Consider the following 115,343-nt stretch of genomic DNA (forward strand, 5'->3'; position numbering starts at 1 on the left):
AGGCGCTGGCGAAGTGGGAGAAGTCCAAGAAGGGCAGCCGCGTGGCGCTGGCCGCGATGAAGCCGGGCGCGCGCGGCTACGACGTGGACAAGGCCCAGCGCGACTGGATGCGCGAGGCCGGCTCCGAGGGCGTCATGTGGGGCACGGGACACCCGGTGGGCTACTGGGCGCATGACGCGGGGCCGGCGCTGTCCGGCGCGGCCTCGGGCAAGCCGCCCACGGGCTCGGCGCTGCGCGTGCTCAGGCCCGGGCAGGTCTTCGCCTTCGACGGCTTCTTCGCGTGGAAGGTGGGCGAGCCGGACCAGCAGCGCATCCTCTCCGTGGAGGAGATGGCGGTCGTCACCGACACCGGCGCCGAGTACCTCAACCCGCCCCAGGAGGACCTCATCCTCATCCCCTCGCCGGCGTCCGCCAGCCGGCCCTGATAGGATGCGCGCGTCCACGCGCAACCGGCCGGAGGGAACGCGGATGAAGACGGTGTTGATCATCGACGACGACGTCTTCGTCCTCGTGACGGTGGGTGACCTGCTCCGCAAGGCGGGCTACCAGGTCCTCACGGTGCAGACCCCCGAGGAGGCCTTCGACCTGGACGTGGCCTCCGTGTCCGCCATCCTCTGCGACTACAACATGCCGAGGATGTCGGGCACCGACGTGCTCATCGCCATGCGCGAGCTGAAGGACTGCCGCGCGCCGTTCATCTTCCTCACCGGACACGAGGCGCTGGATGACCTGTTGTCCGTGGCCATCCGCTACAACGCGGAGCTCTTGCCCAAGCCCATCGACCCCGCGGAGTTGACGCGGCTGTTGCAAAAGCAACTCAACTCCGCGGCGGCGTGAGTCAGCCGAGCACCGCCACCAGCTGGCGGCACTGGGCCAGCAGCAGGCCGTCCTCGGTCCAGAGCTGCTGGAACTCCTCCGAGTAGCCCTCGGAGGCCTGCCGCGAGCGCCCCACGCGCAGGTAGTGCATGTCCGGCCGCAGGCCCTCGCGCGGCAGGGCGTGGAAGAAGTGGACGGTGAAGTCCACGGACGCGGCGGGCCGGAAGCCATCCACGCGCGACAGCACGGACGGCGGATACGCGTCCATGAGCCCCACGCACAGCGCGGCGTCCAGCGTCAGCGGCTCGCGAGGCCTCAGCCAACCGCCCACCTCCGCCGTGTCCGCGCCCGAGTACGGGGCCGCACCCAGGCAGTAGCGGTACTCGAAGAAGCGGCAGAAGTCCGGCATGGGCGCGTCGTCCGGAACCATCCCCACCTCCGACGGCGGCGGCACCTGGGGCATGGCCCACTCGTTGTAGGTGACAGCACCCGTGCGCGTGCCGCCGAAGGTCGCGGTGGCCACGCACACCACGCCGGCCGCGTTCTCCGCGCGCGCGGTGGCGTGCGTGACGAGCTTCCCCGCGCGCTCCAGCCGGGTGTGGATCTCCGCCGGCCCCTCCACCGCGGGCGAGCAGAAGTGCACCGTGAACGAGCGCACCGGTCGGCCCGCGTCCGCCACGTGGTGCTCCATGGCGCGGAGCACCTGCCCCGCCACCACGCCTCCATAGGCGCCCTTCCCCTGGTACCAAGGGGCCGTGTAGCGCGCGAGGTAATGTCCCGGGTTGAGGGGCTCGACGAGGGTGGCGGCGAGGAAGGCAGCGGTCATGGCGCGGCGCACCGTATCAGGCCGCGCGATGTCCAGCCGCGCGGCATCAGGCCGCATGCCCCACGTCCGCATGCCCTTCAATCAGGCGGGCTTCACCCTTGGTAGACCTCGTCCTGCTCGATGCGGCTGAGCACCCAGTCGAACTCGCCGGACGACACGCGCGCCTGGCAGTGCGTGCAGTGGCCCGCCATGTTGATGGACAGGGGAGCGCCGCAGGACGGGCAGTACCGCGAATCCGCGGGCACGCCCTTCACGCCCACGCCACGGATGAGGGTCCAGTACTCGCTGTACACGCGCTCGCGCGTGCGGCTGCCGCCCACCACCTGCTGCCGGTTCGCCTCCCGCACGGTGTAGTCCAGGCCGGTGGCGAACACGCGGAAGGTGACGGCGTGGTAGTAGCGGTCGCTCGTCACGCGGACCAACTCCGTGCGCGTGATGCGCGCGTTCTCGGAGATGTTGCGAAGGCCCGCCGCGCGGTACGCGTTCATCCAGTAGAGCTGCGTCTGGAAGAGGTTGTCGCTCACGCACGGGCGCGAGCGCTCCCACATCAGCTCGGACCAGGCGATCTGGATTTCATCGAAGATGAACTGCACGCGCTGACGGAGGCTCGTGAGCGAGAGGTCCCCGTCATCGGACATGATTTCCCGCAGCCCCTCGCGCGCGCTCGGGTCCACCAGCGTCCGAAGCTGCGTGCCCTCTTCCTCCGTCGTGCCGGTGAGCTGCGGGCCTCGCGCCTCACGCGCCTCCTCGCGCACCTGCGTGACGACCCAGTCGAACTCGCCCGTGTTCACGATCCGCTCGCAGTACGAGCAGGTGTAGCCCTGCATCGCGTCCAGCGCGGCGCCGCAGTTGGGGCACTTGAAGACACGGGCCTCCGCGGGCGGACGCGAGCGGGCCGTCGTGGCGCGCTCCAGCGTCCACTCCTCGGCCACGTACCAGCTCTGGTCGCGCTCGCCGTCGATGACCTCGGTGTAGTTCGCCTCGAAGCGGACCTTCACGATGACGACCTGGCTCTCCGGGCGGAGGTCCGACACGGAGAGGTAGTGGAGCGCGCCCACCACCACGGCCTTCACCTGCATCACCTCGCCCATCCGCGCGAAGTGCTCCATCGCGGCCTCGGACAGGTAGGCCGACATGGTGTCCAATCGGCCCGCGCCTCGCTCCGTGTGCACGCGCGCATAGAGGGCGGAGAGGAAGTCCTCGAACAGGATGACGGAGAAGTCCGGGTCGAACGGCTCCATGTGCCCGTCCGAATTGCGTGCCCCCACCGTGCGCAGCTTCGCCAGCTTGTTGCGCAGCGAGCCCAACGGGCGCGGCGGCGGCCGATAGTCCGGCGGCGGCGAGGAGGCCCAGTCCTCGGGCTCGTTCTGCGACGCGCGCATGACGATGATGGCGATGGCCACCAGCAGGATGAGCACCAGGAAGGGCAGCACCGAGAAGGAGCCGCCCGTCGAGTACACCACCCCGGAGGTGCCACTGCTGTAGCGCGTGCTGGAAGACGATGAACTCCAGCTCCGCCCACCGGACGAGCCTCGGCTGCCAGAGGAGCCCCGGCTGGACGAGCCGCTGAACGAGTGACCGCCGCCCGGACGGGCCTCCGCGTCGGGCACGCTGAGCACGGCGCACAGGAGCAGGGGCGCGAGCAGCGCCATCCACCGCAGCGAGCGACGCGGCGCCCTCACGCCACGGCCTCGGGCATGTCGGGCAGCTCGTTCACGTCGTCCTCCAGCCGAGGCAGGACGCGCGAGAGGGGGTGCTCGAAGCGACGGAGCGCCTCGAAGAAGGGCTCGGGCGCGGCCGAGGTGGCCACCGCACTGCTCAGCGCATCCAACACTGAGCGCCACTCGGGCCCCAGCGCCTGCGCGTCCACGCCGATGTCCGCCACCACCTCCACGCGCCGCTCGAAGTGCGACACGAAGACGAGGATGCCGGTGCGCCGCGAGGTGCGCGACACGCCCAGCTCCACGAAGGCCGCGTTCGCGGCCGTGCGCACCGAGGTCTCTTGCAGCGTCCGGGACACGAGCTTCCTCCTCAGCGCTGGCACGCTCGCGCACCCCACCGCACCGAGGGCGAAGGCCAGCACCACGCCCAGGGGGAACAGCTCCAACGCGAGCTCCTGGGGGACGTATAGGAGGGCGAGCAGCGCGACGAAAGCGAGCCCCGCGCCCGCCAGATAGTCCGCGTGGCGGTACTGGCCCGAGGCGGCGCGCACAGCGACGACCACCTCCGCCGACGTCCGGGACTCGATGGCCGCGACCACCTCGGCGGCGCGCTTGCGGGTGGACTCCTCGAAGAGGGGCGGGCTCCGGCGGGACAAGGACATGGCGCGACAGCGTAACCGGCCCGGGCGCGCCAGAACACCCGCCGCCCGCTCGGCCCTCAGGAGGGCAGCGTCCAGTCGATGGGCTCGCGGCCCCGCTTCTCCAGCTCCGCGTTGACGGTGCTGAATGGACGGCTGCCGAAGAAGCCGCTCTTGGCGGACAGCGGCGAGGGGTGCGTCCCCTTGAGGATGACGTGCCGGCTCGCGTCGATGAGCGGCTCCTTCTTCTGGGCGTACTTGCCCCACAGGAGGAACACCACGGGCTCGGGGCCGGCGCTCACCGCGCGGATGACCGCGTCCGTGAAGTCCTCCCAGCCGTGGCCCGCGTGGCTGTTGGGCTCGGCCTGGCGCACCGTCAACACGGCGTTGAGCAGCAGCACCCCCTGCCGGGCCCACGGCTCGAGCGAGCCATCACGCGGCTTGGGCGCGCCCACGTCGCTCTGGAGCTCCTTGAAGATGTTCACCAGCGAGGGCGGCACCGCGACGCCCGGGTGCACGGAGAACGCCAGCCCGTTGGCCTGTCCCGGGCCGTGATACGGGTCCTGCCCCAGCAGCAGCACGCGCACCGCGCTCGGCGGCGTGAGCTGGAAGGCGGAGAACAGCTCGTCCTCGGGCGGGTAGACGGTGAATTGCTCGCGCTCCTCGGCCACGAAGCGCTCCAGCTTCGCGAAGGACGGCGAGGCCAACGCCTCGCGCAGGAGCTGTTTCCACTCATCGGGCAGCCGGTCCGCCAACATGGGTTCCTCCAGGGGGCGGGCATTGAAGCACCCGTCCCACCTGCCCGCTCGCTTCTTTTCGCGCGCGGGGGTCCCAGTGGACGCGGCGGACATTTGGGCTCGGGGAGCGGGGCGCGCTAACCTGCGGCCGCCATGTCGATGTACAACGAGTCACTCCGCGCCTTCCTCAAGCCCGTCCTCCCGTACCTGGACGACGAGTCGGTGTCGGAGATCATGATCAACGGCCCCACCGACGTGTGGATTGAACGCAGGGGCCAGCTGACGCACACCGACGCTTCCTTCACGGAGGAAGGCCTGCTGGGCGCCGCGCGCAACATGGCCCAGTTCGTGGGCCGCATGCTCAACGAGGAGCGGCCTCGCCTGGATGCGCGCCTCCCGGATGGAAGCCGTATCCACGTGGTGATTGCGCCCATCGCGCGCAAGGGCACCACCATCTCCATCCGCAAGTTCTTCAAGGAGAAGCTGACGATTGACGCGCTGTTGCGCTTCAAGTCGCTCACCAAGCCCATGGCGCGCCTCATCGAGGCGGGCATCGCCACCAAGCTGAACATGCTGGTGGCGGGCGGCACGGGCTCCGGCAAGACGACGCTGCTCAACATCGTCTCGTCGCTCATCCCCGACGAGGAGCGCATCCTCACCATCGAGGACTCCGCCGAGCTTCAGCTCAACCAGACCCACGTCGTCCCCTTCGAGTCCCGGCCCGCCGACAAGTTCGGCAAGGGTCAGGTGGACATGGGTGACCTGCTCCACTCGGCGCTGCGTCTGCGCCCGGACCGCATCGTGGTCGGCGAGGTGCGCGGCGGCGAGGCCTTCCACCTCATGCAGGCCATGAACACGGGCCACGGCGGCTCGCTGGCCACGACGCACGCGAACACGCCCACGGACACGCTGCGCCGCATCGAGTCCCTGTGCCTCATGTCCGGCGTGGAGCTGCCCATGGTCGCCGTGCGCGCCCAGGTGGCCAGCGCCATCAACTTCATCATCTGCTGCGAGCGCTACCATGACGGTAGCCGCAAGACGAGCGCCCTGTCCGAGGTGCTGCCCCTCAACGAGAAGGGCGACTACCGCACGCAGGACATCTTCGTCTTCACGCCCGTCACCAAGGACGAGGACGGCCACATCCTCGGCTACCACGCGCCCACGGGCATCATCCCCAACTTCGTCGCCAAGGCGCGCGCGTACGGCTTCGGAGACCTGGAGGAGTCCTTCTTCGACCCCGTCACCTACGGCCTGCCGCCTCCGCCGGTCTTCCACGCGGGCGAGTCCTACACCGTGCGCTGGGCGCCCTCGCTGAAGCACCGCGAGTCCGGTCACCCGGATCCGGACAACTACAAGACGGAGTGGGCGCGCTTCGAGCAGCGCCTGCGCGACGAGGCCCGCGACGCCAAGGCCGCCGCGCCCAAGCCGGCGCCCTCCGCGCAGGTGCAGGTCCCCGCCGCGCTGCCCGCGGGTGCCGCCCGCCCGCCGCCCGCCAAGCCCGCCGCGGCGACGCCTCCTCCCGCGAAGCCCGCCGCGCCGCCGCGCCCGCCTCCCGCGGCGAGCGATGACGACAAGACGCCGCCGCCCACGCGCAATCCCTTCGGGCGCGCGGACGCCGCCGAGGAGTCCACCAACGCCGGCCCGCTGCCGTCCGAGGCCAAGGTGGAGGTGTCCGAGGACCTGCTCGCCGACGACCCCAGCTCGCGGCCCCCCATCCCGCGCCGGCCCGCCCCAGCAGCGCTGCGGCCCTCTCCCGGCACGCCCCCGAGCGCGCGCCCGGCCATCCCGCCGCGCCGCCCGCCGCCCGGCATGCCGCCCGCGCGGCCCGCTGCCGAGTCCCTGGATGACGAGGGCGACGACGACGTGCTGCCCGAGCCGCAGAGTTCGGAGAAGACGCAGATTCGGCCCGCGCCGGATCGCTCGCGTCGGTAGCGCGGCGCCCGACGCCCCACGTTGCCTGGGCGCGCGGACCTTCGCGTCCGCGCTCGGGCCATGCCCCCACGCCACGGGTGCGCTCCGTGAAGGACGCGCGGCATGCTCGGCCTGAGGTGGGGACCTGTCGCACTGTCATGCGAACGGGTCCGCGTGGCGTGAGCATGCACCGTGTCCTTGCGAGACGGGCAAGTCGGGGAGAAAGTGGCCGACGTGTTGATTCCGCTCCTCGTCGCGCTCACCGTGGCCGCCGCATCTCCCGAGGCCCCCGTCACCGTGCTGCTGGCTCCTCCGGATGCGTCGGGGGTTCCCAGGCACATCGCGGAGTTCGCCCAGGAGCACGTGGCCCAGCAGCTCAAGTCGCGCGACCTCCAGGTGGTGCGCATCGAGGAGGTCACTCGGAAGATGACCGCCCGGCAGCGCAAGGCCGTGCTGCGGTGCGATCGCACCGAGGCCGGGTGCATCGTGTCGCTGGGCACGGCGGGGAAGACCGAGGTGGTGATCGTCTCCGAGGTGGTCCCCTTCCTCAGCGGCTTCCGCGCCGGCATCCGCGCCTATCAGGCGCGCGACGGTCAGCTCCTCGCCGCGAATCAGGTGTCCGGAGTGAAGGAGGATCAGCTCCTGGATGGGCTCACGCAGGCGCTCGACGTGGTGGTGCCGAAGGTGAAGAACACGCTGCGTCCGCCGCCTCCCGTGGTCGCGCCGCCTCCGGCCCCCGTGGCCGCCGCGCCGTCGCTGGTCGTTCCGCCCCAGCCCGTCGTTCCCGTGAAGCCGGAGCATGCCGCGCCGACGCACACGTGGAAGACGCCCACGGGCATCGTGGGCGTGAGCGCGGGCGCGCTGGCCATCGCGGCGGGCGTCTACTTCGGCACGCAGGCGAAGAGCTCGCGCGACGACATCGACGCGGCCTACCGCGACCCCTCGGGCCCCACGCAGGAGGAGGTGCGCGGCTCGCTGTCGAACCACTACGAGGACCTCAAGCGTCAGCGCACGTTGGCCCTGGCCAGCGGTGGCGTGGGACTCGTGCTGGCGGGCGTGGGCGCGTACCTGTGGCTCTCGGATGGCCCTCCCGAGCGCGCGGGCAGCACGCGGGTCATCGCCGGCCCCACCAGCGTGGGCGTCCTGGTCCGGCTCCCCTGATGATGAAGCGGGACGCGCATCGCCTTCCGCCCAACACCCGACTGCCCCCGCCGACGGAGAACTGTTGGCTGGCGGGAAGACGGGCGACCGGGCCATGTCCGCTCGCGGGCCCTGACTCGCTCGGACGCGTCGCGTCTCGGGTATCCACCTGTTACCCTGCGTCTCGTCTGCGATGGCACCCGAGCTGATCTGCGAAACCTGCGGCCTCGCCGTCCCGTCCGACACCTCGGTGTGTCCGCGCGACGGAACGGTGGTGCTTGCCTCGTTCAGCGTGTCACCCTCCGCTGAGCCGACCGTGGTGGTGCGGCAGAGCGCATCGGAACCACCTCCCGTCCCCCCACCCGCCGAGCCTCCCCGCGACCCGCTCATCGGCATGAAGCTGGGCGAGTACGAGCTGCGCTCCCGCATCGGCGTGGGCGGCATGGGGCTGGTGTACGACGGCATCCAGCCGCTGATTGGCAAGCGCGTGGCGGTGAAGGTGCTGCGTCCGGAGCTGGCGCACTCGGCCGAGCAGGTGGCCCGGTTGCTCGCCGAGGCTCGCGCGGTCAACGCCATCCGTCACCGCGGCATCATCGACATCTTCGGCTTCGGCCAGGTGCCGGATGGGCGGCAGTACATCGTCATGGAGTTCCTGGACGGGCAGCCGCTGGACGCGGTGCTGGCGGAGAAGGGCCGGCTGCCCGTGCACGAGGCGCTCGCGCTGCTCGAGGAGGTCCTGGGCGGACTGGCCGCGGCGCACGGCGCGGGCGTGGTGCACCGCGACCTGAAGCCGAGCAACATCTTCCTGGTCCAGCAGCCGGACGGCTCGCGCTACGTGAAGCTGTTGGACTTCGGTCTCGCCAAGCGCGGCGAGGGCCCCACCGGCCGTACGGCGCAGACGCGCACGGACATGGTGGTGGGCACGCCCGAGTACATGGCGCCAGAGCAGGCGCGCGGCCAGGAAGTCGGGCCGATGACGGACCTGTACGCGATGGGCGTCGTCACCTTCGAGATGGTGACGGGCCGTCTACCGTTCGTGGGCAGCTCTCCGGTGGACCTGCTCATGAAGCACGTGGAGGCGCGCCCGCCGCGTCCGTCCGAGTTCGTCCCTGACCTACCGCCCGCGCTCGATGCCTTCGTGTTGCAGATGCTGACGAAGGACCCCGAGACACGTCCCAACTCGGCGGACACGCTGCGGCAGCAGCTCCAGCGCCTGCGGCGCACGCTGCGAGCGACGCGGACGAATCCCACCGCACCCGCGCCCACGGAGCCCGCGAGTGCGTCGACGCGCGCGGAGCTGGCGGACTCGCGACGACCCACCACGAACGTGCCCGCGCCGATGCCTCCGGAGCTGAGCACGCAAGAGGTCCGCGCGGTGGGGCGGAACACACTCGTGCGGCGGCTGCTGCCCGCGGGACTCGGCGCCACCGCGTTGCTGGCCGCCGTGGGCGTGGTCGCCTTCACGCGCGGCGCTGGAGAAGGAACAGCAGGCGCCACCGCGCAGACCGGCACGGCGATGGCTGGCGCGCAGACAGGTGCACCGACCGCCGCGGGTTCGCAGGCACAGCCGGGCATGGGCGCGGGGAGTGCGCAGCCAGGCACAGCAGCGCAGGCCGTCGGGGGTGCTCCTTCGGGCGCGCTGGCAGGCGGCGCTCAAGCCGGTGCACCGACGCAGGCCATGGGCGGTGTCGCTGTGGGTACTCAAGCGGGCGTCGGCGCAGGCAGCGCTCAAGCAGGCGCACCGACTCAGGCTGTGGGCGGTGTCGCCGCGGGTGCACAGACGGGCACTGCCGCAGGCAGTGCGCAAGCAGGCGCACCGACGCAGGCCGTGGGCGGTGTTCCTTCGGGCGCGCAGCCGGGCATTGCCGCAGGCAGCGCGCAATCCGGTGCACCGACACAAGCCGTGGGCGGTGTCCCATCGGGTGCTCAAGCAGGCATCGGCGCAGGCAGCGCTCAGACAGGTGCGGCGGCGAAAGTAGCGGGCGACATCCCAACGGGTGCACAGGCGACACTGGGCACGGGTCCGCAGGCGCAACCCATCACGGGAGCCAGCGCACCTCAGCGCGGAGTGAGCGCCGCGAGCGCCAAGCCGGGAGCCCCTTCGCAGAAGGAACTCTTCGCCCGCATCCGTCGCCTGGAGACGCGCATGAACGTCGTCTTCCCCATCGGGTCGCAAAGCGGCGACGGGGCTCGCAACTCGCTGGAGGGGCTGCGCCAGAAGACGAAGCTCGCGCAGGACGAAGGCAGCCGTCTCGACATCGCCAGCGCCCTGAACTCGTGGGAGCGGATGTTCCTCAAGAAGCGGTAGCCCTCGCTCCATGACCGAGCCGAACGGCGCGGAGTCGCCGGGACTCCTCGCGGTCGACCTGGGACTTCGCTCAGGACTCGCGCGCTATGGCCGAGAGGGTCGGCTGCGCTGGTATCGCTCGCAGAACTTCGCCACCCAGTCCCGCTTGAAGCGCGCGGTTCCTCAGGTGCTGCACGCCGCGGCACCGCTCGCGTGGCTCGTATTGGAGGGCGGTGGCCCCGTGGCCGAGGTCTGGGAGCGCGAGGCCCAGCGCCGCGCCCTGCCCGTGCTGCGCGTCTCCGCCGAGGACTGGCGCGCCCGGTTGCTCTACGCGCGTGAGCAGCGCAGCAGCGCGCTCGCCAAGGACGCGGCGGATGGGCTCGCCCGCCGCGTCATCGAGTGGTCCCACGCGGACCGGCCCACCTCGCTGCGCCATGACGCGGCGGAGGCCGTCTTGCTGGGACTGTGGGCCGTGCTCGAAGTGGGCTGGCTCGACCAACTGCCCACCGGCCTGCGCCGCTGAACGCGGACCCTACTTCGTCGTCAGGCAGGCCACCGGCTCGGCGATGGCATTGCGAGCGCGGTCCTCGCTGACGAGTTGCCAACCCGCGAGGTCACGCAGCAACAAGTCGCGGTTCTGCCGGATGAGCGTGGCGTTCTTGCACTGCTTCAGGTCGGTATAGAAGCCGTAGGGCGGCAGCGCGAGCTGAAGCTCCGCCAGCTCGGACAGCGACAGGTCCGCGAGCGGCTGACCGAAAATCTTCTGCGCCACGTCCTCCACGCCGACGATGCCGCGCTCGAAGCGGATGATGGCCAGGTCATAGGCGATGAGCTGGTCCTTCTGCAGGAAGCTGTGGAGCCGGTGCGCCGCCACCGCCAGCTCCAGGTTGTCCTTGATGCCGAGCGCCCGCGCGATGCGCACCGCCAGCAGGCGCTCGCACGCGCCATCCCCGGGCGGACGTGCGCCCAAGGCCACGCCCGCGAACAGGCGCCACGCCCAGGCCCGCCCGTCCTCGCGCGGGGTCTGGAAGTACGTGGGGCACTCCATCTGCCGGATGTAGAGCGCCACCAGGTCCTTCGGCAACCGCGAGAAGTCCGGCTTGGCGAACGTCAACGGCTTGTTGCCTCGGTCGACCAGCCCGACCGCGACGCTCATCCGCTCGTCCTCGATGCTGTGGCGCAGCTGCTTCTCGACGTCCGTCTCGTTCTCCAGCGGCGGCAGCTTGCTCGCCGTGTAGAGGTACGTCAGTGGCACCACCACGCCGGTCAACCCGACGAGGAACATGAGGATCCAGAACACGGTCTTCACAGACCCTAGGCTACCAGGGGCAGCACTCGGATGGCGCGCAGGTTAAAACTGGGCCCATGACCGACTGGCACCCGGCAGCCATCGCCGCCCGCTCGCCCGCCGCGGATGGCCTCACCGACCTCGTCCTCGACATTGGCGGTACCCCGCTCGTGGGCGCGCATGTCCGGCCCGGTCAGTACGTGCGGTTGCGGGTGCCCGACCACAAGGAGGGGCTCTTCGCCATCGCCTCTCCGCCCGACCCCCTCGGCACCCGCTGGGAGTTCCTCCTCAAGGGGGGCAGCCCCCTGGCCGACGCCCTCATCCACATTCCCGTGGGCACGCGGGTGGAGGCGTCCCGCCCCGAGGGCAAGGGCTTCCCGCTGGAGCAGGCCCGAGGGCGCGACGTGCTCCTGTTCGCCACGGGCTCGGGCATCTCCGCCATCCGCCCCCTCATCGCCAGCCTGCGCCAGGAGCGCGGCGCCTACGGTCGGGTGACGCTCTACTTCGGCGCGCGCACCCCCAGCGCCTTCGCCTACTCGGACGAGTTGCACGAGTGGGAGGCGGGCCACGTGCGCGTGGTGCGCACCGTGAGCCAGCCCGGGGTCAGCGGCTGGCAGGGCCTCACCGGCTACGTCCAGGCCCACCTGGGCGAGGAGCCCCTCCAGGACGCCATCGCCTTCGTCTGCGGACAGTCGGAGATGGTGCAGGGAGTCATGGCGCAGCTCCGGGAGCGAGGCGTCCCCCGGAGCGCCATCTTCCTCAACTACTGAGCCGCGACGGGCGGCTCGCGACGCTCCACGGTGGGCGCCACGTAGCGAACCCCCGTGAGCACCGCCGCGGGGTCACTCTCCTGATTGCCGGTGGCCTTCTGCGGCGTCCAGGCCGCCACGCCCAGCCACTGCCCATCCGGACTGAAGCGCACCCGCCGCACGGACCAGCCAAACGCCCGCTCGCCCAGCGGCGCGTCCTGGCCCTCCGCGAACAGGTACACGGACTTGTCCCAACCGCCCGAGGCCAGCGCGCGCCCATCCGGAGAGATGGCCGCCGTGGACACCACGCCGTGGTGGCGCTCCCACTTGCGGAGCACCTGCCCCGTCGCCGCGTCCACCAGCGCGCCCGCGTTCCACGGGCCGCGTGGCTCCTCGATGTTCTTGCGCTCGCGCTCGTAGACCGTGCGGGAGCGCTCCGCCTTCTCCTCGCTGAAGGCCACGCCCAAACGGGCACCGCGCGCGTCCACGGTGACGTCGTTGACGTGCCCCTCGTAGGAGAAGTCCGAGCGAGGCTCCAGCACCAGCGTGGCCACCGCGCCCGCGTCCGAAGGCGCCCCGCCCTTCAAGCTCAGGAGCGCCTCATCCGCCGCCTCGTCGAAGCTCACCTCCACCCGGTCGGTGAAGGGCGCGCCGAGGACACCCTGAAGTCCCTGCGGCACGCACGCGTCGCAGATGGCCACATCCACGTTGTCCACCGCCAGGGACTTGAAGCGCAGGGACTGGCCATGCGCCAGCCGCGCCACCGTCGTCCCCAGCGCGCCGGGCACCGAGAGGCTGTCGGTGAGCGCTGCCACGTTGATGCCCGCCGCGCCCGCCGCCGCCGTCGTCAGCAGCACCGCGGGAGCGCGCGCATCCAGCGCGAGCGCCACCGGGGCCTTGCCCTGGATGCTGCCCTGCACCACCGCGAAGCCGCCCTGCCGCACGAAGCGCGTGCGCGCATGGTCCGCCCGCACGCGCTGCTCGGACGAGCGGAACGCGCGCACGTGCTTGTCCCAGCCGCCCGTGTACAGCGTCCCGTCCAGCGCGAACGCGAGCGCGCTCACCGGGCCTGCGTGCGCGCGAAGCTCCGCGGCGAACGTCAGCTCCGGCACCGACACGACGGAGACGAGCCCTTGCGCGCTGCCCATCGCGAGCCATCGGCCGCTCGGGTGGAAGGCCACGGACACCAGCGGCTCCTCCGTGGTGAACACGCCCTGCACCTGGCCGTTGGTCGCGTCGAACACGCGCACCGAGCCGTCGCGGCTGACCGCGGCCACGCGCGCGCCGTTCGGCGAGAAGGCCACGCCCTCCACGTCCCACTGCTGCGCGTTGATGTCGGGGTCCGTCAACAGCCGAGGCTCTGGCGTCAGCGACCACACGGACAGGTTGTAGGCCTTGAGCCCCAGGCGCGAGTACGCGACCCGGCCACCCTCGGGCGAGAAGTCCAACGCCCAGATGAAGTCCTGGTTGTTGAGCACGGAGGTGTCACCCCCGAGTCCCGCCACCGGGCCCGCCAGATAGCCGCGCGGTGTCTCCATCAACCGCGCCAGCGTCTCGGGAGGAACCGAGGGCGCATGCGCGCAGCCCTGCGCCAACGCCAGCCCCGCGACGAGCGCGAGGCACCCCACGCCCGCCTTCATGTTCCCGAGCCTCCCGCCGCCGCCTTTTCCTTCTCCACGTTGATCTCGGTGACGCCCTTGTTGTCGATGGCGATGAGGAACAGCTGCTTCTGGGCCTCGCGCTTCTCGTTCATGGACGTCTTGCCGGTGGCGCCCTCGAAGTCCTTCAGGTTCGCCAGCGCCTGCCGCATGTCCGCGCGCGTCTGGGGCCGCTGCTTCTCGATGATGTTCCGCAGAATGCGCGCCGAGTCGTAACCGATCGCCTCCAGCAGGCCGGGGTCACGCCCGCCCTCGCGGTACGCCTCGCGGTAGTCCTTCACGAAGCGGCGCGTGGCCGGCCGCTGCGAGTCCACGAAGAAGCCATCCACGTACACCGAGCAGGTGACGAACTTGCCGCCGCGCTCCAGCAGCTCCGGCAGGCCCGAGCGCCCCTTCGGGCTGCTCCACTGGTTGGTGCCGAAGAGCGTCACCGTCTTCAGCTCCTTCTTCCCCGTCGTCTTGCGGATGCGCTCCAGGTCGCGGGGGTCACACGCGTTGGTGACGATGTCCTCCACCGCCAGCGCCGGCGCCACCAGGCTCACGCGGCGCCAGTCGTCCGGGATGAAGAGGCCCTCGAAGTCGATGATGGGCTCCACGCCGCTGCGCGCCTTCTCCATCGCCTTGCGGCGGCGGAACGCGTCCAGGTTCTCGCCCTGCACGTCGCGCACGGCCTCGGCGTAGTCGCTGCGGTCGTCCAGGTAGTAGCGGCCCACCAGCTTCTTGGCCTCGCTGGTGAACGTGGTCTGGTCGTGCGCGTAGTTCTCCGCGCCGCGCATCACCCCGCCGTGCTCCAGCACCTCGTCCCAGAACTCGTTGGCCAGCTCCACGCCGTACGGGATGTTCGGGTAGAGCACCGCGAAGCGCTTGTAGCCCTTCACGTTCATCGCGTAGTCCGCGATGGCGCGCGCCTGCGCGGAGTTGGTCAGCATGTTGCGGAAGACGTAGGGCCCGATGTCGGTGATGCCCTCCTGCCGGCTCATGGTGAGCAGCGGAACCTGAAGCTCCTCGGCGGCCAGCGCCGCGCGCTTGGTGTCCTCCGTCAACAGCGGCCCGAGCGCCGCGATGGCGCCGTCATCGAACGCGAGCTGCTCCATCGCCTGGCCCGTCTTGTTGACGTCGCCCTGCGTGTCCTTCACCACCAGCTCGATATCGCTGCCATGGAGCGCGAGCTGCACGCCGCGCAGCACCGCCTCGCCAATGGGCTGGTAGCGGCCCGTCATGGGCAAGAGCACCGCCACCGCCTTGGGCTTGGCCTCCACGCGCCGGGTCGCCCGAGCCAGCAGCTCGCGCGCCTGGGGTGCGAAGCTGCTGTTGGGCGCCTCGCGCAGGAAGCGCTGGAGCGTCTCCTCCAGCCGCGTCCAGTCGCGCAGGTGGTAGTAGATGCGCGCCAGCTTGAACGTCAGCACCGGCCACGCGGGATTGGACGGAGACAGCCCGTCCGCCACGCGCGCGATGTCCACGAAGTCCGCGCGGCCCTCCACCAACTGCTCCACCTTGGCCACCGCCTGGGCCTGGGCCTCGGCGCCCTGGGCCTCGCCGGCGTCCTTCACGGCCATGGTCAGCGCCTGCGAGTACAGGCCCGCGCCCTCGGCCGCGCGCGAGAGTTCCTTGAGGAGCTGCTCCTTCTCCGCGCCCTCCGCGCGCTCGGCCAGGCTGGAGAGCGTCTGGTACGCGTCGCGGTAGGCGCCCACCGCCATCGCGGAGAGGGCCAGCTTGTGCTTGGCGTCATCCGCGCGCGGATACAGCGGGTTCTCGAAGAGCAGCTCGTTGAAGGACTTGCGCGCGTTGACGTAGTCCCGCGACTCGTAGAACAGGACGCCCGCTTGATAGAGGGCCTCCTGGCTCGCGGTGGTGGCGGGGTACGCCTTGCGCACGGACAGGTAGGCCTCGGCGGCCTTGCGCTTGTCCGAGCTGGCCTGCGCGGTGGCCCGAGCCTGGGCGAGCGCCGCGTCCGCGGACGCGTCCTGCTTCGCCTCCAGGCTGGGCCGGGTGGGGAACGGCTCGCCCTCGGGGTTCTCGCCGCCCGTCCCGCCAGCGGTGCGGGTGGGTGCCTTGGGACAGGCGGACATCAGCAGGGCCAGCGCCAGGACGAGCGCGCGGCGCGAAGCAGAGAGGACTTCCATGGCGAGGTGCATAGCAGCGCGGGTGCGCCTCCGTCGACAACGGAGCAGGGGGAAGATTCCCCAGGGAAAACTCCCACCCTATTGCACCGCGCATGCCCTCGCGCACCGCCCTGAAGCGTGGCCGCGGGGCCACGCGAACGTGGCTCACCGCGCACGCCCCAGTGCTCGCTAGCCGAACAGCTCCTTCACCTTGGCGAAGAAGCTCTTGGACTGCGGGTGGCTCTCTTCGCCCGCCAGCTCCGCGAAGCGCTCCAGCAGCTCGCGCTGCTTCGAGGACAGCTCCGTGGGCGTCTCCACCACCACGCGCACGTGCTGGTCGCCCCGCTGCTGGCTGTGCAGATGCGGGATGCCCTTGCCGCGCAGGCGGAACACCTTGCCGGACTGCGTGCCCGCGGGGATGGTCATCTTCACCTTCCCGTCGAGCGTGGGCACGTCGATCTTCGCGCCGAGCGCCGCATGCGTGAACGAGATGGGCACCTCGCAGAAGACCTCGTACTCCTCGCGCTGGAAGAGCGGGTGCTCGCGGACGATGACCGTCACGTACAGGTCGCCGGGAGGCCCGCCTCGGTCTCCAGGCTCGCCCATGCCCGCCAGGCGCACGCGCGTGCCGTTGTCCACGCCGCCCGGGATGGCCACCTCGATGACCTCGTCCGAGGGAATCTTGCCCGAGCCACGGCAGCGCGCGCACGGGTCCTGGATGGTGGTGCCCGCGCCGCCGCAGTCACCGCACGGACGCGACACGGCGAAGAAACCCTGCGTGTAGCGCAGCTCGCCGCTGCCGCCGCACGAGGCGCACGTCCGAGCCCCCGCGCCGCTCTTGCTGCCCGAGCCCGAGCACGTGTCGCACTTCTTGGGCCGGGGGATGGTGACCTTGGGCTTGCAGCCGAAGGCCGCCTCCTCGAAGGAGATCTCCAGGTTGTAGCGCAGGTCCGCGCCCCGGCTCGTCTGCCGCCGGCCGCCAGCGCCGCGCGCGCCCCCGAAGATGTCTCCGAAGATTTCCCCGAAGATGTCGTTGATGTTGACGCCCTGGAAGCCGCCGCCCGCGCCCTCGAACGGGTTGCCGGCGTGGCCGAAGCGGTCGTACTTCGCGCGCCGCTCCGCGTCGCTCAGGACCTCGTAGGCCTCGGAGGCTTCCTTGAACTTGTCCTCGGCGTCCTTGTTCCCCGGGTTGCGATCCGGGTGGTACTGCAGCGCGACCTTGCGGAACGCGCTCTTGAGTTCCTGCGCCGACACGGTCTTCTGGACGCCCAGGACCTCGTAGTAGTCGCGCTTCTGCCCCGCGGCCGCTGCCATTCCGTCAAACCCCTGGAAATTGCTGGTGTTTTCCTACTGCGTACAAATCCGAATCACTATAACGCAGCGAAACGCACCAGCAATCCAGGGGTGTTGGCCCTAGACGGTCCAGACGCGATTGACCGTGAGCTCCATGCGGGCCAGCCGACGCTTGAGCGCCGGGTCGACGGGGCCATGGGCGGCCCATTTGGGGACCACGAAGTGCAGCTCGGCGTTGTAGAGCTTCGCGGCACTGGCCAGCAGGCTCCAGCGGTTCTCCGCCAACGGGTCGTCCACCAGCTCCGGTGTGACGATCTCCAGGATGATGGGCGTATGGGCGGAGTCGGATTGGCGACAGGTGAAATCCGGCCGATGGTCCTCGATGGTCCCGGACAGGATGGGCGGAGGCATGAAGCCCGGCAGACGGGCCTTGATGTCCGTGTAGCCAATGGTCCGGAAGTACTCGGCCATCAGCCACAGCAGGCGACGACGGTCCTCCTCCTCCACCACCGGTTCGCAGCCCGGATTGAACAGGGCCTCTTTCTCGTTGTTGGTCTCCATGGCTCCCGGAAACCTGTCCGCCGGGCCCACGGGGAGCAACGAACGGCCCTGCGGGCTGCGTCCGCATGGCCGCACGGCAGCCGACGGACACGGGGCCAGGATGACCCTTTGGCTTGGACGTCCTCGTCGCATCGGTGACAGAGTGCGCGCCCACCCGTGGCTCCCCGTCCTTCCGCGCATGTCTATCGCCGGCTGCTCGGCTACCTGCGGCCCTATCGCGGGCTGCTGGTGGCGGGGACCTCGGCGTCGCTCGTGGCCGCCGTCGCCACCTCGGGTTACGCCTGGCTGGTGGGCCCCCTGCTGCGCGCGGTGCTGACCGGCGCGCCTGTCACGGTGGCGGGCGTGGCGCTCCCCATGGACGCGCTGCTCAAGCGACTTCCTTTGCTGGTGGTGGCGGTGGCCCTGGTGAAGTCCACGGCGCAGTTCCTCCAAGGAGGACTGATGCAGCGGCTGGGCCAGCGCGTCATGGCGGACCTGCGCGGCTTCCTCTACGAGAGCCTGCTCGCCCAGCCGCCCGCGTTCTTCGAGCGCCGGCACTCGGGGGAGCTGGTGGCGCGCTTCACCGCGGACGTGCCGCTGGTGGAGTTCTCCGTCACGCAGGCGCTCACGTCGTACGTGCGAGACGGGCTGCAAATCCTCGCCCTGCTGACGACGTGCTTCCTCATCGACGGGAAACTGTTTCTCTTCACCTTCGTGGTGGTGCCGCTGACGGTGCTGCCCATCAACCGCTTCGCCCGCTCGCTGAAGAAGGTCGTCACGCGCACGCAGGCGAGCCTGGGGGCGCTCACCGCCATCACCGCCGAGCAGCTCCAGAACCTGCCGGTGGTGCAGGCATACGGCACCGTGCCCCGCGCGCTCACCCGCTTCGACGCCGAGGCGGACGAGTACCTGTCCGAGATGCGCCGCTCGCTCTTCATCCGCGGCGCGGTGAGCCCCACGGTGGAGCTGCTGGGCATCGTGGGCGTGGCGGTGGCGGTGGCCTGGGGCGCGCGCGCGGTGGCGGTGGATCCAGGGCTGGCGGGGCGCTTGCTGTCCTTCATGGCCGCGGCGCTGCTCTTGTACCAGCCGGTGAAGTCGCTGAGCGGCACGCTGTCGCAGGTGCTCACGGGGCTCGCCGCCGCCGAGCGCCTCTTCTCTCTCGCGGATGAGCCCGCGCCACCGGACGTGGGCGCCGAGGCCGCGCCGCTCTCCCGCGCGCTCGAGCTTGAGGGCGTGCGGGCCACCTACGCGGATGGACGCGAGGCGCTGCGAGGTGTGGACCTGACGGTGCCCGCGGGCGCGCGCGTGGCGCTGGTGGGTGCCTCGGGGGCGGGCAAGACGACGCTGTTCTCCGTGCTGCTGGGCTTCCTCTCGCCGAGCGGCGGCGCGGTGCGCTGGGATGGACAGTCCTTGGCGGAGCTGAAGCCCTCCAGCGTGCGCGCGCAGCTCGCGTGGGTGCCGCAGGAGCCCGTGCTCTTCTCCGGCACCGTGCGCCACAACCTGCGGCTGGGCCGCCCCGAGGCCACGGACGAGGCGCTGTGGGAGGCCCTGCGGTTGGCGCACGCGGAGGACTTCGTGCGCCAGCTCCCCGGCGGACTGGACGAGCCCGTAGGTGAGCGCGGCGGACGGCTGTCCGGTGGACAGCGACAGCGGTTGGCCCTGGCGCGCGCCTTCCTCTGCCGGCCCTCGGTGCTGCTGTTGGATGAGCCCACCAGCGCGCTGGATGCGGCGAGCGAGGCCGCCGTGAGCGAGGGGCTCGCCGCGCTCATGAAGGGCCGCACCGTGCTCGTCATCGCGCACCGGCTGTCCACCGTGCGCGACGCGGACCTCATCGCGGTGATGGAGGCGGGTCGCATCGTCGAGGCGGGCACGCACGAGGAGCTGCTCGCCCGTCGAGGCCGCTACGCGCGGTTGCTCGGCGAAGGCGCCGTCGCCGCCTGAGCCTCCTCGCGGCGCCCGTGCTTGCGCGTGCATCCGTGCTCTGCCACCGTGACGGGCCCACGCTCATGCCGTCGCCTCGGGAGCCCCTGTCCCTCAACGCGCTGCTGCTGGTGCCCGCCCTCGCGCTCGCGGGCCTGGCGTGTGTGGCCGTGGCCGCGCAGCACTTCGCCCTCGCTACCGCCACCACCCTCACGCTCGCGCTCGTCCCGCTCGTGTTCCGGCTGTGGACGCGCACCTGGTATCGCGGCCTCGTCCTGCGCGGCCTGGGCCTCTTCGTCGCCGGGATGAACGCGCCCATCCTCGTGGGCGGCGTCATCGCCTACGGCCGCCTGGGGTGCGAAGGCCCCGAGTGCGGACGCATCCTCCTCGTGGGCATCCTCCTCGCCCCCGTCGTCGGCACCCTCTGCTCCGTCGTGTATTGGCTGGTGGGTCGTCCCCCAGTCTGAATTCACAGCTTTAGCAGGAGAGACTACTATTGCCGGAAATGCTTGTTCCGGCCCGTCCTCGCCTCACCCCAGGTCTGCTCGGCGCGGCGACCCTGCCCGCCATCGTGGCCTTGTCCTGCCTCGTCCTTCCGCAGCTCCTGGGCGATGCCGGGGGGCTGTCGGGCGTCGTGAGGGCGGCAGGTCCTTTCGCGGCGCTGGTGGCGCTGACGCTGCTGGTGACGGTGCCGCTGCTGACGTTGATGCTCGCCTATACGGGCCTGGGGCGCCCGGTGCCGCTGGCGGTGATGGTGGGCGTGGCCACGCTGCCGTGGATGCTGGGGCTGCTGGGGACAGAAGTGCAGTTGGAGGCGGCCTGGGGGGAGCCGCCGTCGATGGAGCTGATGGACGCGGGTGGGCTGTTGCCTTCGGGCACCGCGGCGGCCATGGCACCTCGACTGTTGGGGGCGTGGACCAGCGCGATGTTGCTGGGCGCGCTCGCGGTGGGACTCGCGCTGGCGCGGCTGGCTCCCGCGTGCGCGAGAGAGCATGGCGCGCGGCCGGGGACACGAGGCGTGCTGTTACTGGGCAGCGCGCTGTCCGCCGTGCTCGCGTGCGTGGCGCTGGTGGGCGCGATGGAGGCGCACCACCTGTTCGCCCTGCTCAACCGGCTCGGGCACGGGCCGAGCCTGGAGCTGCCCGAGCGCCTGGACGACGTGGCCTCGCTGCATGCCGCGCGCTGGACGTGCATCGCGCTGTTGGCGGTGCTCGCGTTCGCGATGGGGGCGCGGCGCGCGAGGGAACGTCGACCGCACGCGCTGGAGTGGATGGGCGGTTTGGTCCTCACCGGGGCGCTGGCGGGCCTGCTCGTCCTGGACGCGCATCCGCCGAGCGCGACAGGCCATGGCGAGCGCCCATCACCGCTGGCGCCCGCGCAGCACGCCTCCGGGTGGGGCGTGGACATGCGGCGGCTCTTGGGACAGCGGAGCCTGGCGCCCCGCCCCGCGCCGCGGCAGGTCCATCAGAGAAGCCAGAAGAGCAGGACCACGGTCAACGCGGTGGCCACGCCAAAGACGGCGAGCATCACCAGCCCTTCCGAGTGGCGCACCACCGGCGGCAGCACCTCGTTGGGCAACGACTGACCGAAGCGCAGCGGCTCCGCGGGGCGCTCGGCCTCGACCACGGGCGGCTCGGGCGCCACCGCGACGGGCTTCGCGCGCGTGGCGTCGATGCGCGCCAGCTCCAGGCCCTCGCGAGCGAGCGCCAGCACGCGCTGGATGTGGAGGATGTAACGGTCCTGTCCTTCGTATGAGGACAGCGCGCTCGCGACCTCCAGCACGCGCCCGGGCACCAGCTCCACGTCCGTCTGGACCACCGAGGACGCGGGGCCTCCTGGAGCACCCTCGCCCCGCTCGACGCGGCCGGTGCGCACGCCTTCGCCGCTGGCCCACACGCAGTGGTCCTCCAGCAGCGTGAGTTCCTGGCGCTGCACGCGCCCGTCGCGATCCACGAGGGACAGCAGCTCCGCGCCCGCCGCGCCCAGGTGCCAGACGGTGCGCAGCCCGTTCTCGCCGGGCGGTCCCTCCACCGCGCGAACTCCGTACAGGGCCTGCATCGCGCGCTTCCGAGTCTCTTGCGAGGGGTCTGACATGAAGGGCGCCAGACTAGGAGCGCGCGCGTGGAAACGGAAGACAACCGGACGCTCGTCCGCCCGACCGCGGACGCCACGCCCGACGCTGCACAGCTTGAAGTGTCTTGGCCCCGACTGGAGGTCTTCCATGGCCATCGAGATTCCCGATTCGCCGCTCGACACACCGTTCAGCGTCCCGCCCTGGCCTCGCACCGAGGTCACGGACGAGCCTCCTCGCCTGCCGGGCTTCGACCCGCGCTACCCGGACGTGAGCTGGGATGGCGAGGCCCAACATGGGGGTGGCCACGTGCCCGAAGACTTCGCCTGGACCGGCAATCCGAAGGAACACCAGGATGAGTTGATGGGCGAGTGGCCCGCCCATTGATACGGTCCGCGCGCCCATGAGCCGCAGCCGCGACCGAGGAACCGAGTTCACCCGTCAGTTCGAGGGACCGCAGACGCTGGATGGATTGCTGGACCTCGCAGGCAGCCCCTGCGACACCACCGAGGTGCTCACGCGCATGCGCGAGGCGCACGCGAAGGGACGGACGCACAGCGACGTCATCCCCACGCTCTTCCCCGAGGAGCCGCGCTTCCCCTCTCCCGAGCTGGCGCGGCGCCTGTACCAGAACCTGCTGGGCCTCTGGGACCTGGTGGAAGAAGGCGCCGCCATCCGACTGGAGGACGAGGGGCCGCGTGCCCCCCGGCCGAAGAAGGAACGGCGCGCGGCGCCCGCGCCCTTCCATCCGGGCGAGCCCTCCAGCGAATTCGTGGAGGCCGCCTGGCGTTATCTGGAAGACGACGAGAAGGCGCGCACACGGCTCTTGCACGCGTTCGAGAACCGGCAGGATGGCTTGCTGGGCGCGCTTGACGCCGCGGGGCTCACGGACGAAGGATACGGCGTCGCCCGCCACCTGCTCTTCGAGCTGCACGCCATGCTGGAGCTGGGCTGCCCGCCGGGGCCTGGGTTCGTGGATCCGGCGGCGCTGGAGAAGGATTCGGACGCTCCGCCCGTGCCCGTCAGCCTCCAGGCATACGCGGACGAAGCGCTGTTCGAGGCGGAGCAAGACGAGGAGCAGCCCCTGTCCCCCGAGGAACTGGAGCGGTTGCGTCCCCTCGTCCGGCGAGGACTGGCGGCGCTGTGGCAAGCCCGCAAGGGGAGATGAAGGATGGCGAAGGACGACAACGACGGTGGTGGCTTCAGCGGCAAGCGCAACAAGAGCTGGCGCGAGCTGGATGCCCAACGCGGCAAGAGCCGCTACCACTCCCGCCAGGACGACCCGGCGCAGCAGAAGATTGAGCGCAGCGCCAGCTACCAGAAATACAAGACGGCGGCGGACGCGCTCTTCACGGGCGGCGAGTTGCCCGAGGGGCTCGCCAAGACGTTCGACCCCGACGGCAAGCGCAAGGCCCAGAAGCAGGCGATGATGAAGGTCCAGGAGTCCGAGACGCGCGCCGCGTGGGTGGCGGCCGTGGTGGACTACCTGGAGAAGTATCCGGACCTGCCCGACGACGCGTACTTCCTCGACAGCCTCCTGGACCACCCGCGCGAGCGCATCGTGGACAAGGCGCTGGCGAAGCTGGAGGCGCTCCAGGAAGAGGGCAAGCTCAAGGCGAAGGTGCCGCAGAGCCTGGAGCAGCGCTTGAAGTCCGTGGAGCTGACGGGCTCCGACCCGGACACCCAGGGCCGAGCCAAGGCGCTGCGCGAGAAGCTGCGCACCTGACGCCGCGCGCGGCCCGCCTGGGGCCCGCTCGCTCGGAGGTTGTCCCCTCGGCACCGCTGCTCCACCTTCCTTCGCGGGGTGAACACGCCAAGGGGGCAGGCATGAGGGCGGGCATCGGACTGGGGCTGTGTGTCGCGCTGCTGGCGGGCGAGGCGCTGGGCGCGTCGCCAGGCGCCTCGGCCCGGAACGCCGGCTACATCGACTGGAGAGGGCCCTACTTCCTCTTCGGCGCCGGAGTGGAGGGCTACACCGGAAAGCTGGCCCCCAACCTCAACCCCGGGCTCACCTACGGCGTGCTCGTGGGCTACCGCGCCACGAACCTGCTGGGCGTGGAGGTGGGCTACAGCGGCGGCATCAACGACGTGCAGGGCTCGCGCGGCAACGGCGGCCCGGACATCGTGCGCAACGGCGCGCAGGCCGCGTTCACCGTGGCCATCACCTCCACGCGGCTCCAGCCCTTCGGCTACGCGGGCATCGGCGTGGAGCGCTACTCCGTGCGCCACGGCTTCTCGTTCCAGTTCATCGACGACACGGGCGGCTACGCGCCCCTCGGTGCCGGCCTGCGCTACCAGCTCACTCCGTCACTCACCGCCGAGTTTCGCGGCGGCTTCAGCTTCCTGTTCGGCCAGGACTTCGCCTTGGTCCCTGGACAGGAGGCGCTGGACGGGCGCTACCACGCGCTGTTGCAACTGGGTGGCAGCTACTGACGCCCGCGCGCCTCACCAGATGTAGCGGAGGATGAGCTGCGCATAGGTGAGCGTGGGCTTGTCGGATTCCTGGTCGCGGCCCTCGGCCCCGAGGCCCTGAAGGGGCTCGGCGGACAGCGTGGCCACCGCGCCCAGGCCCACCTGGAGGCTGGGGCGCCCGGTGTAATAGAGCCCCAGGGCCATCGTGCTCAGGCCGAGCGTGCGGTCCTTGCGGACCAGTTCCTGCTGCGAGCCCGTGCGCAGGGCGTACTCGCCCATGAGGCCCACGGGGACGTGCACCACGGGCTGGAAGTCCACGGCGGCGGCGAGCGCCAGGTCCACGCGCACCGCGTGCGTCACCTGGTCGGAGCGAACGCCCAACGACACATCGAAGGGCTTCCGCTTCTGCCACGCGTACTCGGCGCTGGCGGAGGCCTGCAGCGAGAACCACGTGCCGAGCGCCTGCGCCACGAAGAAGCCACCGCCCGCCGTCTTCTCGGTCTTGGGCAACAACAAGAGCTGGCTCAGGTTGCCGTCGACCACCGAGCCCACGGTGGGCTGAGGCGAGTTCACGATGGCGTCCACCAAGGGCAGCATCTGGATGCCGCGCTCGTTGCTGAGACCGAAGTGGCCTCGGACAGAGAGCTGGGTGCCGGTCTCCTCGACGCGCAGCACGCGCCCCACCACGCCCAGCTCGCCGAGCAACTCGAACGATGCGCCGCTCGCGAGCAGCGACGCGGCATTCACGCCGCTGACCACATTGGCCCGAGCAAAGCCCGTCAGGCCCAGCCACGGCGTCACGCGCAGGCCCAGGTCGAGCGTCTGCTGGAAACCCGTCAGCGTGACGTCAAAGGCGCCGAGCTGTCCGGCGGGGAGCTGCGGCACCGAATAGCGCGCCACTCCCTCGCGGATGCCCACGTGCGTGGTGACGAAGGCGGTCTGCTGGAGGATGGGGAAGATGAAGGTCTGTCCGCCAAGGCGCCGCGTGGCGGCCTGTTCACATTCCTGCGACTGCCCTTCGGCTTCGGCGGCGGCGGGCGCGGTGGCCACTCCCGGAGCCGCGTTGAGCAGCCACAACAACCCCAATGTCGTCAGCGTCATGTCCGCGAACGTGGGGAAGCCACCCCGTTGCGACCATCACCCTTGGGACTCGGGGCCGCGTCCAACACTGCTCACCCCGGTGCTCGCGAACCCCGAGCGCGGCCTCGATTCAGCCGCGTCACGGCACCGCGCTCGGCGTTGCGTCTCGGCGTGGGTGCGGCAACGTCACCGCATCGCGACTACCGGGCGCGGCCTCGATACACCAGCACCACCGCTCGAAGTCCGCCGGCGCCGGGCTGGTGCACCACGCGCAGCTCTTCGTTCGCGCGCGTGTACAGGCCGGCTTCGTCTCCGCGCTTCCAACCCGCGGCGGGGAGCGCGCGCGCGTAGAACGCATCCACCTGCTCACCACTGAGCGCGACGTGGAACGCGAGGGTTCGCGAACCCTCCCCGCCCACTCGCAGCACCTCGCGAGCGTCGGGAGGAAGCGGCGCGAAGTCAGGGGAGGCGTCGGGCGCGCGGCGCAGCACGTGGTTCGCCTCGCCCAGGTACACGAGCGTGGTGCCATCGGGTTGCGCCTGGAGGATGGCCGTGTACGTGATGCCCCGAGGCATGTCCGCCGCGGTGAGCATGGCGGCATTGCGCGCGAGCTGCGGCTGCTCACGTCCAGAAGGAACGAAGAGCCCCGCTGCGAGGAACGCGTCCGCGAGCTTCTGCACCACCTCGGCGGGAGACTCCTTCACCCGCACCGCTCGCAGCGCCACCGGCAGGCCCGCGGCCTCGACGATTTCGCTCGACTCGACATGGGACAACACCCGGAACGAGGGCCAGGCGAAGCGCGGAGGCTCGCTGCCGCCGTCCTGCTGCGCACGGGCCACTTGCGACAGCAGTCCCACGAAGCACGCCAGGAGCCACGCCGCGAAGCGCGCGCTGTCGCGCCGAGCGCTCACCGCGGCACACCGCCCAGCCAACTGTTCTCCCGAGGTACGTCGTAGCGAGGACCGCCCGGCGGCACGTGGAAGGGCGTGACCTCCCAACGTGACTGGCCCCCCGCGTGCGTGGGGCCGATGTTCTCCTCGTAGCCGTCCTCCTCGCCGCGGTAGCTCATGAAGAACTGGTCCTCGTTGACGCCGGGCGCGCCCACGACCGCCGCCAGCGCGCTGCCCGCCCCACCGCCACCACCGTTGGCGCGGTACACGCGCTCCGTCCACTGGTAGTAGTCCGCGTTGGCGCAGCGGCTGGCACCGTTGATGTTGAGCGCGCAGGAGCGTCCCTCGGCCACGCCCGCCAAGCCCCAGTCATCCAGCAGGAGCGAGAAGCGTCCCGGGCACGCGCCACCCTTCGCGCGTCCCGCGGCGCACACGGTGAAGGCGTTGGCCGCCTTGCGCTGCGTCTCCTTGAACGGTGGCTCCAGGAACTTCCCGATGCGCGAGGCGCTCAGCCCCGAGGACGCCGTGCACGTCATGCCCGGCGACACCACGTTCATGGCCTGAGCGAGCGCCGAGCCTCCCCCTGCGTCATTGGGGGTGATGCCTCGCAGGCCGTTGGGCAGGCCCGCCTCGCACTTCACCTGGATGGGCGTGGCGCGGGCGATGGCTTGCTGGAGCGTGACGGCGCCGGCGCCCTTGCTCTCGCGTCCGTCGAAGTCCTGGTAGCGCCGCGAGGCCTCGGCTTCGGCGAGCGACACGGCGTTGTCGCGCTGCCACTCGTTGGACTCGGGCGAGTGCTGCACGTGGGCCGTGGCGTCCCACAGCGCGAAGTTGGCCGCCTCTTGGACCTTCAGCGTGATGGCGCCCACCTCCGCGAAGTAGATGCCGAACAGGAGGATGGTGACGAACACCATCAGCCCCAGCGACGTCTCCACCAGCGATTGCCCGCGTCGGGCCGCGTGCGTGCGCATGGCTCAGTACCTTCCGCCGCGCCGACTGCCGCCCCGGTAGCCCGCGGCGTCCAACTGACGCAGGGCCGCGGCGTGGTCGGTGAAGCCCGCGGTGGAGAGGCTCTCCGCGGGCTTGTCGTCGTCGGAGCCCTCGGCGCTCACCAGCGTGGCGCGCCAGAAGGGGTTGAGGAAGTTGGGCGGCTCGCGCCAACCGCCCCCCGCCGAAGCGGGCCGGGGCCGGTGGTAGTAGGCGATGCCCGCCGCGAGGGCCACCTGGTTGCGCGGCACCTCTTCGCGGCCCGTGGGCTGGATGCGGCCCAGTGGGCTCGCGTTGTCGAACTCGGTGTCGCTCTGCTCGGTGAAGTGGAAGCGGAAGTAGAGGTTCCAGGGGTCCGGGTGCTTGCGGCGCGAGTCGCTCGCGTAGTCGCGGAACAGGATGGAGTACAGCTTGGGCTGCCCGTACTGGTTGCCCCCGCCCGCTCCGAGCGCCGTGGTGTTGTAGCCCATGGCGAACGGCCAGATGCCCGGGCACACCACGCAGGTGCCCAGCGTGTGGCGGTCCCCCATCTCCTCCGCGTTCTCGGGCTGCTGGCCCGGAGGCGCGCGCGCGCCGTACACGTGCTGGTCCTCGCGCGTCTGGCGCTCGTCGGACATCACCCACGCGCCCGTCACCGGCACCACCGGCGGCTTGGGCGGGTTGATGCAACGCGTGGGGATCACCACGGTCGCGTGGTCATGGCCCCACGAGTTGCGTCCCGACACCGTGCCGTAGCGAGATGGATCCATGCCAGCCGGGCTGTTGTAGTGCCGGAAGGCCGCGGACGAAGCCGCGTTGCCCGAGCCGAACCCCGCCGAGCCGCCCGCGCGGTTGTGCACCCACGTCCACCCCAGGCTGCCCATGGTCGCGTGCAGCGAGGGCCGCGTGCTGCCACCGGCCGGACACACCGCGCCAGAAACAGCGCCACAGCCGCCACCGGGCGACGTGCCGGTCTTCTGGCCCTGCATGACCTCGGACTCCTCGGGCACGGGGCCGTCGCCGTTGACCTCCATCAGGCTCTTGGCGGCGCCCTCGGCCGGGGCCTGCAGCTCCGCGTTCGCCTCGCGGGCGATGCGCGCGGCCAGCTTCTGAGCTCCCAACTGCTCGGTGAGCAGCTTCGAGTAGAGCGTCAGCGAGGCGCTGTAGAGCGAGCCCGCTTGGCCTTGGAGCGCGCGCGTCTGGGCGGCGGCGGCCTTGTCCGCCGCGAACCACGCGGCCTCGAGCACGTCACCCGGGCACGCGACCTGGTGCGCCGCGTACACCTGGCCGCTCTTGCTGATCATGGCCTGCGTGCCGGCCATCGCCACCATGTGCGCGACCTGGGCGCGGTTCATCACCGCGATGGCGTTGAAGGTGCGCGCCACCGACACGGCCTCGCTGTACGCGGCCGCGTCCGCCGCCATCTGGATTTCGACGCGCTCCTTGGCGCGCATGCCGAAGCCCAGCGTCATCAGCACCATCAACGCCATGAGGAGCAGCGTCAGCGCGAAGAGCACCAGCGCTTGTCCCCGACGGAGCCTCAGAATCCGGTGACCGGGCATGCGCCCCCCCGCTGGAAGTAGTCCGCCATGGCGGGCGTCATCATCCGCATGGAGGCGTTGACCTGGATGGGGAAGACGAAATGGCCGCTGTCGCTCCAGGCCACCATCCGCTGTCCCAAGTCGCCGCCGGGCCAGTCATCCGGGCCGAGCGTGAGCGGCTCGTCGCCCCACCAGTCCGACTGCTTCTGCACGGGCATGAGGGGATTGGCCGCCGTGTAGCGCTTGAGGTGGAAGTGAGCCAGGAACATGCGGCTCATCACCCAGTTCGCGAACGGGATGCGCATGTAGTACCAGGCCACCATGCGGATCTCGAGCGTGCGCGCGCGCACCTCGGCTCGCGAATCCGTGGGCGCGTCGAACATCAGGTCCTCGCCCGAGTCGAGCCCTCGCACCCAGTCCGCGTCCGGCGACTCGCGGACGATTTCGATCATCGGCCCCTGGAAGTCCTCGCCGTAGGAGCTGCGCACGTCGTAGCGGTTGTCCCGTCGGCGCTCGAAGGCCTTGGCCAGCCGCGCGCCCGAGTCCGTGCGCGCCACCGTGGGCAGCATCGTCACCATCGCCGCGTGCATCATGGGGCGGCAGTCCCCGTGGTTCAGGCTCCCCGCGCGCACGGCCCGGTAGGCCGCCACCTGCGCGAGGATGCGCCCCTGCAACATCATGAAGAGCTGCAGCGTGCCCAGCAGGAGGAACACGACCAGCGGCAGGCTCAGGGCTGCTTCCACGGCCGCCTGGCCGGATTGCTTCGCGGTCTGTGCAGCCTGACCAGCCATAGGATTGGGGAGAGCATCCAGGAGCGGGGGGAGACGGACACTCCAGCTCGCAGATTCTCGACAATCGAGGAATCAGTCAAATGGCCGGGGACGGAAAGTTTCAGCCTTCCGCCCCCGGTGGCCGCCGCTCAACGGTTCAGCGTGAAACCGGAGGCGGCGTCGAGCACGGGCTTCGCGCCCGCGAGCGCCTGGAGCAGCCGCTCGTAGTGCGCGCGCTCGGCGCCGAGCTGGGCCTCCACCGCCTCGGCGGCGAGCCCCTGGTGCGTGAGCGACAGGCGCAGCCGCTCCAGCGCGGCGTCCCGCTCCGCCTCGATGCCCTTGCGCGCCTGGGTGGCCAGCTTCGCCAGCGCGGCGGCGGCGGCCTCCTCGGCCACGGGCACCGCCGCGTCCACGAAGGCGCCAAAGCCCGGGAACGCGCGCAGCACTTCGTCACCCTTGAGCGCGCGGCCTTCAATCTCCAGCGCGTGGAGGACCGAGGCATCGGCCTTGGGGCCGCCCGCGGACTCCACCACCGCGAGGTGCAGCAGCGAGCGCTCCAGGAAGCGCGCCAGCTGACGGCTGGGCACGCGCGCGCCCGGTGAGGTGTCCTCGGGCTCGGGGAGCTGCACGTGGAAGAGGAACTCCAGGCCGCGGGCCTTCTGGGGGCCGCGCTTCTCGATGGCTCGGAAGGCGCTGCGGCCATACGGGCCATCGCGCAGGAAGCCGAAGAGGGCCTCCACCAGCGGGTGGCCTGTGGCGAAGTACTCCAGCTCCTCGGCCTCCACGGCGGTGTCGCGCCAGAAGGTCCCCAGCACCGTGCGGTCCTCCAGCACGTCGATGCCCGGCAGCCCGTCCACCTTGAGCGCGTGGCCGAAGTGGAAGGCCACCTGGAACGCATCCACCTGCTCGTCCGTGTCCACGCCGATGCCCACGCGGCGCGCCAGCTCGGTGACGGTCTCCTCCAGGCGCTCGTCCAGGTCCCGTGCCACGCCCCACAGGCCGTCTTCCAGGGGCTGGGCCTCGGCGTCCTCGTCGGGCTCCTCGCCCATGCGAGCCAGGGCGCGCTTCACCAGCCGCTCCACCGCCGGCTTGTCGAAGCTGCGCAGGTCCAGCAGCGGATCATACGCGCGCTTCACCTGCGCCCGCGCCGCCTCCACGCGCGTCTTCAGCTCCTGCGCGTACGCCATGCGCTCCTCGCGCGGCACGAGCGCGAGCTCCGCCAGCCGGTCCTCCACCTCCTCCAGCACCGCGTCCAGGCCGCCCACCGTCTCGCCGAAGACGCCCACCGCGTCCGACAGCAGCATCAGCACGTCCGCCGCCAGCGTGCCCGCCGGGTCGAACACGTGGATCTCCACCGGGTGCGACTGGCCAATGCGGTCCAACCGACCGATGCGCTGCTCCACCGTGGCCGGGCTCCAGGGCAGGTCGTAGTGCACCAGGTGGTGCGCGAACTGGAAGTTGCGGCCCTCGCCGCCCACCTCCGTGCACACGAGCACCTTCGGGCCCTCCGGATCGCGGAAGCGCGCCACCTGCCGGTCCCGCTCCACCAGCGGCAGGTCGCCGTGGTAGCCGAGCGACTCCACGCCCTCGCGCCCCAGCTCCGCCTGGAGCATGTCCAGCGTGTCGCGGCTCTCGGTGAACACGAGCACCTTCGCGCGCGGCTCGCCCTTCCAGATGACGCCCTGGAGCACGCGCAGGAACGCGGAGAACTTCGCGTCGCGCGCGGGCAGCTTCAGGCCCGAGTCCTTGAGCGCCGGGTTGGAGCGCACCGCGCCCGCGAAGGACGCGGCGCTCGACTCCAGTCGGCGCAGCACGTTGCCCAGCGGCGCGCCCCGCAGCGATGACTTCGCCAGCGCCGCCAGCGCCGCGTCGCGCGTCTTCAGCTCCTCGGGGCTCAACGTCACCGGATGGCGGTGCAGGCGCCGCGTGGAGAAGCCGCCCACCACCGCGCGCCGGTTGCGCACCAATCGGTCGGACAAGCTGTACGTCTCCGCCAGGTGCGCCAGCAGCGCCTCGCGGTCCTTGAGTGACGTGAGGCGGCTGTCCTCGGGGAAGCGCCTGGCCAGCGCGCGCACCGCCTCGGAGGCCTTGCCGCCTTCCAGCAGCGAGCGCACCGCGGCGGACAGCTCCTCCTGCCGCTGGAGCCGCGCCTCGAAGCCCTCCACGGTGGGCGCCGTGGCCGCGTCGATGAGCGTGAGCAGGCCGTGGTACTCGGCCGGGTCCAACTGCATGGGCGTGGCGGTCAGCAGCAACAGGCCCCACGAGTTGGCGGCGAGTCCGCGCGCCGCGGCGAAGGCCTTCTCGCCCTTGAGGTGGTGCGCCTCGTCGATGATGACCAGGTCCCAGAACGCGTCCTCGCCAGCCACCTCGCGGCGGTGCTCCTCCGAGCGCGCGAGCAGCTCCAGGCTCGTCACCACCAGCGGGAAGCGCGCCCACGGCGACACGCCGGGCGCCTCCTTGAGGGACTGCGCGTGGCGATCCGAGTCCATCAGCGTGAAGAGCTGGTTGAACTTGTGGAACAGCTCCACCAGCCACTGCACGGTGAGGTGGCTGGGCGCCACCACGAGCACGCGACGCGCCAGCCCCACCAGCCGCAGCGCGCTGAACACCATGCCTGCTTCAATCGTCTTGCCCAGGCCCACTTCGTCCGCGAGCACGAAGCGCGGACGCCGCGCGGACAGCACGCGCTGCACCACACCCACCTGATGCGGCTTCACCATCACGCGGCTCGCGAGCAGCGCGCCCAGCGCGTCACCGCGACGCTCGTCGTCCAGAATCAACGCCTGCTTGCGCAGGGTGAAGGCACGCGCCTCGCCCACGCGCCCCTCGCGCAGCGTGGACACCAGGTCCGAGCGCGGCGGCAGCGCGCGCACCTCGGACTCGGGCAGCTCGTCCTCTTCTCCCGTGTCCGCGAAGCGCACCACGTAGCGGCGCAGGCCGCGCGCGCCGGGCTCCTCGCCCAGGATGACGGCCTTGCGTCCCTTGGGGGTCTGCACCGGCTCGCCCCGGGCCAGCGCGGTGGGCACCAGCGCCCCGCCCTTGGCGGACACCAGCACGGGCGCGTCCTCGCGCCCCGGGAAGGCAACGAGGGCCCGAGCCCCCTCCTCCTGAAGCGACAGCAAATGCCCCACGCCCCATTCGGGCTGGGGCAGGTAGCGGACCTTCAAACCTTCAACGAGGGACATGGCGCTCCATAACTCCGGCCCGCGGCGAAGGCCATCACGTTGCCATCCCCCCTGCACCTCCCCGCGCCCCGGTCAACTCCCCCGGTTGCCGCCGCCCCCCCTCGCAGTGTCCACGGCCAGACGCCCGGTCCGGTCCGCGCCTGCGCGGCTCGGTCCGCGCGCCACGGCCACCTCGGCCACGCCCTCGGGGCGAGCGCGCTGTCCATGGGTCAACGAGGCCCCGTCCGTGGGTCCCATGTTGGGGCAGGGCCCGCATCGGTGATGTTGAGGGCTGTACTGCACGCAAGCACTCGGTGCCGTTCGGGGGGAGTGCAACATGCTGCGCCGTTGGACCTTCGCTCAGCGAGTGGGGGCAGGTCTGTCCGCCTGCCTCCTGACCGGCCTCGTCCTCCTCGGCACCCTGTTGTCCACCGCGCGCACGCTCGCGTCCGATGAGGACTCGGGCACGCACCAGGCCTCCGACTTCCTCGTGGAGGTGGAGCGGCTGCGGCGCGCCTTCGCGGAGATGGTGGCCACGGGGCGGGGCTACATGTTGTCCGGCGCGCCCGCGGACTTGAGGGCGCGGGAAGTCGCGCGCGAGCGCTTCCGGGCCTCGCTGCAGCGGCTGGAGACGCACCCGGCCGGCCAGAACTTCCGGCCCGAGGTGGCCGCCCTGCGCAAGGCCGAGGAGCTGGCCGAGGTGCACGTGGCGGACGCGGCGGCGCGCAACCTCCTGGACCCGCTGGAGCACCGCGTGCGCGCGGAGGAGACGCCCGCGCGCCAGGAGGTGGAGCAGCGCATGGAGGCGCTGGCGGACACCGCCGAGAGCGCGCTGGTGGCCCGGCTGTTCGCGCAGCACGAGGCGGCTCGGGGCTGGCTGCACCACGCGCTGATAGCGGGCGTGCTGGGGCTGGCGGGCGTGGGCGCGCTGGGGCTCGTCCTGCGGCGCTCACTGGAGCCGCTGCACAACGAGCATGTGCAGAGCGAGCGGCGGCTGCACCTCTTCATGGACGGCGTGTCGGACTACGCGCTGTGCTTCCTGGAGCCGGACGGCGCGGTGTCCGGATGGAGCACCGGCGCCGAGCGCCTCACCGGGTGGACGTCCGAGGACATCGTCGGGCTGGGCGTGGAGGTGCTCCACCCCGAGGAGGCGCTGGCCACCGGGCTGCCCCGCAGCTACCGCGAGCGCGCCGCGCGCGAGGGTCGCCTCCAGTCCGAGGGCTGGCGACTGCGGCGCGACGGCTCGCGCTTCTGGGCCGAGACGCTGCTCACCGCGCTGCACGACGAGCGCGGCCGGCTGCAGGGCTTCGCCGAGGTGACGCGCGACATCACCGAGCGCCGCCGCGTGGAGCGCATGCAGGCCTTGCTCGTGGAGGCAGGCCGCGTGCTGCCCCCGCTCGCCAGCGCCCCCGAGCTGGGCGCGGCGCTCACCCGCCTGTGCGTCCCGGAGATGGCCGAGGCGTGCGTCCTGTACTCGGAGGACGATGACGGCGTGGTGCGCCCGGTGGCCGTGACGTGCGCGGACCAGGGCACGCGCGAGCGGCTGTGGGAGCCGCTCCTGGGCAGCCCCGAGGCCGACGAGACCGGCCCTGGGCGCGTGGTGCACACCGGCCGCGCCGAGCGCTTCCTGGAGGTGGACCCCGAGCGGCTGCCGCCCGCCGTGCGAGACAGCGCCCAGGGTGAGCTGTGGCGGGCCCTGGGCGTGCGCTCCGCCCTCACCGTGCCGCTGGCGGTGGGCCCGCGCATCGTGGGCGCGCTGAGCCTCTTGTCCACCCGCCCCCACCGCCGCTACGGCGCCGCGGACCAGGCGCTGCTGGAGGAGCTGGCCGCGCGCGCCGCGCTCGCCATGGACAACGCCCGGCTGCTGGCCGAAGCCCAGGGCGCGCTGGAGCTCATCGGCGTGGCGGCGCACGACCTGGGCAACCCGCTCAGCTCCCTGCAGCTCCGCCTGCGGCGCCTGCGCATGCTGACCGCGAGCACCCCGGACGCGCGCCTGCGCGACGGGCTCACCCTCGCCGAGGGCGAGACGCTCCGCCTGGGCCGGCTGGTGCACAACCTGCTGGACCTGTCGCGCCTGTCCGCGGGCCGGCTGGTGCTGGACACCGAGGAGCTGGACCTGGCCGAGCTGGCGCGCGAGGTGGTGGACCGCCACGCGGACCAGGCCGCCGCCGCTGGGTGCGCCCTGAGCGTGCGCGCCGACGATGGCGCCACCGGCCCCTGGGACCGCCAGCGCCTGGACCGCGTCCTCACCAACCTCGTCAGCAACGCCCTCAAGTTCGGCCCGGGTCAGCCCGTGGAGGTGCACGTCGAGGTGGACGCCCGCCACGCCCGCCTCGTCGTGCGCGACCGCGGCGTGGGCATCCCCAGCGAGGCCCAGGAGCGCCTCTTCTCCCGCTTCGAGCGGGGCCTCGCCGGCGGCCACCAGCCCGGCTTCGGCCTGGGCCTCTACATCGTCCGCCAGCTCGTCGAGGCCCACGGCGGCACCATCCGGGTCCACAGCCGAGTCGGGGAAGGCTCGGAATTCACGGTGGAGCTTCCCCGCCTCCCCGCCGCGTCCATCCCCCTCGCGGCCGAGGCCCGTGCCTAGCGCCCTGGGGTGACTCCACCCCAGGCATGTCTTTCTATCTCTTTGATAACACTCAGAGTTCAGTTCCCAGCGGAATTGTTTCTTAAAAGTTGAACCTGTCTGTTCAATACGGATATTCTTCGTACGGCTAAAAAGTCCTGCTCTCCGGAAAGTCGGAAACAGGACGGACGCCGCCCTCCTCGCCCCCCAGCGAACGAGGCCTTCGGCTCCACCGGCCAGGACGTCCCCCAGGCGTCCGCTTTCACACGTACGAAGGAGTTCCCCCATGGGTGGCATTGGAGCAGCTCGGACGCCTTGGACGCGTCTAGCGCGCGTTGCATCCCCCTCAGGAGTCCCCGGTCGTGCCTCGCTGCTGGCGATGTTGGCGGGCTTGATGGTGGCGTGTGGCGGGCAGGAGGCGGACGGCGAGCCGGCATCGTTGGAGTCCCAGGGACAGGCGCTGGCGGCGGAGGACGCGGACCTCGCGCGCCGGCCGACCCAGGCGCCCGCGGTGCCACTGGCCCTGGAAGTGAACAATGGCCAGGGCGTGCCCCTGAAGGTGCGCGCCGGCCAGGCCTTCTACGTGAACCAGCTGGACATCCGCGCGTCCATCAACGCCTTCAAGGACGAGGGCGTGAACGGGCTGCGCCGCGACGGTGACTTCACCGGCGTGGGCTGGATGGGCGTGCAGCAGGCGGACCAGGAGTTCGTGCTCCTGTCCAACGCGGACGGCACCTATACCCGCCGGCGCTTCTTCCGCGGCGCGGCGTGGATGGACCTGCCCAGCTTCTTCATCGTGGAGCCGGTGGACGCGCGCGGCTTCCTCACCGGCCTGCCCATCGTGCTCAACGCCGGCACCGAGCACGAGCGCCGCACCAACCAGGACGACTTCTTCATCCGCCGCTTCCGCGCCATCCAGTGGACGCGCGACTGCGTCAGCACCGAGAGCTGCGCGGGCGCCAAGGTCTTCGAGGAAGAGGCCCTGGTGGAGCTCAGAAACGCCTACGAGCACTCCAAGGCCCAGACGCTCACCTTCCGCGCGGACACCCGCGGCGTGCGCCTGCGCTGGAGCCTGCGCCCCGCCGCGCCCTGGCTCATCCCCGTGGAGCAGGTGAAGAACCCCGAGTTCGCCTACGGCTTCGGCATCGACATCCAGCCCCTTACGCCGCCGGGCGCCAACGGAACCTACGCCCCTGGGTCGGACATCACCTTCCAGCTCACACTTCGTGACGGCGCCGGCAAGCGACTTCACCCCAAGGGCAGCCTGCCCACCTACAATGAGACCGTTCCGCCCGGCGCCCCCGGCAACGCGGCGGGAATTCAGTATTATTCAGCTTTCTTCGACCCGACGACGACGTATTACCGGCGGAAGCACCGGGAGCGGATGATGATGACGCAGCTCATCGGGCCGGCGCAGGACATCCAGCCCATCCGCACCATCATCGACCTGGAGGCCTTCCTGGATGACTCGGCGGACGTGCAGACGGTGGCGACCCCCGAGCGCGATGGCGTCTATGGCCAGTTCATGACGTTCCCGCCGGCCAACAAGCTCTTCGGCGGCGCCTTCTTCCCCAACGAGGGCCGCTGGGACGCGCCCGTGAGCGACACGTGGACGTACCACATCCCGGCGGACGCGCGCCCCGGCACCTATCTGGTGTCCGCCAAGGCTCGCCGCGTGTACCTGGGTGAGGACCGGCCGGCGTCGCGCACCATCGAGATCCAGGTGGGCAGCCCGGTGCACACCGAGGCCAAGCTGACCACCGGCCCGTGCAACAGCTGCCACAGCCAGGGCGGCCAGCTGGCCGAGGTGCTGCACGGCAACGACAACCGCGCCGCGTGCGCGGCGTGCCACGCGCCGCTGGGCTTCGAGCTGGAAGGCCCCATCGTCGTGCGCACGCACTTCATCCACTCGCGCTCGAACCGGTTCGACGCGCCGCTGGAGAAGTGCTCTTCCTGCCACCTGACCCAGGACAGCACGCAGCGGACCAGCAAGGCCGCGTGTCTGTCGTGCCACAAGAGCTACCCGGACAGCCACGTGGCGAAGTTCGGCCCCATCGAAAGCATGTACGTCGGCGGGGGCCGCGAATCCTTCCAGCAGTGCACCGGCGCCTGCCACAAGACACACCCGGGCAGCGGCTTCTAGGCCGCCGCCCTTCTCGAGGAGGTTCTCCATGGCACAAGTGAAGATGCAGACGGCTCGCACCACACTCGCCGAGCCGGCCGCTGCCGCGGAGGACCTCCTACGACAACTCAACGGGCCACCGCCCAAGCTGGTGACGCTGTTCGCGGCGCGCAACCGCAATCAGCTGGAACTCAACCGCGCGGTGCGCGCGCGGCTGCCCAAGGAGACCCGCCTGGTGGGCGCCACCACCGGCGGAGAGCTGGACAACGACGGCATCCACGAGGACACCGTGGTGCTGGGCGCCATGTCCGGCGACTTCGAGGTGGGCCTGGGGCTGGGCAGCGGGCTCACCGTGGACGCGTTCGGCGCGGGCGCCGCGGCCATCAAGCGCGCGTGCGAGGAACTGGGCGTCCGGCAGCAGGACCTGAATCCGCGCCACTACGTCGGGCTCGTGATTGACGACGGCTTCCGCTACAAGAAAGAGGAGCTGCTGCTGGGCATCCTCGACAAGAGCCAGACGCTGGTGCTCGTGGGCGGCGGTGCCAGCGACTACAGCCGGGACCCCGCGCGCCAGTCCGCGCTGGTGCACGTGGACGGCGAGGTGGCCGGCGACGGCGTGCTGGTGGCCCTGTTCAAGACGAACGCGCCGTGGGGCGCGCTGCGCTCGCACTGGTACGTGCCCACCGGCGAGAAGCTCACCATCACCCGCGTGGACGAGACGCACACGCGCGCGCTGGAGATCGACGGCAAGCCCGCGGCGGCGCGCTACGCGGAGCTGTTGGACGTGCGCCCGGAGGACCTGGAGTTCGGCAGTCCGCGTGGCTTCGCGGTGCGGCCCACCGCGCTCAAGGTGGGCCGGGAGTACTTCATCCGCGCCGCGTGGCGGCCGCTGGAGGACGGCTCCATCCTGTTCGCCAACCTGCTCGAGGAAGGCAGCGAGCTGGAGCTGATGAAGATTGGCGACATGGCGGGCATGACGCGCGCCTTCTTCACCGAGGAGCTGCCGCGCCGGGTGCCCAACCCCCAGGCCACGCTCCTGTTCCACTGCAGCGGACGCATGTGGTACGCGGGCGCCACCGGCTCGGTGCCCCAGCTGTCAGAGGCGATGAAGGTCGCTCCCACGGCCGCTGGGATGAATGTGCACTTCGAGATCTACTCGGGGTTCCACATCAACACCACGCTGACCGTGCTGGCTTTCGGGGCGAACTGATTCATGGCCACCCAATCGTCTGTCGCGGAGCCCGTCGCGGGCCCTCCCTCCACCGTTCTGCTCGTCGGTAGCGAGCGGGAGTACGCCCTGGCCCGCACGGCCCTGGGGCGCGCGGGCGTCGCCGTGGCGCTGGAGGTCGTCAGCACGCAGCCGGCGCTGGAGGCCGCGCTCGTCCGCCCGTGGGTGCTGGTGCTGTGCGGCGCCGAGGCCCAGGGCCTGGACTGGGCCAAGGCCCACGCCACCTGGACGGCGCGGGGCCTGGAGCTGCCCTTCGTGGTGCTGTCCGGTGAGTGGAGCGAGTCCACCCTGTCCGCGGCCATGCGCGCCGGCGCGCGGGACTACGTCACCGAGGACCGCTACGGCCACCTGCCCTTCGTGGTGGAGCGCGAGCTGCGCCTGGCCACCGAGGAGCGCCAGCACCTGGACACGGCCAGCGAGCTGAAGCGCACCAACTGGATTCTGGGCAACATCATCGACTCGCTGCCCTTCGTCCTCTTCGTGAAGGACGCGCAGACGCGCCGGCTGGTGGTGGCCAACCAGACGTTCGCGGACGCGTTCAAGGTCACCAAGGAGTGGCTGCTCGGGAAGCTGGACCACGACTACTTCCCGCAGGAGCAGGCGGACTCCTTCGTCGCCATCGACACGGAGATCCTCGAGACGAAGAAGATGAAGACGTTCGAGGAGGTGGCCCGCGCCGGTGGCGTGGACCGCATCTTCGCCACGCGCAAGATTCCGCTGCTGGATGACACCGGCACCGCGCGCTACGTGCTCGGCGTCACCGAGGACATCACCGAGCGCAAGCAGAACGAGGAGATGCTGCGCGCGTCCACCTCGGAGCTGGCCGCGGCCAACCGGCAGCTCGCCGCCAGCCTGGAGGAAATCAAGCGCACGCGCGCCGTCTCCGCCCGCTCGCTGGCCAGCTACCAGCAGCGCGCGCTCCAGATGGAGATCATCCGCCAGCAGAACGAGGACCTGGACCGGCTGGCCCAGGAGCTGGCGGTGGCCAAGCGCAACGAGGAGGAGCGCGCCCGCGAGGCCGAGGCCGCCGCCCGCCTCAAGAGCGAGTTCCTGGCCAACTTCAGCCACGAGATTCGCACGCCGCTCAACGGCATCATCGGCTACTGCGACCTGCTCATGCGCGAGGAGGGCAACCGGCTCACGCCGCACGGCCGCCGCGACCTGGGCGTGGTGAAGACGAACGCGAAGACGCTGCTGGCGCTCATCAACGACATCCTCGACCTGTCCAAGATTGAAGCGGGCCGCGTGGAGGTCGTCACCGAGCAGGTGGACGCGCAGGAGCTGGCCGACGAGTGCATGGCCACGGTGAAGGAGTACCTCAAGGGCAAGGACGTGGCCCTCACCACGCACATCGACGACGTGGCGCGCATGGTGCGCACCGACGCGCTGAAGCTGCGGCAGATCATGCTCAACCTCTTGAGCAACGCCGCGAAGTTCACCGAGACGGGCGAGGTGGCGCTGTCCATGGCCTCCGCGGGCGGCGGTGAGCTGCTCATGAAGGTGGAGGACACGGGCGTGGGCATCCCGTCCGACCAGCTCCCCTTCATCTTCGAGAAGTTCCGTCAGGTGGACGGCTCCACCACGCGCAAGGTGGGCGGCACCGGGCTGGGGCTCGCCATCGTGCGCGAGCTGTCTCGCGTGCTGGGCGGCACCGTGGCGGTGACGAGCACCCTGGGGCGCGGCTCCACCTTCAGCGTGCGGCTGCCCAGCGTGCTCGCGGACTCGCCCAACCACCCGCGGCCCCACAGCGAGCGGCTGGTGCCGGTGGAAGAGGTCGCGGGCCAGCTCGCGCCCGTGGCGCAGCCGGGCAGCACCGTGCTGGTGGTGGATGATGATCCGCTCATCCAGCAGCTCGTCGTCGGCCAGCTGGAGCCCGCGGGCTTCAAGGTGGTGACGGCGGATGACGGCATCTCCGCGCTCAACCTGGCCCGCCAGGTGAAACCGCAGGCCATCCTCCTGGACATCCACCTGCCGCGGCTGGACGGGTGGTCGGTGCTCAGTCAGCTCAAGGGCGAGCCGACCCTGGCGGGCATCCCCGTCATCCTCGTGTCCGTGGAGGAGCAGCGCGCGCGCGGCTTCAGCCTGGGCGCGTGCGAGTACCTGGTGAAGCCCGTGGAGCCCGAGCGGCTGGTGGAGGTGGTGCAGCGCTGCCTGGCCTCCTCGGGCGTCACCTCGGGCTCGGGCACCGCCGAGGTGCTGGTGGTGGACGACGACGCGGCCACCCGCGAGCTGGTCAGCCGCAACCTGCGCCGCGCCGGCTTCTCCACCAACGAGGCCCGCAACGGCGAGGACGCGCTGCTCAAGGCGCGCGTGTCGCCGCCGTCGCTGGTGGTGTTGGACCTGATGATGCCCAACCTGGACGGCTTCGAGGTGCTGCGCCGGCTGCGCGCGGAGAAGCTGGCCGTGCCCGTGGTGGTGCTCACCGGCAAGACGCTGAGCCACGACGAGGAGACACTCCTGCGCGATGGCTTCGCGGGCTTCGTGCGCAAGGGCGGCCACGCGCTGGAGGACGTCATCGCGCAGGCCAAGGGGCTCTTGCTATCCCAGCGCGCCGCCAGCGCCGGACGGCTGCCGCGCGTGCTGTACGTGGAGGACAGCGCGCAGAACCGGGACATCGTCCGCCGCTACCTGGGCGGGCTGTTCGACCTCATCGAAGCGGAGGACGGCGAGCACGGCCTCGAGCGCGCCACCCGCGACAACCCAGACCTCATTCTGATGGACCTGTCCCTTCCCCGCCTGGATGGCTGGGAAGTCACCAGGCGGTTGCGAGCACTTCCCTCCGTGACGCAGGTCCCCGTGATTGCCGTCACGGCCCACGCCGGAAGGGAATACCAGGACAAGGCGCAGGCGGCCGGGTGCAATGCCTACCTGACCAAGCCCTTGGATCGTGAACAGTTGCTCGAGACCATCCGCAAGCATCTAGGGAGAAGCCATGGCTGAAGCAAAAACTCGCGTCCTCGTCGTGGACGACGACCCCGACCTGCTCGACCTCGTGCAGCGCTCGCTGAGCGCCTACGGATTCGAAGTGCAGACCCACACCTCCGCGCTGGGGGTGTCCAACATCGTGCGCGCGTCCGAGCCCGACTTCGTGCTCATCGACGTGAACTTCCCCGCGCTCAAGGGCGACAAGGTCGTTGGCCTCGCGCGTCAATACGCGCCGCCGGGAACGCGCTTCATCCTCTACTCGGCCTCGGATGAGTCCAAGCTGCGCTCACTGGCATTGGCCTCGGGCGCGGATGGCTACATCTCCAAGAGCGTCCAGGGCGCGGAGCTGGCCCAGAAGCTCCAGGCCATGCGCCTCAAGCCCCGCCCGCCCAATCCCAATCCCGCACCTGTCGAGGGGTGAGCATCTGCCCGCGCGAGGCAATTCCCCCACGCGCGGGCATTTGATGGTATGCAGCGAATCGATGTGACTCGCAGTAGTGATGTCATCACTGTTAGTCCCGTAGCTGCCTTCCCCGTTTGAGCAGTGCCGTACCACCTGGTGCCCGCGGCTCCCCAGTCCCGCGGGCACGTCCCCAAAGAAGTCCCTTCCGAAGTCCCTCACCCCCCGCTCGGAGGGCCTCATGCACTCGACCACTGATTACAGCCACGCGGAAAAACTACGCCTCGAGCTGGAGCAACCGCTGTTCAACCCGCTGTTGAAGAAGTGGGTGGGCCGAGGGGAGTTGGACTACGAGCTGTATTTGAAGACGCCGACGTTGCTGTCGCTCCAGTCCACGGAGACGGAGCTGGTGGCGCACGACGAGCTGATGTTCCAGATCGTCCATCAGTCGCAGGAGCTGTGGCTGAAGTTGGTGTCGCGCGAGATGGTCGAGGTGGTGGACGAGTTGGATCGCGACTCGCTTTGGGCCGTGTCGTCGCGGCTGGAGCGCGTGGCGCGCATCCTCCGGTGCGTGTCGTCGGAGATGGCGGTGCTGGAGACGATGACTCCAGACACGTACCAAACCATCCGCCGCAGCCTGGGCAATGGCAGTGGTCAGGAGTCCCCCGGCTACAACACGCTGCGCACGGCGGCGAGCGGCATGGAGGACGCGCTGGACCGGCTGCTGGCGCGGCGGAGCACCACGCTGATGGCGGTGTACTCGGGCCACGGCACCACGGACCTCAAGCGCGTGTGTGAGCAATTGGTGGACGCGGACGAGGCCTTCCAGGGATGGCTGTACGCGCACTTCCAGCTCGTGCGCCGGACCATCGGCGTGGACCGGCAGGTGAAGGCGCTGGATGGGTTGCCCTCGCAGGTGCTGGCGGCGCGGATGAACCTGCCGCTGTTCCGCAAGCTGTGGGACGTGCGCGTGGAGATGACCACGGCGTGGAAGCGCGAGGGAGGCCATGCGCCCGGCGTCGAGCGGAGCGCCGGCGGCGGCTGCCCGGCCATGGCGGAGCTGCGCGCCGAGGCTGAGCGTGCCGCGGCGGGAGCAACGCCAGTGCTCGCCGACGCGCCCCAGACCGAGGCGGCGCATATGCCCAAGGCCGCGCACGCGAACGTCACGGCGCACGTGCCCAAGGCTGCGCACGCGGACGTCACGACCCACGTGCTGGTGGCTGCGCACGCGGCCGCGACAGCGCACATGCCCGTGGCGATGCAGGCGAGCCCGGCTCCGCAGATGCACGCGGACGCGGCGGCCCACATGCCTGCCTCCTTCTCGAACCTGCCGTACAGCCGCGAGGAGATCGCGCGGATGGCGGCGGCCGCGGGCTGCCCCATGCACGCGGAGCTGGCGAAGCGCGGCGAGGACAGCGCCAAGGCGGACGCCGCGAAGGCACCGCACGCCGAGGCACACGCGGACGCCTCGCACGGGCGCGACGAGGCGCCTCGCGCGACCGTGGCTCACGCTGGGCATCCGGAGCTGTCTCACCGTCGCGCCGAGGCTCCGCGCCCCGGAGCACCGCACATCACGCACGGGACTCACGCCGAGCCGCATCGTCGCGATGACACCCCGCGCCCCACGCTCGCGCACGGGGCGCACGCCGAACCCCACCGTCGTGACGAAGTCCTGCGCAGCAGTCTCGCGCACGTCGCGCACGCGGAGCCGCACCGCCGTGATGACACCCTGCGCGCCAGTCTGGTCCACGGCGCTCATGCGGATCTCCGCGTCGGCACGGTGCACGGGGCGCACTCGGATGCGGTCCATCACGGGGGACATGCCTCGCATGCCCACGCGGACTCCCTGCATCGACGCGAGGAGCTGGGGCGAAGCGCTGGAGGCCACCCCGTTTCGCCGCATCGCGCGGTGGACCCCATCACCGCGGGCGCGCACCACGCCTCGGACTCCTCCACCCGCGCGAGCGTGGGCACCCCGACCCCCGTGCCCTCCACGTACCTGAACCCGCCCAGAGGGCGGTCATGACCGCTGCGCCCACGTCGCTCTCGACGCTGCGCGCGCACTATCCCCTCCTCGCGTCCTGCACGTACCTCAACAGCAACTCCACCGGCGCCTTGCCGGTGGCGGTCGAGCGGGTGCTCCGCGAGTACTGGGACACGATGCGCGCCTGGCGCGACGACGCGTGGGAACGCTGGATGGACGGCATCTTCGGCTACGCGAACACGGTGGCGCGCCTCATCGGTGCGCCTCCGGGCTCGGTGGCCACGGACGTGAGCCTGAGCACGTTGCTCGGGCGGCTCGGCACTAGCTTCGACTGGAGCGGGCCGCGCCGCCGCGTCGTCGTGACCGACCTGGAGTTCCCCACCGTGCCCTTCCTGTGGAAGGGCTTCGAGCGCTACGGCGCCGAGCTGGTGGTGGTGCCCTCGCGCGACGGGCGCGTGGACGAGGAGCGCCTGTGCTCGGCCATCGATGAGCGGACGCTGCTCGTCTCCGTGTCGCATGGGAGCTTCTCCACCGGCGCCGTCCTGGATGCCGCGCGCGTGGCGAAGGCCGCCCATGCGATGGGGGCGCTCATCGCGCTCGATGCCTACCAGACCGTGGGCACCGTGCCGGTGGACGTGGGCGCGCTGGACGTGGACTTCCTCCTGGGCGGCGCGCACAAGTGGCTGAGCGGATCCGAGGTCGCGTACCTGTACACGCGCCCCTCCCTGCTCCCCACCCTGCGTCCGGCCGCCACGGGCTGGCTCGCGGGCGACGCGCCGTTCACGTTCCAGCCCTCCGGAGACTACGCGCCGGACGCGCGCCGGCTCATGGCGGGAACCCCCGCGCCGCTCCTCGCCCTGCTGTCTCGTCCGGGCCTGGACCTGCTGCTGAGCGTGGGCGTGGAGGCCATCCGGGCCCACTCGCTCGCGCTCACCTCGCGCATCATCGCGCGAGCCGACGCGGCGGGGCTGACCGTGGTGACGCCGCGCGAGCCACACCGGCGCGGCGGCGTGGTGTGTCTGCGATTCCCGGGCGACACGGACGTGGTGAAGCGACTGGCCGCGAAGTCTTTCATCTGCAGCCACCGCGGCTCACTGCGCATCGGGCCGCACTTCTACAACACCGCCGAGGAAGTGGAGGCCTTCATGGATGCGCTGACCGAGGAGCACCGGAGGGCAGCGGCATGAGCGCGCTCGCCATGGACGCCAGCTCGCCGCGCGCGCTGTTGCACCTGCTCTTCAACGGCGCGCGCGCCGTGGACGTGCTGGAGACCGCCCTGGCCCTGGGCCTGCTCGACGTGCTGGAGCCCGGCCCCGTGACGCTCGGCGCGCTGGCCGCGCAGCACAAGCTGGTGCCCGGCCGGCTCTACAAGTTCCTCGACTGTCTGGAGAGCCTGGGGCTCGTGAAGCGCGAGCAGGACTCGGACGCGCTGGAGTCCGCGCGCTACCGCGCCGTGCCGGGGCTGCGCGCCGCGGCCGAGGCCGTGCTGGGCCTGCACTCCCTGGAGCGCGACCGCGAGCAGTACGCCTGGCAGGAGCTGCGCGGCCGACTCCCCGAGGTGCTGCGCGGCGCCCACTCGATGTCCACCGCGTCCTTCGACTGGCCTCCGCGCACCGCGTCTCAAGTCGAGGGCTTCGAGTCCAGCATGGCCGCGGGCCTCGGCCCCATCCTGGAGACGTTCCGCACGCACGCGGCGAGCCTCTTCTCGGCGGGAGCGCGGCTGCTCGACGTGGGCGGCGGCGATGGCACGCTCGCGGGGCATCTGCTCCGCGACCATGTGGGGCTCAGCGTGGACGTCTACAACCTGCCGGCCACCGAGCCGCTGGTGGCGCGCACGCGTCAGCGCTTCGAGCACCCTCCCGCGCGCATGGGCTTCGTGGGAGGAGACTTCCTGCGCGAGGCCCTGCCGACGGGCTACTCCGCGCTGTCCTTCGTGCGCGTGCTGCACGACTGGCCGGCCGAGGTGGCCCGGTCGCTGATGAAGGCCGCGTACGAGGCGCTCCCCTCGGGAGGACGCATCCTCATCTGCGAGGAGTTCCGAACCCCGGAGCGACTGGCCGCGCAGTTCTTCTGGTCCTACTTCCTCATGGGGGTGGACTCGTGCGTCAGCCGACTGCGCGAGGTGGATTTCTACCTGCGAACGCTGGAGGAAGTGGGCTTCCACGCGCCGCACGTGAAGCCCGGGCCCTTCGAGCTGGTCGTCGCCCTCAAGCCCTGAGGCCGGGTGTCTCGCAGCGGACGGAAGGGCGCGGTTTCTTGCTCACCGCGCCCTCGGCAATGCTCAACTCCCTGAAGCCATACGCAGACGGGAGGAGCCTCCATGAAGGGTCCCCGGTCACGGTCGGGGTGGAGCGCCGCGTCGAGCGGCGTGAGGCTGGCGGAAGCGGAGCCTGGGCCCCGTGAGCACGGGGACGTGGGCGTGGGGCGTGTCGGCCCCGAACGCGAGGTCATGGTTCCGGTGGATGACGCCACCGTGCTGCGCGGGCGACTGGCGATTCCCCCGGGCGCGGTGGGCCTGGTGGTGCTGGCGCGCGGCAGTGACAGCAGTCGCGGCAGCCTCCGGCTCGCGCAGACGGCGGGGCTGTTGCGACAGGCCGGGCTGGGCACCCTGCTCCTGGACCTGCTGACCCACGTGGAGGAAGAGGAGCGGCGCACGCGCCAGCTTCGCTTCAACATCGGGCTGCTCGGCCTGCGCATGGCGGGCGCGGCGCGATGGCTCCAGCGCAGCGCCCTCACATCCCGACTGCGCGTGGGCTACTTCGGCTCGCACACGGGAGCAGGCGCCGCCCTGTGCGCGGCGGCCTCGCGCCCGGAATGGGTGCACGCGGTCGTCTCGCGAGGTGGGCGGCCAGACCTTGCCGGAAACGCGCTGACTCGGGTGCGAGCCCCCACGCTGCTGTTGGTGGGCGGCGCAGACGCGCTGGGCCTGGAGGTCAACGACCGGGCCTGCGCCACGCTGCGCGCCGACAAGCACGTCGAGGTCATCCCCGGCGCGACGCATCACTTCCATGGGCCCGGGGAACTCGCGCGGGTGGCCGAGCTCGCCAGCCAGTGGTTCCTCCTGCATCTGACCGAAACGCCCGCGTCCGCATGGGAGGCAGCACCCACGCCATGAAGCGCGCGCACCGCCCGGCAAGCGGCCTGCGAGAGGAGGACCGCGCGGTGGAGATGGCCTGTGCCCCGGGCGCGGGGCTCGCGCACCCGGCTCAACGCCCAGAACGCGGCGGCCAGCGCGGCAGCCACGCGGTGAACGTCGTGCCCCCGGGCTCGGTGGACGTCACCGTCAGGGTGCCGTGATGCGCGAGCACAATCTGTCGCGCGAGGAAGAGGCCCAGGCCCACGCGGCCCGCCTCCGTGCGCTCGCGTGGCTCGAAGAGGTGCGGCAGCCGCTCGGCGGGGATGGCCGGGCCCTCGTTGTGGACCTCGAACCGGACCCCGTCCTGCTCTCCGTGACTGCCCACGGTCACCACGCCGTCCGGCGCCCCGTGCAGCAATGCGTTGCTGACCAGGTGCACGAGCAACTGCCCCATCCGCTCGGGATCCCAATCACCGTGGCCTTCGCCGGACTGCGCGTGTCGCAGCGCGCGGCCCGCGTGCGCCTGGGCCATTCCATCCAGCGAGTGCTCCACCAGCTCGTGCAAGTCGAACGAGCGGTACTGAAGCACCAGCCCTCCGCCCACCTTCGCCTGCGCGAAGTCGAGCACGCTCCCGAACACGCGATGCACCCGCTCGGCCGAGGCGAAGATGCGCCCCACCGCGGACTCCAGTCGCCCGCCCAGCTCGCCACTGCGCAAGAGCGCCAGCGCCAGCTCCTGGATGTGCGCGAGCGGCGCGTCCAGGTCGTCGCGCAGGATGCCCAACACCCGGCGCTCGAACGCCTCATGCTCGCGCACCACCTCCGCGAGCCCGCCCTCCTCCGCGTACAGCACCACCCCGAAGCCTCCGGTCTCCGGCGGCAGCCGACGCACCGTCACCCGCGCCAGCTCGGTGCCACCGTCCCGCCGCGCCACGGCCAGTCGCGCCCGCGCGACACCCCGCGCCTCCGCCTCGCGCAGCAGGCCAGCGGGCCGTCCCGCGCGCGCATCCTCTGCCCCGAAGAGGGCCTCGAACGGCTGACCCACGCGCTCCGCCGTGGCGTGGCCCCATCGGCGCTCGGCCCCTGCATTCCAGCTCGCCACGCGGCCCCCTGGGTCCACGCGGACCAAGGCGAGCGAATCCAGGTCCTCTACCGGCACGGTCCATCGCGAATCGACTTCAGGTTCGGCCATGACTTCCTCGCTGAGGCGCGCCAGCCAACGTTCCCCTCGAACTCAAGTACAGCTTGAAATCGAACAAGGACCGCAATTGGGTGGAATTTTTCACTCCCACGCGCACGGCCCGCCCGTTACGTTGTCCAGGTGCCAGCCGAGACCTCACAGCGCACGGTTCTGGTCGTGGAGGATGACCCGGACATCCGGGGGGCCGTCTGCGAGCTGCTCGAGTTGGAGGGCTACGGTATCGCCTCCGCCCGCCACGGCGCCGAGGCGCTCCAGTATCTGAACGGGCGGGCGCACCTGCCCTCCCTCATCCTGCTGGACCTGATGATGCCGGTGCTGGACGGCCAGGGGCTGCTGGAGCGGCTCCGCGCCGACACGCGGCTTTCCACCATCCCCGTGCTGGTGCTGACGGCGAGCCCCATGGCGACGCCGCCCGTGGGCGCGGTGGGGCTGCTGCGCAAACCCGTGCAGTTGGAGGAGCTGCTCGATGAAGTGGCCCTGCGCTGTGCACCGACGCACTGAGCCCGCAGGTCCCAGGAACGAACGCGCGGCCGGGATGGCGACAGCGCGTCGGGGCTGGGTGATACTCGGGGCGAGACGGGCCGTTCACATGGGAGTGCGGCCCGAACCTGTCATGTCCGCGCAACCTTGGGGGGAAGTGCCTTGTCGGAGATGAAGATCCGCGTGCTCGTCGTGGACGATGACCAGGACCAGTTGGTCCTGGCGGAACGGACCTTGAGCGCCTTCGGGTTCGACGTGCGGACGCACCGCTCCTCATTGGGCGTGTCCAACCTGGTGCGCACCACGACGCCGGACCTCGTCCTCCTGGACGTGAACATCCCGGCGCTCAGCGGCGACAAGGTGCTCGCGCTCGCCCGCGCGCAGGCCCCCAAGAACACCCGGTTCATCCTCTTCTCCGCCTCGGACGAGTCCAAGCTGCGCGCGCTCGCGCAGTCCTCGGGCGCGGATGGCTACATCTCCAAGAGCGTCCAGGGCGCGGACCTGGCCAAGAAGCTGGAGCAGCTCCACAAGAAGGGCCGTCCTCCGTCCACGCCCTGAGCGGCTCCGCGCTCAGGCGGATGGCAGGGCCGCCACTTCCAGGAAGGCGCCGCGGAAGTCACCGCTCGCGCCCACCATGCGGAGGTTGAGGTTCAGCCCTCCGGTGGAGCGGAAGAACATCACCGCCTCGGCCGGCGGCTTCACCTTGAGGAAGCGCGCGGCGTTGCCGGAGAAGTAGTTGCGCAGGTCGCGGCTGACATTGCACGTCGCATAGTCATACGGCGTCGTGCGCAGCGGCCGGCCCGCGATGTGGAGCACCTCGCTGAGCAGCCCCGCGGCCTCGGGCCCCGGCAGCTCCACGGTGAAGCCCACCTCGCGGCACAGCTCCAGGATGTCAGGCCGCTCGTGCTCCAGGGAGAGCGCGAACATGCGCCGGTTGACGTCCACGAAGCGCGGGCTGAAGCGCTTGACGGAGCCGAAGTCGAGCAGCCCCAGGCGCCCGTCCGGCATCACCATGAAATTGCCCGGGTGAGGGTCCGCGTGAATCTCGCCCGCGCAGAAGAAGGGCCCGTAGGTGGCGCGGATGAGCTGGCGCGCGACGCGGAAGCGCTCCTCCGGCGAAGGCTCCGTCGTCCCCCAGTCCTTCAACGTCTGCCCCGGCAACAGCTCCAGCGTGAGGACGCGCGCCGCGCTGAGCTCCTCGACGACGGTGGGCACGTACAAGTCCGGCAGGCGCGCCACGCTGCGCTTGAAGCCCGTGGCCAGCGAGGCCTCGCGGCGATAGTCCAGCTCCAGCATCAACTCGTCTCGGAACTCCTGGAAGTAGGCGGTGCCGTCCAGCAAGCGAGACGTCTTGGACACGGTCTTCACCACCATGCCCAGGTTCTCCATGTCGTGGAGCATGGAGCGCGCGATGCCTGGGTATTGCACCTTCACCGCCACCGGCCGCCCGTCCTTCAGCACCGCGCGGTGCACCTGCCCCAGCGACGCGGCGGCGATCGCCTCCGGCGTGAACTCGCGGAACAGCGCCTCGGGCGGCGCGCCCAGCTCCTCGCGCACCACCTGGACCACCTGCACGTAGGACATGGCCGGGGCCTGGTTCTGCAAGCGGGCCAGCACCTGCCGCACCTCGGGCGTGGCCAGGTCGGGGTCCATGGAGATGGCCTGCCCCAGCTTCATGGCCGCGCCCTTCATCTCGCCCAGGGTGGCGACGAGCTTCTCGGCCGTCCCCCGGCCCATCAGCTCGGGCGCCTGCCCGACCATCCGCTTCGCCCCGGACTTCAGGGCCTCTGCGCCTACCTGGACAGAGAGCCCCGCCAGCTTGCGCAGCCGGGTGAAGCGCCCCTGCGGAGGCAACGAATCATCGGAGTCGGAAGACATGTCCCAACTGGATTAACGAGGAGCCCGTCCGGGGACGCAAGGCAAGCGCAGGTCCCGCGAGCGCTCGATTACTCGCCCTACTTGGGAGGCTGAGCGCCGCGCAGCCGGGACTTGAGCGCACGCCAGCGCTTGAGCCCCTCCAGGTCCAGCGGATCCACGCGCAGCGCCTGCTCATAAGCGGCGAGCGCCTCCGCGTACCGGCCCACCGACGCGAGCGCATCACCGGACAGCCGGTGCACCGCGGCCCGGCCATCGCGCCCCGGGTTGGCCGCGAGGAAGCGGCGGCGGCACTGCTCCAACATCGTCACGGTGAGGCCGGCGGACAGGCAGCGCTCGATGCCCTCGACGTTGCCCAGGGCCGCGTCGTACTCGGCGCGGCGCTCCACGGGGCCCAGCGTCTGGAACGCCAGCACCAGGCGCTCCATGGTGCGATCCACCTGGGCGCGCTGGTTGGCGGACAGGGGCCGAGACTTGAGCAGCTCCAGGGAGCCTCGCGCGCGCTGGGTGCTGGTGCGCACCGCCTCCGCGGTCGCGTCGCGCGGCAGCTCCAGCACCGCGTAGTGGTCGCCGCCCAACCGGCGGCGGAAGCCCTGGAGGATGGCCTCGGCCTCGGGGTCCTCCGGCGCGGGCGTGGGCGGCGGCGTCAGCGGGGCCTTCCGGTCGCCCGACTTCAAGCGCGCCAGGGCGTCGTGGAAGGCGGGGCCCGTGTCACGAAGCTGCACGCCGAAGCCCGGGTTCATCCGCCACGCGCGGGCCTGCTCCACCGTCACGTGGCGCACCACCTCACCCGAGCACGACAACTCACCACCGGGGAGGCGCAGCACCAGGCTCACGTCCGACAGCACCGGCGGCGGCGAGCCTTCCATCTGGAGGAACAGGCCCATGCGGCCCACCCACTCGCAGCGCAGCTCCTGCGTCGTGTTCGTTCCGTCCCAGCGCACCCGCGCGGTGAAGGCGGGCGGCGCGGTGGGCGCCTCCGGCACCAGCGCGGTCTCGAGCGCGGTACGCAGCGCCGCGGCGGAGGCGAAGCGATCCTCGGGGCGCTTGGCCAGCGCGCGCAGCAGCACGCGAGACAGGGCCTGCGGGACTCCGGGCCGCAGCGTGTGAGGCGCCGCGGGCGTCTTCTGCAGGTGCCCGATGAGCACCTCCGCCGCGTTCCGCCCCGCGAAGGGCACCTGTCCGGTGAGCAGCAGGTAGCCCAGCACGCCCGCGGCGTAGATGTCCGTGCGCGCGTCCACGGCGCCATCACCGCACTGCTCGGGGGCCATGAACTCGGGCGTCCCCAGCAGCACGCCGACCTCGGTGGTCATCTGCCCCACGGGCCGCGACAGCAGCTTCGCGATGCCGAAGTCCAGCAGCTTCACGCGGTGCTTGCCGCCAGTGCCCGGCACGAGGAAGACATTGGCGGGCTTGAGGTCGCGGTGGACGATGCCATGCGCGTGCGCGGCGCCGAGCGCGTCACAGACCTGCATCATCAGCTCCACGACGAGCGCCGGCGCGAGCGGCTCGGTGGCGAAGGTCGCGAGGTTCTGCCCCTCCAGGTACTCCATCACCAGGTACGGGCGCCCATCGCGCGCGTCCAGGTCGTAGAGGGTGACGACGTTCTCGTGCTGCACCAGCGTCAGCGTGCGCGCCTCGGACAGGAAGCGGGACACCAGCTCCGGCTCCTGCGCCAGATGCGGGTGCAGCACCTTGATGGCCACGCGCTTCTGGATGAGGGCGTGCTCCGCCAGCACCACCGTCCCCATGCCGCCCCGGCCCAGCTCTCGCACCACGCGGAAGCGGCCGAACTCCTGGCCCACCAGCGACTCCGCCGCGCCCACCATCAGCGGCGCCACGGGCGTCACGCCGGGAGACTCCGGAGGCGGCGTCCCCGCGTACAGCATCGTGCTGCCTCCCGTGTCCCGGTCACGCAGCAGCGTGGGGCAGTCCCCCGCATGGGAGTGCGGCTGCGGGCACGAGCAACTCTGGGACGACGGAACGAGCACGGGGTTCAGGGGACGTGGGGTGTTGGGAAAGTGACGCGGCGGGGCGTCTTGCGATGGCCGTGCCATGAAGGAAACAGGCGAATGGCCATGGCGGCGAGAAACGATGACGGGGAGGCGCCTCGGACTGTGGGCAGTGTTCGCAAACGTGCGCTCCCGGACTTGCGCGGAGCTCCTCCTGTCCTCCGGCGAAAGTTACAGCCATCCCATTGAAGAATCTTCTTTCCCCACCACACAACGCACATCCTGTGACTTCTTGAGCATTATCCGCCAGCGAACATGCGCCGCCGAGCGGACGACCTCTCCGGTCCGAGGGCGAATACCGCTCAAGCCTTGAAAGTGATGGCAGGTATCCGGGCTCCGCGTGGAGCCCTGGACTTGGAGGCGGAGGCGCGTTCCGATCGTCCGGGAGGGACGCGGGCGCGTTCTGGCCGGACGCTCGGCGAGCGAGAGGGCGCCCACCATTCCGCGCCGATGGCCGGGGGTGTTCGTCTACTGTGGCTCGGTCTCGGAAAGGTCAGTGCTCGCCTCATGGGTAGTGGTCGTGTGCTCTCGCCAGTTCTCCTCGTCGGCGCCGGAACGGGCGAGGCCACGTGCGGCATTCTCTATCTGGCCAGCTACCTGCGGCGCGGTGGCATCGAGGCCTTCGTCCGGCTCTACGACGGAGACGAGACCGAGGCCGAAGTCACGCGCACGTTCGAGGCGCTCCTCGCCCGAGTGCGTCCCAAGCTGGTGGGCATCAGCTTCAAGTGGTTCCACCACGTGGACCGCGCGCTGCTCATCGCGCGGACCGTGAAGCGCATCGACCCGGAGATTCAAGTCGTCGTGGGCGGCAACTCCGCCTCGTATTGGTGGCGGGAGCTGAGCGCCTACGACTGCATCGACCGCATCGTGTTGGGAGATGGAGAGCGGCCCTTGCTGGCTCTCTGCCAGGGGGACGCGTCACCGCCCAACTGCGTGACGCGGGCGCCGGATGGTCGGCCGCGTCGCCTGCCGCTGGAGTACGTGCAGGGCGCGACGAACAGCGAGGACGTCCACTACTCGCACTTCCACGAGATGTTCCTGAGCCAGATGGACCTGCACTCCTTCTCGGGGTGGGTGGCGCCGGGCAAGGGGTGCGGCGAGAACTGTCTGTATTGCGGCGGGGCGCGCGGCAATCAGAAGGCGGGGTTCGGGCGCGCGAAGCCCTTCCTGCGCGCGGAGGAGAGCGTGCGCAAGGACCACGCCGAGATCGCGTCGCGGACGTGGCAGCTTCGCTACGACTTCTCGGGGAGCACTGCGGAGTTCCTGGGGAGCACGTGGGCGGGCGTGGACTTGTCACGCCACTGCTGCACGTACTTCCTGTGGGGCGTGCCGCGCGTGGAGTTGGTGGACGCGTTGGCGGCGACGTTCCAGCGCGTCTACATGGTCGTCGACATCGGGTGCTTCTCCGAGCAGCAGCGCCTGGAGCAGATGCGGCGCGGATTGCTCAAGCCCTGCGCGACGGACACGGAGCTGCTGGCGCTCATCGAGGCGAGTCGTCGCCATGCGAACCTGGGCATTGAAATCTCGGGCATCGGCGGGCTTCCGTTCGCGAGCCGAGACACGCTGGCCGAAGAGGTGCGGCTGGTGGAGCGCATCATCGGGATGGACTGCGTGGTGGGCTATCAGCGGCTGGAGGCGCAGCCCGGCGCGCTCGTGACGGAGCATCCCGCGCGCTTCGACATGGAGACCGAGGCGCGAACGTTCACGGAGTTCCTCGACTACTTCGAGCGGCGCGAGCCCGGAAACAACTCGGTGCCGATGATCCGCTTCCGCGACGCGGGGCTGGAAGCGGCGGTGCAGCGCACCTCCGACCAAGTGGACGCGCTGGCGTGGAAGCACCGGGACTCGAAGCGGCAGGTCACGGTGCGCGATGGAACGCGGCTCAAGAACACGGCGCCGTGGACGCAGCGCTTCACGTTGGGCGAGTGGCTGGGGAATCACCGGGCCACGGCGAAGGTGGCGCAGGAGCCAGTGACGGTGCTGCGCTCGGTGGATGGCATCACGCTGAGCTGCGCGCCGTCCGTGAGTCCACGGAAGTTCTCGGACCCCACGCTCGTGCTGGGCGCGGACGGAGACATCCTCCTGAAGGCGCTGGGCACATTCGAGCGAGCCACGACGGTCTCCAGCGCGGTGGCGCAGCTCGGGAAGAAGGCGCGGTTGGATCCGCACTCCGCCCGCGAAGTGATTGATCACCTCGTGGACGGCCGCTTCCTCCAGCCCGCCTGAAGCGCCGCACCACCGGCGTTTGAGGTGAACAGAATACCCCTCCCTCTTACTGAGGGAGGGGTATTGCTCACCAACAAATGCTCTGCCCGTCAATACGCTACCCAAGTTTCAACCCACGCTCTGCGCAGTCTCGGCAGATGGCGACCGACATGCTGTGGCATATCGTTGCGCAAGCGGGGTTGATGGGCCACTCAACTCTCAGTGGGCAAAGCCAATCTCTGCCTTGGGAGGCGCAGAGTCCTGAGAAACTTGGCCGTGGCAAAGGCGCCAAGCTACATCAAGACTGAACGGCGATAGAATGACCCCATCGCAGTGGCATTGGATGTGAATGGTGAGGGGATGTTCCAGGAGCCAGCGAAGGAGTCCCGACAAGACAACAGCAAAAAAGACAACAATTACCGAGTTCATACGGTCTCCGGTGCAGTCAGACCTTCTTGGGAAGCGTTCTGACAGTGGGAGCCGAGAAATGCTCTTCCTGGCGCAGGAAGCCAACGGCACTCTCATCCCGGAGCTTTGTTTTTGGGTGAACACTTTCACGCCCAGGCCTGCTCGCTGACAGCCCGCAGCACGCGTTCGCGCGGCTTCTGATCACCACCGAACAGGGTCGGACATGTGTTGAACGCTGATCGCGTGGGCCCCTGCCTATCGTGCGGACCTCCATCCAACTCGGGAGTCCCCGCATGTCGACGGTCTACGAAGCGCCGGGTCAGAAGGGCAGCAAGGCGCAGTTCAAGAGCCGCTACGGAAACTACATCGGCGGGGAGTTCGTCCCACCCGTGCGCGGGCAGTACTTCGAGAACATCAGCCCCGTCACCGGCAAGCCCTTCTGCGAAGTGCCGCGCTCCACCCACGAGGACATCGAGAAGGCCCTCGACGCCGCCCACAAGGCCAAGGACTCCTGGGGCCGCACCTCCGTCACCGAGCGCTCGGACATCCTTTTGCGCATCGCGGACCGCATGCAGAAGAACCTGGAGATGCTCGCCGTCGCCGAGACCTGGGACAACGGCAAGCCCGTGCGCGAGACCCTCGCCGCCGACCTGCCCCTCGCCATCGACCACTTCCGCTACTTCGCCGGCGTCATCCGCGCCCAGGAAGGCTCGCTCGGCCAGATTGACGAGAACACCGTCGCGTACCACTTCAAGGAGCCGCTCGGCGTCGTGGGGCAGATCATCCCCTGGAACTTCCCGCTCCTCATGGCGGCCTGGAAGATGGCCCCCGCGCTCGCCGCCGGCAACTGCGTGGTGCTCAAGCCCGCCGAGCAGACCCCCGCCACCATCCTGGTCCTCATGGAGCTGGTCGGCGACCTGCTCCCCCCCGGCGTCATCAACGTCGTGAATGGCTTTGGCATCGAGGCCGGCAAGCCGCTCGCCAGCAGCAAGCGCGTGGCCAAGGTGGCCTTCACCGGTGAGACGACCACCGGCCGCCTCATCATGCAGTACGCGTCCGAGAACCTCATCCCCGTGACGCTGGAGCTGGGCGGCAAGTCCCCCAACATCTTCTTCGAGGACGTCTTCGCCAAGGACGATGACTTCGCCCAGAAGGCCCTCGAGGGCTTCACCATGTTTGCCCTCAACCAGGGCGAGGTCTGCACGTGTCCCTCGCGCGCCCTCGTCGCCGAGCGCATCTACGACGACTTCATGCAGAAGGCCGTCGAGCGCACGCGCAAGGTGGTGCAGGGCAACCCGCTCGACCCGGAGACGATGATTGGCGCGCAGGCCTCCAACGACCAGTTGGAGAAGATCCTCGCGTACATCGACATCGGCAAGAAGGAGGGCGCCAAGCTGCTCACCGGCGGCGGACGCAAGACGCTGCCCGGCTCGCTGGCCGAGGGCTACTACGTCGAGCCCACCATCTTCGAAGGCCACAACAAGATGCGCGTCTTCCAGGAGGAGATCTTCGGCCCCGTCGTGTCCGTGGCGAAGTTCAAGGACGCGCAGGACGCGCTCGCCATGGCCAATGACACGCTCTACGGCTTGGGCGCGGGCGTGTGGACGCGCGACACGCAGACCGCCTACCGCATGGGCCGCGCCATCCAGGCCGGCCGCGTCTGGGTGAACTGCTACCACCTGTATCCGGCGCACGCGGCCTTCGGTGGCTACAAGCAGTCGGGCATCGGGCGCGAGACGCACCACATGATGCTCAATCACTACCAACAGACGAAGAACCTGCTCGTCAGCTACGACCCGAAGCCCATGGGCTTCTTCTGAGCCACCGCCCATGCGCGTCCCGCGCGTCGATGTGACGCCCACCGCCGAGGCCCTGCTCCGCAAGATGCAGGGCCTCCACGGCGCACTGATGTTCCACCAGTCCGGAGGCTGCTGCGACGGCAGCGCGCCCATGTGCTTCCCCCGAGGCGACTTCATCGTGGGCCAGGAGGACGTGTACCTGGGCACCATCGTGGACACGCCCTTCTACATCTCGGGGCCGCAGTTCGAGTACTGGCGGCACACGCACCTCACCGTGGACGTGGTGCCGGGCCGAGGCAGCGGCTTCTCCGTCGAGGCTCCCGAAGGCGTGCGCTTCCTCATCCGCTCGCGCGTCTTCACGGATGACGAGTACCGCGCCCTCCAGCAGCAGGGACCTCCGCCCCGAGGCCCCCAGCCCTGACGCTTCCGCCGCCCGGCCTCACGCGCCGGGCGGCGGGGCACACGGCAGATGCACGGTGAAGGTGGCACCCTGCCCCGGCAGGCTCGCCACCTCGATGCGCCCACCCAGCGCCTCCACGATTTGACGGCTGATGTAGAGCCCGAGCCCCAGGCCGCCGTAGTTCCGCTCGGACACCGCGCGCTCGAAGCGCCCGAACAACCGAGGCAGCGCGTCCGCGGGGATGCCAATCCCCTCGTCGCGCACCTCGACCCAGGCCTCGCCTCGCTCGCCCCGGCCCGTGCTCACCCGCACGGGCCGACCCGCGCCGTACTTCGCCGCGTTGGTGAGCAGGTTCACCAGCACCTGGTCCAACCGCAGCGCATCCCACTGACCTCGCAGTGGCTCGCGCGTCTCCACCGACACGGGGCACCGCGCCTGCGCGAAGACCTCGCCCAGCCGGTCCACCGCGTCGCGCGCGGCCTGCGCCAGGTCCACCTCCGTGGGCTCCAGCGACAGGTTCCCCAAAGACAGACGGCTCACGTCCAACAGGTTGTCCACCAGCGCGGTGAGTCGCTGCACCTGCCGCATCGCCGTGGTCAGCCGCAGCCCCACCTGCGAGCCCGTGTCCGGCCCCAGCGCCCGCTCGATGAGCCCGTGCTGGAGGATGAGGCTGGTGAGCGGGGTCTTCAATTCATGGCTCGCGACGGAGAGGAACTCGTCTCGCATCCGCACCGCCGCCTGCGCCTGCGCGTGCGCGGCCTGGAGCGCCTCGTACAGCTCGGCGCGCTCCAGCGCCTGCGCGCACTGCCGCGCCAGCGCATCCAGGAAGGTGCGCTCCGCGGCCGTGAAGTTCCGGGTCGCCTCCCAGCCGAGCAGCAGGTAGCCCAGCACCCGCGACTCGGTCATCAGCGGCAACGCCGCGCGCGCGCCCTCGCCCGTGGACTCCGTCGCGGAGGACTCCTCGGGGTGCTCGGCGTGGATGACCGCCCGCGAGGAGAACCACAAGGACTCGCGCCGCGCCTCCACGCGCGCCAGCATGGGCGTCGCGGCCACCGTCTGGAGCATCTGGAGGCGCTCCTGCATGACGGGGCCGTAGCCCGCGAGCCGCAGGGGACGCACCCGCCCCACCGCGTCTCGCATCAGCACCGCGCCACGCACGGCGCCGCTGGCCTGCAATCCCTCTCGCACCAGCACGTCCGCCACGTCCTCGGCGGTGACCGCGCGAGACAGCGCCGCGGTGACGGACTGGAGCCGCTCGGTGCGAGCCTGCGCCTCGCGCGCCTCCGCGTACAGCAGGGCATGGTCCGCCGCCAGGCTTGCGCGCCGGGCCAGCTCCATCGCCAGCGCGAGGTCCGCTTCCGAGTAGCGCCGCCCGCCGTCTTCCACCACGAAGCTCACGCACCCCAGCACGCGCCCACGCGCGCGCAGCGGCACCACCATGAGCCCACGCAGGCCCCACGCGCGCAGCAGCGACAGATGCTCAGCGTCCCGGGCGAGCGCGTCGCGCTGTGCCTCGGTCAAATCGGGGAGGAACCAGGGCTGACCCGCGCGAAGCACCTCCGCGACGTCGCCCTCGGGCCCCGCGCCGAGCGGCCAACGTCGCCCCATCTCTCGCGCAATCGCCCCGCGCTCCGGGTCGCGATGCGACAGCGCCACCCGCTCCACCGCTCCGTCCTCGGTGAGCAGGTCCACCGCGCAGCCGTCCGCGAGCCTCGGCACCGCCAGCTCCGTCAGCCGTTGCAGCAGCGGGCGACACTCCAGCGACGAGGACAGCACCTCGCCCGCGTGCTCCATGAACGCGAAGCGATCCTCGGCCGCCTTGCGCTCTCGGAGGTCCTGCACCACGACGGCGCGGTAGGCCACTCGCCCGTCCGCGCCGCGCAGCGCCACCGCGTCCACCAGCACCGGGAAGTGGACGCCGTTGCGCTGCACGCGCACCTGCTCGTAGGTGTGGTGCCCTCGGTCCAGCGTGATGGCGAGCTGCGCGGGGAAGGCCTCCCAGGACTTCGCGGACATCAGCGCGCGCACCGGCACGCCGATGAGGTCCGCGGGACAGTCGTAGCCGTGCATGCGCGCGTAGGCGGCATTGACCGCGTCGAGCAGCCCCGTCTCGGGGTCCACGCTCGCCATGCCCAGCGCCGCGTGCGCGAAGAGTCGCTCCCAGCCGTCGAGCGCGCGCGCCTGCCGCGCCATGCCCTCTTCCAGCACCTCGGCGCGCTGGAGGGCACGCACCTGGGACGTGACCTCCACCACCGCCATCAACACGCCATCCACCTGCCCCTCGGCGTCGCGCAGGGGCTGGCACAGCATGTCGAAGAGGGCCTCATCGAGCTGGCCGTCTCCGTGTCGGTCCAACGCCACGGGGAACGCATCGCCGACGAAGGGCTCGCCCGTGCGCAGCACGCCCTCAATCATGTTCATCACGCGAGGCTGTGCCGCGACCTCCGGCAGCACGACGCGCAAGGGCAGCCCCAGTGAGATGCCCCGCCCCACGAACTTCTCCGCGCGCGTGTTCACCAACTCAAAGACAAGGTCGGGGCCCCGCAACAACACCAACGCCACCGGCGCCTGCATGAGCAGGGAATGAAAGGGCGCCAGCGAGCCGGGCCATGCCTCGGCCGCCGAGGCCATGGCGCGAGCCAGCGCCTCCACCGAGCCGGAGGCGTGCTCGGGGATGGACTCCGGGGTGGGGACCACCGGCGGGACTGGGGAGAGAACCGACATGGGGCGTCCCAGATAATGACGCCAGCCACGCGGCTCCGACGACTGGAGGCCCCCTCGCGCGGCCCAACTGTCATCCAGACAACCTCGCAGACTGCTGGAAGAGCAGGCGCCCCGGGGCATGAACCACCGCGTCATGGCGCCGGGCGCGTCTCTCCAGAACGCGCCCGCGTTCCTTCCGTACGCGCGCCGCGCATCCGCCACCGCGGGCCGGGCCTCGCGGACTTGCCCCTCGCGTCGCCTCGGGCAGTTCGCCGCGCCTCCGACACGACAGGTCCTCTCCTGGCGATTCCCCACCCCACTCCCAAGAGCACCCGCGCCACGCGCGCGCGTGAGGCATGTCGCATGCAGTGCGAATGTTTCATGGGGAACAGATTGCAGACGGGCACGCGCCACACCGTGCTCGCCGGGGAAAGCATCGAGAGCCTCGCCTACGACTCGGGGCACGTGGGCACCACGCTCTGGAACCACGCGGAGAACGAGGCCCTCCGCCAGAAAGGCCGAGACCCCAACGCGCTCGCGGAAGGTGACGAGGTCTTCATCCCGCCGTTTCGCGAGAAGCAGGTCGCGGTCAGAACGGGCGCGCTCCATAAATTCACGCGTCGGGGCGTGCCCTCGGTGCTGCGCTTCCTTCCGCTTGTCTTTGGACAGCCCTTGCCACACACGCCCTTCACGGTCGTGGTGGATGGCAAGGAGACCACGGGCAAGACGACCGACAAGGGCCTCGTGCAGTGCTTCATCCGCCCCGATGCGCCGCGCGCCACCGTGCTCGTGGGCGAGGAGCCCGTCGTCCTCACCTATGAGCTGGACCTGAGACTGCTGGCGCCCGTGGAGCTGCCACACGGCACCCTCACGCGGCTGCGCAACCTGGGGCTCTATGACGGCCCGCTGGAGAATCCGCCGGAGGACGCGCTGCCGAGCGCCCTGCGCCGCTTCCAGGAGCAGCAGGGACTTCCCTCCACGGGTGAGCTGGACGCACGCACCCGCGAAACCCTCCTCGCGCGCCACGGGCGCTGAGCCACCCACCGAGCCCACCCATGATTCAAATCTCAGTCGCGCAGAAGGGCGCCGTGCCCGCCAAGCTGACGGAGGCCAAGGCCCAGGCCACCGCGTGGCTCACCGAGTACAACCAGTTCGCGGCCTCGGGCCTCTCGGCGGACAAGATCGCCGAGAACCAGGCCAAGTTCCTCAAGGAGCTGGAGATCACCTCGGAGAGCTATGCGCCCACCGCGGTCAAGGTCCAGCTCGTCACCTGCCACCATGGGAAGTGCGCGTATTGCGAGACGCGCATCATCCACAACCACTACGGCGACGTGGAGCACTTCCGCCCCAAGAAGGGCGTCACCATCTACGACAAGACCGGCAAGATGGCGACCATTCCAGACGCGTACTTCTGGCGCGCGTTCGATTGGAACAACCTCTTCCTGTCCTGTGGCGTCTGCAACGAGCAGTACAAGAAGAACTATTTCGCGCTCCTGCCGGACCTCAGCCCCACCGATATCGAGCGACACTACGCGGGCGTGGGTCCCTTGACGAAGCAGGTCATCGCGGACCGACGTCAGAGCCCCGCGAACCCCAACCTCGTCGAGCATGCGGTCCTCATCGATCCAGGAATCGATGATCCCCGGGTGCTCCTGCGCTTCAACCCGGAGAACGGCGAGGCCCAACCCAGTCCGCTCATCCAACTGGCGAACGGGGACAAGAACCTCGCGTTCGCGCGCACGCACAAGACCATCGAGGTCATGGGGCTGAACCGGCCCGCGCTGCTCGCGGAGCGCAAGCAGCACCTCCAGGGCCTGCACCTGCTCCTGATGCCCATCCTCAATGACTGGCACGCGCTCGTGGCCTTCGCGCAGTTCGGCGCGTTGATTGAGCAGAAGAAGCTCCCCATGCCTCCCCGCTCGGACCCGTACGCCGGTGCCCTCGCGCAGGCGTCGGCGGCCGTGAAGAAGCAGAGCCCGAACTCGGCGGCCTCCCTGGCCTTCGACCGGCTCGTCGAGGCCATTCAGCCCTGGGCCGAGTACTCGGCGCTCGCGCTGGACGCAGTCACCCTGTGGAGCATGGTGGAGTACAAGAAGCTGAGCGCCGCGCAGTCCGTCCAGGCCACGACGCAGGCCTCCGCGGGGAGCGCGCAGATTGGCGCCACGCATACCCTGACCCCTCGGATTCCCGAGACCTTGCTCAAGACGCTGGTGATGCAGTTCCCAGACTACCGGCAGGTGGTCGCGGCCTATTGCAAACACCGCTGGGCCGCGGGCGACGAGGACAAGGAGGAGCAGGCCGACTTGCGCCGCGAGTTGCATGGGGAGATGAACTCGCTCATCGACGACTATGAGCACCGGTGGACGGCGTTCGATCGGCGCCTCAAGGAGTTCAACACCCAGGAAGCCATGCTCCGCCACAAGTACCTCAAGGACGAGGTGGAGAACTATCAAGCGGACCTGGCTCGAGGCCTCGAGGACGCGGTGGATGAGCCCCATCTCCTCGACTGTCTGAAGACCGTGAGCACGGCGCTCACCCCCATCTTCGGGCAGATGCTCGCGAGCAAGAACCTGGACCAGGCCAAGGCGCTCGTCGCGCATCACCGCAAGGTCCTGGAGACGGAGATCCCCGCGTTCTATGCGGCGAGGCTCAAGATCGCGGAGACGCAGCTCGCGCCCACGAAGTCGATGACCCACTGGCAGAAACAGCACGGGTTCTTCATGGAGCGGCTGGACCACACGCTCGGAGCGGCATCGCTCGACAAGTTCAAGAAGGACTTCCTGGAGGAGTCCGAGGATGACTTCATGGACCTCTACGAGCACCTCACGGATCTCATCGTCCGCTACCGGCTCGGGGACCTCTACAACAAGACCTCGAGCAACCGCGCGGATCCGCTGAAGGAGGGGATCCAAGAGATGCTCGTGCAGATCCGCACCCTCGCGGCGGGCAAGCCCATCGCCAAGCTCGCGGAGATGAAGCAGATCAACGGCATCAGCATTCGCTGAACGGCTTCAGCCGCGTCGCGCGGCGGCGAGCGCCTGGTGGACCTTCTCCAGCAGCGTCTGGATGTCGAAGGGCTTCTGGAGGAACTCCAGCTCGGGGAACTTCCGGCGCAGGAGGCTCACGTCCACCGCGCTCATCCCCAGGAGCGCCAGGTCCCGCAGTCTGGGATTGGCTCGAATGGCTTCCACCAAGGCCGGCCCATCCAACACCGGCATCATCCAGTCCGTCAGCACCAGGTCGGGCGTGTCTCGCTCCAGATGCGCCAGGGCCTCACGGCCGTGCGCGGCGCAGAGGACTCGAAAGCCTTCGTCGCGGAGGAGATCCGCCACCGCCTCGAGGATGCCCTGCTCGTCCTCCACCACCAGCACCGTGACGCGCCCTGCTGTCTCCGAAGCTCTCAGCTCATCCAAGACACACCCGCTTCCCCTCCCCCAGCTTCGGGTCCCGCTCCTCCCGCTGTTCGGCAGAGGACATGACGCTGGCTCATACCGTAAAAGGTCGAGACTCGCCTCTGTCGCGCACCGGCGAGCCATGGGAGCGCGCACCGTGGAAACCCTCGTCCGCTTCGCCGAAGGACTCGGCCGCTTCTCCGCCCGATTCGTCCCCAGCGCCTTCGCCATCGCCGTGCTGCTCACCCTGCTCACCATGGGGTTGGCCTTCGGCTGGGCAGGGGCCACGCCTCCCGCCATCCTCGATGGCTGGGGAGGCGGTTTCTGGGAGCTGCTCACCTTCTCCATGCAGATGGCCCTGGTCATGTTCACCGGCTACCTGCTGGCCCTCACCGCCCCGGTGAAGCGACTGCTGGAGCTCGTGGCCGGACTGGCGCACACCCCGCGCGGCGCCACCGCCCTCATGGCCCTGGTCTCCATGGGACTGGCCTACATCAACTGGGGACTCTCGCTCGTCGCCAGCGCCATGCTCGTGCGCTTCATCGCGCGGCGACGCCCCGACGTGGACTACCGACTCCTGGTCGCATGCGCCTACTTCGGCATGGGCGCCACCTGGCACGCGGGCCTGTCCGCCTCCGCGCCCCTGCTCGTGGCCACGCCCGGGCACTTCCTCCAGAAGCAGCTCGGCATCATCCCCATCGACCGCACCCTCTTCTCCGCGTTCAACCTGGGCCTCACCGCCGCCTCCGTCACGCTGCTCACCGCCCTGGCGTGGGCGCTCCACCCCAGCCCCGGCCGCGCCGTGCACGTGGATCCCGCCGTGCTGGAGAAGCTCAGCGACTTCGTCCCGCCCGAGCGTCCTCCAGGGAAGCTGGCCCCCGCGGTGTGGTTGGACCACTCGCGATGGCTCAACACCACGTTCGGTGTGCTCGGGCTCGCGTGGCTGGGCCACACGCTGTGGCTCAACGGTGGCTGGCGCGCGCTCAACCTCAACGTGGTGAACTTCACCTTCCTCACGTTGGCGGTGCTGCTGCACGGCACGCCCGCGCGACTCTTGAAGGCCAGCGAAGAAGCCGGCGGCGTGCTGCACGGCATCGTGCTCCAGTTCCCGCTGTATGCCGGCATCTACGGCATCTTCAAGGCGACGGGACTCACCGACAGGATTGGCGAGCTGTTCGTCTCGCTCTCCACGCAGAAGACGTTCCCCGCCATCGTCTATCTCTACAGCGGCGTGGTGAACTACTTCGTCCCCTCGGGCGGCTCCAAGTGGGCCATCGAGGCGCCCTACCTGCTGGACGCCGCGAGCCGCCTGGGCGTGTCTCCTGAGAAGGTCGTGCTCGCCTACGCATGGGGCGACATGGCCACCGACCTCATCCAGCCCTTCTGGGCGCTGCCCCTGCTCGCGGTGGCGCGCTTGGAGTTCAAGGACATCCTCGGCTTCCTCCTGGTGGCCTTCCTCGCCTACCTGCCGCTGGTGACGCTGGGCTTCTTCCTCTTCGGGTAGGAAGGGGGCTCGGAAATCGTGCTAGACCACGCGCTGTGGCCGGATGTGGGCCGGCCCGCAATCACAAACGAGGGGACCCCAATCCATGAAGAAGACCCTGATGCGGAGCGTGGTGTGCGCGGTGGTGGGCCTGGCGTCGGCGGCGATGGCGCAGGACGCGGCGGCGCCCGAGGCACCCAAGGAGCAGGTGAAGGCACCGAGCGCGGACGCCGTGCGCGATACCTGGAACTACTTCTACAAGGGCCAGGGTCAGGGTCCCATCCTCGTGGAGGCCAAGCTGTGCACCGAGGTGGCCAAGGAAGGCCCCAACAAGTTCGAGTGCACCGCCGAGGTGGGCGCCGAGGGCGTGAAGGCCGGCACCTCCGTCATGCTGTGGCAGAGCTACCTGGTGCCGCAGGGTGACTCGGTGGAGGACCTGCTGGTGCAGGTGAAGCAGGGCAACGTGGTGCGCGAGACCAAGGACGTGAAGGTGAAGGGCGACGGCTGGCGCGCGCGGCAGTGGACCGGCGTGCGGCTCAACAAGCCCGGCGCGTGGACCGTGAACATCATGCGCGGTGACACCGTCCTCAAGGAGGTCCAGGTCAAGGTGCTGTAATCCCAGCGCCGCTGGACTGAATCACACGACGCCCGCCTGGGACCCGACACGGCCCCGCGCGGGCGTTCCCATTTCGCGCGATGACTACGGCGCCACGTAGCCCGCCTGCGCCGCCGAGGTGGCCCACTGTGGCGTACGCGTGTTGATGAGGCGGTGTTGCAACACCAGACTCCCGCTCGTCGCGTCCGCGTCTCCCAGGAGCACCACGAAGCTGGGCGCCACGGGCCGCGCGCCCGTCGCGTAGCGCTCGAACGGCGTCGTGCCCGCTGCGGACTTGATGCCGAAATAGGAGAACGGCGCGCCCGCCGCGGGCGTTACCACGGGAGGCTCGAACGCCGCTCCCGCCGCCGGCCCGGTCACCGAGGCATACGCCGCGCCCGAGAACACGGGCGTGAAGGCTCCACGCGACGTCCCATCCGACGCGAGCGCGTAGTACCCGAAGTCGAGCGGCTCCGGCACGGTGGGCGAGGCATTGACGAAGCGCACGAGCGGGCGCGCCAACGGCTCCGGCTCGAAGGACTCGGGGATGAGCGTGAGCCGAGGGCTCGCCTCCTGACGTCCGCTCACCACGGCCAGATAGCGGCGCCCCGCCTCCAACGGCCCCGTCTGCGTCTCGGGCACCACCGTGGTGCTTCCTCCCGAGAGCACGACGGAGAGCGCCAGCCCCGTGGACGCGGCGGGCAGCTCGGCGACCTTGGGGAGCTGGCCGTAGCGGAAGTCATTGGCCACCACCGCGCCCGAGCGCAGCGCGGACAACCGAGGCGCCGCCGAGCCCGTGGCGGGCAGCACCGCGTTGAAGAAGTACACGAGCGGATCCCGCTTCACGCGCACGAAGCCGTCCTCGCCCGCGCGAATCCAGAGCAGCGATGGCGCGCCCTCGTCCGCGAGCGACCGCGCGACATTGCCGGTGAGCACCGCGAAATAGCTCGCCCCCGCGACGAGCGCCCCATCCCGCAGCGAGAAGAAGAGCTTGCCGCTCTGAGAGGGAATGAACGTCGGCTCACCCGACACCGCCAGCCGCGTGAGCGTCGAGGGCAGAGACTTGCCCTCGGGCGTCGAGTCCACGCCATATGGATTCGTGGTCGCGTACACGGTCGCGCCCAGCTCATCGGTGAAGTTGCGGTTGTCGGAATCCACGGGCCCGGCCACGAAGTCCGCGGACACGAAGCGGACGCGCACCCTGCCCGAGTCGACCGCGCCGAACGCCTCGGTCAACGCCAACGCGCGAGGACGGTCCGACGCATCCGGGGCCCCCGCGGGCAAAAGCCCCGCGCCCACCAGCGTCAGGTGTTGCCCCGCATGCAGCTCCGCGGTGGTCGTCGCCAAAGGCTCGGCGCTCGCCACGGCATCCGCGTCCCGCAGCGTGAAGCGCACCGTTCCTCCCGCCGCCGGGATCTCCACCGAGGCATACACGGTCACCGCCGAGTCCCCCGGCTTCACCGCCGAGAACACCTTCACGTCGTCCGCATAGACATCCACGCGGAACGGCTCCCACGCCGCGTTGTCCGCCGTGCCGCTGCGCAGGCCCGAGAACACATGGACGAAGCGCACGAGCGCGCGCGCCGAGGGCACCCCTCCCCCACAGCCACCATCCGCGCCGGGCACGCCTCCATCCGCGCAGGTGCCCGCGTCCACGCCCCCATCGCCCAGCCCCGCGTCGACGGTGCCCGCGTCGGGAGTGCTCGCATCGACTCCGCCCGCGTCGGGCGAGCCCGCGTCCCCGTGCCCCGCATCCACTGACTCGGGTGGCTTTGGCACGGGGACCGCTGTGCACCTCTCTTCACGACAGGCCCAGACCTGCCCTTCGGGGACCGAGCCTTGGTCGCGGCAATCAAAGGCGTCCCGACACTCGACGGCGTTGCATCCGGCCAGCCAGGTCAACCAGAGCGCGACGACCCAGGTGCTGCCCTGAAACGATTGTCTCTTCACGCGATGCTCCCGTTCCGCGAAGGGTGGAGGGACGGGCCGCGCGAGGGCGGACCACGCCCCGGGGTTCAGCGCTTCTCGCACTCGGTCCGCAGGGGATAGAACCGCTCCTGGACGAGCGCGTCTCGGAAGTCGCGCACGTAGAAGTAGGCCATCACGCCCGCGTTGAACTGGGCATGGCGCAGCCACTCCGCGACCGCGTCTGGGTTGGTTCCCCCGCGAATGGCATCCGTCAGCGGGTTGTCCAACGTGCAGATGGCTTCCCACATCCGCGCGCCCCCCACCGCGCGCACGTTGCCGCTGTGCGGCTCCAGCGAGCCCGAGCCGAACTTCCCAGCGCGGACCAGGTCGCACGCGCCACGCGCCGCGCCCAGCATGTTGGCGCCCCACCGCGCCCAGTCCTTGAGGTCCGGCGAGAAGTCGATGTCCACCTCGCCGTACTTCACCCAGGCCTGCATGAACTCCTCGGTGAACTTCACGCTCGTCCCACCCGAGGCCATCCACACGAGGTAGCGCGCGGCGCCGTCAGCGCCATACGCGGACTCGAACAGCGCGCGGTTGGGCGCACCCTCCGGCGTGCTCCCGAACAGGCCATGCGTCAGGTCCGCCACGCGCGCGCCATTGAACGCCACCAACGTCTTGGCCGCGCCGCTCTGCCCGTTCGCCGCGCGACCGTGGCAGTTGGCGCAGACGCCCTGGAACACCGTGGCGCCCGGCGTGGAGAAGTAGAGGTAACCCCAAGGCAATCGCGGGTTGCCCAGCCGGTCCAACATCCACGGCTCCACCACCTGCGGCGCAGGCGCGCGGGCATCGAACGCGCACTCGTCCTTGGGCTCCCAGAAGTTCGTGGCGAAGGGCGCGCGGGCCAGCGCCTCATGAGCGGGCGTGATGCGGTAGCCCGTGAGGTAGGCGTTCTCCGGCAGGGCCATGAGCGACCGCCACGCCGTGTTGCGCGGCTCATACGGAACCTTGTCGGTGAAGTCCTCGCCCACCCAACGCACGTCCGCGGGAGGGACGCAGTCCTCGCGCACGGCGGCGTCCGCCTGTCGCAGCCGCGCCTGCTTCGCGGCGGCGCGCTGCTCGGCGCTCAGTCCCTGGTCGCGCGTCTTCCAATCCAACGTGGCCAACCAGCGCGCGACCATCGAGGCCGCGCGGCAGTCCTGGCCCGGGACGTTGGCGGGCATGTGGATGAGGCGCTCGTTGGTGGGCCGTGCCACGCGCTGGTAGAGCGCGCTGGCGGGCTCGGGGCTCTTCAGCTCCGTGGCGAAGTTCTCCACCTCCTGCGCGTAGAAGCGCAGCCCGTTGGTCTCCTTCACGAACGGATCCCACGCGTAGAGGCTGCCACCCGCGGAGAAGTCGAGCGGCTGGAGCGCGGGGTTGCTCTGCACCGCGAAGCCGCGCGGGTTGTGGCACTGCGAGCAGTTGGGAACCAGGTAGGCCTGGAGCGCGAGCTCCTCCGGCGTGCGCGCCGACTTCCCCTCGCGCGACGTGAGCGCCTCCAGGCGCGGAAGCTCCGCCGCCGAGCGCAGCCCCGTGATGACGCCCAGCCGGATGAGGCGATCCACCTGCGAGCGCTCGTCCTCCTCAATCACTGCGTCCGCATCCAGACCGCCCTCACCGGGCGCGCGGCGGTTCAGCTGCAACGGGGTGAAGCCCAGGACGAAGTTGTGCGCCTCGGCGCCCATGTGACAGTTCACGCAGCGGTGACGCCCGGGCACCGCGTAGTTGCGCGTGGCGTCCGGCGAGCGCTCATCCGTGCGGTAGACAATGACGCGGTCCGAGAACGGCGAGCCGTCGCGGTAGCGCAGGTCGTGCAGCTCCGCGACCGTCTCATCCGCGTTCCAGAGATAGGTGCCGAAGAGGGCATCCTGCCAGCGCTCGCGCGTGACGATGAGGCGCGTCTCGATGCGGCGGTAGCGCGTCTGTCCATCGGCGCCCACCACGGCCTTGAAGAACGTCTTGTAGAAGCGCGTGTTGGGCGGGACCTTGAACGAGCGCGAAGCCGCGTCGTACGCGATGGACTGTCCCGCGGGCACGTGAACCAGCCGCAGCTTCCGCGCGTTGTCGGAGAACAGCGCGTAGGTGGGCGCGAAGGCAAACGTCCCATGGCGCGCGAGCCGCGCGGTGTTGAGCGTGGCGACCTCCGAGTCCGCATCGGACAGGAAGCGCGGCAGCTGCGTGAGCGTGGCGAAGTACGCGTCCTTTTCCGGGTCCGCGCCCCGGAGCGAGTCCTCGGGGATGCAGTGCCCCAGGTCCGTCATCCCCTTTGCCACATACGCGGTGACCTCCGTGCGAGGCCCGCCTCCCGGAGCGTCCTTCACCTCGAACGTGCCCTGGGGCGCGCCCTGCTCCAGCCACGCCAGGAGCACCCGCCCCACCTCCACCGCCTGACGCTGGGTGTCCGCGCTCGCCCCCGGTGGCATCGCGCCCTGGAGGATGCGCTCCGCCATGCGATGCCCTTGCGTGCTCAAGCTGTCGCGCGTGTCCTCGAAGGAGAAGTTGCCCACGGCCTTCGGCGCCCGGTGACACTCGGCGCAGAGCGCATCGACTCGCGCCGTCAACCCGGTGAAGGACTCCTGGGTCCCCGTGGCGAGCGCTTCGCCCTGGCGCAGCGGGATCCGCTCCCCGGAGCGAGTGGAGGCACAGTGCGCCGCGTCCGGGTCCACGCCCGGAGGCGTCTCCACGGGAGTCGCGGGGCGCAGGTCGGACGAGCACCCGAGCCCCAGCAGGAGCAGCATCCACCCGATGCGAGCGCGACGGTTCCACCGCTTCCCCATGACAGACTCCTCCCCATGTCTGGTGTTGCGCCGCGCCCGCATAGCAAAGACTCATCAATCCCAGGCAAAGACAATCACGCCGTGACGCAATCTTTGGCGCGCCTTGACCTCACCGTGACGGCACCGGCAGCGCGCGCACCTTCCCCAGCTTGTCGCCCCCGAACTCGGTGAACCACAGGTGGGCGTCCAGGCAGAGAGGCCCGGGCGGCGCGAAGACGATGCCGGCCGGAACGCTGTCCACGGTAGGGATGGCGAACTCGGTGATGACGCCGTCCCGGGTGATGCGCGCCACCTGATTGGCCAGGCTCTCCACGAACCACAAGTTGCCATCCGGGCCGAGGGAGAGCGCGAGCGGACCACTGCCCGGCGTGGGCACGTCGTACTCGGTGACGAGGCCCTCGCGGGTGACGCGGCCCACCTTGTTGCCGAGCTGCTCGGTGAACCACACGGCGCCATCCAGGCCCACGGCGATGCCCGCCAGTCCGCTGCGCGGCGTGGGCACGTCGTACTCGCTCAGGGTGCCCTCCTCCGCCATCGCCGCCACCTTGTTGGTGCCCTGCTCGGTGAACCAGACACGCCCGTCCAGGCCCAGGGTGATGGCGCGCGGCTGCGAGCCCGAGGGCAGGCTGAACTCGGTGAGCTCGCCACTCCAGCTCATCCGGCCGATGCGATTGCCCGTCAGCTCGGTGAACCAGACATGCCCATCCAGGTCTGACGTGATGCCCGTGGGCGCCGAGCCTCGCGACGGCAGCGGGAACTCCGTCACCTCGCCCTGCGGCGTGATGCGGCCCACGCGGCTGACGGACGACTCGGTGAACCAGAGGTTGCCATCCAGCGCCGGCACGAGCTGCTGCGGGCCCGCCGAGCGCGTGGGCAGCGGAAACTCCGTCACCTCGCCCGAGCGGGACAGACGTCCAATCTTGCCCGAGCCCTCGGTGAACCAAAGCTGAAGGTCCGGCCCCACGGTGATGGCGCGCGGGCTTGTGCCCACGGGGAGCGCCACCTCCTCCACGGCGCCCACGGCGGCGGGCACATCCCGACACATCCAGGACAAGTCATTGGGAGCGGAGGTCTGCGCCAGGGCGGGCGCGCCGACGAGGAAGACAGCGGTGAGGAACGACGGGCGACGAGAGGAACGCATGGCGGTGTTCTCCAGGGAAGCAGCGCACGGCAACGCCCCGAGGACCGGAAGAGCGCGGCGCTCCCCGGCCCTCGGACACGGTCTCGACTCAGAAGGAATGGGAGGGGCGACTCAGTGGCAGACGCCCGCGCCGCGCCCGACGCCGTCACCGCCGCAGTCGAGCGGGCTCACGTCGCTGCACGAGATGAAGCCCTGGTCCACGAGGATGTTCTCGAAGTCCTGCGTGTTGGTGACGTAGATCCACCGATAGAGGCGGTTCTCTTCGGTCGTCTTGGTGAAGTTCTTGTTCTCGTTGAGGAACAAGCGACGCGACAGCGGATACACGCCGGACGCGCCCGACAGCAGCTTGCGCACGTTGGCGGCCGTGGGGGCGATGCTGTCCACCGTGAGGGCCACGTTGCCCGCGCGCTTGGCCGAGTCACCGGCGTAGCCCACCGCGTTGGCGTTGTTCTCCGTCAGCTTGCCAATGCAGGTGGTGGCGCTGTCCGAGGCGGTGCAGGGCGAGGGGTTGCTCGCGGACTCGTCGGCGATGACCGTCACGCCCGCGCAGAAGGTGGTGCAGCCCAGCAGCGACTTGAAGGTGTCCGTGGTGCCGGACAGGTCATCGCGGCGGTACTTGGTGATGGCGCCACCGGTGGCGCGGCCCACGCCGCTCCAGTCGTTGACGCACGTGGCCGCCGAGCCCGAGCCGTCACCGCAGTAGAGCTTCTTGAGGTTGGCGCTGGTGATGTTGGACAGGCCGTTGGTGGACTTCACGAACGCGTTCACCGCGTCCAGACCGATGACGTTGCTGGACTCACCGGGGCAGCACGCGCCCGTGGAAGCCCCGCCGCCCGAGCACGTGCCCGCCTTCAGGTCGCGCGACATCGGCGCCAGCACCTGCTGGCGGCCATTGCAGTAGGTGCCCGAGCCGTTGCGCAGACAGCCCTCGCCCACGCCCGAGCCCTTCCCCTCGATGGACAGCCCCGCCAGCGAGTCATTGTTCGCGCGGACGAACGCCTCCTTCAGCGTGTCCGAGCCGTAGAACTCCTTGTTGGGCCCCAGCGACTGCGCGGCGCTCCCCGTGCGCTCGACAGGCGCTTCGGCCTCGGGCCCGCACGCCAGGGCCCCCATCGACAGGACGACCGCGGACATCACCCACTTCATCGTGTTCATGGTGTGCTCCTCAGGGCTGCATGCTGCGCGTTGGATGGGCCCCGCTCCGGCCCGGGTCATCCCCAGGGCAAGGCAGGGCCCTCCCGCCTCGGCGCGGACGAGAAGACGTGATGCGGGCGGGAGAGCCATCGAACCCGGAGCCCCGGGATTCGACGCGACACACGGTGCCTCAAAGGCAGACATACCGCTGCCGCAACTTGGTCAAGACTCCGCCAGCGTCAGGTCACACCGCCCAAGCGGATTCTTCCTCGCGCGCCCCGTCACGCCCCGGTTCACGCCTCGGTAACTGGATGGCGATAGCGGCCAGCATGACGCCCATCGCGCCGCAAGCTTGCTCACACGGATTGTCCGTTAGTGGATAGTCGCGTCCCGGCCCGTCCCCCGCCACGCTGGCCCACCGCGCGCCTCCCTTGCCAGCGGCCGCGAGGCACTCCCCGAGTGCGGGCCGACCTCAGAAATCGACACTCGACGTGCGTTTTCATCTCGACTCTCTGTGGATTTTTCGGATTTCCCGAGCCCAATCCATCCAGCAGGGTAGGGCATGCCCCGGTGCCCAGGAGGGTCAGTCCGGCGGAAGGCAGACGCCTCCGGGGAATTCGACTTTCACTCTTGGTCCGTGATACTTCGAAACTGCCTTCGGGCGAGCAGCATGCCCTGAAGGGCGAGGCTGTGCTGAAGCGTCGGCGTGCGGAGCGTCTCCGCCCGTCGGCGGCCAACCCCTCGACATCCACTCCACTGCTTCATCTTGGGACACGGGGCATCCAGCCTCGGACCCATCGAGTCACTGTGAGGAGTTGCACCCCCATGACATCCACCGTTTCACCGATGGGCGCCCTCTGGAAGGGCGTTACTGGCACGGCAGCCCGGGTCTTCGGACTCCTGGCGCTGCTGGCGGGCAGTACCGCGCGCGCGAGCGAGGCGGACCTCAAGCTCCCCGATTTCCGTGGGGTCAGCTTCCTCGGCGGCGTTGATGGACACACCCTGCTGCTCTCCGGCATCGCGGTGTGTGTGTTCGGGCTCGTGTTCGGCTTCATGCAGTACGCGACGTTGCAGAAGCTGCCCGTGCACCGGGCCATGCTCGAGATCTCCGAGCTGATCTACGAGACCTGCAAGACCTACCTGATGACGCAGCTCAAGTTCATCATGGTCCTGTGGGTGCTCATTGGCGCCGTGATGGTCGTCTACTTCGGCGTGCTGCTGCACATGGAAGTGGGCCGCGTGGCGGTCATCCTCGTCGCCAGCCTGGTGGGCATCGCCGGGAGCTGCGGCGTGGCTTGGTTCGGCATCCGGGTGAACACGTTCGCCAACAGCCGCACGGCGTTCGCGTCGCTGCGAGGCAAGCCCTACCCCACCTATGCCATCCCGCTCCAGGCGGGCATGTCCATTGGCATGGTGCTCATCAGCACCGAGCTGCTCCTGATGCTGGGCATCCTGCTGTTCGTCTCGCCGGACTTCGCCGGCTCGTGCTTCATCGGCTTCGCCATCGGTGAGTCGCTGGGCGCCTCGGCGCTGCGCATCGCGGGCGGCATCTTCACGAAGATTGCCGACATCGGCTCGGACCTGATGAAGATCGTCTTCAAGATCAAGGAAGACGACGCGCGCAACCCGGGCGTCATCGCGGACTGCACGGGCGACAACGCGGGCGACAGCGTGGGGCCCTCGGCGGACGGCTTCGAGACCTACGGCGTCACGGGCGTGGCGCTCATCACCTTCATCCTCCTGGCGGTCCCCACGAACGAGACGCGCGTCCAGCTGCTCGTGTGGATCTTCATGATGCGCATCGTGATGGTGGTGGCCTCGCTGGTGTCGTACTGGATCAACAACATCATCCAGGGCGCCAAGTACAAGAACGCGGACCACATGAACTTCGAGACGCCGCTCACCGTGCTGGTGTGGCTGACGTCCGTGGTCTCCGTGGCCCTCACCTTCCTGGTGAGCTACCTGCTCATCCCCACGCTGGGCGACGGCACGCTGTGGTGGAAGCTGTCGGCCATCATCACGTGCGGCACGCTGGCGGGCGCCATCATCCCGGAGGCCATCAAGGCCTTCACCTCCACGGAGAGCCGGCACGTGCGCGAGGTCGTCACGGCCAGCCGTGAGGGCGGCGCGTCCCTCAACGTCATCTCCGGCCTGGTGGCGGGCAACTTCTCCGCCTACTGGATGGGCCTCATCATCGCGGGCCTCATGGGGATGGCCTACTGGTTCAGCGGCATGGGCGTTGGCAGCCTGATGGTGGCCGCGCCGGTGTTCGCCTTCGGCCTGGTGGCGTTCGGCTTCCTGGGCATGGGCCCGGTCACCATCGCCGTGGACTCCTACGGCCCGGTGACGGACAACGCGCAGAGCGTCTACGAGCTGTCGCTCATCGAGAACGTCCCCAACGTGAAGGCCGAAATCCAGAAGGACTTCGGCTTCACGCCGGACTTCGACAAGGGCAAGGAGTACCTGGAGGAGAACGACGGCGCGGGCAACACGTTCAAGGCCACCGCCAAGCCGGTGCTCATCGGCACCGCCGTGGTGGGCGCCACGACGATGATCTTCTCCATCATCGTGCTGCTCGTGGGCCTGACCACCGACGCCATGGGCCAGCAGGTCCTCAACGCGGTGAAGGCGCAGAACCTGTCCCTGATGCACGCCCCCTTCCTCCTGGGCCTCATCACCGGCGGCGCCATCATCTACTGGTTCTCCGGCGCGTCCATGCAGGCGGTGTCCACCGGCGCCTACCGCGCGGTGGAGTTCATCAAGGCCAACATCAAGCTGGAGGGCGTGGAGAAGGCCAGCGTGAGCGACTCGAAGAAGGTCGTCGAGATCTGCACCCAGTACGCGCAGAAGGGGATGATCAACATCTTCCTCGGCGTGTTCTTCAGCACGCTCGCCTTCGCCTGTCTGGAGCCCTACTTCTTCGTGGGCTATCTCATCTCCATCGCCATCTTCGGTCTGTATCAGGCGGTGTTCATGGCCAACGCCGGCGGCGCGTGGGACAACGCCAAGAAGCTGGTGGAGACGGAGCTGAAGGCCAAGGGCACCGAGCTGCACGCGGCCTGCGTGGTGGGTGACACGGTGGGCGACCCGTTCAAGGACACGTCCTCCGTGGCCCTCAACCCGGTCATCAAGTTCACCACCCTCTTCGGCCTGCTCGCCGTGGAGCTGGCGGTGGAGATGAACGCCGCGGGCCAGGGCACCCTCTTGGGCGTCTTCTCGGCCGTGTTCTTCGTCCTGTCGATGTTCTTCGTCTACCGCAGCTTCTACAACATGCGCATCGAGAGCAGCCCCACCGCCGAGGTGAAGACCAACGCCGTGGCCAAGGCGGCCTGATCTCCTTCGTCGCGCGGAAGTCTTGGAGCGGCAGGGCGCCCTTCCCGGGCCCTGCCGCTCTTTTCATGTCCGGTGATCAGCGCCCCCGCATGGCCAGACACCCATGGCGCAATACGGACCCAGGTGCGGGTGGGAATCCTTCCCACCCGTGGACGGCTTGGCTGGATGCCTGGGGGGCTTCCACTCGCACGGCAGGGGCGTGCAAACTGGGCCTTGCACTCAGACCCTCACATTTCGAGAGGGTGGACGCCGCGCGGAGTGCCGCACTTCCAGCGAGAGAAACGATTCATGGCTACGGGTACCGTGAAGTGGTTCAACGATGCGAAGGGGTTTGGCTTCATCGTGCAGGACGGCGGGGGTGAGGACGTGTTCGTCCACCACTCGGCCATCAACATGGATGGCTTCCGCACCCTCCAGGAGGGGCAGAAGGTGGAGTTCGACGTCGGCCGCGGCCCCAAGGGTCTGCAGGCTCAGAACGTCCGCTCGACCTGAGACACCGCCGCCTGCGTCCACCAGTGAGGGCCCGGTCTCGCCTGACGCGAGGCTGGGCTTTTTCATGCGCGGGGGCGGATCATTCCAGACCCCGCGAAGCCCCTCTCACGCGCCGAAAATGTTCCACCCCAGACGGTTGGCGGGCGCGCAATCCGTAGCAAGTATTCCACTCCCGCCCCATTTCAAGAGGGGGGCGTGAGCAAGAAAACAGACTCTGGTAGAGTTTGTCGGCGCGCGAAAAAAGGGGAGGGCGCACCTATGTTCGAGGTCACCAATGATGTGAGCCGTCGGACCATCACCGCCAGAATGAGTGGCTTCATGCGGCCGAACGAGATGAAGGAGTTCGCCAGCATCTACCGCAAGGCAACGGATTCGTACTCGGGCGGGCGCCACCTGGTGCTCGCGGACATGCGTGGACTGAAGGCCCTCGAGCCGGAGTCGGCCACGCTCTTCTCGGACGTCATCAATCACGGCCGCAAGAATGGCTGCGTGATGTGCGCCCACGTCTCGGACTCCACCATCGCGCGGCTGCAGACGGCGCGCGTGGCCTCGGAGGCCTCGCCCAACGACGACATCACCATGGACTGCGTGTCGCTCGACGAAGCGCACGTGCAGTTGGCCAAGGCTCGCTCCCGGTTCTTCCTGGGCAACGAGCACGGCACGGCCCAGGCGCGCTGAGCGCGCGGGGCAGGAGCATCAGCGGCGCGTGGCCCGCGAGGCCCTGCGCCGCCGGGCATCTTCCAGGTAGGTCCGGACGAGCGACGACACCGGCAGGCGCAACGCCATCTCCAGGTCAATGAAACCCGCCCACACCACCTCGCGGGCATCCACCGCGAGGACGGGCTCCGTTTCCACCGTGACCTCGAGGAAGTGGACGTGGTCCTGCTTGTGCTCGTCCGTGCCCACCGTCTCGAAGCAGGGCCGCAGGGCGTGGGGGCCCAGGCGAACGCCCACTTCTTCGTGAAGCTCACGCGCGCCTGCCTCCGCGGGAGACTCCCCGCGGTGCAGGCCGCCGCCCGGCATGCTGAGCTGTCGCTTGTAGGAGTTCTGCAGCAGCAGCACGCGCTCGCCACACCAGATGCCCACGAAGACGCCGTGCGTCTGCGGGTGGCGAACGCGCCAGTACACCCTCGCCAGGTTGTAGGCGCTTCGGTACGCCACGCGCGCCAGCGCATCCACCAGAGGCTTCACGCCCATCTCTTCCTCGCGCCCCTCGCCGGGGCGCGTGTGCATCCACGAACGTCCGGCCCGACGGCGCCCTACCCGCCCTGCGAGCCGAGGGCGAGTTCGGCGAGCCCACCCTCCGCGGCGGCCAGCTCCGCGCGGCGGATCTCCAACGTCGCCCGCGCCTGGGCCGCGCTGCTCTGCGCGAGGAAGCGGCGGTTGTCCGCGTCCGTCACTTCCAGGTTGGTGGCCATGCCCGCCTGGGCCTGCGCGCTCACCTGCTTCTGCGCGCGCGCGGCCAGCTGGGCCTGAGCCTCCGCCTGCGCCAGCGCGGCCTGCGCGGCCTGGACGTTGGAGCGGGCCGCCACCCAGCTCGCGCGCGCCTTGGCGCGACCCGAGACGAGCGAGGCGCGGGCCTGGGCCAGCTTCGCCTCGTCCTCGTGCTTGGCCGCGTAGCGCACGCCGCGGTCATACAGCGGCACGGTGATGGCGAGGATGAGGTCGTAGCTCGTGGTGCGACCGCTGAAGCCGCTGTTGGAGTTGTAGTTGCCCTTGGCGATGGCGGCCAGGCTCGGCAGCCACGCGAAGCGGTCATAGGTGACGACGCCCTCCGCCGCCTCCACCACCTTGGCGGCGCTGCGCACCGAGTAGACCTGCTCCCACGGTTGATCATCCTCCGTGCGCAGCGCGCCCCACGGCATGTCGTCCGTGCCCGGCGCCGCGGGGCGGATGGACTCGCCCACGAGCGCGCCCAGGAGCGCGAGCAACTGCGCCCGCTGGCCCTCCAGCTGCGCCATCTGCGTGCGCGCCTGCGCGGTGTCCGTCTGCGCGCGCAAGAGCGCCACCTCCACGGACACGCCCGCATCCAGCAGCGCCCGCGCTTCCTTCTCGCGCTGCAGCGCCACGTTCTCCGCGTCGCGCGCGGCCTGGAGGAGCTGCTCGATGCCCTGGAGGCCCAGGTACGTGCGCGCCACGCCGAGCAGAATCTGCTCGCGCGCCTCCTGCGCCCCCAGCTCGGCGGCCTCCGCGCCGCGCTTGGCGGGCGAGATGAGGAACGCGCCCTGCGGCGTGAAGAGCGGCTGGGAGAGCTGCAGGGTGCCGTAGCGCGACCACTCGGCCACGATGGGCACCGGAGGCGGCAGCATGGCCGGGTTGGGCGGAGGCAGGCCGTACACGGCCCCCACGCCGTTGAAGATGCTGCCCAGGTCCAGCACGGACGGCGCGCTGGTGCGCACGAGCTGCCCGGACGCGGTCAGCTCCGGCAGCCACGCGCTCCAGGCGCGCTGCACGCCCGCGCGAACCACCGCGGCCTGGGCGCGGGCCACCGCCACGTCCGGGCTCTGCTTCGCCGCCAGCGCCAGCGTGCCGCGCAGCCCCATCTCGCGGGCCGCGACCGGAGTCACCGCGGCATCCGAAGCCGAGGCGGCCGCGGGCGCGGTGGAAGCAGGCGCCGAGACAGGCGCGTCCGAAGCACGGGCCGGGGCGGTCGCTTGGGCGAAGCCGGACAGCGGAGCCAGCGCCGCCAGCAGCGCGAGCGAGGACAGCCGGCGGACGGGCGCGGCGGACGAAGCGCCGCCGCGCTGGGACGAGGAACGGGTCGTCATGGAGAGAGAGTCCTGGTGGGGGACGTCGTGTCGGAAGGGTGAAGGCCTCAGGCGGCGCGGCCGGGATGCTCCGTCGCCGGGGTGGGCTGGGCCGAGGGCGCGCCCGCCGCGGTGGTGGCGCGACGCCGGAAGCCCACGCGCTCCATGCCCGCGAACACCACGGGCACCACGAGCAGCGTGAGGAACGTGGAGGTGATGACGCCGCCAATCACGGCGATGGCCATGGGCGCGCGGAACTCGGAGCCCGTGCCCGAGCCCACCGCGGTGGGCACCATGCCGATGGCCATGGCGGCGCTCGTCATGAGGATGGGGCGCAGGCGGCGCGGGCCCGCCTTGAGCAGCGCCTGGTCCACCGTGTCGCCCTCGCGCAGGTGCTGGAGCGCGCCGTCGACCAGGAGGATGGCGTTCTTCGTGACGAGGCCCATGAGCAGGATGACGCCAATCATGGCGCCCATGCTCAGGTGGTAGTTGGTGACCACCAGGCCCAGGAGCGCGCCCACGAGCGCCAGCGGCAGCGACACCATGATGGTGAACGGGTGCTTGAAGGACTCGAACTGGCTGGCGAGCACCATGTAGATGAAGACGAAGGCCAGACCGAACGCCATGCCGAACGCGTCGTTCTGCTCATCCAGGCTCTTGATCTGCCCGTCGTAGATGATGGCGTAGCCGGGCGGCAGCGGCTTGGCGGCCACCGCGGCCTTGAGCTTCACCGCCACGTCACCCAGCGGCGCGCCCTTGGCGAGCTGCGACAGCACGGCGATCTGCCGCTCGCGGTTCTCGTGCTCGATGACGCTGGGGCCGTCCTTCAGCTCCACCTGGGCCACGTCCGTGATGGGGCGCAGGCCCTTGGGCGTGTAGATCTCCAGCTGGCGCACGCGCTCGGGCGTGCCGCGGTCGCTCTCGGCCAGCCGCACGCGGATGTCCGTCTCGTTGGTGCCCTCGCGCAGCTTGGCCGCCACGTCGCCGCTGATGGCCAGACGCATCTGCGCGGCCAGCGAGCCCGCGCTCAGGTCCACGTCGCTGGCGCGCGCGCGGTCGATTTGAATCTGCAGCTCCGGCTTGGGCGGGTTGGCGTCCACGCGCACGTCCGCGGTGGTGCCCATGTCGCGGAGGATGCCCGCGATGCGCTCGGCCTCCTCGTTGACACGCGCGAGGTCCGGACCCACCACGCGCACCATGATGGGGTACCAGTCGCCCAGGCCCTCAATCGTGGGCGGGTCGGAGAGGTTCACGCGGGTGGCCACCAGCGCGGGGCTGAGCAGCGCGCGGGCCTCTTCCTTCAGGATGGGCACGCCCTTCTTGCGCGCGTGCTTGGCCACGGTGAGCACGCGGAGGCGCGCCTTGTTCACGTCGCCGCTGAGGCCGACGATGGCGTAGACGTCCGTCACCTCGGGGATGCGCTTGAGCAGCTTCTCCGCCTCGGCGGTGCGCGAGCGCGTCTCCTCCAGGCTGGCCGAGTCCGGCAGCTGCAGGTCCACGATGAACTGCGAGCGGTCCTCCGCGCCGATGAACTCCGCGCCCAGCCGGCTGGCCGCGCCGAAGGACAGCACCAGCACCACCACGGTGATGGCCACCGTCTTCCACTTGTTCGCCAGCACCCAGCCCAGGATGCGCGCGTAGAAGCGCTCGGTGCCCTCGAGGAAGCGGCGCAGCATGCCCATCACCGCGTTCTCGGTGTGCACCTCGCCCGGCTTGCGCGCCTTGGCGAGCCGCGCGGACAGCATGGGGTCCAGCGTGAAGGAGATGAACAGCGAGATGAGCACCGCCATGGAGATGGTGATGCCGAACTGCTTGAAGAACTGGCCCACGATGCCCGGCATGAAGGCCACGGGGACGAACACCGCCACCAGGGACATGGTGGTCGCGAGCACCGCCAGACCCACGTCCCGCGTGCCGTTGGAGGCCGCGCTCATGGGGTCCTCGCCCTGCTCCAACCGGTGGGTGATGGCCTCGCGGACCACCACCGCGTCGTCGATGAGCAGACCGATGGCCAGCGACAGCGCCAGCAGCGTCATCTGGTTCAGCGTGTAGCCCAGCACGAACATCACGAAGAACGTCCCGATGACGGACGTGGGCAGCGCCAGCGCGGAGATGAACGTGCCGCGCGGGTCGAGCAGGAACATGAGGATGATGAGCACCGCCATCGCGCCGCCGAACACGAGCGCGACCCACACCTCCTTGGCGTTCTCGCGGATGAGCTCCGACTGGTCGATGAGCAGCGTGGACGTGAAGCCCTGCCCCACCGCCTTGCCCATCTTCCCCAACATGCCCTTCACCGCGTCGCTCACCGCCACGGTGTTGGAGCCCGGCTGCTTCACGATTTCGAGGATGACGGCGTCGTTGCCGTTGAGGCGCGCGGTGGTGCGGCGCTCGGCCACGCCATCCGTCACGGTGGCAATCTCATCCAGGCGCACCTGGGCGCCCGTCTTGCTCTTGGCCACCGGCAGCCGCCGCAGCTCCTCCACGTCGTGGAACTGTCCCAGCGAGCGCACCGTCAACTCGCTCGGGCCCAGTTGGAGCCGGCCCGCCGGCAGGTTGAGGTTCTCCTGGCCCACGCGCTGGGCAATCTCCATCGGGGAGATGCCCACCGAGCGCGCCTTGTCCAGGTCGATGTCCACCTGGATTTCGCGCGTGTCGCCACCGGTGATGCGCACCTCGGCCACGCCGGCGAGCTGCGCGAGCGCGGGCTTGATGCGGTCATCGATGAGCCTGCGCAAATCCTGCGACTTCATCTGCGCGGACACCGCGTAGGTGAGGATGGGCGTGGCCGAGATGTCCACGCGGCCGATGATGGGCGCGTCCGCGTCCTGCGGCAGCTTGTTGGCGATGCCGGCGACCTTGTCGCGCACGTCCTGCACCGCGGAGTCCAGGTTGGTGGAGAGCGTGAACTGCACCACCACCGTGCCCAGGTTCTCGCGGCTCCAGGAGTGGATCTTGTCCACGCCGCTGATGCCGGCGACCGCGTCCTCCACCGGCTTGATGACCTGGGTCTCGATTTCGCCCGGGCCCGCGCCTTTGTAGATGGTGTTGACGACCACCACCGGGAAGGACACGTCCGGATAGAGGTCCGTGCCCAGGCGCTTGAGTCCCATCACCCCCAGCACGATGAGGCACAGCGACAGCATGGCCGTGAACACCGGCCGGCGGATGGAGACATCACTGAGAATCATTCGAGGCTCGCTGCACCTGCGGGTTGGGCCTGCGAGGGCCTGGCACGAAAGGGGGGCTTACTTCACGGACACGCGGCTGCCGTGGGACAGGCCGGGGGTCGGATAGTCGATGACCTGCTCGAGCGCGGACGGAGACAGCACGACGACCTCGCTCGCGCGGCGCTCCAGCACCTGCACGTCCACGCGGCGCACCTCGCCGCCAGAGACGATGAACACGTGGTCGCCGTTGGCCGAGGACAGCGCCGTGTTGGGCAGCACCTGCGCCGGCTGCGTCTCGCCCATCTGGAGGACGGCGCGCGCCAGCGTGTGCGCCACGAAGCGGCCGTCCGCGTTCGGGACCTCAATCTCCACCGGGACGCGGCGGGTGCTCGCGTCCGCCGAGGGCACGATGAGGCGCACCACCGCGTCGTCCGAGGAGACGTTGGCGCCGATGGACTCCACCCGCACCTTGCTGCCGGGCTTGAGCCGCGCGCGCGCGGACTCGGCCACCGTCGTGCGCAGCACCAGGGTGTCCAGCGTCTCCACCGTGAAGAGCGTCGCGCCCGGCCCCACCGTGGCGCCCGTCTGGTCCGGCGCGTCGATGACGGTGCCGCCAAACGGCGACTTCAGGTCATGCCGGCGGCGCGAGGCCCGCGCCTGCGACAACTGCGCCCGGGCCGCGAGCAGCTGCGCCTGCGCCTGCGCGGCGGTGGCCGTGGACGAGCGGTTCTGCAGGTCGCTCACGTTGCCCTCGGACTTGAGCTTCTCGTTGCGCTGCGCCACGTCGGTGGCCATCGTCGCGGCGGCCTCCGCGGCGGCCACGGCGGCCTCCGCCTGCGCCACCTGCGCGTCGGAGATCTCGGTGTTGAGCTGGGCGAGCGTGTCGCCCTTCTTCACCGTCTGGCCCTTCTTCACCTTCACCGTCTCCAGCCGGCCGCCCACCTCGAAGCCCACCTGGAGTCCCTGTGCGGGAAAGAGGGTGCCCGTCACCTGCTCACTGGGCGCGGACTGCACGGTGCGCGCGGCGACGACCTTCACCGCGGGCGGCGCCTCGGCGGTGGCCTTGGGGGTGGCGGGCGTGGAGGAGGCATCCGCCTTGCCACAGGCGGACAGCGACAGCGCGGCGGCGGTGACACCCACGGCGGCGAGGGCACGGACGGTGGACGGCTTCGAGAACGACTTCATGAACGTTTCCTCGGGGAACGGCGGGTGGATGCGCGGGCCTGGGGCCGACGCGAGGAAGGCTTGCGCGAGGGGACGCGGGCGGCGGCGGGGAGCGCCGGGGGCGAGGCGGGCAGCGGCTCGCGCGGCGCGGCTCCCTCGTGAATGAGGCGTTGGACGCTGGAGGCCCAGACGGCCAGGTCGGGCTTGCGCCGCATGTGGCCCATCTGCTTGGCCAGAAGCAGGTAGGCCCCCACGATGAAGGAGCCGAACAGCTCCGGGTCGTGGCCTGAGTCCGCCACGCAGGGCGGCTGCATGTTGCGGTACTCCCGGGAGATGCGCGCCACCTCCTGGTCCACCAGTCCCCACAACGAGGACTCGAACTCCGTGCCCTGGCTCCCGCGGATGAGCACGGCGACCACATCCCGGTAGGCCCACAGGAGCTCCAACAGCTCCAGGTCCAGCGCGGACTCCGCCTGGATGAACCGAAGGTACAGCGGGCTGCGCGTGGCGACGTCCTGAACCGTGGGGTGACCCTCTTCACGGTGGAAGCGCTGCATGCCCTCCACCCGGCGGGTGCTCATGTCCCCCATGGAGGACTGGAAGGCCGTCACCAGTTCGCCGAACAACGCCTCCTTGGTGTCGAAGTGCAGGTAGAAGGCGCCCTTCGACAGGCCGCACGCCGCGGTGATGTCCTCGATGCGCGCGCCCTTCAGGCCCTTGCGCGCGAACTCGGCTCGCGCCGCGGCGATGAGGGCTTCTCGGGCGTGAGGGTCTGCGGGGCGAGCCATGGCGGGTCGGTTGCTAACCGGGCGGTCAGAAATGAGCACGCATTTATGAATGCCCGGTCAGAAACCTGGAATGGTCGCTTATAGGACGAAGAAGTCCCAGGCAAGGTGGTCACACGTAGGGTGGCTGGCGCTCCTCAGGGACGCGTCAGCGCGGAGCAGAGCGGGCAGCTCGCCGGGACGTGGGGGGTATCGCGGCGGTGCAGGTCGAGCAGGGCGCGCGACATCTCGGCCAGCTCCCGGCGGACCTCGCGGCGAGCGCCCTTCACGCGCTGGATGCTCATGTCGTCGTAGCCGGTGGTCTGGTGGCGCATCCAGGCGATGACGGCGGCCTCGGCGCGGCGCTCGATGGGGATGCGCTCCGTGCGGGCCACGGTGCCGCTGCCCACCGGGGTGGCGTGCGTGGCCACCCTCACCGCCAGGTGCTTGGCGTGGGCGAGCCACGCAGGGCTGAAGGCGAGGAAGCGCAGGACGGCGTTGGCGAAGTCCACCTCGTACTCTTCCTGCTCGCGGGCCCGGCGCTCGCGGCCCTGGGCCAGCTTGCGGGCATAGGCCGGGGTGGCGCGCTCGGCGTCCAGGGCGGCGCGGGCGTGGTGGACGTGGGCCTCGGGGGCCCAGACGCCTTTCGAGAAGAGCTTGCGTCCCACCTTCTCCACCACGGTCCAGGACGGTCCCGCGGCCTTCACCCGGCGCGTCAGGCCCGCGTCACCGGGGGGCAGGAGGGTCCAGCCCTCGGGCACGGTGAGGATGCGGCCGTCCGGGGCGCGCACGCGGCGGGGGTCGGCGGTGGGGGCAACCGTCAGGGAGTCGGACATAGGCGGGGTGGGAAGGGGGGCGGCTTGATAGCATGACCGCGACCAACCCTGGTAAATGGCCCCCGCGCGCGCCGCGTCCTCGGCAACGGAGGCCTTTTCTCTTGGGAAGCGCCGGCATGTCCCTCCTCAGGCTCACCTTCCTCGGCACCTCGGCCGCTCAACCCACGCTGCACCGCAACCTGTCCGGGCTGGCGGTGAAGGCGGACGGGGACCTCCTGCTGTTCGACTGTGGCGAGGGGACCCAGCGGCAGATGGTCCGCTTTGGCACGGGCTTCACCGTCAACGCGGCGTTCTTCACGCACTTCCACGCCGACCACTACCTGGGAATCATCGGGTTCCTGCGCACGCTGGGGATGATGGGGCGCACCGAGCCCATGTACCTCTACGGGCCGCAGCCCGCGCGGCGCCTGTTGCACCAGGCGGTGCACCTGGGCCTCGAGTCGCTCGCCTTCCCGGTGGAGATTCAGGAGTTGAAGGACGGGGACAAGGTGCAGCGCGGCGGCTACAGCGTGCAGGCCGTGGCGGTGGACCACCGCATCAACGCCCTGGGCTACGTGCTGGCCGAGGAGGAGCGACCGGGTCGCTTCCACCTGGAGAAGGCGCGCGCGCTGGGCGTCCCGGAGGGCCCCAGCTTCGGCAAGCTCCAGCGCGGCGAGGCGGTGACGCTGCCGGATGGGCGCACGGTGAAGCCGGAGGACGTGCTGGGGACGTCACGGCCGGGGCGCAAGCTGGTGCTGTCCGGCGACACGCGGCCCTGCCCTGCCCTGGTGAAGGCCTCGCGCGACGCGGACCTGTTGATCCACGAGTCCACCTTCTCCGACGACGAGCAGGAGCGCGCGCACGAGACGCGGCACTCCACCGCTCGCGAGGCGGGGCGGGTGGCGCAGGAGGCGGGCGCCCGGCGCCTCATCCTCACGCACCTCTCCAGCCGCCACGACACCGACCCCACGCGCCTGCTCACGCAGGCACGCGAGGAGTTCAAGGGACCGCTGGAAGTGGCCTACGACGGCCTCACCGTCGAGCTGCCGCTGCGGGACTGAGGGTGCACGGCCCACCCTCGCACGCGCGGCGGCGCGACCGCGGGACTACTGAACCTTCACGGCCTCGGCCTTGAGGGACGTGGCGGCGTCAGGGTCCACCTTCTGGAGCAGCTCCCACTCAATCTCCAGGTCGCGCTTGCCCTGCGAGTTGCTCACGCCACCGGGGGACTCCGACATGTCCGGGCCTCGGCCCTGGGTGTCCGCCGCGGCGCGCGTTTCCGAGCGCTCGCGCTTCCAGAACTCCACCGAGCACTGGCCCGGGCCATGCTCCTTGCCGCGAATCAGGTAGGCGCCGTAGGTGGTGCCCAGCGACGAGGCCGCGCTCAACTGCAGCTCGTGGGTGACCGCCTCGTAGCCCTCCTTGCCCGTCCGGAACGAGTAGCCCCGCTCCTTGAGGATCGCGAGCGCCTGCGGCCAGATTTCCGCGATGGGCTTGCGGTAGACATGCGTGCCTGCCTTGTCCTCCAGGAAAGCCTGCTGACGGTGGGCCGCGCAGCCCGACAGGGCGAACGCGAGCGCGGAAGCCACCCAGAGGGCGGCGACGCGAGACGATGACTTCATGGGGTTCATCCTCCTGGCTCCCGGTCCGTGGGAGCACGGCTCCGGAACATCCCTCAGCACCCGGGTGCCCGCCAAGTCTGCTCCCCTAGCGAGCAAGCATTGGCTCTCCCAGGCGCCGGTCCATCCCCTCAGCCCCCGGACGAGCAGCCCACCGCTGGGCTCCTGGTCGCGCTGACAGTGCGTCCCGGCCACCCGAGATTGCGACCATGAGCGAGCCGGGAATCACGCGGAACGGGAGCGCCTGGACACCGTCTCGGACGAGGCGCCGACGCGTGCTCATCCTGGGCGGAGGCTTCGCGGGAATGTACGCCGCGCTTCGTCTGGAGAAGCGGCTGGCGCGGCGGGACGACGTGGAGGTGATGCTCGTCAGCCACGACAACTTCTTCCTCTTCACCCCCATGCTGCACGAGGTGGCCGCCAGCGACGTGGACCCGGCCGCCATCGTCGTGGCGCTGCGCAAGGTGCTGCCGCACGTGGCGTTCGTCGAGGGAGACGCCACGCGCATCGACCTGGACGCGCGCGAGGTCCGGGTGTCCCACGGCGAGCAGGACGGGCATGACCACGTGCTCGCCTACGACGACCTGGTGCTGGCGCTGGGCTCGGAGACGAACTTCCTCGGGCAGGAGGGAGCCAGGCGCCACGCGCTCACCATGAAGACGCTGGGTGACGCGGTGCTGTTGCGCAACCACCTCATCGACCGGCTGGAGGAGGCGGACACGGCCTGCATCACGCGAGACGCCCGCGACCGTGGGGTCACCTTCGTCGTGGTGGGCGGGGGCTTCGCGGGCGTGGAGACCGCGGGGGCCGTGAACGACTTCATCCGCGGCGCGCTGCCGTACTACCCGCGCATCCAACCCGCCGACGTCCGCGTGGTCCTGGTGCATGCCGGCGCGGAGGTGCTGCCCGAGCTGGGCGCGGGGCTGGGCGCGTATGCGCGGAACAAGCTCTCGCGCAACGGGGTGGAGGTGCTCATCCACACGCGCGTGGTGGACATGGATGGGCAGAGCGTGACGCTGTCGGACGGCTCGCGGCTGGCCACGCGGACGGTGGTGTGGGTGGCGGGTGTCACGCCGTCGCCGCTCCTGGAGCGCCTGCCGTGCGAGAAGCACCAGGGCCGCCTCCGCGTCACCGAGCGCTTGGAAGTCCCCGGCCATCCCAACGTGTGGGCGGTGGGCGACTGCGCCTCCGTGCCCGACGTGACGCGGGGCGGCCAGCCCACGCCCCCCACCGCGCAACACGCGCTGCGCCAGGGCGTCGCCGTCGCGCGCAACGTGGAGGCGGCCCACCGAGGCCAGCCGCCGCGCGTGTTCCGCTACCGGATGATGGGGCAGCTCGCGGCCATCGGGCGCCGCTCGGGCGTGGCGCGCATCTTCGGTCTGAAGTTCTCGGGCTTCGTCGCGTGGTTCCTGTGGCGCGGCGTGTACTGGTGGAAGCTGCCGCGCCTGGAGAAGAAGGTGCGCGTGGCGCTGGACTGGGCGCTGGACCTCTTCTTCCACAAGGACATCGTGCAGCTCATCGGCGCGCGCGAGCTGGAGCGCTTCCCCTTGCCTGTCCGCGAGAGGGTGCTGCCGTGAACCCGGCATGGCCCTCGCGGCCCAGGTGCGCGAAAGTGCCCGGCGCATGGCCCCATGGGACGGGGCCCAGGGAAGGTGCGCGACGATGCGGAGAAGTCTGGGTTGGGCCTTCGGTGCGGTGCTGCTCCTGGCGGGCATGACGGGCTGTGCCCGGCACACGCCCGAGGCGCCCTCGCGAGATAGCGCCACGCGCACCACCACGGTGTATCTGGCCAAACAGGTGCGCACGTTGGACCCCGCGAAGCCCCTCGCCCAGGCGCTCGCGGTGCGCAACGGCAAGGTGCTGGCGGTGGGCAGCCGCGAGGAGGTCCTCGCCGCGGCTGGCCCGGACGCGCGCGTGACGGACCTGGGCGACGCCACGGTGGTCCCCGGCCTCACGGACTCGCACGGCCACCTGGAGGGGCTGGGCCGCTACCTCGCGGGCGTGCAGTTGGTGGGCGCGGCATCGAAGGCGGAGGCGCTGCAGCGCGTGGTGAAGGCGCCCGCCACGGCGCGCCAGGGCGACTGGCTGATGGGCCAGGGGTGGGACCAGAACGACTGGCCCGACAAGGCCTTCCCCACGCGGGCCGAGCTGGACGTCACCTACCCCACCACGCCCGTGGTGCTCAGCCGCATCGACGGGCACGCGCTGTGGGTCAACGGCGAGGCGCTGCGCCGCGCGCGCATCGACAAGAACACCGTGGACCCCTCGGGCGGGCGCATCCTGCGCGGGCCGGACGGCGAGCCCACCGGCGTCCTGGTGGACAACGCCATGAGCCTGGTGGAGACGGTGATGCCGCCCGGCACCCCGGCGCAGTACGCCACGTGGCTCACGGCCGCGTTCGAGTACTGCGCGCGCGTGGGCCTCACCGGCGTGCACGACGCGGGCATGAGCCTGCGCACCTTCCGGTTGCTCCAGCAGTGGGACCAGGAGGGCCGGCTGCCCCTGCGCGTCTACGCCATGGCGGACGGCCAGGGCGCGGACCGCGAGACGTACCTGCGCGAGGGCCCCTTCCAGGGCACGCTGCTCACCCTGCGCGCGGTGAAGCTCTTCACGGACGGCGCGCTCGGCAGCCGCGGCGCCGCGCTGCACGAGGCCTACAGCGACGAGCCCGGACACCGCGGCCTGTTGCTCTTGCCGCCCGATGAGTACGCCAAGCGCGTGCATGACTTCATGGCGCGCGGCTTCCAGGTGGCCACGCACGCCATCGGAGACCGCGCCAACACGCTCGTGCTGGACACGCTCACGCGCGAGGTGGCGGCGCAGGGCCAGAAGGACGGCCGGCACCGCGTGGAGCACGCCCAGATTCTCCGGCCCGAGGACATCGAGCGACTGGGCAAGGGCGGCTTCGTCGCCAGCATGCAGCCCGTCCACGCCACCAGCGACATGCCCTGGGCCCAGACGCGGCTGGGTGTCGAGCGGCTGCAGGGCGCCTACGCGTGGCGCAAGCTGAAGAACGCCGGCGCGGTGCTCGCGTTCGGCAGCGACTTCCCGGTGGAGCGCCCGGACGTGCTCGCCGGACTGTACGCGGCGCGCACGCGGCAGGACGCGCAGGGTCAGCCGCCCGCGGGCTGGATGCCCGACCAGCGCCTGAGCGGCGAGGAGGCCCTGGAGGGCTTCACCACCGGCGCGGCCTGGGCCTCGTTCGCGGAGGCGCGGCGCGGTCGGCTGCAGCCGGGCATGGACGCGGACTTCGTGGCGCTCTCCGTGGACCCCGTGGACGCGCCCCCCGCGGCGCTGCTCACCGGCCAGGTGCGCCTGACGGTCGTCGCGGGCCGCGAGGTGTACGGCGGCCGCACGCCGTAGCCCACCCGCTCGACGCGCTCAGGAACGCCGGGGCCGAGCCACCTGCGCGGCCCCGGCGAGCGCGGAGGGAATGGTCTGCCGCATCAGCGCCACGAACGTGCGCAGCCGCGCGGGGTGGAAGCGCGCGGACGGGTAGACGATGGAGATGGGCAGGGGCGCGGCCCTCCACTGAGGGGCCAGCTGTCGCAGGCGCCCTCGCTCGACTTCTGGCTGGAACACCCAGGCCGAGCCCAGGCAGGCACCGAGCCCCTTCATCGCGGCGCTGCGGATGGCGTAGAGGCTGTCCGTGCTCAGCCGTGGCTGGAAGGTGATGCGCTGGACCTCTCCGGTGTCCACGTGGGTGAGCGACAGCTCGTTTCGGTAGAACGTCCGCAGCGCCAGCCAGGGCAGGCGCGCCAGCTCGTCCGGATGGGTGGGCATGGGGCGGCCCGCCAGCAGCGACGGCGCGGCGGTGATGATGCGTGGCACCTCGGCCACGCGGACCGCGACCACGCTGGGGTCGTGGACCTCGCCCACCTGGATGGCGCAGTCGATGCCATCCGCGATGAAGTCCACCGCGCGGTCATGCAGCAGCCACTCGACCGAGACCCGCGCATGGCGGTTCAGGTACTCCGTCAGGGGCTCCACCAGAAGCTCCTGGCCGAACGCATGCGGGACCACGACGCGCAGCGTTCCCTCGGGCTCGTCGCTCGCGCCGCGCAGGTCGGCCTCGAGTCGCTCCCAGTTCGCCACCAGCTCCTTCGCGCGCTCATAGCAACGCGTGCCGTCCTCGGTGAGCTTCATCGCGTGGGTGGAGCGCTGCAGCAGCCGGAGGCCCAGCGAGCGCTCCAGCGCCTGGAGTCGCCGGCTCACGGTCGGCTGCGTGGTGCCCAGCTGCGCGGCGGCGGAGGACAGGCTCCCCGCCTCCACGATGCGCAGGAACGTCTGCATCAGCTCGAGCCGGTCGACGCTGGAGGCGGTGGAGACAGCGGGGCGCGGAGCAGCCGCGCGCGGACGGGAGGACTTGGAGCGTGGGGGCATGGGGGCGCGCTTCACTCGGGTCTATGCGTGGAACGTATAACCGCTGTTCCCTGCGTGCCACTACAGGCGGGACGCGCTCGGGCGCACTGTCACCTCATCCCGCAGTTCCGAGGTGAAGACCATGTCGCTCATTCGTCCCGTACATGAAGCCGTGGGAACCGGCGCCGCGCTCAGGACGGGCCCCCGCTCCGCGGAGAGTCCCTTCCGGCTGGCGCCCGCGAGCCCTGGCAGTGAGGTGGGGATGTCGCGCGGCTTGCGGCTCCTGCTGGCCGCGAGCGCGGGCATCTCCGTGGCGTCGCTCTACTACAGCCAGCCGATGCTGGGGGTGATGGGCGCCACCCTGGGCGCCTCGGAGACCGCGGTGGGGCTGCTGCCCACGCTCACCCTGCTGGGCTACGCGCTGGGCATCCTGTTGCTCGCGCCGCTGGGCGACCGGTTCGACCGGCGCCGCATCATCCTCGCGAAGGTCGGCTTGCTGAGCGTGGCGCTGCTGATTGGCGGGCTCGCGCCCGGCATCGGCCTGCTCCTGGCGGTGAGCTTCGTCATCGGCCTGATGGCGACGGTGGCGCAGGACATCGTGCCGGCCGCCGCGACGCTGGCGCCCGCGCGGGAGCGGGGGGCCGTGGTCGGCACGGTGATGACCGGCCTGCTGCTCGGCATCCTGTTGTCCCGGGTCGTCAGCGGCGTGGTGTCCGAGCACTTCGGCTGGCGCGCCATGTACCTGATGGCCTCGGGCAGCGTGGCCCTGGTGGGCGTGGCGGCCTGGCGCGGGCTGCCCCGCTTCCGTCCCACCAGCACGCTCTCGTATACCGCCCTGCTCGGCTCGCTGACCGAGCTGTGGCGCAAGCACGGAACCTTGCGGCGCGCGGCGGTGGCCCAGGGGCTGCTCTCGGTCGGGTTCAGCGCGTTCTGGTCCACGCTCGCGGTGATGCTGCATGGCGCGCCCTTCCACCTGGGCAGCGCGGTGGCGGGCGCCTTTGGATTGGCGGGCGCCGCAGGTGCCTTGGGCGCGCCGGTGGCGGGCCGCGTGGCGGATCGCTTCGGCTCCGAGGTCGTCACCCGCCTGGGCGCGAGCCTCACCGCCGTCTCGTTCGCCCTGATGTTCGCCCTGCCCTGGCTGGCGCCGCAGTCACGCCTGTGGCTCATGGGCGTGAGCGCGGTGGGGTTCGACCTGGGCGTGCAAGTCACGCTGGTGGCGCATCAGAGCCAGGTCTTCGGCATCGACCCCGCGGCGCGCAGCCGGCTCAACGCGGTGCTGTTCGTCGGCATGTTCATCGGCATGGCGGTGGGCGCGGCGGGTGGCAGCCTCGTGCTGGCCCATGGGGGCTGGCTGGCGGTGACGGCGCTGGCGACCACCTCGGCGGTGGCGGCCTTGGTGGTGCGCCTCACGTCGGGAACTCGCGGCGCGCACTGAAGGACGCGCAGCACCGTCACGAGAGGGAGGACTCGTAGCTGAGGGATTGGATGCGGCGGTGGATGTCCTCCTGGATGCGCTGCCGTTCCTTCTCCACGCGCGTCAGCTCCTGGCCAATGGCCTCCAGCCGGTCCTCCTGCTCGGTGAGCTTCGCCACGAAGCGGTCCGTCAGCTCGCGTTGGGAGGCCCCGCTGCGCAGCGACTCCAGGTTGGAGCGGATGCGCTCCTGGTCGCGGAACAGGTGGTTGCGCTCCTCGGTGAGCTGCTCCTGCGTGCGCGTCAGCTCCGCGCGCTGCCCGCGCAGCGCCACCACGTCGCGCAGCGCCTGCGCCACGCGCTGGTCGATGAAGCGCGAGTCCAGGAAGAAGGTCACCTCGTCCAGGCCCACCTCGCCCACGTGGTACTGCCGGTGCCCGCGCGTGCGCTCGGCGACGGTGAGCTCCTGGGTGCTGCCCGGGGACAGCTCGCGGCGGAAGCGCCAGAAGTCGTCCGTGGTCTCCGCGGGCTCGGGCATGTCCTTGAGGTCCCAGCCCGTGCGCGGGTGCTCCACGAACAACACCTGCGCGCGCGGCGACTTGTTGCGCACCAGGTAGCGCGTGTGCCGCAGGTGGAAGAACTCCACCATCAACGTGCCCCGGTTCACCACGGCGCGGAACACCGGCCCGTCCTCCGAGCGGTCCTCCACCGACACCACGCACCCCAGCTCCACCGCGTACGGCACGAAGCGGCGGTCCGAGGGCTTCATCGTGTCGAGCATGGCCTCGCCCACGTACGTCTCCGCCTCCGTCACCGTCACCGGGCCGCCCTCCAGCGTCAGGCCCGTGGTGTTGGTGAACTCGATGCACGCCATGGGGTTCTTCTCGCGCGTGGAGCGGTTGTAGAGCAGCACGCGCCGCCCCTCGAACGGCCGCTGGAGGATGGGCACCAGCGCGCTCTGGTTGCGGTGCACCGTCACCGGCTGGTCCACGCGGTACTCGAACAGGTCCCCGACCTCCTGGGTGAGCGTGGTCACCTTGGCCGTGCCCAGCCGTGCGTCGCGCATCGAGCGGGTCGCCTCCAGCGGCTCCTCGGCCCTCACCCGCGCGCGCTTGGGCATGGGAGCCGCCGCGGCGGGCGCGCTCATGAACCCCGCCGTCCCGCCCTCCATGTCCAGCATGGACGCGGACTCCATCAGGGCCTCCTGCGGAATCACGGGCGCGGCGGCGGCCTCCGTCTTCACCTCCACCACCGGCCGCTGGAGGTAGCGCGGGTTGTAGAGGTCATGCACGAAGGACACGGGCAGGCCCGCGATGAGCGACAGCCGGACGTCCACCCAGTCCTCGTCCCCCGTGTTGTCCACCAACGCCCAACCCTGGAGGAGCGGCGCCTGGCCTTCTTCCAACAGGATGCGGTAGCTCGTCTTCCACACCGGGGACTCGAGCACGTAGCTGACGAACAGCTCGCGCTCGCCCTGCCCCGACGTGAGGATGGACATCCGCTTGGTGTCCTTCTTGTACGAGGACAGCACCGTGGCCAGGTAGAACTCGAGGTCCTTGCGCACCGCCTCGTCGAGGAACTCCAGCTCGGACATCTCCAGCACGTCGAACGTGCGCAGGCTCGCGCCCACCAGCAGCGTGAGGAAGGGCCGCGCGAGGCTCGCCTCTCCCGCGGCCACCGCCAGCGTGTCCAACCCGACGATGGCGCCCTCCACCTTTCCGCCGCCCACGCGCGCTCGCACGCGCGCGCCCTTCACCTGCCCCAGGAGCGCCGTGAGGCTGCCGTCCTCGGGGATGCGGATGGTGGCCTCCGCCAGGAGCTGCTCGAGCGGCTTCGTCGAGTCATAGCTCACCGCCGACACCGCGCCCCCCGACAGGTCCAACACCGTCAGCGACTTGAGGACGTCGTTCATGTCGCGGGCCTTGAAGTCGAGCAGCAACGGCTCGCTGCCGCTCACCCGCCCCCGACGTTCGAAGTAGCCCACACCATGCTTGTAGAGGACGACGCGGCGGATGGTCAGCGCAGGGGCCATGGCTCAACGACCTCCAGAGGTGCTGGGAAAGGATTGGCGGCTCGGTGTATCAATTCAAAACCCAGCCCGCAGCGCCATCCCTCCCTCCCCGAGGTCGGTCCCATGCGCAATTCCTCTCCTCGCCTGACACCCGAGTCCGCATGAGGCCCGCGCTCTACACCATCATCGCGGAAGTGGCCCCAGGCGTGGAGACCGCCTGGAATCAGTGGCAGGAGGAGGTGCACGCGCAACAGGTGCTGCGCGAGCCCGGCTTCGTCTCCTGCCGCAAGTGGCGAGACGCGGAGCCCACCCGCGATGGGTGGACGCGCTATGTCTGCCACTATGAGCTGACGGGGCTCGAGGCCATGGAGAACTACCTGGGCAGCGACACGGCCCGGCAGCTGCGCATGGACTCCGAACTGCGCTTCGGCGCGATGATGCGCATCTCCCGACAGATGCTCACCGAGGTGAAGCGCCTGGGCTGAAAAAGGCCCGGCCCCTCCCCCGCGCACCGCGGAGGAAGGGCCGGCGTTCCGCGACGCGCGAGCTACTGCGCGACGGAGAGCTTCACTTCGATGTTGCCCGCCGTGGCGCGCGAGTACGGGCACACCGCGTGCGCGGCGTGCATGAGCTGGGTGGCCTCCTCCAGGGGGATGCCCGGCAGGATGCCCTTGAGCTCCACCGCGAGCCCGAAGCCGCCGTCCGGCGTCTTGCCCAGGGTGGCCGAGGCCGTGATGCCCGCGTCCGCGCCCAGGCGCTTGCCGGCCTTGCCCGCCACCAGCCGCAGCGCGCTCTCGAAGCACGCCGAGTAGCCCGCCGCGAAGAGCTGCTCGGGATTGGTCACCGCGCCGCCCTTGCCACCCAGTTCCTTGGGCATGGCGAGCGGCAGGTCGAGGACGCCGTCGGACGAGCGGACGTGGCCGTCGCGGCCCCCGTGCGTGGTGGCGGTGGCGGTGTACAGCGGGGTGATGGGGGTGGGAGCCATGGTGTTTCTCCTCGTCGTGAATGGGGTTACTTCGAGAGCACTTCGAACAAGCGACGCATGTCCCGGCGCAGCCGGGTGACTTCTTCCAAAGACATTCCCAGGCGGCAGGACATCGCCTCGGGCACGGACGCGGCCTTGCGCTTCAGCGCGCGCCCCGACGTCGTCAGCGACACGCGCACCGAGCGCGCGTCCTCGGTGGACCGCTCGCGCCGCACCAGCCCCTGGGTCTCCAGCCGCTTGAGCAGCGGCGTCAGCGTCCCCGAGTCCAGGAACAGCCGCTCCCCCAGCGCCTTCACCGACACGCCGTCCTCCTCCCACAGCACCAACATCACCAGGTACTGCGGATAGGTCAGCCCCAGCTTCTCCAAGAGCGGCGCGTAGGCCTGCACCATCGCGCGCGCCGCCGCATAGAGCGGGAAGCAGAGCTGGCGGTCCAGCCGGAGCGAGTCATCCGTCGACATGGCCAGTACGTAGCGCGCAATTCAATTGCGCGCAATCGATTTTGGGATTGGACCGTTCGGTTCTGGACGTTCTCCGGAGAAAAGGCGCGTGGTAGAGGTCGCCCCGCTCCGGGGTCACCGGAGGAGAACCGAGGACGTGATGCTGAGGACGGTCACCGCCACCCGCTACGTGACGCCGCTGCGCGAGGGGGGCTCGCTGCCCGCCATCGTGGAAGCGGACGACGCGGGCCTGTACGTCGTGAAGTTCCGGGGCGCCGGCCAGGGGGCCAAGGCCCTCATCGCCGAGCTGCTGTCGGGCGAGCTGGCGCGCGCGCTGGGGCTGCGCATCCCGGAGCTGGTCTTCCTGGAGCTGGACCCGGCCCTGGGGCGCAACGAGCCGGACGGCGAGATTCGCGAACTGCTCAAGGCCAGCGCGGGGCTCAACCTGGCCCTGGACTATCTGCCGGGCTCGCTGACGTTCGACCCGGTGGCGGACCGCGCGCCAGACGCCGCGCTCGCGTCCACCATCGTCGCCTTCGATGCGTACGTCACCAATGTGGACCGCACGCCGAAGAACCCCAACCTCCTGACGTGGCACCGGGACCTGTGGCTCATCGACCACGGCGCCTCGCTGTACTTCCACCACGCGTGGGAGGGCTGGGAGGAGCGCAGCCAGAGCCGCTTCGTGCCCATCCGCGACCACGTGCTGCTGCCCTGGGCGCGCGCGCTGCCGGAAGTGGGCGCCGTGCTGCGCGAGCGACTCACGCGCGACGTGGTGGAGGCCGCCGTGGCCGCCATTCCCGAGGCCTGGCTGGGCACCGAGCCCTGCTTCGACAGCCGGGACGCGCACCGCGCGGCGTATGTCACGTGGTTCATGAAGCGGCTGGACGCGGCACCCGTGTTTCTCGAGGAGGCGGCGCGTGCCCACACCCAGCTCGTTTGACTACGCCATCATCCGCGTGGTGCCTCGCGTGGAGCGAGAGGAGTTCATCAACGCGGGCGTCGTCCTCTTCTGCGTCAACCACCGCTACCTGGGGGCGCGCACGGAGCTGGACGAGGAGCGCCTGCGGGTGCTGGCCCCGGACGCGGACGTGGAGGCCATCCGAGGACACCTGGAGAGCTTCCTGCGCGTGTCCGCCGGAGGTCGGAACGCGGGCCCCATTGGCCAGCTGCCGCAGAAGGAGCGCTGGCACTGGCTGGTGGCCCCGCGCAGCACCATCATCCAGACCGGGCCCGTGCATGCCGGCTTGTGTGAGACGCCCGACAAGGCCCTGGAGCACCTGCTGGACCGCGTGGTCCGCGTGAAGCGACCGGCCTGACGGCGGAGGCAGGGGGTGATTAACTTCTCCCCAACGGCCTGCCGGTCCAGCGCCGGCAGCCCGCCCGCCCATGAGCGAGTCCCCGCTGCGCATCGTCACGTACAACGTCCGTTACTTCGGCCACATGCTCCGTGGACTGGCGAGCACGGTGGGGCCGAAGCGGCGGGTGTCCGCGGCGCTCGCGGCGCTGGAGCCCTTGCCGGACGTCGTCTGCCTCCAGGAAGTGGAGACCTCCTCGCTGCGCAGCAACATCGCTGACCGGCCCCTGAAGCGCGGCGAGACGCAGCTCCAGGTCTTCATGCGGCGCATGGAGGAGACGTTCGGTGCCCAGCGGCGCGAGATGCCCTACGAGGCGTTCTACTTCCGCGCCCACCACTACAAGCTCGGGGACGTGTCCATCTACACCACGGGGTTGGCCGTGCTCGTCAACACGCGCACGCTCCAGGTGGACACCCACAACGTGGCCGAGCCCGCGCACATCACCCATCACCACGTCCGGGGACTGAAGGACCGCAAGCAGAGCCGCATCTGCGCGCACATGCGCCTCTTGCGCCGCGAGGACGCGCGCCCCTTCCACGTCTTCAACACGCACCTGAGCCTGCCCACGCCCTTCGCCCGGGAGTTCTGGGCCACGCGCGACAAGATGGGCGGCGGCGTCAATCAACTGCACGAGGCGCGCAAGCTGACCGAGTTCGTGCGGGCGCATTCCCAGTCCGAGCCGTTCATCGTGTGCGGCGACTTCAACTCACCGCCGGCCTCGCCCGTCTTCCGCTACCTCACCCAGGACGCGCGCCTCGTGTGCGCGCAGAGCCGCGTGGGGCAGATAGACCCGAGCGTGTCCCGAGGCTTCCCCACCGCGGGCTTCATGCGCCTGCGCATGCACCTGGACCACCTGTTCTCCAGCGAGGACGTGCGCTGGCTGGACACCGACGAGACGCGCCCCTTCGGCGACACCACCGGTCGCTTCCATGGCCTGTCCGACCACGTGCCGCTCGTCGGGCGCTTCACGTTGGATGGCGTGGCCCGAGCGGACGGCGCAGGCCCTGGTGACGGCGCGGCCTGAGGGCCTCAGCCCAGCTCGCGCTCCACCTCGGCCCAGGCATCGAGAATCTCCCGCGTGCGCCGCTCGGCGAGCGCGTGGAACTCGGGTGCCAGGTGCGCCACCTTGTCCGGGTGGTACTGCGCAATCAGCGCCCGGAAGGCGCGCCGGGCCTCGTCCGCGGGCGTGCCTCTTGCGATGCCCAGCACCGTCCACGGGTCGACCTTGGGCTCGGGGGCTGGGGGCGCGGCGCGCGGGCGCGAGCGAGGCGGCGGGGTGTCCTCGAAGTCCTCCTCCTCGGGCATGCGTGAGGCGCGGGGTGGGGCTCGGGGCGCGGCCTCGGGGCGGCGCGCGCCAGGACGACGGGCCGGGTCGGGTGGAGGAATGCGAGCGGAGAGTCGACTGAGGGCCTCCTGGAGGAACCAGAGGTCCTCGGCGGGCGGGCCGTGCTTGCGCACCACCGTGCGGGGGCGGCCGTCCTGGAGCAGCAGGTACCCGGTGGAGGCCGCGTAGGCCGCCTTCTTGTCGTCCGGGTAGAGCCGCTCTCCCAGGTCGCCCAGCGGATCCCTCCACATGCCGTCCACCCCGCCCTCGTCCGCCACCAGCACCTGGGACAGCACCTCGCCGAAGACGTCCTCCAGCGCGGCGAAGGGCTCGCGCTGGTCGGGCGAGCGCTGGGTGGGGCCGTGGCGCACGCCCGTCACGAGCAGCAGCCCGCGCGTCGCGTCCACCCGCGCGAAGAGCTTCTCGCGCACCCGCTTGTCGGAAAAGAAGAGGACGGACTGCACGGCGCCCAAGGGTAGTCCGAATGCACCCACCAGCGGGAGCATCCCGCGCGCGGCGCCGAGCCGTGGCGTCGCCTCTCCAGTGGGCGACAGTCCGTCCCAAGCGGCTCGACGCTGGCGCGGGCTTGAGAAAGAGTCCCAAGCGCCATGCGCTGCTGCCATCGCCACGCTCCCGCCATCGCCGCTTCCGAACCACACCCCTTCAGCTTGCCCGGCGCCACCGAGCACTACGCCGCCGAGCGCCCCGTCCGCGCCGAGCACATCCGCCTGGAGCTGGCGCTGGACTTCGAGGCCCGCGCGCTGACGGGCCGCTGCACCACCCGCGTGAGCGCCGTGCGCGGCGTCTCCACCGTGACGTTCGACGCCGTGGACATGGACATCACCGAGGCGCGCGTGGACGGCCAGCCCGCGCGCTTCTCCAACTCCGGCGCGCACGCGCGCGTGGAGCTGCCCGAGCCGATGGAGCCGGGCCAGGCGCGCGACATCACGCTCGCGTACCGCTGCCGGCCTCGACGTGGGCTGTACTTCTGGGGCCCCGACGCGGGCTACCCCGAGCGTCCGCTCCAGGCCTGGACGCAAGGGCAGGACATCGACGCGCGCTGCTGGTTCCCCTGCCTGGACACGCCCGCGCAGAAGGCCACCACGGAGGTCATCGCCACCTTCCCCGCGCGGATGACGTCGCTGTCCAACGGCGTGCTCGTGCGCGACGTCACCGAGGGCGACCGCCGCACCCAGCACTACCGCATGGAGCAGCCGCACTCGCCCTACCTCGTCACGCTGGTGGTGGGCGAGTTCGAGGAGGCGACGGACACCGCCGGCACCGTGCCGCTGCGCTACCTGTACCCGCCCGGTCGCCGCGAGGACGCGCTGCGCTGCGTGGCCCGAACGCCCCAGATGGTGGCGCTCTATCAGCAGCTCACCGGCGAGCCCTTCCCGTGGAGCGGCTACGCGCAGGTGTTCGTCACCGAGTTCATCCTCGGCGGCATGGAGCACACCACCGCCACCACGCTGCTGGACACGGTGCTGCACGACGCGCGCGCCCACGCGGACTACAGCGCCGAGCCGCTCATCGCCCACGAGCTGGCGCACCAGTGGTTCGGCAACCTGCTCACCTGCCGCGACTGGCCCCATGGCTGGCTCAACGAGGGCTTCGCCACCTACGTGGAGGTGCTCTGGAAGGAGCACGCCGACGGCCGCGACGAGGCGGATCACCATCGGCTCACCGACCTGAACGCGTACCTCACCGAGGTGCGCGAGCGCTACGCCCGGCCCATCGTGGCGCGCAAGTTCCACGCGCCCATGGACCTGTTCGACCGGCATCTCTACGAGAAGGGCGCGCTCGTGCTCCACGAGCTGCGCCGCCGCGTGGGCGATGACCTCTTCCTCCGCGCCCTGCGTCACTACGTGGCCCGCCACCGCCACGGCGTGGTGGAGACGGTGGACCTGTCGCGCGCGTTCGAGGAGGCCACCGGCCACAACCTGGACCGCGTGTTCGACCAGTACGTCTTCTCCCCCGGCCATCCCGAGCTGAAGGTGGAGGTCCGCTACGACGCGGAGGAGGCCCGCCTGCGCCTCAAGGTCCGGCAGACGCAGCGCACCGACTCGGGCACGCCCGTGTTCCGCCTGCCGCTGGACGTGCGCATCACCGTGGACGGCCGCGACACGCTCCACCGCCTGGACATCACCGACGCCGAGCACTTCTTCCACCTGCCCTGCCCCACCGCGCCCACGCAGGTGCGCGTGGATCCGCGCCGCGAGGTGCTCGGCACCGTGGACGTGGACAAGGCGGTGGGCCTCTGGCTGGAGGAGCTGCGCGCCGCGCCCGAGGCCCGCGCGCGCACCGAGGCCGCGCACGCGCTGGGCAAGGACGGCGGCCACCGCGCGGTGGAGGCGCTGGGCCGCGCGCTGGAGGACGACGCGCTGTTCTGGGGCACTCGCGCCGCGTGCGCCAAGGCGCTGGGCCGCATCCGCTCCCCCGAGTCTCGCGCGCGACTGCTCGCGGGACTCCCCATCACGCACCCCAAGGTGCGCCGGGCCGTGGTGGCCGCGCTGGGAGAGTTCCGCCGGGACGCGGAGGTGGCGGGCCGCCTGCGCGCGCTGCTGGACGCGGGCGACGCCAGCTACTTCGTGGAGGCCGAGGCCGCGCGCAGCCTGGGACGCGTGCGCGCCGTGGACGCGGTGCCGCTGCTGGAGGTGGTGGCCGCGCGGCCGTCCTTCCAGGACGTCATCGGCTCGGGCGCGGTCGACGGGCTCGCGGAGACGCAGGACCCGGCCGCCTTCCCCGCCGTGGTCGCGCGCACGGCGTACGGCCAGCCCGCGCACCTGCGGCGCACGGCCGTGATGGCCGTGGCGAAGCTGGCCCAGGTGGCCCGGCGTGAGCGCGAGGCCGTGGACCTGCTCTCGGACTTGTTGAGGGATCCGCAGTTCCGCATGCAGTGGACGGTCTGCGAAGCGGCGAAGGCGCTGGGAGACCGGCGCCTGATTCCCGCGCTGGAGGGCACCCCGCTCGATGACCCGCGCACCCGCCGCGCCGCGCGCGAGGCCGTGCGGACGCTGCGCGAGGGCGAACCTCAAGCGCGCGAGGTGGCCGCGCTGCGCGAGGAGGTGGACAAGCTCAAGGAGGAGTCCCGCGCGCTTCGCGAGAAGCTGGAGGCGCTCGCCCTCCGCAGGCCGGAGCCCCCGCCGCCCACCTCGCCACCGCGAGGACGGGCGGCGGCGAAGCACGCGGCGAGGAAGTCCACCAGCCGGCGCGTCACCGGGCGGGGCCGAAGGAAGTAGCCCGCGCCCGAGGTCCGCGACCGGCGACTACCAGACGCGAACGCGCTGCTCCGGCGTCAGGTAGAGGCCCTGGCCCGGCTTCACGTCGAACGCCTCGTACCAGCCATCCTCGTTGCGCACCGTGGACGCGCGGAACTCGCCGGGCGCGTGTCCGTCCGTCATGAGCAACTGACGCAGCAGCGGCTCGCGGAACTTGGTGCGCCACACCTGGGCGAAGCCGAGGAAGAAGCGCTGCTCGCCGGTGTAGCCGTCCTTCACCACGGCCGGCGTGCCGCCCAGCGACAGCCGGTAGGCGTCATGCGAGATGGCCAGGCCAGCCACGTCCGCGATGTTCTCGCCCAGGGTCAGCTCGCCGTTGACCGACATGTCCGGCAGCGGCTTGTAGGCGCTGAACTGCGCCGCGAGCGCCTGTCCCGCCGCCTTGAAGCGCTGCAGGTCGCTGTCCGTCCACCAGTTGGACAGCTTGCCGCGCGCGTCGAACTTCGCGCCCACGTCGTCGAAGCTGTGGACGATTTCATGGCCAATCACCGTGCCGATGCCGCCGTAGTTCACGGCCGGGTCCGCGTTCGGGTCGAAGAACGGCGGCTGCAGGATGGCGGCGGGGAAGATGATGGAGTTCTGCTGCGGCGAGTTCAGCGCGTTCACGTCCTGCGGCACCATGAACCACTCGGAGCGGTCCACCGGGCCGTTGAGCTTCGCCAGGTTGCGCTGGTACTCGAACAGCGAGGCGCGCTGGGCGTTGCCGAACGCATCGCTCCGGTCCACCTTCAGCGCCGAGTAATCGCGGAAGTGCGCCGGGTGGCCAATGCCCACCTGGAGCGTGGCCAGCTTCTCCTTCGCGCGGGCCTTCGTCTCCGGAGACATCCACGCGAGCGCGTCGATGCGCTTGCCGAAGGCCGCGATGATGTTGCGCACCATCGTGTCCGCCTGGACCTTGGCCTCCGCCGGGAAGTACTTCTCCACGTAGAGCTTGCCCACCGCCTCGCCCAGCGCGCCGTTCGTCACGGTCACGCCGCGCTTCCAACGCTCGCGCAGCTGCTGCGCGCCGGAGAGCACCTTGCCGTTGAAGGCGAAGTTCTCATCGACGAAGGCCTTGGAGAGGAACGCCGCGTTGCGCGCGATGGCGCGGAAGGCCAGGTAGTCCTTCCAGCTCTGGAGCGGCTCGGCGCCCACCAGCTTCGCCATGCCCGTGATGGCGCTCGGCTGCCACACGATGATCTGCTTCTGCCCGGACAGGCCCGCGGCCGAGAAGTACGCGGCCCAGTCGAGCCCGGGCGCCTTCTTGGCGAACGCCTCCTGGGCCCACGGGTTGTTCGTCTTGGTGACGTCCTGCGTGTCCACCTGGGGCCAGTGCGTGGCGGCGATCTTCTTCTCCAGTTCGAAGACGCGGCGCGCGCGCGCCTCCACGTCGGAGAAGCCCGCCAGCTTCAGCATCGCGGCGATGTGGGCCTGATAGGACTGGCGCACCTCGCGGAAGCGGGGGCTGTCCACCAGATAGAAGTCGCGGTCCGGCAGCCCCAGGCCGCCCTGCATCAGGTACGGGGCGTACCGCTCGGGGGCGTTCAGGTCCTCGGTCACCCACAGGCCAAAGAGGCGGTCCGTCGTCACGTCGCCCGTGTTGAGCGCATCGACGTCCGCGCGCAGCGTGGAGCCCAGCTCGGTGGCCAGCGCGCGCCGGTTCGCGATGGCCGCGATGCGCTCCAACTCGGGCTTGAGGGGCGAGGCGCCCTTCGCCTCGATGGCCGCCTCATCCATGAAGCTGGCGAAGTAGTCGCCAATCTTGCGGGCCTCGCTGTCCGCGGACCCCTCGGCGCGCGCGGCCTCTTCAATCAACGACCGGGTGCGCGCGGCGGCCTGCTCGGACAGCGCCGTGAACATGCCGAAGTTGGAGCGGTCCGCCGGAATCTCCGCCTTCTGCATCCACGTGCCGCTGGCGTACCGGTAGAAGCTGTCACCCGGCGCGACGGTGGCGTCCATGCCGGCGACGTCGAAGCCGAAGGTTCCGTACGTGGGCTTGGGCGCCGGCGCGGGCGCGGCCACCACGGGGGCGGCCTCCGTCACGGGAGGAGCCGGCTTCTCCGCGGGGGTCGAGGTCGCGCAAGCAGCCAGCAGGGCCGTGGCGCAGGCGGAGAGCGTCGCACGCGCGGCGCCCGGCAGTCGTTGAGACGAGTCGTTCATGAAGGGTTCCTGGGCGGCCTCAGGGTCGGCCGCGCGCGGATGATGCCATCAGCGCCCGGAAATCCTGACGCTTCCGTGACCAACCCCTCACCCCGGCGGTTATTCGCCACCCGCGCGCCATCCCAGGTCCGCCCCGCCCCGTCTCCCTGGGAGTTCAAGGCTTCACGGAAGCGCCGCCCGGACTTCGAGTGCCTACCTGTACGAGGAAGGGGTGCGCGAAGCCTCAGGCGGGGTGGCCGGGGGAGCGCCCTGGGGGGAGAGCCAAGGCATGGCCCAAGCGGCAGGCGAGTTGGAGGTCGTCATGGACGCCGCCGTGGACCCGCTGGTGGTGTGCGACGCGGACGAGCGCATCGTCCATGTGAACACGGCCACGGAGCGCCTGCTCGGTTGGAGCCGCGCGCGGCTGTTGGGCCAGCCGGTGTCGGAGCTGTTCCCTGTCCGGCTGCGGACGTTCGCCGGGCACAGCCTGACGCGCTACCTGCTGTCGCGGCGCGCCGCGCTCGGAGGGAGGCCCATCCGGGTCTTCGCGCGGCGCGAGGACGGCGTGGAGGTGCTGGTGGAGCTGACCGTGGGCACGGCGGGCGCGGGAGAGCACACGCGCATCGCGCTCACCTTCCGTCGCCTGCACGAGGTCATCGACACGCTGGACGACCCGGTGGAGAAAGGGCTGCCCGCCCTGGCGCGGCACCTGGACGACCGGGCGAGGGACCGGCTGTACCGGCTGCTGGTGGAGAACGCCCCGCTCGGCATCTTCCACTTCGACCGCACGCCGGTGGTCACCGCGTGCAACACGCGCTTCGTGGACATCCTCGGCTCCTCGAAGCGGATCCTCGTGGGGCTCAACCTGCTCACGCTGCGCGACGACCGGATGATGCAGGCGGTGCGCGAGACGCTGAGGGGCCACGCCTCGGACTTCGAGGGGGACTACGTCGCGGTCACCAGTGGCAAGGTGACGCCCGTGCGGGTGCGCTTCGCGCCGTGCTACGCGGAGGACGGCACGACGGTGGAGGGCGGCGTGGGGCTGGTGGAGGACATCAGCGAGCACCGCCACACCGAGGCGGAGCGCGAGCGCCACCTGGCCCAGCTCGACATGCTCTTCCACAGCGCGCCCATCGGGCTGGGGTTCGTGGACATGAACCTGCGCTACGCGCGCCTCAACGACGTGCTGGCCCACATCAACGGCGTGCCCGCCGAGAAGCATCTGGGGCGCCGTCCCCATGAAGTGCTCGGTCCGGCGGGCGGGCCCCTCGAGCGGATGATTCGCCAGGTGATGGCGACGGGCGAGCCCGCGGTGAAGCGCGAGGTGCGCACCGACGTGGACCTGGGCGCGCCGGGGCCGCGCCGCTACCTGGCGGGCAGCTTCTACCCCGTGCGCGCGCCGGATGGACGCATGCTCGGCGTGGGCATCCTGGTGGAGGACATCAGCGAGCGCCGCCGCGCGGAAGAGGAGCGCAACCGGCTCTACCGCGAGGCCCAGGAAGCCATCCGCGTGCGCGACGACTTCCTGTCCATCGCGAGCCACGAGCTGAAGACGCCGCTCACCCCGCTGAGCCTCCGGCTGGAGACCCTGGAGCGGAAGCTGGAGCGGGGCGAGGCCGTGGACGCGTCCGTGCTGCACCGCGCGCGGCGACAGCTGCTGCGGCTGACGGGGCTCATCAACGACTTGTTGGACGCCTCACGCATCGAGGCCGGGCGGCTGGCGCTGCACCCGGAGCCCACGCGCTTCGACACGTTGGTGGAGAACGGCGTGCGCGCGATGGAGGCCCAGCGCGACGACCACCTCATCACCTTCGAACATCCGCGCGAGCCCGTGCGGGTCCATGGCGACTCGTACCGCTTGGAGCAGGTGGTGACGAACCTGTTGGAGAACGCGCTGAAGTACAGCCCGGACGGCGGCACCATCCGCGTGGCGCTGACGGTGCGCGGGGACGTGGCGCTGTTGTCGGTGACGGACCCGGGCATCGGGATTCCGCCGGACCAGCAGGCGCTCCTGTTCGACCGCTACTTCCGCGCGCGCAATGTCTCCGCGCGCTCCTATGGGGGCCTGGGGCTGGGGCTGTACATCAGCCGCGACATCGTCGAGCGACATGGCGGTCGCATCTGGGTGGAGAGCGAGGTGGGTCACGGCTCCACCTTCTACGTGGCGCTGCCGCTGCTGCCCGTCGCGCACGCGTCGCCGGACACTCCGCAGGCGGGCCCTCCGCCGCACTGAAGCGAGCGCAGGGGCGTTTCGAAAGAACTTCAGCCCGAGGTGTTGGGCGGTGGCCACGCCACCCAGGGGAGCGACAGGAATCACACGCCCCCGGGCATGGCACGCGGGCTGCTGTCGGAGTCAGGCGGGAGGATGCAAGCCATGACGACGGACACGCCCGCGCTGACGCGTGACAAGGAAGGATGGATCGTCCGTGTGAAGTTGGGAGGACGGGTGCAGGAGGTTCGCTGCACCACCGAGAGCCAGGCCCGCTACGTCGCGGCGATGTTCGCCCTGCACGCCGCCCGGCCTCCCACGCTGCGCAATTGATTCACCACCCGTTCTTCTGGCCGTACTCCTGCGCCTCGGACATGAACTTGTGGGTGGACGCGGACATCGTCCACACGAAGTTGGCGCGGAGCAGGTCCGGGTCATTGATGCCCGGAGTCGGCTTGGGCGGAATCGGCACCTCGGCCTGGACGAAGACCGCCGTGCCGCCACCGCCGTTGCCCTGGGCGTTGGGCAGGTTGGACAGCTCCGTGCGGATGGTGGAGAGGAACGTGGCCAGCTCCGTCGTCCGCACGCCCGTGAGGTAGAAGAACGCCTGCAGGTTCTGCACGTCGAAGCCGTACGCGATGAACTGGGACTTGTCCGTGGGGTGGCGGTACACGGAGACGTAGGCGCTGCGCACCGTCACGGGGATGAACGGCGTGCCCGCGGGCCAGTTGGCGACCTTGGTCGTCGCCGTGGGCAGCGTGGGCAGGGTGGGCACGGAGGTGACGACGCAGTTCGTCCCCGCGTCCGAGGTCCCCGCGTCCACGCCGGCGTCCGTCGCCGGCAGGAAGATGATGGGCGGCAGCGTGGTGATGGTGGACTGCTGAGACACCTGCGCGGGCGCATCCGACGGCGGGACCTCTCCGGCCTCCAGGCCGCAGGCCACCCACGCGAACGCCGAGCACACTCCGAGCACGAAGGCTCGCTTCATGGCACTTCCCCCTCTGACTGGATGATGAGTTGTGACTACTCGAAGACAACGACGGTCTGCACCCAACTTCCCGGGTTCCTCCCGAGAACTTCCATCCGCTCGCGCTTCACGGCGACCGAGGGAGACGCTCCCTCGCGCACGCGGCGGCGCACGGCTTCGAAGAACGCACCCGCCTCGGCGTCCGGGATGTCCGACGGCGACGCGATGACCGCGCGCGCGCCCGCCTCCAGGAACGCGACCGGCAAGCTCCACGGCTCATGCAGATACGGCGCGGTCTCGGCGGCCCGGCACGACGCCAGGATGACCACCGGCGCGCGCGACAAGTGCTGGCGGCGCACCTCGCCCGCGGTCAGCGCGTAGCGGCCATCCGCCTGCGCGGACAGCACGATGAGCGACGCATCCGAGATGCCCAGGTTCACCAGCCCGTGCGCGTGGATGTCGATTTCATCCGCGCCCGGCATCTCCGCCAGGACGCGCTCCGGCGTCGCGGCGGCGCCCGTCAGGTCCACGCGCGGCGCGGCGGGCTCGGTGCCCGGCAGCCACGCGGACAGCCGCGGCAGGCCCAGCCCCGCGGGCGCGTTCACGTCGCTGACCACCAGCCGCCGGGGCGCGCCCGAGGCCGCCACCGGGGGCCGAGCGTCCCCGCGCTGGTAGCTCCACGCGAAGTCGGAAGGCAGCAGCCCCGCCCGCCCATGCAAGGGATAGCGGGCAAAGACAGACACGTGCTCGCAGGGCCGCAGCGCGTCCAGCACCGGCGCGGACACGAGCGAGGGCACATCGAACGCGGGCGCGCTGCGGGTGGTGAGCGTGCCCACGGCCTCGCCCTTCGCGCCGCGCGCGGCCACCAGCATGCGCTCCTCGGCGATCTCCACGCCCAGCAGACACCGCGTGGGCGCCGCGCCGCCGGACTCGCGGGCGAACCAGTCCAGCGCCCCCGCGAAGTCTCCCGCGCGACCGGCCTCCAGGATGAGCAGGGAGTAGCTGGCGGCGCGCGCCTTCTGCGCACCGGTGTCCTCGCGCGGCAGCTTCTCCGCCGCCGCGATGAGGTCCTCCAACTGCCGCCGCCCCGCGACGCGGTCGTGCTCCAGCTCGGCGCGCGCGATGGCGTGGTCCACCATCAACAAGAGCCCGGGCCGCTTGCCGAGCCCCGGCTGCGTGCGCGCGGACGCCGCGAGCGCGCGCACGGCCTCCAGGTCTCCCGGCCGGGGCGCGACGCGCGACAGGTCCGCGAGGACCAGCGGACTCAAGGCCGAGCGCGGCGCGCCGCAGTCCGGCACCGCGCCCAGCTCGGTCCGCGCGGCGTCGAAGCGCAGCTCGGAGGACTCCAGCATCGCGAGCGTCTCGTGCAGGAAGACCTGGGCGGCGCAGACGTCCGGCTGGCGCAGCGCGGACTCGCGAAGGTAGGCGCGCGTGAGCGCGAACGCGTCGCGGAAGCGGGCGATCTGCCCCAGGTGCTGGAGGAACTGCGTCTCCTGCTCGGGGTCGTTCGAGGCGCGCGCTCGCTCCAGGCCGCGCAGCGCGTGCTCGCGGGCCTCCACCAGCCGGTGCTGCGACGTGTACAGGTACGTGAGCACCGACTCCAGCTCGCCGCAGCGCGCGTCCAGCTTGCGCAGCTCACAGGCGGGCAGGGCCTTCAGCAGCATCGCCTCCGCGCTGGCCATCTCGCCGGCCGTCAGCTTCGCCTGCGCGCGCTGCAGCTCCGCGTTGACCTGGAACCACGGGTCGCCCACCGCGTCCGCCGCCCGAGCGTAGTCATCCAGCTCCGCGGGCAGCCGGCCCAGCAGCGCGAGCGCGCCGAGCAGGATGTCGGAGTCGCCCGAGGCCCGCAGCGCCCGCACGAACGCATCCGCGCCCGTCATGTCGAACGCGCCCGTCAGCACCTGGGCGAACGACGTCGCCAGTGGACCTCGGCGCGCGAAGTCCCGCTTCTGCGTCCGCTCGATGTAGCGGGCCAGCACGTCTCCGCCGTAGTGCGCGTCCAGCTCCCGCGCCTCGGGGAGCAGCGCCCGCACGCGCTCGGCGGTGGGCGCGGTCCAGGCCGCCAGGTACAAGTACTTGCGCGCGAGCGCCGGCGCCTCGCGCACCAGGGTCGCGGGCAGCGGCGTTCCATCCGCCACCAGCGTCTTGTTCGCCGTCCACGCCAGGTTCCAGTGGTCCTGCCGGGACTTCGTCTGGCGCCGCACCGCCTCGGCGCGCTCGCGCGCCTCCTGGCTCCAGCCGGGCTCGTTCAGCGCGGCCACCTGCTCGAAGCCCTCGGCCGCGAGCAGGTCCAGCCCCAGCTCGCGCAACACGAGGCTGCGGTTCCACATCGCCGCCGCGTGCCGAGGCTCCTTCGCGAGCACGCCCTCCAGCAGCACGAGCGCGTCCTCCAAGTCTCCGCGCTGCAACGCCACCACGGCCCGGTCGCTGTCCACGTCCGGCGAGGACGGCGCGCGCTTCAGGTCCTCCCGCGCCTGCTCCACTTCGCCGCGCAGCAGGTGCCCCGTGCCCAACCCGTGCAGGTCCCCCGCGGCCTCCAGCTTCGCCAGCGCCTGGAGCGGCACCAGCTCGCGAGGACGCTCGTCACCCGAGCGCTTCACGCCATAGGGCCGATACCCGCTCGCCCCGGACCAGCTCAGCCGAGCCTCCAGCGAGCGCGTGGGCGCCAGGGCCAGCGCCTCCGGCCCCACCACCTGCTCCGAGCCATCCGACGTGGGCGAGCGGAACAACGCCAGCGTCAGCGCGGCCGTCAGCGAACCGCTCAGCGCGACCGCCGCCACCCAGCGACGGCGCCCGCTCCACGCCGGACGGAAGGCGCGGGTGGGCTTCGCCTCGCGGGGAACCTGGGCGGGAGGCGGCGCGGGGGATTCCGTGTCGCGCGGCGGCGGAACGACGCGCAGCGGACGGGCCTCCTCCTCGGCGCGGATCGCCTCGCCCGCGGACTTGAGCTCCAGGATGACGTCCAGCTCATCCATGCAGCGCTCGCAAGTGACCAGGTGCTCACGGAAGGACGCGGCCTCCTCCGGCGACAGCTCGTCATCGGCGAACAGGTGCACCTGGTCGTGGATGTCCAGCATGTCGAGGTCACGCTCGGAGTCGCTCATGGCTACTCGGTCTCCGGAGGCTGGGGAGCCAACAGTTCCTTCATCTTGGTCCGCGCCCGGGCGAGGCGCGTTCCCACCGTGTTCTTGTTGAGACCCAGGTGGTCGGCAATCTCGATGTACGAGCGCCCTTCGATTTCCTTCATCCGGAACACCGTGCGGAACTCCTCAGGAATCTTCTCCAGCGCCTCGCGAACCTCGGCGGTGCCGAACTTCGCCCACAAGGGCTCGTCCTCGGGAGTCGGCGCGGCGACCACTTCCTGCACGTCCTCCGCGGACACCCCGGCCCGGCGCTCGCGCAGCTTGAGGCGGTGCCTGTCGAAGAAGAGGTTGCGCTGGACGCGCAGCAGCCAGGCGCGCGCGTCACTCTGCGTCTTCAATTGCTCGCGGTGACGCCAGGCGCGCTCGTAGGTGTCCTGGAGGATGTCGTTGACGTCCGAGGTGTTCCCGGCGAGCTGCATGCCCCGCGTGCGCAGCAGGGTCTCGTGCTGGCGAATGAAGGCGTCGAACCAGCGGCGGTCCTGCACTTCCGATGAAGGGGGCTCGCTCTCCACGCGGGGCACAGGCTGGCTGGTCGGTTCGGGAGCAGTCAAGCGCCGCGAACTCCGAACCGGGGGGAGCTGCCCCATCCACTCCAGCGCAAAAGTATCCATGGCGTCCCCGTCCTCAGGCTCTTGCGGCGAGTCCACCGCTCCGCCCCGCTCCGCGCAGCCGCACCCACAACCCCGACGCGTGCATGTCTTCAGTCCCTCCCTGAACAAGCGGTCCGGCAGGGAAACGAAGCGTGTGGCCAATCTTCCCGGCGGAAATTTCGCGCGATTTCCTCTCGCGCTCAGGCGAGGCGGCGCGCGCGGTTCATGCCGAGGGCGCTGGTGAAGCCCACCCAGCCCAGGACGGGCGCCATCAACAGGGGGGCCCGGGGGTCCACCTGACGGGCGAAGACCGTGTAGGCCACCGCGCTGCCCAGCAGGAGCGCGCGCTCCACCACGACCGTGCGCGCGCGACGCGGACGCCCTGCGCCCCAGCGCCCACCGACGTAGAGACCGAGCTGGAGTCCCCACCCCATCAAGGCACGCGAGCGCGCCGGCCCCGCCGCCGAGCCCCACACGCGCCACGCCGACACGGCGAGCAGCGCGGACAACAGCGTCCCCGCGGCCCCGGACACGGCATCCCAAGGCCGTGATGCAGACCGCCCGAATCCGCCTCGCGAGGGCACAGGGGACGTCGCTCGAGAACCCAGGAGCGCGGCCCCCGCGGTCAGCGCCCCCATCACCCCCAGCGCCGCCGCCGACTCCCGGTTGAGCGTGGCATTGCGCTGAAGCCCCGCGGGCGTGCCCCATGCGGTCAGGTCCATGTGTCGTCCTCCCAGAGCCCCATGGGGAATCTGGGCGTGCGACTCCCCCCGCGCCAGCCGCGCCCGCCCGCCAGTGTTACAAGAGACCATTCCCGTGCCACGCGGCGAGGCTGCGCATGACGACTCCGGATGATGTCCTGGGCTTCTGGTTCGGCCAGCCCCCCGACCCCACGCGAAACCCCACCTGCGCGAGGCCCCGCGCCCTGTGGTTCCAACAGGACACGGCCTTTGACCAGGCGTGTCAGCGATTCCTCGACGCGCACACGCAGGCGGCGGCGGGGGACCTGCGGGATTGGGCCGACGAGCCACGCAGCGCCCTCGCGCTGGTGCTGCTGCTGGACCAGCTTCCGCGCAACCTCTTCCGCGGCACCGCGCGCGCCTTCGCCTCGGATGCGCGCGCCCGCGAGGTCGCCCGGCGCGCGCTGGCCCGAGGCCTGGACACCGTGCTGCCCCCGGTGTGGCGCTGGTTCATGTACCTGCCGTTCGAGCACAGCGAGGACGTGAACGACCAGCGGCTCTCGGTCTCCCTGTTCGAGCAGCTCGCCCTGGCGCGCGGCGTGGACAGCACCTCCGCAATTGAGTACGCGCGGCACCACCGCGACATCATCGAGCGCTTCGGCCGCTTCCCCCACCGCAACGCGGTGCTGGGCCGCGAGTCCACCCCGGACGAGGTGGCCTTCCTCCAGGAGCCAGGCTCGTCGTTCTGACGGAGGCGGGTGGGCCGCCTGGTCGCTCGGTCGGGCTGCGTCCGGCCGTGTGGGTCCACCTCATCGCGCGGAGACGACGCGGGGAGGACTGCCGGGTGGCACGAGCGCTGGGGTAGCGTGCGCGCACCGTGCTCGCGGAGGGGACGTGGCGGCAGACATCGCGAACATCATCCAGCAGCGCTGGCGCAACCAGTGGAAGCAGATGCTGGGGGTCGCCCTGGGCGTCACGCTCGTGGCGGCGCTGTGCGGGTGGCGCGGGCTGTTGGATGACGCCGAGCACAGCGCCTACGACAAGGCGCTCACCACGTACACCCGCGCGCCCGGCCCGTCCTCGCGCGTGGTGGTGGTGGCCATCGACCAGTCGAGCCTGGACGAGATGGGCCGCGACGAGCAGTACCGCCGCAACTTCGGCATCTGGCCCTTCAGCCGCAACCTGTGGGCGCGCGTGGTGGAGGAGCTGAAGGCCCGCGGCGCACGCGCGGTCCTCTTCGACGCGGTGATGCAGGAGGCCTCCACCGACGAGGCCATGGACCTGTCGTTCGCCCAGGTGCTGCGCGACACGCACCTGCCCTTCTACCTGGGGCTCTCCACCAACGGCTCGGCGCTCCCGCTGCCGCGCGCGGACGCCTCGGCGCCCCACCCCGTCGCGAACAACCCCGCCCCCACCGAGTCCGCGCCCGTCCAGGCCGTGCCCTCCGGCGAGGAGGAGTTCACCGACGCGCCCGAGGCCGCGACGCCCACGGTGACGCCCGAGGAGCTGGCCCGAGCCCTGGCCTTCCCGGCGCATCGCGACGACGCGCGGCTCCTGCCCACGCTGGAGTACGTGGCCAGCGATGGGGCTCGGCGCATGCGCTACCCCGTCCCCCCCATCCCCGCCCTGGTCGGCGCGGCGAGCGGCTTCGGCCTGGTGGACACGGAGGTGGACGCGGACGGCTTCATGCGGCGCACGCGCTTCGCGTACACGGACGGCACCAACACCTACGCCACGCTGCCGACGCGGCTCGCGGCGGACCTGCTGGGCGCGAAGGACGTCCAGCTGTCGGGGCGCACGCTCACGATCGGCGAGCGCCACTTCCGCGTGGACTCCGACGGCAGCGCGGCCATCGACTATGGCGGCGCGCTGCACGAGCGCTTCCAGCTGGTGCGCTTGGTGGACGTGCTGGAGGACTGGGCGCGGCGCCAGCAGGGCCAGCCCTCGCGCCTGCCCGCGGACACCTTCACCGGCAAGGTGGTGGTGCTGGGCGGCACCGCGCTGGGCGTCAACGACATCAAGGCCACGCCCTTCTCCGCCGCCGAGCCAGGATTGGTGAAGCAGGCCGCCGTGGTGGATGCGCTCCTGGGTGGCGCGTTCATCACCCGCGCGGCGCCCTGGGTGGACCTCACCGTCACCTTCCTGGTGGCGCTGGTGTCCGCGGTGCTGCTGATGACCGCGCGCTGGACGCCGCTGGAGGTGCTGTGGCCCGTGGCCATCTTCTTCGGATTGCACCTGGTGACGGGGCTCTTCCTGCGCACCGCGCACACGCACGTGCTCACCGCGATGCCGTCCCTGGCTGGCGTGGGCGCCAGCGTGGGCGCGCTGGCCTTCAATCACTTGCTGGCCAACCGCGAGGCGGAGTTCATCCGGCAGACCTTCAGCCGCTTCATGGACGCGCGGCTGGTGGACCAGATGCTGAAGGGCCAGCAGCTCCCGCGCCTGGATGGCGAGAACAAGGAGATCACCGCCTTCTTCAGCGACATCCGCGGCTTCTCCACCTTCAGCGAGCGCTTCAAGGAGGACCCGCGCGCGCTGGCCCGCATCCTCAACACGTACCTGACGCGGGTGACGAACGCGCTCCTGCGCGAGGGCGCGTGCCTGGACAAGTACATCGGCGACGCGGTGGTGTGCCTCTTCGGCGCGCCCATGGCGCAAGCGGACCACGCGGTGCGCGCCTGCCGAGGAGCGCTGGCCGCGAAGGCGGAGGTGGATGCGCTCCGTGAAGAGTTCCGAGCCAAGGGCCTCCCGGACGTGTACACGCGCATCGGCGTCAACAGCGCGGTCAACTTCGTGGGCAACTTCGGCAGCGAGCAGCACTTCAGCTACACGGCCATCGGTGACGGGATGAACCTGGCGGCGCGCCTGGAGGGCGCGAACAAGGCCTATGGCTCGCTCATCATGATTGGCCCGCGCACCTACGAGCTGGCGCGCGAGCACATCGAGGTGCGGGAGCTGGACCGCGTGCGCGTCGCGGGCAAGACGGAAGCCGTCACGGTGTACGAGCTGCTGGCCCTCAAGGGCGGGCTGAGCGCGCGCACGCGGCACACGGTGGAGCGCTACCACGCGGCGCTCGCGCTCTATCGCGAGGCGCGCTTCGCGGACGCGGCCAGCGCGCTCGAGGCGTTGCGGCGCGAGGACCCGGACGACGGGCCCACGAAAGCGCTGCTGGAGCGCTGCCACGAGTACTTGGAAAACCCACCCGCGGTGTTCGACGGCGTGGCCAACCTGGAGAAGTGACGCCGTCCTGGCGTTGGGGGTCTTGATGCGGATGCGAATGAAAGCAGGCGTGGTGCTGCTGGCGCTGGGGGCGCCCGCGCTCGCGCTGGCGGTGAGTCCCGGCGGCGCGTTGTACGTGAAGGCGAAGAACACACGGGTGATGAAGAGCCCGTCGCCCACGGCCGACGCGGTGGTGGTGCTCCAGCCCGGACAGCAGGTGGTGTGGAACGGCGCGGAGCCCTCCAACAAGCAGTGGCACAAGGTGACGGCGCCGGGCGGCAAGCAGGGCTTCGTCTTCCAGACGAACCTGTCCACCACGCCGCCGCGCATGGAGCTGGTGGCCAAGGACGGCAACGCGCGACAGGTGGACCCCGCGGCGTTCGTCGCCAGCGGCGCGGCGGTGAAGGCGCTGAGCCCCGGCGCCGAGCAGTACAGCAAGGAGAAGGGCGGCGACTACGCCCAGTCCGCCGAGCAGCTCAAGCAACTGGAGAAGCTGGCGCGCGACATCAAGCCCGCGGCCATCGCCAGGCACGTGGCGGACGCGGAGCTGTTCCCCGTGGTGGGCGGCAGCGAGGTCGCCGGAGCGTCGGGCAACCCGGCCGCGAAGAAGAAGGGAGGTGCGCGATGAACCGCCGCCTGTCTGTCATTGCCGCGGCGAGCCTCGGCTGGGCCTCCGCCGGCTGCGCCAACATCGCGCTGAATTCGAGCGCCCTGTCGAGCGGCTCCGCGCTCGCGAACCGCGTGGCGGAGAACACCGTCAAGGCGGGGCACGACGTGAGGAAGTGCAACGCGCTCAACGTGGAGCCCACCGTGAAGGAGGAGTACGCGCTG

The 115,343-nt window shown here is 70.6% G+C and carries 90 protein-coding genes and 2 pseudogenes (2 of these 92 cut by a window edge); 49 read left to right on the forward strand and 43 right to left on the reverse strand.

Annotated elements, in window-relative coordinates:
- Both JGU66_04975 and JGU66_04980 read left to right on the forward strand, forming a co-directional pair.
- Positions 1 to 425 carry the end of a M24 family metallopeptidase gene (locus tag JGU66_04975; protein ID MBJ6760105.1) on the forward strand. 925 nt of this gene lie to the left of the window's left edge, so the window shows 425 of its 1,350 coding nt (coding positions 926-1,350); its start codon lies beyond the left edge, outside the window; it ends in the stop codon at positions 423 to 425.
- Between the two features lie 43 nt (positions 426 to 468).
- On the forward strand, positions 469 to 837 hold the full coding sequence (locus tag JGU66_04980) for a response regulator (protein MBJ6760106.1): 369 nt from the start codon (positions 469 to 471) through the stop codon (positions 835 to 837).
- A 1-nt stretch (position 838) separates the two neighbouring features.
- Here JGU66_04980 and JGU66_04985 read toward each other — a convergent pair whose 3' ends face one another.
- The 4 genes from JGU66_04985 to ung form a co-directional block, all read right to left on the reverse strand.
- Positions 839 to 1,642 (reverse strand): thioesterase family protein, encoded by an 804-nt coding sequence (locus JGU66_04985; protein MBJ6760107.1) that lies wholly within the window; start codon positions 1,640 to 1,642, stop codon positions 839 to 841.
- A 92-nt stretch (positions 1,643 to 1,734) separates the two neighbouring features.
- Positions 1,735 to 3,324, reverse strand: coding sequence for a TIM44-like domain-containing protein (locus JGU66_04990; protein MBJ6760108.1), 1,590 nt, complete (start codon positions 3,322 to 3,324; stop codon positions 1,735 to 1,737).
- Positions 3,321 to 3,965 carry a hypothetical protein gene (locus JGU66_04995; GenBank protein MBJ6760109.1) on the reverse strand — a complete coding sequence of 215 codons (645 nt, stop codon included), beginning with the start codon at positions 3,963 to 3,965 and terminating at the stop codon, positions 3,321 to 3,323. The genes JGU66_04990 and JGU66_04995 overlap by 4 nt, the downstream gene beginning before the upstream one ends.
- Before the next feature lie 56 nt (positions 3,966 to 4,021).
- On the reverse strand, positions 4,022 to 4,699 hold the full coding sequence (ung, locus tag JGU66_05000; GenBank protein MBJ6760110.1) for a uracil-DNA glycosylase: 678 nt from the start codon (positions 4,697 to 4,699) through the stop codon (positions 4,022 to 4,024).
- 132 nt (positions 4,700 to 4,831) lie between these two features.
- Between ung and JGU66_05005 the strand changes: the two genes are divergently transcribed.
- From JGU66_05005 to JGU66_05020, 4 genes and pseudogenes are all read left to right on the forward strand, one after another.
- On the forward strand, positions 4,832 to 6,610 hold the full coding sequence (locus JGU66_05005) for a CpaF family protein (protein ID MBJ6760111.1): 1,779 nt from the start codon (positions 4,832 to 4,834) through the stop codon (positions 6,608 to 6,610).
- A gap of 213 nt (positions 6,611 to 6,823) precedes the next feature.
- Entirely contained in the window at positions 6,824 to 7,750 is a 927-nt protein-coding gene (locus tag JGU66_05010; GenBank protein ID MBJ6760112.1) for a hypothetical protein, read from the forward strand.
- 172 nt (positions 7,751 to 7,922) lie between these two features.
- Positions 7,923 to 9,167: pseudogene (locus tag JGU66_05015) on the forward strand (serine/threonine protein kinase).
- An 880-nt stretch (positions 9,168 to 10,047) separates the two neighbouring features.
- Entirely contained in the window at positions 10,048 to 10,539 is a 492-nt protein-coding gene (locus tag JGU66_05020) for a hypothetical protein (GenBank protein MBJ6760113.1), read from the forward strand.
- Positions 10,540 to 10,548: 9 nt separating this feature from the next.
- Here the strand turns inward: JGU66_05020 and JGU66_05025 are convergent, their stop codons facing one another.
- A complete protein-coding gene (locus tag JGU66_05025; protein MBJ6760114.1) occupies positions 10,549 to 11,325 on the reverse strand; it encodes a transglycosylase domain-containing protein in 777 nt (258 codons plus the stop codon).
- A 56-nt stretch (positions 11,326 to 11,381) separates the two neighbouring features.
- On the opposite strand from JGU66_05025, the gene JGU66_05030 reads away from it, so the two are divergent.
- A complete protein-coding gene (locus JGU66_05030; protein ID MBJ6760115.1) occupies positions 11,382 to 12,074 on the forward strand; it encodes an NAD-binding oxidoreductase in 693 nt (230 codons plus the stop codon).
- Here the strand turns inward: JGU66_05030 and JGU66_05035 are convergent.
- The 4 genes from JGU66_05035 to JGU66_05050 all read right to left on the reverse strand — a co-directional run bounded on the left by JGU66_05035 (position 12,068) and on the right by JGU66_05050 (position 17,667).
- Positions 12,068 to 13,693, reverse strand: coding sequence for an aspartyl protease family protein (locus JGU66_05035; GenBank protein ID MBJ6760116.1), 1,626 nt, complete (start codon positions 13,691 to 13,693; stop codon positions 12,068 to 12,070). The two genes, JGU66_05030 and JGU66_05035, sit on opposite strands and share 7 nt — an antisense overlap.
- The gene (locus JGU66_05040) at positions 13,690 to 15,834 is read right to left on the reverse strand and encodes a penicillin-binding protein activator (GenBank protein MBJ6760117.1); all 2,145 of its coding nucleotides are present in this window, start codon (positions 15,832 to 15,834) and stop codon (positions 13,690 to 13,692) included. The genes JGU66_05035 and JGU66_05040 overlap by 4 nt, the downstream gene beginning before the upstream one ends.
- 168 nt (positions 15,835 to 16,002) lie before the next feature.
- Positions 16,003 to 17,127, reverse strand: coding sequence for a molecular chaperone DnaJ (dnaJ, locus tag JGU66_05045; protein MBJ6760118.1), 1,125 nt, complete (start codon positions 17,125 to 17,127; stop codon positions 16,003 to 16,005).
- Between the two features lie 99 nt (positions 17,128 to 17,226).
- The gene (locus JGU66_05050) at positions 17,227 to 17,667 is read right to left on the reverse strand and encodes a hypothetical protein (GenBank protein ID MBJ6760119.1); all 441 of its coding nucleotides are present in this window, start codon (positions 17,665 to 17,667) and stop codon (positions 17,227 to 17,229) included.
- A gap of 156 nt (positions 17,668 to 17,823) precedes the next feature.
- Here JGU66_05050 and JGU66_05055 point away from each other — a divergent pair, with 156 nt between their 5' ends.
- Entirely contained in the window at positions 17,824 to 19,587 is a 1,764-nt protein-coding gene (locus JGU66_05055) for an ABC transporter ATP-binding protein (GenBank protein MBJ6760120.1), read from the forward strand.
- A gap of 65 nt (positions 19,588 to 19,652) precedes the next feature.
- Positions 19,653 to 20,033: a hypothetical protein gene (locus JGU66_05060; protein MBJ6760121.1), complete on the forward strand. Its 381-nt coding sequence runs from the start codon at positions 19,653 to 19,655 to the stop codon at positions 20,031 to 20,033.
- A gap of 997 nt (positions 20,034 to 21,030) precedes the next feature.
- Here JGU66_05060 and JGU66_05065 read toward each other — a convergent pair.
- The gene (locus tag JGU66_05065) at positions 21,031 to 21,660 is read right to left on the reverse strand and encodes a hypothetical protein (protein MBJ6760122.1); all 630 of its coding nucleotides are present in this window, start codon (positions 21,658 to 21,660) and stop codon (positions 21,031 to 21,033) included.
- A 127-nt stretch (positions 21,661 to 21,787) separates the two neighbouring features.
- Here JGU66_05065 and JGU66_05070 point away from each other — a divergent pair, with 127 nt between their 5' ends.
- The 4 genes from JGU66_05070 to JGU66_05085 all read left to right on the forward strand — a co-directional run bounded on the left by JGU66_05070 (position 21,788) and on the right by JGU66_05085 (position 24,070).
- Complete coding sequence (locus JGU66_05070) at positions 21,788 to 22,024, forward strand: hypothetical protein (GenBank protein ID MBJ6760123.1); 237 nt, start codon at positions 21,788 to 21,790, stop codon at positions 22,022 to 22,024.
- Positions 22,025 to 22,040: 16 nt separating this feature from the next.
- On the forward strand, positions 22,041 to 22,805 hold the full coding sequence (locus tag JGU66_05075) for a hypothetical protein (protein MBJ6760124.1): 765 nt from the start codon (positions 22,041 to 22,043) through the stop codon (positions 22,803 to 22,805).
- 3 nt (positions 22,806 to 22,808) lie between these two features.
- Positions 22,809 to 23,363: a hypothetical protein gene (locus JGU66_05080; GenBank protein ID MBJ6760125.1), complete on the forward strand. Its 555-nt coding sequence runs from the start codon at positions 22,809 to 22,811 to the stop codon at positions 23,361 to 23,363.
- Between the two features lie 101 nt (positions 23,364 to 23,464).
- Positions 23,465 to 24,070: an outer membrane beta-barrel protein gene (locus tag JGU66_05085; protein ID MBJ6760126.1), complete on the forward strand. Its 606-nt coding sequence runs from the start codon at positions 23,465 to 23,467 to the stop codon at positions 24,068 to 24,070.
- Between the two features lie 12 nt (positions 24,071 to 24,082).
- Here the strand turns inward: JGU66_05085 and JGU66_05090 are convergent, their stop codons facing one another.
- The 6 genes from JGU66_05090 to JGU66_05115 all read right to left on the reverse strand — a co-directional run bounded on the left by JGU66_05090 (position 24,083) and on the right by JGU66_05115 (position 32,481).
- Positions 24,083 to 25,150, reverse strand: a complete 1,068-nt coding sequence (locus JGU66_05090; protein MBJ6760127.1) for a hypothetical protein — start codon at positions 25,148 to 25,150, stop codon at positions 24,083 to 24,085.
- Positions 25,151 to 25,329: 179 nt separating this feature from the next.
- Entirely contained in the window at positions 25,330 to 25,968 is a 639-nt protein-coding gene (locus tag JGU66_05095) for a hypothetical protein (GenBank protein MBJ6760128.1), read from the reverse strand.
- A gap of 68 nt (positions 25,969 to 26,036) precedes the next feature.
- Positions 26,037 to 26,990 (reverse strand): hypothetical protein, encoded by a 954-nt coding sequence (locus JGU66_05100; protein ID MBJ6760129.1) that lies wholly within the window; start codon positions 26,988 to 26,990, stop codon positions 26,037 to 26,039.
- Between the two features lie 3 nt (positions 26,991 to 26,993).
- The gene (locus JGU66_05105) at positions 26,994 to 28,547 is read right to left on the reverse strand and encodes a pilus assembly protein (protein MBJ6760130.1); all 1,554 of its coding nucleotides are present in this window, start codon (positions 28,545 to 28,547) and stop codon (positions 26,994 to 26,996) included.
- Entirely contained in the window at positions 28,526 to 29,317 is a 792-nt protein-coding gene (locus JGU66_05110) for a pilus assembly protein (protein MBJ6760131.1), read from the reverse strand. The genes JGU66_05105 and JGU66_05110 overlap by 22 nt, the downstream gene beginning before the upstream one ends.
- A gap of 128 nt (positions 29,318 to 29,445) precedes the next feature.
- Entirely contained in the window at positions 29,446 to 32,481 is a 3,036-nt protein-coding gene (locus JGU66_05115) for a DEAD/DEAH box helicase family protein (protein MBJ6760132.1), read from the reverse strand.
- Between the two features lie 778 nt (positions 32,482 to 33,259).
- Between JGU66_05115 and JGU66_05120 the strand changes: the two genes are divergently transcribed.
- A complete protein-coding gene (locus JGU66_05120; GenBank protein MBJ6760133.1) occupies positions 33,260 to 35,047 on the forward strand; it encodes a PAS domain S-box protein in 1,788 nt (595 codons plus the stop codon).
- A gap of 347 nt (positions 35,048 to 35,394) precedes the next feature.
- On the opposite strand, the pseudogene JGU66_05125 reads toward JGU66_05120, so the two are convergent.
- Positions 35,395 to 35,514, reverse strand: a pseudogene (locus JGU66_05125) (polymer-forming cytoskeletal protein).
- Between the two features lie 23 nt (positions 35,515 to 35,537).
- Here JGU66_05125 and JGU66_05130 point away from each other — a divergent pair.
- From JGU66_05130 to JGU66_05165, 8 genes are all read left to right on the forward strand, one after another.
- Positions 35,538 to 37,169 (forward strand): cytochrome C, encoded by a 1,632-nt coding sequence (locus tag JGU66_05130; protein MBJ6760134.1) that lies wholly within the window; start codon positions 35,538 to 35,540, stop codon positions 37,167 to 37,169.
- A 28-nt stretch (positions 37,170 to 37,197) separates the two neighbouring features.
- A complete protein-coding gene (locus JGU66_05135; GenBank protein ID MBJ6760135.1) occupies positions 37,198 to 38,358 on the forward strand; it encodes an FIST C-terminal domain-containing protein in 1,161 nt (386 codons plus the stop codon).
- Positions 38,359 to 38,361: 3 nt separating this feature from the next.
- Entirely contained in the window at positions 38,362 to 41,316 is a 2,955-nt protein-coding gene (locus tag JGU66_05140) for a response regulator (protein ID MBJ6760136.1), read from the forward strand.
- Positions 41,309 to 41,722 (forward strand): response regulator, encoded by a 414-nt coding sequence (locus JGU66_05145; protein ID MBJ6760137.1) that lies wholly within the window; start codon positions 41,309 to 41,311, stop codon positions 41,720 to 41,722. Before JGU66_05140 ends, JGU66_05145 begins: the two co-directional genes overlap by 8 nt.
- Before the next feature lie 220 nt (positions 41,723 to 41,942).
- The gene (locus JGU66_05150) at positions 41,943 to 43,727 is read left to right on the forward strand and encodes a hypothetical protein (protein MBJ6760138.1); all 1,785 of its coding nucleotides are present in this window, start codon (positions 41,943 to 41,945) and stop codon (positions 43,725 to 43,727) included.
- Positions 43,724 to 44,872: an aminotransferase class V-fold PLP-dependent enzyme gene (locus tag JGU66_05155; protein MBJ6760139.1), complete on the forward strand. Its 1,149-nt coding sequence runs from the start codon at positions 43,724 to 43,726 to the stop codon at positions 44,870 to 44,872. The genes JGU66_05150 and JGU66_05155 overlap by 4 nt, the downstream gene beginning before the upstream one ends.
- Positions 44,869 to 45,903, forward strand: coding sequence for an ArsR family transcriptional regulator (locus tag JGU66_05160; GenBank protein MBJ6760140.1), 1,035 nt, complete (start codon positions 44,869 to 44,871; stop codon positions 45,901 to 45,903). Before JGU66_05155 ends, JGU66_05160 begins: the two co-directional genes overlap by 4 nt.
- A 231-nt stretch (positions 45,904 to 46,134) precedes the next feature.
- The gene (locus JGU66_05165; GenBank protein MBJ6760141.1) at positions 46,135 to 46,800 is read left to right on the forward strand and encodes a dienelactone hydrolase; all 666 of its coding nucleotides are present in this window, start codon (positions 46,135 to 46,137) and stop codon (positions 46,798 to 46,800) included.
- A 91-nt stretch (positions 46,801 to 46,891) separates the two neighbouring features.
- Here JGU66_05165 and JGU66_05170 read toward each other — a convergent pair whose 3' ends face one another.
- The gene (locus JGU66_05170) at positions 46,892 to 47,953 is read right to left on the reverse strand and encodes a HAMP domain-containing histidine kinase (protein MBJ6760142.1); all 1,062 of its coding nucleotides are present in this window, start codon (positions 47,951 to 47,953) and stop codon (positions 46,892 to 46,894) included.
- A 129-nt stretch (positions 47,954 to 48,082) separates the two neighbouring features.
- Here JGU66_05170 and JGU66_05175 point away from each other — a divergent pair, with 129 nt between their 5' ends.
- Positions 48,083 to 48,463 (forward strand): response regulator, encoded by a 381-nt coding sequence (locus JGU66_05175; GenBank protein ID MBJ6760143.1) that lies wholly within the window; start codon positions 48,083 to 48,085, stop codon positions 48,461 to 48,463.
- 141 nt (positions 48,464 to 48,604) lie between these two features.
- Positions 48,605 to 49,000: a response regulator gene (locus JGU66_05180; protein MBJ6760144.1), complete on the forward strand. Its 396-nt coding sequence runs from the start codon at positions 48,605 to 48,607 to the stop codon at positions 48,998 to 49,000.
- 12 nt (positions 49,001 to 49,012) lie between these two features.
- On the opposite strand, the gene JGU66_05185 is transcribed toward JGU66_05180, so the two are convergent.
- The gene (locus JGU66_05185; protein MBJ6760145.1) at positions 49,013 to 50,320 is read right to left on the reverse strand and encodes an AarF/ABC1/UbiB kinase family protein; all 1,308 of its coding nucleotides are present in this window, start codon (positions 50,318 to 50,320) and stop codon (positions 49,013 to 49,015) included.
- Positions 50,321 to 50,397: 77 nt separating this feature from the next.
- Positions 50,398 to 52,206: a protein kinase gene (locus JGU66_05190; GenBank protein ID MBJ6760146.1), complete on the reverse strand. Its 1,809-nt coding sequence runs from the start codon at positions 52,204 to 52,206 to the stop codon at positions 50,398 to 50,400.
- 630 nt (positions 52,207 to 52,836) lie between these two features.
- Between JGU66_05190 and JGU66_05195 the strand changes: the two genes are divergently transcribed.
- The 3 genes from JGU66_05195 (at position 52,837) to JGU66_05205 (ending at position 57,162) form a co-directional block, all read left to right on the forward strand.
- A complete protein-coding gene (locus tag JGU66_05195) occupies positions 52,837 to 54,555 on the forward strand; it encodes a cobalamin-dependent protein (GenBank protein ID MBJ6760147.1) in 1,719 nt (572 codons plus the stop codon).
- 680 nt (positions 54,556 to 55,235) lie between these two features.
- On the forward strand, positions 55,236 to 56,762 hold the full coding sequence (locus JGU66_05200) for an aldehyde dehydrogenase (GenBank protein ID MBJ6760148.1): 1,527 nt from the start codon (positions 55,236 to 55,238) through the stop codon (positions 56,760 to 56,762).
- A 10-nt stretch (positions 56,763 to 56,772) separates the two neighbouring features.
- Positions 56,773 to 57,162, forward strand: coding sequence for a DUF779 domain-containing protein (locus JGU66_05205; GenBank protein MBJ6760149.1), 390 nt, complete (start codon positions 56,773 to 56,775; stop codon positions 57,160 to 57,162).
- 18 nt (positions 57,163 to 57,180) lie between these two features.
- On the opposite strand, the gene JGU66_05210 is transcribed toward JGU66_05205, so the two are convergent.
- The gene (locus tag JGU66_05210) at positions 57,181 to 59,865 is read right to left on the reverse strand and encodes a GAF domain-containing protein (protein MBJ6760150.1); all 2,685 of its coding nucleotides are present in this window, start codon (positions 59,863 to 59,865) and stop codon (positions 57,181 to 57,183) included.
- 360 nt (positions 59,866 to 60,225) lie between these two features.
- Here JGU66_05210 and JGU66_05215 point away from each other — a divergent pair, with 360 nt between their 5' ends.
- Both JGU66_05215 and JGU66_05220 read left to right on the forward strand, forming a co-directional pair.
- Positions 60,226 to 60,879, forward strand: coding sequence for a peptidoglycan-binding protein (locus JGU66_05215; GenBank protein ID MBJ6760151.1), 654 nt, complete (start codon positions 60,226 to 60,228; stop codon positions 60,877 to 60,879).
- Between the two features lie 20 nt (positions 60,880 to 60,899).
- Positions 60,900 to 62,849: a hypothetical protein gene (locus JGU66_05220; protein MBJ6760152.1), complete on the forward strand. Its 1,950-nt coding sequence runs from the start codon at positions 60,900 to 60,902 to the stop codon at positions 62,847 to 62,849.
- 6 nt (positions 62,850 to 62,855) lie between these two features.
- Here JGU66_05220 and JGU66_05225 read toward each other — a convergent pair whose 3' ends face one another.
- Positions 62,856 to 63,380, reverse strand: coding sequence for a response regulator (locus tag JGU66_05225; GenBank protein MBJ6760153.1), 525 nt, complete (start codon positions 63,378 to 63,380; stop codon positions 62,856 to 62,858).
- 13 nt (positions 63,381 to 63,393) lie between these two features.
- On the opposite strand from JGU66_05225, the gene JGU66_05230 reads away from it, so the two are divergent.
- Both JGU66_05230 and JGU66_05235 read left to right on the forward strand, forming a co-directional pair.
- Positions 63,394 to 64,740 carry a short-chain fatty acid transporter gene (locus tag JGU66_05230; GenBank protein MBJ6760154.1) on the forward strand — a complete coding sequence of 449 codons (1,347 nt, stop codon included), beginning with the start codon at positions 63,394 to 63,396 and terminating at the stop codon, positions 64,738 to 64,740.
- 85 nt (positions 64,741 to 64,825) lie between these two features.
- Positions 64,826 to 65,335 carry a hypothetical protein gene (locus tag JGU66_05235; protein MBJ6760155.1) on the forward strand — a complete coding sequence of 170 codons (510 nt, stop codon included), beginning with the start codon at positions 64,826 to 64,828 and terminating at the stop codon, positions 65,333 to 65,335.
- 84 nt (positions 65,336 to 65,419) lie between these two features.
- On the opposite strand, the gene JGU66_05240 is transcribed toward JGU66_05235, so the two are convergent.
- The 4 genes from JGU66_05240 to JGU66_05255 form a co-directional block, all read right to left on the reverse strand.
- On the reverse strand, positions 65,420 to 67,093 hold the full coding sequence (locus JGU66_05240; protein MBJ6760156.1) for a DUF4397 domain-containing protein: 1,674 nt from the start codon (positions 67,091 to 67,093) through the stop codon (positions 65,420 to 65,422).
- Positions 67,094 to 67,329: 236 nt separating this feature from the next.
- Entirely contained in the window at positions 67,330 to 70,038 is a 2,709-nt protein-coding gene (locus tag JGU66_05245; protein MBJ6760157.1) for a hypothetical protein, read from the reverse strand.
- A gap of 109 nt (positions 70,039 to 70,147) precedes the next feature.
- A complete protein-coding gene (locus JGU66_05250; GenBank protein MBJ6760158.1) occupies positions 70,148 to 71,179 on the reverse strand; it encodes a Virginiamycin B lyase in 1,032 nt (343 codons plus the stop codon).
- Positions 71,180 to 71,290: 111 nt separating this feature from the next.
- Entirely contained in the window at positions 71,291 to 72,334 is a 1,044-nt protein-coding gene (locus JGU66_05255; protein MBJ6760159.1) for a substrate-binding domain-containing protein, read from the reverse strand.
- A gap of 804 nt (positions 72,335 to 73,138) precedes the next feature.
- On the opposite strand from JGU66_05255, the gene JGU66_05260 reads away from it, so the two are divergent.
- From JGU66_05260 to JGU66_05270, 3 genes are all read left to right on the forward strand, one after another.
- Complete coding sequence (locus tag JGU66_05260) at positions 73,139 to 75,646, forward strand: sodium-translocating pyrophosphatase (protein ID MBJ6760160.1); 2,508 nt, start codon at positions 73,139 to 73,141, stop codon at positions 75,644 to 75,646.
- A 288-nt stretch (positions 75,647 to 75,934) separates the two neighbouring features.
- Positions 75,935 to 76,138 carry a cold-shock protein gene (locus JGU66_05265; GenBank protein MBJ6760161.1) on the forward strand — a complete coding sequence of 68 codons (204 nt, stop codon included), beginning with the start codon at positions 75,935 to 75,937 and terminating at the stop codon, positions 76,136 to 76,138.
- Between the two features lie 258 nt (positions 76,139 to 76,396).
- On the forward strand, positions 76,397 to 76,816 hold the full coding sequence (locus JGU66_05270; GenBank protein ID MBJ6760162.1) for a hypothetical protein: 420 nt from the start codon (positions 76,397 to 76,399) through the stop codon (positions 76,814 to 76,816).
- Between the two features lie 18 nt (positions 76,817 to 76,834).
- On the opposite strand, the gene JGU66_05275 is transcribed toward JGU66_05270, so the two are convergent.
- The 6 genes from JGU66_05275 to JGU66_05300 all read right to left on the reverse strand — a co-directional run bounded on the left by JGU66_05275 (position 76,835) and on the right by JGU66_05300 (position 84,819).
- Positions 76,835 to 77,371: an NUDIX hydrolase gene (locus JGU66_05275; protein ID MBJ6760163.1), complete on the reverse strand. Its 537-nt coding sequence runs from the start codon at positions 77,369 to 77,371 to the stop codon at positions 76,835 to 76,837.
- A 26-nt stretch (positions 77,372 to 77,397) separates the two neighbouring features.
- Positions 77,398 to 78,906, reverse strand: coding sequence for a TolC family protein (locus tag JGU66_05280; protein ID MBJ6760164.1), 1,509 nt, complete (start codon positions 78,904 to 78,906; stop codon positions 77,398 to 77,400).
- Positions 78,907 to 78,953: 47 nt separating this feature from the next.
- Entirely contained in the window at positions 78,954 to 82,076 is a 3,123-nt protein-coding gene (locus JGU66_05285) for an efflux RND transporter permease subunit (GenBank protein ID MBJ6760165.1), read from the reverse strand.
- A 57-nt stretch (positions 82,077 to 82,133) separates the two neighbouring features.
- On the reverse strand, positions 82,134 to 83,240 hold the full coding sequence (locus JGU66_05290; GenBank protein ID MBJ6760166.1) for an efflux RND transporter periplasmic adaptor subunit: 1,107 nt from the start codon (positions 83,238 to 83,240) through the stop codon (positions 82,134 to 82,136).
- Complete coding sequence (locus JGU66_05295) at positions 83,237 to 84,007, reverse strand: helix-turn-helix transcriptional regulator (protein MBJ6760167.1); 771 nt, start codon at positions 84,005 to 84,007, stop codon at positions 83,237 to 83,239. Before JGU66_05295 ends, JGU66_05290 begins: the two co-directional genes overlap by 4 nt.
- A 134-nt stretch (positions 84,008 to 84,141) precedes the next feature.
- Positions 84,142 to 84,819: a DUF2293 domain-containing protein gene (locus tag JGU66_05300; GenBank protein MBJ6760168.1), complete on the reverse strand. Its 678-nt coding sequence runs from the start codon at positions 84,817 to 84,819 to the stop codon at positions 84,142 to 84,144.
- Positions 84,820 to 84,935: 116 nt separating this feature from the next.
- Between JGU66_05300 and rnz the strand changes: the two genes are divergently transcribed.
- Complete coding sequence (rnz, locus tag JGU66_05305) at positions 84,936 to 85,859, forward strand: ribonuclease Z (protein ID MBJ6760169.1); 924 nt, start codon at positions 84,936 to 84,938, stop codon at positions 85,857 to 85,859.
- Positions 85,860 to 85,904: 45 nt separating this feature from the next.
- On the opposite strand, the gene JGU66_05310 is transcribed toward rnz, so the two are convergent.
- Positions 85,905 to 86,429: a hypothetical protein gene (locus JGU66_05310; GenBank protein ID MBJ6760170.1), complete on the reverse strand. Its 525-nt coding sequence runs from the start codon at positions 86,427 to 86,429 to the stop codon at positions 85,905 to 85,907.
- Positions 86,430 to 86,692: 263 nt separating this feature from the next.
- Between JGU66_05310 and JGU66_05315 the strand changes: the two genes are divergently transcribed.
- Positions 86,693 to 87,994, forward strand: coding sequence for an NAD(P)/FAD-dependent oxidoreductase (locus JGU66_05315; protein ID MBJ6760171.1), 1,302 nt, complete (start codon positions 86,693 to 86,695; stop codon positions 87,992 to 87,994).
- Positions 87,995 to 88,079: 85 nt separating this feature from the next.
- Complete coding sequence (locus JGU66_05320; protein ID MBJ6760172.1) at positions 88,080 to 89,780, forward strand: amidohydrolase; 1,701 nt, start codon at positions 88,080 to 88,082, stop codon at positions 89,778 to 89,780.
- An 18-nt stretch (positions 89,781 to 89,798) separates the two neighbouring features.
- Here JGU66_05320 and JGU66_05325 read toward each other — a convergent pair whose 3' ends face one another.
- Entirely contained in the window at positions 89,799 to 90,710 is a 912-nt protein-coding gene (locus JGU66_05325; GenBank protein ID MBJ6760173.1) for a LysR family transcriptional regulator, read from the reverse strand.
- 211 nt (positions 90,711 to 90,921) lie between these two features.
- On the opposite strand from JGU66_05325, the gene JGU66_05330 reads away from it, so the two are divergent.
- On the forward strand, positions 90,922 to 92,214 hold the full coding sequence (locus JGU66_05330; GenBank protein ID MBJ6760174.1) for an MFS transporter: 1,293 nt from the start codon (positions 90,922 to 90,924) through the stop codon (positions 92,212 to 92,214).
- A 16-nt stretch (positions 92,215 to 92,230) separates the two neighbouring features.
- Here the strand turns inward: JGU66_05330 and JGU66_05335 are convergent, their stop codons facing one another.
- Positions 92,231 to 94,222 (reverse strand): hypothetical protein, encoded by a 1,992-nt coding sequence (locus JGU66_05335; GenBank protein ID MBJ6760175.1) that lies wholly within the window; start codon positions 94,220 to 94,222, stop codon positions 92,231 to 92,233.
- Positions 94,223 to 94,362: 140 nt separating this feature from the next.
- Here JGU66_05335 and JGU66_05340 point away from each other — a divergent pair, with 140 nt between their 5' ends.
- Positions 94,363 to 94,686: a DUF4286 family protein gene (locus tag JGU66_05340; protein MBJ6760176.1), complete on the forward strand. Its 324-nt coding sequence runs from the start codon at positions 94,363 to 94,365 to the stop codon at positions 94,684 to 94,686.
- 62 nt (positions 94,687 to 94,748) lie between these two features.
- Here JGU66_05340 and JGU66_05345 read toward each other — a convergent pair whose 3' ends face one another.
- The gene (locus JGU66_05345; protein MBJ6760177.1) at positions 94,749 to 95,186 is read right to left on the reverse strand and encodes an organic hydroperoxide resistance protein; all 438 of its coding nucleotides are present in this window, start codon (positions 95,184 to 95,186) and stop codon (positions 94,749 to 94,751) included.
- 26 nt (positions 95,187 to 95,212) lie between these two features.
- On the reverse strand, positions 95,213 to 95,647 hold the full coding sequence (locus tag JGU66_05350; GenBank protein ID MBJ6760178.1) for a MarR family transcriptional regulator: 435 nt from the start codon (positions 95,645 to 95,647) through the stop codon (positions 95,213 to 95,215).
- A 139-nt stretch (positions 95,648 to 95,786) separates the two neighbouring features.
- On the opposite strand from JGU66_05350, the gene JGU66_05355 reads away from it, so the two are divergent.
- The 3 genes from JGU66_05355 to JGU66_05365 all read left to right on the forward strand — a co-directional run bounded on the left by JGU66_05355 (position 95,787) and on the right by JGU66_05365 (position 98,008).
- Positions 95,787 to 96,569, forward strand: coding sequence for an aminotransferase class I and II (locus tag JGU66_05355; GenBank protein ID MBJ6760179.1), 783 nt, complete (start codon positions 95,787 to 95,789; stop codon positions 96,567 to 96,569).
- Positions 96,547 to 96,945: a DUF3037 domain-containing protein gene (locus JGU66_05360; protein MBJ6760180.1), complete on the forward strand. Its 399-nt coding sequence runs from the start codon at positions 96,547 to 96,549 to the stop codon at positions 96,943 to 96,945. The genes JGU66_05355 and JGU66_05360 overlap by 23 nt, the downstream gene beginning before the upstream one ends.
- A gap of 70 nt (positions 96,946 to 97,015) precedes the next feature.
- Positions 97,016 to 98,008, forward strand: a complete 993-nt coding sequence (locus JGU66_05365) for an endonuclease/exonuclease/phosphatase family protein (GenBank protein ID MBJ6760181.1) — start codon at positions 97,016 to 97,018, stop codon at positions 98,006 to 98,008.
- Between the two features lie 5 nt (positions 98,009 to 98,013).
- Here JGU66_05365 and JGU66_05370 read toward each other — a convergent pair whose 3' ends face one another.
- On the reverse strand, positions 98,014 to 98,772 hold the full coding sequence (locus JGU66_05370; protein ID MBJ6760182.1) for a J domain-containing protein: 759 nt from the start codon (positions 98,770 to 98,772) through the stop codon (positions 98,014 to 98,016).
- Positions 98,773 to 98,916: 144 nt separating this feature from the next.
- On the opposite strand from JGU66_05370, the gene JGU66_05375 reads away from it, so the two are divergent.
- Positions 98,917 to 101,547 carry a HEAT repeat domain-containing protein gene (locus JGU66_05375; GenBank protein MBJ6760183.1) on the forward strand — a complete coding sequence of 877 codons (2,631 nt, stop codon included), beginning with the start codon at positions 98,917 to 98,919 and terminating at the stop codon, positions 101,545 to 101,547.
- A gap of 27 nt (positions 101,548 to 101,574) precedes the next feature.
- On the opposite strand, the gene JGU66_05380 is transcribed toward JGU66_05375, so the two are convergent.
- Entirely contained in the window at positions 101,575 to 103,725 is a 2,151-nt protein-coding gene (locus JGU66_05380) for a M13 family metallopeptidase (protein ID MBJ6760184.1), read from the reverse strand.
- A gap of 268 nt (positions 103,726 to 103,993) precedes the next feature.
- Here JGU66_05380 and JGU66_05385 point away from each other — a divergent pair, with 268 nt between their 5' ends.
- Together JGU66_05385 and JGU66_05390 are read left to right on the forward strand one after the other, a co-directional pair.
- Positions 103,994 to 105,937, forward strand: coding sequence for a PAS domain-containing protein (locus JGU66_05385; GenBank protein MBJ6760185.1), 1,944 nt, complete (start codon positions 103,994 to 103,996; stop codon positions 105,935 to 105,937).
- 141 nt (positions 105,938 to 106,078) lie between these two features.
- Entirely contained in the window at positions 106,079 to 106,246 is a 168-nt protein-coding gene (locus JGU66_05390) for a hypothetical protein (GenBank protein MBJ6760186.1), read from the forward strand.
- Between the two features lies 1 nt (position 106,247).
- Here JGU66_05390 and JGU66_05395 read toward each other — a convergent pair whose 3' ends face one another.
- The 4 genes from JGU66_05395 to JGU66_05410 form a co-directional block, all read right to left on the reverse strand.
- Entirely contained in the window at positions 106,248 to 106,901 is a 654-nt protein-coding gene (locus JGU66_05395) for a hypothetical protein (GenBank protein MBJ6760187.1), read from the reverse strand.
- A 35-nt stretch (positions 106,902 to 106,936) separates the two neighbouring features.
- Positions 106,937 to 109,984 (reverse strand): CHAT domain-containing protein, encoded by a 3,048-nt coding sequence (locus JGU66_05400; protein ID MBJ6760188.1) that lies wholly within the window; start codon positions 109,982 to 109,984, stop codon positions 106,937 to 106,939.
- A gap of 2 nt (positions 109,985 to 109,986) precedes the next feature.
- Positions 109,987 to 110,574: an RNA polymerase sigma factor gene (locus JGU66_05405; GenBank protein ID MBJ6760189.1), complete on the reverse strand. Its 588-nt coding sequence runs from the start codon at positions 110,572 to 110,574 to the stop codon at positions 109,987 to 109,989.
- A gap of 239 nt (positions 110,575 to 110,813) precedes the next feature.
- The gene (locus tag JGU66_05410) at positions 110,814 to 111,335 is read right to left on the reverse strand and encodes a tryptophan-rich sensory protein (GenBank protein MBJ6760190.1); all 522 of its coding nucleotides are present in this window, start codon (positions 111,333 to 111,335) and stop codon (positions 110,814 to 110,816) included.
- A gap of 116 nt (positions 111,336 to 111,451) precedes the next feature.
- Between JGU66_05410 and JGU66_05415 the strand changes: the two genes are divergently transcribed.
- The 4 genes from JGU66_05415 to JGU66_05430 form a co-directional block, all read left to right on the forward strand.
- Positions 111,452 to 112,042, forward strand: coding sequence for a DUF924 domain-containing protein (locus tag JGU66_05415; GenBank protein ID MBJ6760191.1), 591 nt, complete (start codon positions 111,452 to 111,454; stop codon positions 112,040 to 112,042).
- A 202-nt stretch (positions 112,043 to 112,244) separates the two neighbouring features.
- Entirely contained in the window at positions 112,245 to 114,533 is a 2,289-nt protein-coding gene (locus tag JGU66_05420; protein ID MBJ6760192.1) for a CHASE2 domain-containing protein, read from the forward strand.
- Positions 114,534 to 114,558: 25 nt separating this feature from the next.
- A complete protein-coding gene (locus JGU66_05425) occupies positions 114,559 to 115,140 on the forward strand; it encodes an SH3 domain-containing protein (GenBank protein MBJ6760193.1) in 582 nt (193 codons plus the stop codon).
- Positions 115,137 to 115,343 carry the 5' end (the start) of a M48 family metalloprotease gene (locus JGU66_05430; protein MBJ6760194.1) on the forward strand. 798 nt of this gene lie beyond the right edge of the window, so the window shows 207 of its 1,005 coding nt (coding positions 1-207); it begins with the start codon at positions 115,137 to 115,139; its stop codon lies off the right edge, out of view. The genes JGU66_05425 and JGU66_05430 overlap by 4 nt, the downstream gene beginning before the upstream one ends.

It is taken from the genome of Myxococcaceae bacterium JPH2 (assembly GCA_016458225.1).
Classification (GTDB): domain Bacteria; phylum Myxococcota; class Myxococcia; order Myxococcales; family Myxococcaceae; genus Citreicoccus.

Bases quoted from the DNA above. Each gene is read 5' to 3' on its own strand.
- JGU66_04980 (MBJ6760106.1), top strand. From the start codon at position 469: ATGAAGACGGTGTTGATCATCGACGACGACGTCTTCGTCCTCGTGACG.
- JGU66_04985 (MBJ6760107.1), bottom strand. From the start codon at position 1,642: ATGACCGCTGCCTTCCTCGCCGCCACCCTCGTCGAGCCCCTCAACCCG.
- JGU66_04995 (MBJ6760109.1), bottom strand. From the start codon at position 3,965: ATGTCCTTGTCCCGCCGGAGCCCGCCCCTCTTCGAGGAGTCCACCCGC.
- ung (MBJ6760110.1), bottom strand. From the start codon at position 4,699: ATGTTGGCGGACCGGCTGCCCGATGAGTGGAAACAGCTCCTGCGCGAG.
- JGU66_05005 (MBJ6760111.1), top strand. From the start codon at position 4,832: ATGTCGATGTACAACGAGTCACTCCGCGCCTTCCTCAAGCCCGTCCTC.
- JGU66_05020 (MBJ6760113.1), top strand. From the start codon at position 10,048: ATGACCGAGCCGAACGGCGCGGAGTCGCCGGGACTCCTCGCGGTCGAC.
- JGU66_05030 (MBJ6760115.1), top strand. From the start codon at position 11,382: ATGACCGACTGGCACCCGGCAGCCATCGCCGCCCGCTCGCCCGCCGCG.
- JGU66_05035 (MBJ6760116.1), bottom strand. From the start codon at position 13,693: ATGAAGGCGGGCGTGGGGTGCCTCGCGCTCGTCGCGGGGCTGGCGTTG.
- JGU66_05040 (MBJ6760117.1), bottom strand. From the start codon at position 15,834: ATGGAAGTCCTCTCTGCTTCGCGCCGCGCGCTCGTCCTGGCGCTGGCC.
- dnaJ (MBJ6760118.1), bottom strand. From the start codon at position 17,127: ATGGCAGCGGCCGCGGGGCAGAAGCGCGACTACTACGAGGTCCTGGGC.
- JGU66_05050 (MBJ6760119.1), bottom strand. From the start codon at position 17,667: ATGGAGACCAACAACGAGAAAGAGGCCCTGTTCAATCCGGGCTGCGAA.
- JGU66_05060 (MBJ6760121.1), top strand. From the start codon at position 19,653: ATGCCGTCGCCTCGGGAGCCCCTGTCCCTCAACGCGCTGCTGCTGGTG.
- JGU66_05065 (MBJ6760122.1), bottom strand. From the start codon at position 21,660: ATGTCAGACCCCTCGCAAGAGACTCGGAAGCGCGCGATGCAGGCCCTG.
- JGU66_05070 (MBJ6760123.1), top strand. From the start codon at position 21,788: ATGGCCATCGAGATTCCCGATTCGCCGCTCGACACACCGTTCAGCGTC.
- JGU66_05075 (MBJ6760124.1), top strand. From the start codon at position 22,041: ATGAGCCGCAGCCGCGACCGAGGAACCGAGTTCACCCGTCAGTTCGAG.
- JGU66_05080 (MBJ6760125.1), top strand. From the start codon at position 22,809: ATGGCGAAGGACGACAACGACGGTGGTGGCTTCAGCGGCAAGCGCAAC.
- JGU66_05085 (MBJ6760126.1), top strand. From the start codon at position 23,465: ATGAGGGCGGGCATCGGACTGGGGCTGTGTGTCGCGCTGCTGGCGGGC.
- JGU66_05090 (MBJ6760127.1), bottom strand. From the start codon at position 25,150: ATGACGCTGACGACATTGGGGTTGTTGTGGCTGCTCAACGCGGCTCCG.
- JGU66_05100 (MBJ6760129.1), bottom strand. From the start codon at position 26,990: ATGCGCACGCACGCGGCCCGACGCGGGCAATCGCTGGTGGAGACGTCG.
- JGU66_05105 (MBJ6760130.1), bottom strand. From the start codon at position 28,547: ATGCCCGGTCACCGGATTCTGAGGCTCCGTCGGGGACAAGCGCTGGTG.
- JGU66_05110 (MBJ6760131.1), bottom strand. From the start codon at position 29,317: ATGGCTGGTCAGGCTGCACAGACCGCGAAGCAATCCGGCCAGGCGGCC.
- JGU66_05115 (MBJ6760132.1), bottom strand. From the start codon at position 32,481: ATGTCCCTCGTTGAAGGTTTGAAGGTCCGCTACCTGCCCCAGCCCGAA.
- JGU66_05120 (MBJ6760133.1), top strand. From the start codon at position 33,260: ATGGAGGCGCTGGCGGACACCGCCGAGAGCGCGCTGGTGGCCCGGCTG.
- JGU66_05135 (MBJ6760135.1), top strand. From the start codon at position 37,198: ATGGCACAAGTGAAGATGCAGACGGCTCGCACCACACTCGCCGAGCCG.
- JGU66_05140 (MBJ6760136.1), top strand. From the start codon at position 38,362: ATGGCCACCCAATCGTCTGTCGCGGAGCCCGTCGCGGGCCCTCCCTCC.
- JGU66_05145 (MBJ6760137.1), top strand. From the start codon at position 41,309: ATGGCTGAAGCAAAAACTCGCGTCCTCGTCGTGGACGACGACCCCGAC.
- JGU66_05150 (MBJ6760138.1), top strand. From the start codon at position 41,943: ATGCACTCGACCACTGATTACAGCCACGCGGAAAAACTACGCCTCGAG.
- JGU66_05155 (MBJ6760139.1), top strand. From the start codon at position 43,724: ATGACCGCTGCGCCCACGTCGCTCTCGACGCTGCGCGCGCACTATCCC.
- JGU66_05160 (MBJ6760140.1), top strand. From the start codon at position 44,869: ATGAGCGCGCTCGCCATGGACGCCAGCTCGCCGCGCGCGCTGTTGCAC.
- JGU66_05165 (MBJ6760141.1), top strand. From the start codon at position 46,135: ATGGTTCCGGTGGATGACGCCACCGTGCTGCGCGGGCGACTGGCGATT.
- JGU66_05170 (MBJ6760142.1), bottom strand. From the start codon at position 47,953: ATGGCCGAACCTGAAGTCGATTCGCGATGGACCGTGCCGGTAGAGGAC.
- JGU66_05185 (MBJ6760145.1), bottom strand. From the start codon at position 50,320: ATGTCTTCCGACTCCGATGATTCGTTGCCTCCGCAGGGGCGCTTCACC.
- JGU66_05190 (MBJ6760146.1), bottom strand. From the start codon at position 52,206: ATGCTGTACGCGGGGACGCCGCCTCCGGAGTCTCCCGGCGTGACGCCC.
- JGU66_05195 (MBJ6760147.1), top strand. From the start codon at position 52,837: ATGGGTAGTGGTCGTGTGCTCTCGCCAGTTCTCCTCGTCGGCGCCGGA.
- JGU66_05200 (MBJ6760148.1), top strand. From the start codon at position 55,236: ATGTCGACGGTCTACGAAGCGCCGGGTCAGAAGGGCAGCAAGGCGCAG.
- JGU66_05205 (MBJ6760149.1), top strand. From the start codon at position 56,773: ATGCGCGTCCCGCGCGTCGATGTGACGCCCACCGCCGAGGCCCTGCTC.
- JGU66_05210 (MBJ6760150.1), bottom strand. From the start codon at position 59,865: ATGTCGGTTCTCTCCCCAGTCCCGCCGGTGGTCCCCACCCCGGAGTCC.
- JGU66_05215 (MBJ6760151.1), top strand. From the start codon at position 60,226: ATGGGGAACAGATTGCAGACGGGCACGCGCCACACCGTGCTCGCCGGG.
- JGU66_05220 (MBJ6760152.1), top strand. From the start codon at position 60,900: ATGATTCAAATCTCAGTCGCGCAGAAGGGCGCCGTGCCCGCCAAGCTG.
- JGU66_05225 (MBJ6760153.1), bottom strand. From the start codon at position 63,380: ATGGCTCGCCGGTGCGCGACAGAGGCGAGTCTCGACCTTTTACGGTAT.
- JGU66_05235 (MBJ6760155.1), top strand. From the start codon at position 64,826: ATGAAGAAGACCCTGATGCGGAGCGTGGTGTGCGCGGTGGTGGGCCTG.
- JGU66_05245 (MBJ6760157.1), bottom strand. From the start codon at position 70,038: ATGGGGAAGCGGTGGAACCGTCGCGCTCGCATCGGGTGGATGCTGCTC.
- JGU66_05250 (MBJ6760158.1), bottom strand. From the start codon at position 71,179: ATGCGTTCCTCTCGTCGCCCGTCGTTCCTCACCGCTGTCTTCCTCGTC.
- JGU66_05255 (MBJ6760159.1), bottom strand. From the start codon at position 72,334: ATGAACACGATGAAGTGGGTGATGTCCGCGGTCGTCCTGTCGATGGGG.
- JGU66_05260 (MBJ6760160.1), top strand. From the start codon at position 73,139: ATGACATCCACCGTTTCACCGATGGGCGCCCTCTGGAAGGGCGTTACT.
- JGU66_05265 (MBJ6760161.1), top strand. From the start codon at position 75,935: ATGGCTACGGGTACCGTGAAGTGGTTCAACGATGCGAAGGGGTTTGGC.
- JGU66_05270 (MBJ6760162.1), top strand. From the start codon at position 76,397: ATGTTCGAGGTCACCAATGATGTGAGCCGTCGGACCATCACCGCCAGA.
- JGU66_05275 (MBJ6760163.1), bottom strand. From the start codon at position 77,371: ATGCACACGCGCCCCGGCGAGGGGCGCGAGGAAGAGATGGGCGTGAAG.
- JGU66_05280 (MBJ6760164.1), bottom strand. From the start codon at position 78,906: ATGACGACCCGTTCCTCGTCCCAGCGCGGCGGCGCTTCGTCCGCCGCG.
- JGU66_05285 (MBJ6760165.1), bottom strand. From the start codon at position 82,076: ATGATTCTCAGTGATGTCTCCATCCGCCGGCCGGTGTTCACGGCCATG.
- JGU66_05290 (MBJ6760166.1), bottom strand. From the start codon at position 83,240: ATGAAGTCGTTCTCGAAGCCGTCCACCGTCCGTGCCCTCGCCGCCGTG.
- JGU66_05295 (MBJ6760167.1), bottom strand. From the start codon at position 84,007: ATGGCTCGCCCCGCAGACCCTCACGCCCGAGAAGCCCTCATCGCCGCG.
- JGU66_05300 (MBJ6760168.1), bottom strand. From the start codon at position 84,819: ATGTCCGACTCCCTGACGGTTGCCCCCACCGCCGACCCCCGCCGCGTG.
- rnz (MBJ6760169.1), top strand. From the start codon at position 84,936: ATGTCCCTCCTCAGGCTCACCTTCCTCGGCACCTCGGCCGCTCAACCC.
- JGU66_05310 (MBJ6760170.1), bottom strand. From the start codon at position 86,429: ATGAACCCCATGAAGTCATCGTCTCGCGTCGCCGCCCTCTGGGTGGCT.
- JGU66_05320 (MBJ6760172.1), top strand. From the start codon at position 88,080: ATGCGGAGAAGTCTGGGTTGGGCCTTCGGTGCGGTGCTGCTCCTGGCG.
- JGU66_05325 (MBJ6760173.1), bottom strand. From the start codon at position 90,710: ATGCAGACGTTCCTGCGCATCGTGGAGGCGGGGAGCCTGTCCTCCGCC.
- JGU66_05330 (MBJ6760174.1), top strand. From the start codon at position 90,922: ATGTCGCTCATTCGTCCCGTACATGAAGCCGTGGGAACCGGCGCCGCG.
- JGU66_05335 (MBJ6760175.1), bottom strand. From the start codon at position 94,222: ATGGCCCCTGCGCTGACCATCCGCCGCGTCGTCCTCTACAAGCATGGT.
- JGU66_05340 (MBJ6760176.1), top strand. From the start codon at position 94,363: ATGAGGCCCGCGCTCTACACCATCATCGCGGAAGTGGCCCCAGGCGTG.
- JGU66_05345 (MBJ6760177.1), bottom strand. From the start codon at position 95,186: ATGGCTCCCACCCCCATCACCCCGCTGTACACCGCCACCGCCACCACG.
- JGU66_05350 (MBJ6760178.1), bottom strand. From the start codon at position 95,647: ATGTCGACGGATGACTCGCTCCGGCTGGACCGCCAGCTCTGCTTCCCG.
- JGU66_05355 (MBJ6760179.1), top strand. From the start codon at position 95,787: ATGCTGAGGACGGTCACCGCCACCCGCTACGTGACGCCGCTGCGCGAG.
- JGU66_05365 (MBJ6760181.1), top strand. From the start codon at position 97,016: ATGAGCGAGTCCCCGCTGCGCATCGTCACGTACAACGTCCGTTACTTC.
- JGU66_05375 (MBJ6760183.1), top strand. From the start codon at position 98,917: ATGCGCTGCTGCCATCGCCACGCTCCCGCCATCGCCGCTTCCGAACCA.
- JGU66_05380 (MBJ6760184.1), bottom strand. From the start codon at position 103,725: ATGAACGACTCGTCTCAACGACTGCCGGGCGCCGCGCGTGCGACGCTC.
- JGU66_05385 (MBJ6760185.1), top strand. From the start codon at position 103,994: ATGGCCCAAGCGGCAGGCGAGTTGGAGGTCGTCATGGACGCCGCCGTG.
- JGU66_05390 (MBJ6760186.1), top strand. From the start codon at position 106,079: ATGACGACGGACACGCCCGCGCTGACGCGTGACAAGGAAGGATGGATC.
- JGU66_05395 (MBJ6760187.1), bottom strand. From the start codon at position 106,901: ATGAAGCGAGCCTTCGTGCTCGGAGTGTGCTCGGCGTTCGCGTGGGTG.
- JGU66_05400 (MBJ6760188.1), bottom strand. From the start codon at position 109,984: ATGAGCGACTCCGAGCGTGACCTCGACATGCTGGACATCCACGACCAG.
- JGU66_05410 (MBJ6760190.1), bottom strand. From the start codon at position 111,335: ATGGACCTGACCGCATGGGGCACGCCCGCGGGGCTTCAGCGCAATGCC.
- JGU66_05415 (MBJ6760191.1), top strand. From the start codon at position 111,452: ATGACGACTCCGGATGATGTCCTGGGCTTCTGGTTCGGCCAGCCCCCC.
- JGU66_05420 (MBJ6760192.1), top strand. From the start codon at position 112,245: ATGCTGGGGGTCGCCCTGGGCGTCACGCTCGTGGCGGCGCTGTGCGGG.
- JGU66_05425 (MBJ6760193.1), top strand. From the start codon at position 114,559: ATGCGGATGCGAATGAAAGCAGGCGTGGTGCTGCTGGCGCTGGGGGCG.